Raw genomic sequence first — 115,343 nt, 5'->3', positions numbered from 1 at the left:
AATTCACGGCGAAGATAGTGGTATTCACATATTCCCTGCCACATCAGTATCAACTGCGGTTGAAATTGGACCAGTCTGGATGCCAAAAGCTGACTTACCATTACACTTATACGTTGAAAATAAGAAAAATGGCAGCTTCCAAACAACATGTACCATTGGCGAACATAGTTATGTATAAACGATTAAAACAAGCCAACCTTAATGGTGTTGGCTTGTTTTAATTATGCTATCAAGCCAATTACCAATGATACATTCAATGCAAGACTAGGATGATTGAAATTACCCTAAAATGTTACAAATTTTTCACACACACTATTGATTGCAATGGCTAGATGTAGTGAAGCCCTTGATTCAAGTTAATAATGTAATATTAGTTAGATTACCTAAAAAGAAAGACTTCTTTTGTAAAGAACATGAACTGTCCTGTTTATATAGTATCCATGGGCTTTTTAATACTTTTGTTCCCTTTGTCATGTCGGAAACAAAAGTCTCTTTATACAGTGTGATTAGACAAAATTTAATCCTTTAAACAAGAGCTATCCCCATTTGTATGTAATTTAATCTTATAATTTTTTAAGTACGAGGCTATGACAAAAGTGTATTAAGATTTAAAAATAAGTAATATATATTTATTAATGTTTTGTAAATTGAATTTTAATGGTTGCAAAAACGGTTAGTAAAACATAATATAAGTATATCGTTATATAACGATGTTTTATTTTCATAAATATATAAGTATTTACTTATGTTTGGAGGTTATTTGTTTTGAGAAGGAAAGTAGTCATTTTAGGTACAGGACCAGCTGGAGCTACAGCTGCTATTTACTTAGCTCGTGCTAATATGGGGCCATTAATAATTGAAGGTATTCAACCTGGTGGGCAATTAACTCTCACTACAGAAATTGAAAACTTCCCTGGTTTCATTGAAGGAATTGATGGTGCACAGTTAACAAATAATATGAAAAAACAAGCACAGCGATTTGGTGCAGAATTTATGAACGGATGGGTTACTTCAGTCGATTTATCAAAGAAGCCATTTGTTTTACAAGTAGAGGGCTTTGGTGAAGTTGTCACGGATAGTTTAATCCTATCAACAGGCGCATCAGCGAAATTTTTAGGTATTCCTGGAGAAAAGGACAATGTAAGTCGTGGTGTTAGTACGTGTGCAACGTGTGATGGTTTCTTCTTTAGAGGGAAACGTGTCATCATCGTTGGTGGAGGCGATTCAGCGATGGAAGAAGCGATGTTTTTAAGCAAATTTGCAAGTGAAGTCATCGTGGTTAATCGCCGTCATGAATTACGTGCGTCTAAAATTATGCAGCAACGTGCAAAAGAAAATGCAAAAATTTCATGGGCATTAAATAAAACACCTTTAGAAGTTTTGGATAATGGCATGCATGTTACGGGTTTAAAAGTACAAAATAATGAAACTGGTGAAGATGAAATAATTGAAACAGATGGTATCTTCCTGGCCATTGGTCATACACCGAATACAGGATTTTTAGAAGGTCAAATTGATACAGATGAACAAGGCTATATTCAAGTGACACCTGGTTCAATGGCAACGAATGTTGAGGGTGTTTTTGCATGTGGTGATGTGCAGGATAACAAATACCGTCAAGCTATTACAGCAGCGGGTACAGGATGTATGGCAGCCTTAGATACAGAACGTTATTTAGAAGAATTAACTTTCAAAGAAAAGGAACGAGTATAATGGAAAAAAATTATCATGCATTAGTAGATGGACGTATTTATATTGGTGGTGCAGAGGATGTATCAAGTGTATTAGAAAATGAGAAAATTGATTTGGTGATTGATTTACGTGGTGAAGAAAACGTGTTACATGAAAAGGCAATTCATTTGCCAATTGTTGAAGGAATTGAAGGTCAACATGAATCTGTTTATCGTGCAATCGATCAAGTAGTGAGTGCGTATCATGAAGGACAAAATATTTATTTCCACTGTAAGAGTGGGAGCAATCGTACAGGTGCCGTTGCAACTGCTATATTACTTGAATTAGGAAAAGCAGCAAATTTAGAAGAAGCCGTGAAGATGGCGAAAACAATTCGTGAAAAAATCAATGTACGTGATGAATTAATGAGTGTACTTGAAGAAAAGTATAAGTAGGAACTTGCATCTGTTTTTTATTCCACTATAATATAAGTATATTGTTATATAGTGATAGGGGGAATAAAATGGAGCTTGAATTAATCGAAAAACAGTTGAAAGCTGTTGCGGACGCCAATCGTTTACGCATTTTAGCTTGTCTAAAAAAAGGGGAAGTATGTGTATGTGATTTTACGGACGTCCTTAATATTTCACAACCTGCTGTAAGTCAGCATCTACGTAAACTAAAAGAAGCAGGCATTATTACAGAGCGAAAAGTGGGTACGTGGAAGCATTACCGAATTCAAGAAAATCAAACTTCGTTAATGCAGAGTGTACTTGCTTCAATTAATGAAGAGTGGACATGTGGTTGTAAAATTGACTGTGAATGTGTGGAGGGCTAAAAATTGAATATGTTTTTCATTGCGGCACTCATTTTTATCGTAACACTGATTTTTGTAATCTGGCAGCCAAAGGGACTGAATATTGGCTGGTCGGCAATGGCTGGAGCTGTCGTCGCATTACTTGTTGGTGTTGTTGATTTTAACGATGTCGGAGCAGTAATTGATATTACGTGGAACGCCACATTATCGTTTATTGCGATTATTTTAATTTCACTAGTATTAGATGAAATTGGTTTGTTCGAGTGGGCTGCACTACATATGGCACGTGCTGCAAAAGGCAACGGTGTTAAAATGTTTGTGTATGTCAGCTTACTTGGAGCTGTCGTTGCTGCATTATTTGCGAACGATGGAGCGGCACTGATTTTAACGCCGATCGTGTTAGCGATGGTGCGTAATTTACAGTTTAGCGAAAAAATGATCTTCCCGTTTATTATGGCGAGTGGTTTTATTGCTGATACGACAAGTTTACCGTTTGTTGTCAGTAACTTAGTCAACATCGTATCAGCAGATTTCTTTGACATTGGATTTGTGGAATATGCTTCGCGCATGGTTATTCCGAACTTGTTCTCACTTGTGGCAACGATTGTTGTACTACTAATTTACTTTAACAAGTCAATTCCACGTGAATACAATGAATCAATGTTAAAGGAACCACGCCTTGCGATTAAAGATATGAAAATGTTCAAGCTATCTTGGTTTGTACTAGCAATTTTAGTTGTTGGCTATTTCTCAAGTGAATTTATTGGTGTACCGGTTTCTCTTATTGCTGGTATTGTTGCGATTTTCTTTTTATTCATGGCAAGACAAAGTGCAGTCGTTGATACAAAAGCCGTTGTGAAAGGTGCACCCTGGAATATTGTGTTCTTCTCTATCGGGATGTACGTTGTTGTATATGGATTAGGGAATGCGGGTTTAACGCCTGTGTTAGCTAGTGTAATCGAATGGACAGCAGAGCAAGGGTTGTTCGCAGCAACAGTTGGAATGGGCTTTATTGCGGCATTTCTATCATCTGTCATGAACAATATGCCAACTGTCATGGTCAATGCATTGGCAATTGCTGAAACGACTACAGATGGTACGTTACGTGAAGCATTAATTTATGCAAACATCATCGGGTCAGACTTAGGACCAAAAATTACACCAATCGGATCTCTTGCAACATTGGTGTGGTTATATGTACTATCTCAAAAAGGTGTAAAGATTTCTTGGGGTACGTACTTTAAAACGGGGATCATATTAACTGTACCCATCTTAATCTTTACATTAATCGGACTTTACATTTCATTACTAATTTTCTAAATAAAGGAGTTTATTCAAATGACAAAAAAAACACTATATTTCTTATGTACAGGAAACTCTTGCCGTTCACAAATGGCAGATGGGTGGGCACAAAAGCTATTACCGGAAGATTGGGAAGTGTATTCAGCCGGTATTGAAACACACGGTGTCAATCCAAATGCAATTAAGGCAATGAATGAAGTTGGAATTGATATTTCTCATCATACCTCTGATTTAATTAACCCAGATATTTTAAACAAGGCTACATTAGTCGTAACACTTTGTGGGGATGCAGCAGATAAATGTCCAATGACCCCTCCAGGCGTACGTCGTGAGCATTGGGGATTTGAAGACCCAGCAAAAGCTACGGGTACAGAAGAAGAAAAATGGGCCGTGTTCCAACAAGTACGTGATGCAATCGGTGCACGTATCGAGCAGTTCGTAAACGAAGAGTTAAAAAAATAAGTGTTTGGAGGGATCGACTTGAAGAAAATTGAAATTTTTGAACAGGCGATGTGCTGTCCAACAGGTGTATGTGGACCAGCAATCGATCCAGAGTTACTACGCATGTCTTTTATTATGAATAACTTAAAAAATACGAACGTGTCAGCTGAACGTTTCAATTTAACGAATCATCCGGATATGTTTATCGACAATAAAGCAGTTAATGATTTATTGATGAATAACGGAATGGATAGCTTACCGGCGACATTCGTGGATGGTGAACTAGTATTAAAGGGGAATTACCCGACAACAGTTCAGTTTGCTGAGTGGTCTGGATTAAGTGAAGATGAGCTTTTGAAAAAGCCGAAAGTACGTCTATCAATCGGAGTGAATAAATAGTGGAACGTTTTACACGTGAGCATTTTCCGACAACACCGTTTCTTTTCTTTACAGGAAAAGGTGGTGTTGGGAAAACATCGACTGCTAGCAGTCTTTCCATTGCGTTAGCGAAAGAGGGACGAAGAGTGCTGTTGATTAGCACAGACCCTGCTTCGAATTTACAAGATATATTTGGTCAGGACTTAAAAAATGAACCAACAAAAATAAACGGTACAGAAAATCTCTATGCACTAAATCTTGATCCTGAGCAAGCTGCAGCAAGCTATAAGGAACAAATGGTTGGTCCTTATCGTGGGAAGTTGCCAGAAGTCGCGATTCAAAATATGGAGGAACAATTATCGGGTGCTTGCACTGTTGAAATTGCCGCTTTTAATGAATTTGCCATGCTATTAACAAACAAAGCGTATACAGAGCAGTTCGATACGATTGTGTTTGATACGGCACCAACTGGCCATACACTTCGTTTATTGCAGTTACCGTCAGCATGGTCAACATTTTTAGATGAAAATACGACAGGTACGTCTTGTCTAGGTCCATTAAAAGGGCTTGAACCACAGCGTGAAGTATATAAGCAAGCTGTTGCTCAATTAACGAATGAGGCGCAAACAACACTGATGCTCGTGACACGACCTGAAGCGAATCCATTAAAGGAAGCAGCACGTGCATCAGAGGAATTATTTGAGATCGGTTTGCGTAATCAGCAATTAATTATTAACGGCTTTCTACAATCGGTAAGTGATGACCCGATTGAAAAGGCATTTTATGAACGTCAAACGGTCGCGCTAAAAGAAATGCCAGAACCATTAAAGGCATTTGACCATTATTACTTACCGTTTGTACCATATTCTTTATCAAGCATTGATCGAATGGAAGCATGGATGATGGATACGAAGTTCGAGACAAATGCGAATGAGCCATCGTCACTAAATACTCCAGAACTTGAAGAAATGATTGCTGATTACGTGAAACGTAAGCCAAAAATTATTTTTTCAATGGGGAAAGGTGGCGTAGGGAAGACGACCGTTGCCTCGTATATTGCGCTTCGTTTAGCTGAAGAAGGTATACGTGTGCATTTGACGACGACAGACCCGGCAGCTCATTTAAACTGGACGTTTGGTCAAGATACAATTGAAGGAGTCACAGTTAGTCGGATTGACCCGAAAGTGGAAATCGCCAACTATGAGGCAGAGGTACTAGCAAAAGCGAGTGAGACAATGAATGAAGACGGACTCGCTTTCGTAAAAGAAGATTTAGCTTCTCCTTGTACGGAGGAAATTGCCGTATTTAGAGCATTTGCCAATCTGGTTGAAACGCATCAAGATGAAGTTATTATTATTGATACTGCACCAACAGGGCATACGTTACTACTGCTTGATGCAACGGAAAACTATCATAGGGAAATTTCACGTTCAGAAGGGGAAGTACCTGTATCTGTATCGAACTTATTACCACGATTACGCGATAAAGACTATACAAGTGTAGCGATTGTTACATTACCAGAAGCAACACCTGTATTTGAAGCAACGCGTTTACAAGAGGATTTAGAGCGTGCTGGATTACATGTGGATTGGTGGGTAATCAATCAATCATTTGCGAATGTACCTTTAACAAGCCCTATTCTCAAACAAAAACAGCAAGCAGAAGTGAAATGGTTAGAAGAAGTAAAAAAAGTTAGCCACAACCGTTTTGTGACGATTCCTTGGGTAAAGGAAGCGCCAGTTGGGAAAGACGGATTACATGCATTGAAAGGGGAGACAATAAAGTGAAGATAAGTCCAGAAGGTAAACAATTTGTAGAGCAAGTATTAGCACAAGCTGAAGGTGCAACATTGCGCTTTTACGGTGTAGCCGGTTGTTGTGGTATGAATTTAAGTGCGGAAATTGCACCAGCACTAGAAGCAGATACAGTAGAGACGGTTGAAGGAATTGAAATCGCCATAGATCCACAAATTGCCCAGCAGTTAACAGACGTAACGATTCACGCAGAAGAAGAAAATGGCCAGCTTGGCTTAGTATTACTAGGCTACGAACAATCAAGCTGCTAATATGGGATTACATCATTCGAGTACATTAACTGCTGAATACTTTTTAAGTTATGCACAACTTGTGATGAATAGCGTAAATTATCGGTAGAAGAAACACAACAGTTTATAGAAGATTTTTTTCTTCAAAGGAGATCCACTTGTTTACGGAGAGTCGACTCGCCAACAATTTTTACAAGCAATGGCTGAGCTCCAAAAATAGTAACAGAAGAGGCTGGGACAAAACCTACCTCAAAATCAAAAGCAATCCAAATTTTACGATAAGTAAAATTTGGACTGCTTTATTTTTTATTTCAGCTTCGCAGCCGTTGTTCTCCGTTACGGCGGACGCTTTCCTAGGGGCACGGCTCGAGCCTCTAGTCTCTCCCTCGTGCTGTTCCCCTGGGAGTCGCCGCCTTCACTCCGAACAACTATTTTTCCCTCTATATCAAGTAAATCTCTACATAATTTCACGCATAAAAAAAGGGCATTCTCTGTTAAAATTTAAGTATCCTACTACCAAATTCTAAACGAAAGAAGTGTCCCTATGTTTAAAGATTATAACATGAATCAACTTACTTTACCGCTAGATTTAGAAGTAAAGTTACATAAAAATGATATTGCCTTTTCCATCCATCATTTGGTCGAAAGCATTCCAAATGAAGCTTTCGCTCCTTTCATTCAACATACTGGTTGCCCATCATATCATCCACGTATGATGTTGAAGTTGATTCTATGCGGTTACACACAATCCACCTTTTCAGGAAGAAAAATAGAGGATCTGACAAGAGATAGTATACGTATGATGTGGCTTGCCCAAGGATATGAGCCAAGTTACCGTACAATCAATCGTTTCCGTGTACATCCAAATATGAAAGAACTCATTCGCCAATGTTTTGTACAATTCCGTTGTCAGTTAGTTGAAGAAAAACTAATCGATCAAGAAGCGATTTTTATCGATGGTACAAAAATTGAGGTAAATGCCAATAAGTTTACATTTGTTTGGAAAAAAGCAGTGGAAAAACATCATTCTAACCTCGTAGAAAAATCGAAGCAACTTTATGATGAGCTACTGGAAAACCAAATTATCCCTGAAATCCAACGTGAAAATGAGGAACAGTTATCTATAGAAGAACTGAAGCAAGTAGCCCATTACGTGGAAGAAGTAGTGGAAGATTTTACGTCCAAAATCGAACAGTCCGAAGATGTCACTGAGCGGAAAAGATTGCGCAGTGAACGAAAAACGCCAAAGCAAATTCTCAAACAAGTCCATGATTGGATTATCCGAAAGCAGAAATACGAAGAGTATTTTGACGTGTTTGGCACACGCAACAGCTATTCAAAAACAGATACCGATGCCACATTTATGCGTATGAAAGATGACTATATGCAAAATGGACAGTTGAAACCGGGCTACAATGTACAAATCGCAACAGAAAGACAATACACACTCGCTTACGATATATTTCCAAATCCGACAGACACGAAAACACTCATTCCATTTCTCGATCAAATTGAAGGAAATTATTTCGAGCTGCCAAAACATATTGTAGCGGATGCCGGGTACGGCAGTGAACAGAATTACCAGGATATTCTTAACAACCGAAACCGAACACCACTTATTACTTATAACCATTACTTAAACGAACAAAAGCGAAAATATAGACAGGATCCTGTCAAGACAAGTAATTGGACATATGATGAGGAAAATGATGCATACATATGCCCAAATGAAAAGGAACTGCGATTCCAATACAATTCCGTTCGTACAGATAAATCGGGCTTCAAAAGAGAATTCAAAGTATATGAATGTGAAGATTGTACGGGATGTCCATTGCGAACATTGTGTACAAAAGCTACGGAAGGTAAAAATCGAAAACTCATGGTCAATGAGAATTGGGAAAAACAAAAAGAAGAAGTAAGAGCGAAGCTTTCAGAAGAAAAAACGGCTGCCATCTATGGTCAACGTAAAATTGACGTGGAGCCAGTTTTTGGATTCTTGAAAGCTAATTTGGGTTTCACGCGATTTTCTGTTCGCGGAAAATCAAAGGTGCATCACGAAATCGGATTGGCATTAATGGCCACAAATTTAAGGAAATATGCGGTGAGGGGGTAACTCTTCATCGGATTTTCTCGAAACATATGACAAAAAGGGAAATTGCATGGTGCAATTTCCCTTTTTATCTGAACTTGAACTAGTTATGTCCCAGCCCCTTTTCTTTTTCTGTTTGTTATGTGGTCTTTTAATAAAGATTGATAATTAATAATTAAGTTCGAAGTTTGATTAAAAACTGTATGGAATGCAGGTTTTCTTATTTCACAAAACCAGCTAATAGTTGTCAAGATTTTTCGATAAAAATATTAAATCCTACATGATATACTAAAAAAGGGTACACCAAATAAGCCTTCCTCTTTAAAATTGGAAGGTTTTGTTTAATCCACTTAAATATACTTTTTAAACCGCATTTTGGAAGGCTTCTTTCCTTTTAAGTAGGGCATATATCCAATGTAAAAGCTTATTAGCACATGCAATGATTGCTACTCTAAATGGCTTTCCTTCTTCGCGTTTTTTATCGTAGAACTCTCGTAATTTCTTATTTCTAGGGAGTATTTCATCACTTGTTTTTTGCTTACGTGCATCTCTTATACCGCATTGTACAGCCATAAATAACGCTTGTCTTAACCTGCTGGAACCTCTTTTGGTTATACGATTGATGGAAGCAGTAAATCGACCAGAAGAGTAAACGCTAGGATCTATCCCGGCGAATGCTACTAGCTTTTTAGGATGGTTAAACCGTTCTATCTCTCCAATTTCAGAGATGATTGTTGCCGCAATCTTTTCTCCAACACCAGGGATAGACTGGATTATCTCATATTCTTCAATTTCTTTAGCGAGGGCATCTATTTCTGCTGCTAACTTTGATAGATGCTCTTGATATTGAAGAACAATGTTAATAAACATTCTTAGGTTAAAGATATGGCTTTGATACAAGTTGTTTTGAAATGGATTACGTAATGCAGCCTCTCTCAATTTAATTGCCTTTTCTTTTGCCCATCTTTCTGAACGGGTTGTACATAATTCCGCAATTTTATTAGTAAGTTCTGATTCGCTAACACTTAAAACCTCTTTGGAGGTTGGGAAGATGGATAGAATCTGTAACGAAATTTTTGAATAGAGATTTCCAAAGACACCTCTGTATTCAGGGAAAACCTGATCTAAGATGGACTGTAGCTGTAACTTTGTTTGTGCAGCTGTGCTTGATACTGTTTCTTGTTGTCTAGTGAGATTACGAAGATTTAAGAGTTGTATACCTCTCTTTTTATATGGCTCTAACTCTTCCTTGTAATACAATTCGCATAGATGATAGGCATCAATGGCATCGGTCTTTACCTTGCGTAAATTTGTACTTCTAGCTCGATGAGAGATAAGTGGATTAACAATAATATAGACGTATTGTTGCTCCTCCAAAAATTGAATAACGGGCATATGATATTGACCTGTAGATTCTAAAATAACCGAAGGTTGCTTACCATCAGCTAATTTCTCTACTTCCTTTAGAAATTCTAATAAACTATCTAAACCATCAAGAGTATGTTTAATACTAAAGCTCTTACGATATGGTTTGCCTTTATCTAAAAAGGCTTGAACCTGACTTTCTCCTTTTGAAACATCCAGACCAACGACTGGATTCATAATTACATCTCCTCCTAAAGAAAACTAAATTCGTCGGTAACCCCTATAGCTGCTTGTAATGTCATAGGTTCGCTTGTTAAACGGGATCCTTGTCCCAACCAGCTCGAAACATGTTTATACAAGTAGGGGGTGAACAGTTTTGCGGACGGGATCAAGTCCCACGGGCCAGACGTTCTACCCCGACTACCGTTATAATAAGACCTAAACAAAAAAGGTCAACCAGAAAAATCTGGCTAACCTCATATTACGATCGGGCCAGATTGTGGAACAACCCTTTTAAAGAAAATTGGATATTTAGAATAGGTGGTAAGGTTAACTAATGGGATAATTTAGTTTTAGAAGATAAAATAATAAATCATACTTGACCCTGTACTATGGTACAGGGTTTATTCTGTACTAGGAAGAAAAATTCTTGTAAACTATTGCAGATCAAATAGAGGAGGCAGCAACATGAATCAAAATCATTTGGATACTTCGTTAAAAGACAAGGTGTTACAATCACTTGGTTTGCCAAAAGAAGGATTTGAGGAAAAAATCCGTTTATTGTCTCTTTCAGAAAATAGTATCCGTTTAGACATTCTTCTTTTCATGGCTGAGGGGAAAATCGTCAACATCAATGATTTAACTGCAACAGAGGAACAAATTGATGTCCAATCTGCTCTTCAACGTTTAAGGGAATTGGATTTAATTCACTGGGACCAAAACTCTGGGGATGTGAACGTGGCGTATCCTTTTTCAGGAGTTCCGACTCCATACCGTGTTACATTGGCTGGAATGTCGCCAGCTTATTCCATGTGTGCGATTGATGCCCTTGGCATTCCATCGATGTTTACAGATGCCGTTATTGAATCGGAATGTGCATTTTGCGGTGAAAAGATTACCATCGATGTGAAAAACAACATGCCCGTTGCCAATTCTGATACCGTGGTTGTAGGCTTGGGAACAACGGATGCTGCCGATACCAACGCTCGCTGCGATTCTTCTTGCGAATCGAATGAGCCAACGTCCATTTCTACCAGCTGTTGCCCAGCCATTCAATTTTATTGTTCTGAGGAACATTGGCAAAAAGCGAATGAAAAGAATTCAACAACGGCGAAAGACAAGCTGACTCTTGCGGAAGCCTTTGAGGTTGGGGCTGCTGTTTTTGGCGGCACGTTATCTGGCTCTAAGGGTAAGTAAAATCTCATGAATGAAGTAAACTATATATTTACCCTGTACTAAGGTACGTGGTTTATGCTGTAAGTGAGGTGAGACGTATGAAATTTCGTATCGGAGAACTGGCTGACAAGTGCGGTGTTAACAAGGAAACCATTCGATATTATGAGCGTTTAGGCTTAATTCCAGAGCCTGAACGTACGGAAAAAGGATACCGAATGTATTCCCAACAAACAATCGATCGATTGCATTTCATAAAACGAATGCAGGAATTAGGATTTACCTTAAATGAAATTGATAAATTGCTAGGGGTTGTCGATCGCGATGAAGCGAAGTGTCGTGATATGTATGACTTCACTGTTTTAAAGATAGAGGACATTCAACGTAAAATTGAAGATCTTAAAAGGATTGAACGAATGCTGATGGATCTTAAAGAAAGATGTCCCGAAAACAAAGATATTTACGAATGCCCCATTATTGAAACACTGATGAAGAAATAAGAGGTGAAACAGAAATGAAAAACACAATAAAAAGTTCAGGATGGTTTCTTGTTGCACTCATCACATGCCCGTGTCATCTATTTTTACTACTTCCGTTGATTGCAGGAACAGCACTGGGATCATACTTCACGGAATTTAAAAATGTTATTTTCATCATGATGGGTCTGTTATTCGTTTTCGCTCTTTTCAAGGGATGGAGAAAACTTGATCCAGAAACAAAAGAGGAAACAAAGAAAGATACAACCACACATGGTTGTTGCAGCATGGAGAGGTTCAAGTCATGAAAGAAAAAGTTTCACAAGTAGCCACTGTATTTTCAGCTTTTGTTGTGGCGGGTTGTTGCCTGGGTCCACTAATCTTGATTCCCCTTGGACTCACTGGGTTTGCAGGCGCAATCGCATTCTATTCGTTGAAGTATCGGTTATTGTTCAGCATCGTTACCATTGTCCTTCTTGCGTACTCCTTTTATATGGTTTATGGAAGAAAGGGGAAAAGGAAAAGTTCTGTCATTGGCTTATGGATTACAACGTTCCTTGTTTTTGCCATATTTCTTTTCTTATTTTCAGTTGAAAGTTGACTATAAAAAATGGGGTGTATTATGTGAAAGTACAAATAATCAGGATTATGATGTTGCTATCCCTTATACTAGTGGTTAGTGCATGCAGTAACGAACAAGAAGGCCAAAAAACTGAAGTATCTAAGAGTGAAGTAAAAACAACTGCTATGAATTCAGAGAAAGATGTAAAAGCTATTACTGAAACTGAGAAGACGGGGGCATTCAAGGTTATAGCAGGGATGGATTGCTGCCCGCCATCAGTTGTGGAAGATGCCATTGCACAGGTTGAAGGTGCTGGCAAAACAGCCATTAAAGTTAATGGTAGCACCGCGGAAGTAACGGTTTCTTTTGATGATACGAAAACCAATTTAGATGCAATTAAGACAGAGGTTTCAGACTTGGGTCTCCCCGTCGAATAAAAGGAGGATATTTTTAACATGAAAAAATATCGAGTGAACGTGCAAGGAATGACATGTTCGGGTTGTGAACAGCATGTAGCTGTCGCTCTTGAAAACATGGGTGCAAAAGCGATTGAAGTAGATTTTCGCCGTGGAGAAGCCGTATTTGAGCTTCCTGATGACGTGAAAGTTGAAGACGCGAAAAATGCGATTGCTGACGCAAACTATCACCCGGGCGAAGCAGAAGAATTTCAATCGGAACAAAAGACGAATTTATTGAAAAAATATCGGCTAAACGTTGAAGGAATGACCTGCACTGGTTGTGAAGAACATGTTGCCGTTGCTCTTGAAAATGCAGGTGCAAAAGGGATTGAAGTAGACTTTCGTCGCGGAGAAGCACTGTTTGAACTACCGTATGATGTAGACATTGATATCGCGAAAACAGCGATTACTGACGCAAAATATCAACCGGGCGAAGCAGAAGAAATACAAGTGCAATCGGAAAAAAGGACAGATGTAAGTTTAAATGATGAAGGTAACTATGATTATGATTACATCATCATCGGTTCTGGTGGAGCTGCCTTTTCATCTGCCATTGAAGCCGTTGCTTTGAAAGCAAAAGTGGCTATGATTGAGCGTGGAACGGTGGGTGGAACTTGCGTTAATGTCGGATGCGTTCCTTCTAAGACCTTATTAAGAGCAGGGGAAATAAATCATCTAGCAAAAAATAATCCATTTGTGGGATTACACACTTCGGCCTCAAATGTTGATTTAGCGCCATTAGTAAAACAAAAGAATGATTTAGTAACCGAGATGCGAAATGAAAAATATGTGAATTTAATTGATGATTATGGTTTTGAATTAATAAAAGGTGAAGCAAAATTCGTAAATGAAAATACAGTTGAAGTAAATGGCAATCAAATCACAGCCAAAAGATTTTTAATAGCTACAGGTGCTTCTTCAACTGCACCTAATATTCCCGGATTAGATGAAGTAGATTATTTAACAAGCACTAGCTTATTGGAATTAAAGAAGGTTCCAAATCGTCTTACCGTAATTGGTTCAGGATATATCGGCATGGAATTAGGACAACTATTTCATAACCTCGGGTCAGAAGTCACTTTGATTCAAAGAAGCGAGCGTCTATTAAAAGAATACGATCCTGAAATATCAGAAGCCATTACTAAGGCCTTAACAGAACAGGGAATTAATTTAGTAACAGGTGCAACCTATGAACGAGTTGAGCAAGATGGAGACATTAAAAAACTTCATGTTGAGATAAATGGTAAAAAGCAAATTATTGAAGCAGAACAATTGCTAATTGCCACAGGAAGAAAACCAAATACAGAATCATTAAACTTACATGCAGCAGGAGTTGAATTTGGTTCCCGTGGTGAAATTGTCATTGATGATTATCTTAGCACGACCAACTCCCGAATTTATTCAGCTGGAGATGTCACTCTCGGTCCCCAATTTGTTTATGTAGCTGCTTATGAAGGTGGACTGGCTGCTCGTAATGCAATCGGAGGACTAAATCAAAAGGTCAATTTAGAAGTGGTTCCAGGCGTTACGTTTACTTCTCCATCGATTGCAACAGTTGGGTTAACGGAGCAACAGGCAAAAGAAAAAGGCTATGAAGTGAAAACGTCAGTCTTGCCGTTGGATGCTGTTCCAAGAGCACTCGTTAATCGGGAAACAACAGGCGTATTCAAATTGGTGGCGGACGCCAAAACACTGAAAGTGCTAGGGGCTCATGTGGTAGCAGAAAACGCAGGCGATGTTATTTATGCCGCAACTTTAGCTGTTAAGTTTGGTTTAACAGTAGAAAATCTTCGAGAAACCATGGCTCCATATTTAACGATGGCAGAAGGTTTAAAATTAGCAGCTCTTACGTTTGATAAAGATGTATCAAAATTATCTTGTTGTGCTGGTTAAGGTTCCTATCATAGGAGCGTCAGCTTTTTCTTATTGAACTAACAGGTGATTATCTTTAATAAGTTTAAGCAATAATCTTCAACAATCGGGCGCGATTGTGGAATATAATCTATTTTTTTCAACTAAAAAGTCTTTACTTCAAGAAAGGATCAAACATTTAAATAGCTCTTATTAATTTAAATAAATAAGAGCCCGTTACTTAATAGTAGCGGGCTTTTTTTATCAACTTGCAACTTTTTCTTATGTCCGGTGAATCATTGTTATCTTTTAGGACAAATTCAAAGTATTTTATAATTTGTGTGCATTTAAATTTATTGTTTAGGAGATTTTATTGTACTATCTTTAGATAAAAACCAACCAGATAGTGCAATTGCAATTAACACGCCATAGAAAATTAGCTTCCACTCAAGGGAATGGGCAAACTCATAAGAAATGACACCCACGTCAGGGTGACTTAAAGTTAATACGGCAAGTTTAACACCAACCCATCCAACTATTACAAATGCAGCAATTTCTAAGCCTGGTTTGGATTCAAGGAGTTTCACGAAAAAGTTTGCTGCAAACCGCATGATAATTAACCCGATTAATCCGCCTGCAAATATAACTAGGAACTTTCCTCCATCCATGCCACCAATCTGCGGTAAATTCGTATTAGGTAAAGTCATTGCGAGAGCTACAGCGGCTAGGATTGAATCGACCGCAAATGCAATGTCCGCCAATTCGACCTTTATAACCGTACCCCAAAAACCAGATTTTTTCTGTTCTTTTTCCTTTTTTGGTCCTTTATTTTTAAAGTATAGTTTCCTTACAATATGATTGATTGCAATGAACAGTAAATAGAGAGCCCCAATAGCCTGAACCTGCCAGACGTCTACTAGGAAAGTGATGATAAATAATGAAGCAAAACGGAAAATGAAAGCACCTGCGAGACCATAAAATAGTGCCCGTCGTCTTTCCTTTTCAGGTAAATGTTTAACCATGATTGCTAAAACGAGGGCATTGTCCGCTGCAAGCAATCCTTCTAAGCCGATTAACAATAATAATACCCAACCATATTCCAATAATAAAGAGATATCCAATTACATTCCTCCGAGCTGCATTTAAGATAAATATTAAATAAGAATAATATTCTCATCTACGTCTAGTATACCCTTATTTAGTATAGTCCGTAACCATGAAAGTGTAATTGTATATTTAATAAATTAAAGCTCTTTACCTGTAAAAGGTAGAGGGCATAAACACTACATTAATGTTTTTTTAAATTACATTTACATACTTACCGTAATCGGGGATTGCGATATCATCGAATTCGTGCACCAATTGTTACAAACTGCTTTCTGAAAATTCACCAGATACCGGCATACCGTGTCCTGTTACAGCCACAGTTGGCATTAGTGATGCCAATTTAATGACTGATTCCTTTTCAGCATTCCAGTCTGTAGTAAGGTAGGGCCAGTAATTTCCAGTTCTTGTGTGAGAACTTTATAAAGCGCCGCATTGACCAGCTCATATCTGAAGGAAATAAAAAAGCGATTATTGCCAAAAAGGTAACGTAGGATTTAGATTATTATTTATCAGCGTGTCAGCTAGGTATAACGGTTACGGCACTTATATTAGGTGCACTTGGTGAGCCGACAGTGAAAAAATATTAGCACCAGTATTCGATTACTTAAATTTAGGGGAAGCACTTTCAACAGCATTGTCTTTTGCAATTGCTTTATCAGTTGTCACTTTCCTACATGTGGTACTAGGTGAATTAATGCCAAAAACTTTAGCGATTCAGTATGCCGATAAAATGACATTGTTATTAGCACCTTCCCTTTATTGGTTTGGTCAAGTATCAAAGTCTTTTATTGCCCTATTAAACGGTTCAGCACAACTTTTATTAAAAGTATTTGGGGTCAAGCCATCTAAACATAATGATGTGTATTCTGAAGTAGGTGAGATTGTGAAGAAATGTACTATGTGCCAGTTTAGTACAACTAAAATCAAATTTAAGATATACAACGTTTATTATTGCTACCTATAACTCAAAAGCCAGATGCAGAGTTATCATTTATTGATGCTGTATTCCTTTCTATTAGTGCAGTAACTGTAACAGGATTATCTACAATTGATTTAAGTCAACTCCTTAGTGTTCCTGGGACGTTCATTTTTGCTGTCATCCTACAGTTTGGTGGTATTGGTATCATGACTTTCGGAGTACTCATTTGGATTTTATTGAGGAAAAAAATAGGAATGCAGAAACGAATACTCATTACGAAAGAACAAAATAGTTTCACTATATCCGGAATCGTTCGGTTTGTTCGAGTGATTTTCTTATTCTTTGTGGTGATTGAACTATTTGGGACTGTTGTATTGGGTACATATTTCTTGAAATTCTTTCCAACTTGGCAAGAGGCCTATTTACAGGGATTCTTTGCCTCTGTTAGTGCCATTACAAATGCTGGTTTTGATATTACAGGAAAGTCGCTAATCCCGTTTGCAAAAGATTATTTTGTCCTGACCTTTAATATGGTGTTCTATATTATTGGATCACTTGGATTCCCAGTTCTAATAGAAGTCCGAGAGTGGCTCAAGCATAAGAAAAAGAGGCAGTTCCGGTTTAGTTTATTTACGAAAATCACAACTGTTACTTTTTTGCTACTTATTGTAATCGGAACCATTTTCATTTTTGTTATTGAGTACAATCATTTTTACGCAAACAAGCCCTGGCACCAATCTTTCATGTATTCTTTGTTCTATTCGATTTCATCGAGAACTGGTGGGATGGCCATCACCGACATAAGCGAATTCTCGCTGCCGACCCATTTGTTTCTATGCATTCTTATGTTCATAGGAGCATCCCCTAGTAGTGCTGGCGGTGGGATCAGGACAACAACGTTAGCAATCATGCTACTCGCCATGTATTATTATGCGAAAGGAGATAAGACAGTAAAAGTATTCAAAAGGGAAATTGTTGAAGAAGATATCATCAAGTCATTCATCGTCTTTACGACAGCGATGTTGCTTTGCAGTGTAGCAGTTATCATTCTTGTATGTATTGAGCCAGCCTTTTCTTTGATTGAAATTTTATTCGAAGTTTCCTCTGCTTTTGGTACTGTGGGTCTTTCGCTTGGTATCACACCTGAATTAAGCACTGCCGGGAAGGTCGTAATTATGATGTTAATGTTTATTGGGAAAATTGGGATATTTACCTTCTTATTCTTTATGGGAGGCAAGACAATCAAACATAAGTATCACTATCCAAAAGAGCAAGTCATTATCGGATAAACAATGTATTTAACTGATAAGACAATTCTATGAACGTTTTTTGTATTAATTATACTAATATTAAATTAATGAGGTGATTGTTACTTAAAAAGAGGCTGAACAATGGTCTTTTCTGCTCCAGAACCGGGCAGTGGTTACGATAAAACTGATGAAATTCACATTTGGAGAAGTATACAAAGACTGGATTGATCTGCAGCAACAACATTTTTTTGGAGGAAGCAAACACGTTCCCGACAAGCAAATCTATGTTGAATGGATCATAAATAAAATGTTTTATAATAATACTTTCAGTTTGATTCTTATTGTACTAACTGGACAGGATAGTTGGAGAAAAATGTTTTAGTTTGTTGAATAATCGGGCCATATTGTGGAATAAAATCACTTTATGCAATGTTACCAAACGACCATTTGGGGAAGTTAAGTTTGATGGCACTGTCAATATTGGACTTATGAATGATTTATTGTGAGTTTCTTTGTGTGAAAATTGGATGAGGGGGATTTTAGTGATTAACGAACTCTAGCATTTATCTGGGGGTACATTATCCGAGCGATATTATCGGAGGATACTTTGCTAGTGCAATATGGCTAACTGTTGCCATTTGGTTCTTCCAAATGTATAAAGAGAAACAATATGAAAAAAATTCTCTATAAGAACAAGTATTTTTGTTGATTTATTTATAAAAGGATAGCAAAGGAAGTTAAAGTGCATGATTCCAAATTTGTGGTTAAATATAAACTAGACATTAAAAATTTTGAATCATTGTACCAGTAAAGTTTTCTTCCTTATTTGGTACTTTAATAGTGGCTTTTAAGATTTTGCTTTTTACTACTACAAACTTAGATCTTACCAAAGTAAAGGAGAGTTTATGGAAAATTGGATTACAGAAATAATGAATAGTTATGGCTACATGGGGATATTTCTCTTAATTATGTTAGAAAATATATTTCCACCTATCCCATCAGAGGTCATACTAACTTTTGGCGGTTTTATGACCACAACAACAAATATGAGTGTTCTAGGTGTAGTTGTTGCCTCGACTGCAGGTTCAGTGGCAGGTGCTGTTGTACTATATGCTATTGGAATGTTAATTAATGTAAATCGACTCGAAAAAATTGTGGACAAATGGGGGCACCTTTTACGCCTTACCAGAAAAGATATTTATAAGGCACAGTCATGGTTTGATCGGTATGGAGTCTGGACTGTTTTCTTTTGTAGATTTATTCCCTTAATCAGAAGTTTAATATCCATCCCAGCAGGTATGGCACGTATGAATTTTTGGTTGTTTTTCCTTCTTACTACAGTGGGAACTATGATTTGGAATGTTGTCTTGACTAAAGTTGGTGCTGCAGTTGGCGCATCATGGCATGATATTGTCAATTATATGAACATATATTCGAACATCGCCTATGCAATCTTGGCCGTGCTGTTCATTATTTTAGTGGCGATTTATGTTAAAAGGAAAACAAAAAAGAACAGCAACTGATAGGGGTGATTGTACGTGGATACAGTAAATGTAATTGAACTTCATACTGCTCTTTAGTTGCTTCCTATTTTTTGTTATAGTGGTTTATTAATATTATGCAAAGAGGGAAACTTGGTTACTTTTCAATCTACTGTTTTGTAGTTGGAATAGCAGTCATTATTTTAAGGTAAATAAATCTTCTACTCCACTTAAAGGGTGGGGTCAGATTGTCGACAAAAGGCATCGAGAGCCCGTCTCTCGATGCCTTTTGTCATTTCTTTTATCAAATTAGTTCCTGGAATTCTGTAAAAGAGTCTCCTCTTCGAGGAAATATGCCTCTATTAAGCCCCTTGCCAAGTCCATGTGGCAAGTTTCTTCAAATTCATGGCAACAAAAGTAGCATCGCCTGCATTGACAATTTTTTAAGGCCCCTTAAAGTTGTCCATCGCATACCATGCTTTTCTTTCGCATCCGCAAAGACACGCTCAACCGTTTCTTTACGTTTCGCATAGATTGATTTAATTAGGTGGAGGAAATAGTGGAGCTCAAATCGCAGTAGAATTATCAAAGGAAAAAGAAACATACTTAGCAATTAGTAAAAAATTATCCTTTACCTTTAGTGTTTTTAAATAAAAGTATGTACTGGTGGTTAGATCAATTTGGAATATTAAAAGTGAGTTCGAATTCCTTCTTAGGAAAAGTAATTCAAAAAAAGGGAGATCCAATATTTGGATTTGAATTGAGAGAAGCAATTAAGAGAAAAGAAATTTTCCTAATACCTCGGGTAATGAATGGTGTACATAACGAAATTACCTTTAAAGAGTTTATCTATTGAATTCCTATTTAATATTTGCGAGGTATTAAGAAAATATTTGTTGGTAGGCAGGGTTTCTTATTCCACAATCGGGCGCTTTCCTTGAATAAGGAAAGGCTCTTTTTGCATTTAAGGGCCCTATTGTTGAACAACACCTAAATATCTATCTAGGTTAAACTTTGAAAAGTTGTAAAAATGTTTCCTTAACGTTGCAGGTTCATATTTTGTTTACAATTATACACTTACAAAGTAGAATATGTGAGGATATAACTTATTTAGGATAAGGAGTTGAATTTTTATGAGTAGTCATAATTGTAACGAACCAGAACCGGATTCTGGTAAAAAGGAAGACATAAATGAACTATTCTGTAGAATTTTGAAAACTGTTAAAAATTCAACTTTGAATGGTATAGATTTTTGACTTCCTGAACAATGAGGAGGTTTTACCAATGTTAAAGATTTACTTATCCAATAAGCAAGGAGTTCTTCAAGAAATAACAAAAATTCAAAATGGGTGTTGGGTTAATTTAATAGCACCAAACGAGCAAGAAATTATTGATATTTCTAGTGAATTGGAAGTACCTTTAGAATTTTTAAAAGATCCGTTGGATGAAGAAGAACGTTCAAGAATTGAAAAAGACGGTGACAACATTCTAATTATTGTGAATGTTCCCTTGGTGTCAAAGGATGAAAATGAAATACCTATCTATGACACGATACCATTGGGAATGATTATAGCCAAAAATTGCTTTGTCACTGTTTGCTTAAAAGACAATCCGATTTTTCATAATTATTCAGATAATAAAGTTAAGAATTTTTTCACTTATAAAAGAACAAGATTTTCATTCCAGATCCTCTATTCAATGGCAACTTCATATCTAAAATATTTAAAACAAATCAGCAAAAAAACAGATGCAATTGAAAAAGAACTACATCAATCCATGAAAAACAAAGAGCTTTTTTCATTACTAAATTTAGAAAAAAGTCTAGTGTATTTTACAACTTCATTAAAATCAAATAATATTGTAATGCAAAAAATGTTGAAAAGCAATTACTTAAAAATGTATGAAGATGATCAGGAATTGTTAGAGGATGTCATTATAGAAAATCAGCAAGCAATTGAAATGGCTGAAACACATACTTCAATATTAAGTGGAATGATGGATGCTTTTGCATCTATTATTTCAAATAATGTAAATATCGTTATGAAGTTCTTAACATCAATTACTATTATTTTGTCTTTACCAACAATGGTTGCGAGTTTTTACGGTATGAACGTTTCAATTCCATTTCAACAATACCCATATTCCTTTTTTATCGCACTCATTATCTCTTTCATTTTATCAAGCTTGACTGCAGTGATATTTTGGAAAAAAAGGTTTTTTTAAACTAAAATCATTGATGAAAGTGTTAGTCCAAAAAGGATTAACACTTTATTTTATTGAATTTATTTTAGTAATAATACAATTGAGTTTAAAAGAAATGAATGATATTTAAATAACTATTAAGAAGGTGTTAATACAGTGATTAACTTCATTGGAATTACGGATGAGAATAATTTGAAAACGGAAATTTCTATAAGCAATATTAATTTTTCTAATTATAAATGGTTTTGGGTGGATTTTAATCAACCAACTGATGAAGAAATAAGACATTTAGCAGATACTTTTAGATTTCATCCGCTTGCTATTGAGGACTGTATACATAGACTTCAACGTCCAAAATTAGATTATTACGATGACTATACTTTTTTTGTTACACATATAGTTCGAGAAGAAGAAAAAAAAATTATAAAAGAAGAATTAAATTTTTTTGTTGGAGTAAATTTCATTGTCACATTCCATCTTAAGCCATCAAAGGAAGTTGATGAGATATGGGAAAGGGTGTTGCAAAAGAACATTGAAAAATGGGACCCCTTTTATGTATTTTATCGAACTTTGGACAAAATTGTAGATAATTACTTTCCAATAATATATAAAATTGAAGATGATTTAGACAAAATTGAAAATAACATAAATCATAAATCGATGAACTTCCTAATGACTGAACTATTCGACACAAGATACATGTTATTAAATCTAATGCATACAGTTAATCCGATGCGGGATTTACTCTACCGTATGTTAAATTCCCATCATTTAATTAAAATAAGTGAAAGAAGAGAATATTTTTCTGATATTTATGACCATCTTTTAAAACTATCAGACACAATTATGTCAGATAGAGAATTAACAGCTGATATAAGAGACAGCTATCTCTCCTTGAATTCACATCAAACAAACAGAGTAATGAAAATTCTGACAATTATAACTTCCATTTTTGCTCCTTTAACATTTATTGCAGGGATTTATGGGATGAACTATGAAAATATGCCTGAATTAACGTGGAAATATGGTTATTTTCTTACGCTTGGACTTATGGGGATAACGGGAATATCAATGTTTATCTGGTTTAAGAGAAGAGGCTGGTTTAAATAATACGCTACTAAAGATTAATTGTTTAAACATTTTTTGATATTCAACAAAACCAGCTAATAGTTGTCAATAATTTATATTAAAAATAATAAAAATATCATGTTATACTAAACTTGTGCATACCAAATAACCTTCCAAATTTGATTTGGAAAGTTCAGGTTAAATTGGTTAAACTGTTAAATCAAGCTAAGTCTTGGAAAGAAGTTTTGTTTTTTAATAGTGCATAAATCCAATGTAAGAGTTTGTTTGCACAAGCTATTACAGCTACTTTAAACGGTTTTCCTTCTTCACGTTTTTTATCATAGAACGCCCGTAATTTCTTATTCCGAGGCAGGATTTCATCCGTTGTTTTCTGTTTTCGACAGTCACGAATCGCACATTTAACAGCCATATACAAAGCTTGCCGGAGTCTGCTAGAGCCTCTTTTGGTTATTCGGTTATAAGTACCTTTGAATGTCCCAGATTCAAAGACACTTGGATCAAGACCGGCAAATGCGACTAGTTTCTTAGGATGATTATACCTTTCAATTTCCCCAATTTCAGATACAATCGTGGCAGCGATTTTTTCTCCGATACCGGGAATTGTTCTTATAATCTTCGATTCTTCAATACTTTTTGCTAAAGCATCTATCTCATTCTCAAGTAGGGATAGATGTTTTTTGTATTCAAAGAGCATCTTAATATACATATCTAAGCTTAGGGAAAGACTAGAATATAAAGCCTTCTGAAAAGGGTTTTGAGCTGCTGCATTCATTAACTTTTCAGCCTGTTGATTTGCCCATTCTAGAGAACGAGTATTACAGAATTCTTTTATTTTAATTGTTAATACTTCATTGTTGGCTTTCAATATGTCTTCTGAAGTAGGAAATGCATGTAGTATTTTTAAAGAAACATCTGAATATAAGTCTCCAAAAACTTTAGTATATTCCGGAAAAACTTGATCTAAAACTGCCTGAAATTGTAGCTTAGTTTGTACATACATACCTGTAATATTATCGTGCTGTCTCGTAAGATGACGTAAGTTCGCAATTTGGATACCACGCCTTTTATAAGGCTCTAAATCTTCCTTATAATACAGCTCGCAGAGATGATTGGCATCAATGATATCTGTTTTTACCTTTCGTAAACTAGAACTTTTCGCTTTATAAGAGATGAGTGGATTAACGATAATTATTAAATAGCCTTTTTCCTCAAAATATTGAACAACCGGTGCGTGATAATGGCCTGTTGATTCCATAACAAGAGGGGGACGTTCTCCAGTAATAACTTCTATTTCTTTAATAAAATCTAATAAAATAGCTAATCCATCAAGATCATGTTTTATTTTAAAACTTTTCTTATAGGGCTTCTTTCTTTCCAAGTATGCTTGAACCTGACTTTCACCTTTAGCTACATCCAGACCAATGACTGGATTCATTATAATTCCTCCTTCAAAATGATAATTGCCGGTAACCCCTAAATCCTCCTTGTAGTGTCATAGCTTCGCTTGTTATACGAGATCAATGTCCCAACCAGCCTCAAACATGTTTCTACAAGTAGGGGGCGAACTGTTTTGCGGACGGGGTCATAGCCCCACGGGCGCTTACGTTCTACCCCGGCTACCGCTATCATATATCGATATAAAAAATGGTCAACCAGAAATATTTTCTGGCTGACCTAATAATACGATCGGGCGCGATTCTTGAAAAAGAATTGTGCTTTTACAGTAATAGGGCCAGATTGTTGAATAACAATTTTAAAGGAAAGTTTGTATTGTGTAGGTTTGTATTTAAACTGGTTAGCAGTTTAATACAACAAAAATCAAGTTTAAGCATACAATGTTATTGTAAGGAAACTTATAAATAAATTTATTTTAACAGTTTACAAGTGTTATACACAGGAGTAAAATAAGCTCGTAATTAGGAAACATAATAAAGCCAAATCTCAACAATTGAGAACGGAGGACCCAATCTTTTGGGGTTAATTCTGCATTTGCAGAAGGGATGATATTTACTCTTTCGCCATCCTAACCCGTCAGCTAACTTCGTCGGCTAAAGCGAGGGAGGTCATAATAGAGACCGCCTTATTCAAGTATTGTTTTTGTTGCTAACAGCAAAATGAATGCTTGTTTAAATCGGTCTTTTTTGCATTGAAAAAACAAGTTCATAAGTTCATTTTAGAATAATAAGCAGAATTGAGGGGAAACATATTAAGTTTAATCTTTGGACCATGTATATAGTTAAATATAATTTTAACTTTATTTTAGGAGAGAGTTATGAAAAATTTTAAAGAGGGCCTTAATCCATCAAAAATTCTTGTGATTGGCTTTGCCATTTTAATTCTAATAGGGGCTATTTTATTGACTCTACCCATAGCTACAGAGGATGGTAAAGGACTTCCATTCCTAGATGCGTTATTTACAGCTACTTCTGCTACATGTGTTACAGGTCTAGTGGTAGTAGATACAGGGGATACATTTTCGATGTTTGGTGAATTAGTGATCTTGTCGCTCATTCAAATTGGTGGTTTAGGATTTATGACGTTTGCAACCTTTTTATTCACTCTATTAGGTAAAAAAATCTCTTTAAAAGAAAGGATTATATTAAGGGAAGCTTTTAATGCTGCTTCGACTGTTGATATCGTCAAATTAGTAAAAAGAATATTAATTTTCACTGTAATAGCGGAGGGTATTGGAGGTATTGTTTTATCGATTAGATTTTCATTTGATATGCCGATTGGTCAAGCAATTTATTTTGGTTTCTTCCATTCAATTTCAAATTTTAATAATGCAGGCTTTGATTTGATGGGGGAATTTAAAAGTCTTACTGAATACGTTGATGATCCATTTGTCGTATTAACGGTTTGCTCTCTAATCGTTTTAGGAGGCTTAGGTTTCATTGTCATACACGATATATATGAATACCGTGTAACACGTAAAATTTCACTACATTCAAAAGTTGTATTGAGTACAACTCTAATGCTTATCGTTGGAGCATCCATCTTAATTTTCCTATTTGAGTATGGTAATGATAAAACATTAGGACCGTTGTCTTCCACAGGAAAAGCTCTCGGTGCCCTGTTCCATGGTATAACGCCAAGAACGGCTGGGGCAAATACATTACCAATGGCAGATTTGACTCATGCAACATTATTCTTAACTATTTTCCTCATGTTTATTGGGGGAGGTTCAGGATCGACTGCTGGAGGTATTAAGGTATCTACTTTTGCAGTTTTAATGGCAACAGCTCTTTCCCAACTTAAAGGGAGAGAAGATGTGGTTCTATTTAAACGTCGTATTGTTATACAGAGTATTCTAAAAGCACTTACTGTTGCGATAAGTGGCATCATGATTGTTGTAATCGTCACCTTTCTGCTAAGCATCACTGAACCAGGCCACAACTTTATTCTATATTTATTTGAAGCAACTTCAGCATTTGGTACCGTAGGACTTTCTATGGGATTAACACCCGAGCTTTCTCCAACGGGAAGAATTCTTATTATATTAACAATGTTCGTAGGGAGATTGGGTCCGTTAACACTTGGATTTGCTATTTCTAAACGACGTAAAAAAGAACCATTCCACTATATAAAAGGGAACATAATGATTGGTTAATTAATAAAGGGAAGGGATATAAAATGGCAATAAAACAATATGCTGTGATAGGTTTAGGGAGATTTGGAACGAGTATTGCTAGAAAACTTCATGATGCTGGGCAAGAAGTATTAGGAATCGATTTGGATGAAGAAAATGTCGAAGCTGCTGAAGGTTACGTAACAGATGCAGTGGTTGCTGATTCTACGGAAGAAAAGGCACTTACTTCATTAGGTATTACAAACTTTGACTGTGTAATTGTAGCGATTGGAAATGATATTCAATCCAGCATTTTAACAGTAGTACTTTTAAAAAATTTAGGTATGCAAAAAATTATTGCCAAGGCACTTGGCAAAAGGCATGGACAGGTGTTAGAGGCAATTGGTGTTGATTGGATCATTTATCCAGAAAGAGATATGGGTGAACGAGTAGCCAATCAACTCCTTTCACCAAATTTGCTTAACTATATTGAACTCTCAAAAAATTACAATATTGAGGAAGTTAAGATTCCTTCAAGGATGATTGGTAAAAATCTAAAAGAACTTGATATTCGTGCTAAATTTAATGTCAGTATTATTGCGATTGTAAGAAATGATGATATCATTGTTTCCCCTTCTCCTGAAGAGTTGCTTCAACCAGAAGATTTACTAGTCACTATAGGAAGTAGAAAAGACTTAACAAAATTCTCAAGTTTAGAATGAGTGTGTAAAAGATCCAATTTACTCTTATTCAATGTAGTGTAGTGCTTTAATTAAAAAATACGGAATTGAGTACAAGGAATACCCACGTTTCAATTTAATATTTTGGGGTTATTGTCGTTTTAATAGACTTAGGGATTTGTGAAAATAGAAGGGCTTATTGAGTAAAGCCCTCTAATTAAATAATAATTAACTATAATATTCAATCGTTATTGCTAATGTTCCCCATTCTTTTTCTTGTTCTGGTGTATATATTTCATATGTTCCATCTATCATTTCTTGCATCGTCCAACCTTCACAATCAATATCTTGAAACGGAATATCCTCATACATAGCTTGAAAGGTATCGTATATTTTAAGGTCAGTTACTTTAATTATTATAGTTTCATCTTGTTCAGGGATCTTTATAAACTCAATAAAATCCCCAACTTTTATTTTCCTTCTTTTTTCATCATTTAAGCGTACTTCCACCTTTTTCTTGCCCTTTCTAATTGAATCAAAATACTCACCATATAAGCCCATTTTATGTATCACTCATTATGTCACCTCTCTTTATATGTTAATTAATCAAATTACCTTTCTCTTATTATTAACCTTCTTCGTTAGCTTAATAATAAAGGGTTTTTCTCTTCTTTAGATATATCTAAGTCAGCCAAGTTAATGCCACAAGCAGCTGCATGAACAACTGAATCGTATTTAACGTTATTTTTCAGAAGAGAATAGATTAAATTAGGCAATTTACCACACAGATGACCGATTGCTTTTTTCTTACTCATTCCTTCGTCTACCTTCCGGTCATAATAGACTTTAAATACAGTAGGATGAGATTTACCATTTGCCAATATTATTAAGGATATCTGATAAAGAACACGACGAGCATCCCGAACGCCACCGTTAGTTTGTTTAGTTCCTTTTACTGATGTACCAGATTGTGTATTTTCAGCTGAAACACCTAAGTATTTCTTGAATTCTTTATATGTATTGAATCTTTCAATATCACCAATAACGCCAATTAATGTACAAGCTATATTTTCGCTAACGAAGGGGAGTGAAAGTAGAACTTCAGTATAGGGATGGGATTGAATTCCTTTTTCAGGTAATCCCCATAGGAGTTCATGAATTTCCTGATCTATCAGTTTTAAACTTTCTTCAAGCCGTAAGGCTTCTTCAATAACCCACTTTTGGCGACCTACAAGATGCTCGACAGGCACAGCGACAGTATTAGGCATTACTTCTGCTAAAACTTTAGCTGCCTTTTTGGCAACATTTTTAGCTCCAGCTTTTGAAATCGCATTGTATAATTCTTCTTCGCTTGATTCTTTCATATGTAGTCCGGTAGGGTATTCTAGAACTAATTTCATTACTGAGATTGAACTTAACTTTTTAAAAGCTTTGTTTAAATCAGGATGTGTGACTTTTAGTAACTGTTGTACTTGATTTTTTCTTCTAGTGAGTTGAACGTTTATATACCAGCGATCTCTCATTACGGTTCTAAATAGGGATTGTAGTACTGTTTGCGGTCTTATTAAAGTTACACCTTGCATATTAGGATGTAGTTGTTTATGCCATCCCATATAGGACATTACCTTTGCATCCATGGAATCGGATTTCTCGCTAATCCCTAAATTTTTACGGAATTCCCCAACTGCCTTGTTTTCGATTTGAAACAAATCATAACTCTCATTTAATAAAACCTGTTGGACTAAATAAGAATAATGTCCACCCGTGGGTTCTAAAAGGATTAGGAAGTCATCTTTATTTAAATTGAACTGATTTTCTATTTGTTTAAGAGCGCTTAAAAATTCTGCAATCCCCACACTATCAGAGCTGAATTTTAGTGTCTTAGTGCGCTTCCAAGCTATTCCCTTAGGGTCTAAAAAAGCAACGTATCTTATACAAGAAGCAACATGAAAACTCGCTCCAATGTCAATGCCAACATAGAACTGGTAAAACTTTCGCGATTCTTGATCTTTAATATCCTCAGTTTTATTTCCATAACTAAATGGACTACTAACGTTTTTCATTAATTTTCCTCCAATAAAAAAACAGTATTAAATATCTGACTATCCAAGTTTCTGTTAGAGCTCAAGGCCCAATGTAGCATGTCAGGATTATATCGCCAGATATTAAATCTCAAAGTGAATTAAAGAGTCTTTATTCTAAGCTCCAAACATCGGTAGAGTTTCAACTGTTAAAATAATATTAGATTTAGTTTGTTTTCTATATAGTCTATTAAATATAAAAATACGCCAACTTTTTCAAATTTCCTCCTAAAATATAAAAAATCCTGTCGAAATTCACAGGATTTAGTGCTGTATATAAATTACTGTGTGCAGTGCCGTATATAGCATGGAGTGCCTCACGTCAATATAAGAGGTCTACGAATCTAGCCCCAATCCGGTAGGTCGGAAATACCTTAAAGGGTCACTGCACACTTATATCTTACATGATTTTTTCGAATAAAAAAACAATGTCCCCAAACAATCGGCAGAGTTCCTCTCAAAGAGATCTCACGTTGAATACAAGGGTACATTGATGATTTAATTATATCGTAATGAACTTATTTAAAAAAGCCCATCTCGTTTGCATGTAGTCTATTAAAATTGCCATTATAAAAGTTAAAGCATTACAGAAACAATCGGGCGCGTTTATGGAGTAATGTAGGTAGAAAATGATCAAACTTTTTTATAAAAACTAAACTTAAAAACTCAAAAGCAGAATCCATTTTGATCAATCTTTTTTTCAAAATGGATTCTCTTATTATTAATTGTGAAATAATGATTTATGAGGTGTTATGATCAAACTTTATTTCAAAGCTACATGTTAAAGTGAGATTAGTTATTTAAGAAGGAGTTTTTACAGTGCTTTCAAAAGAAAAACTAGAAAATAATCAAGTACTTATTTATATCGGCACTTTAGTTATCGCTGTGGGCTTTGGACTGTTCGAATCTGATATGTCAAATAAGCTTGATATAACAATTTCGGTTGCCATTGGATTATTAATGTACAGTATGTTTTCACAAATTCCGTTTATGTCTTTAAAAGAGTCACTATCTAACCGTCGCTTTATAGTAGCCCTCATTATCGTGAATTATGTAGCCGTACCGATCGTTGTGTGGGTATTATCATTATTTTTACCAGGCTATCCACCGCTTTTATTAGGGGTATACCTTGTGCTGTTAACACCATGTATTGATTATGTGATAGTCTTTACAGCATTAGGGAGAGGCAATGAAAAAGCAATGCTCATTGCGACACCGGTTTTATTTATTACCCAAATGTTGCTGTTGCCTGTTTACTTATGGCTATTTATTGGGGAAGAAGCCGCAAAGCTGATAGAAGTGACACCATTTGTTGAGGCATTTTTTGGGCTCATTGTGTTACCTTTAGGAATTGCGATTGGTGTGCAGTTATTCGCAAAGAAGGGGAAATTCGGGAATCAGATGCTGGAATTCTCAGCATGGCTACCTGTTCCATTTATGGCTCTTACACTTTTCGTTGTTGTGGCTTCACAAATCAATAAGCTAACTGGATCAGCCGAATGGATTTTAAAAGTCATTCCGGTTTATTTAGCCTTTATGGTTATTATGCCTTTCATCTCTAAATTAATTGGGAAGTGGATGAAACTCGATGTGAAAACAGGTCGTGCATTAATTTTTAGTGGTTCTACACGAAATTCACTTGTTGTATTGCCATTTGCGTTAGCACTACCAAGCGACGTAAGCACAATTGTTGCAGCAATTATTGTGACCCAAACGATTGTCGAGATAATAGGTGAGCTCCTCTACATACGTTTGATTCCCAATGTTGTATTACGTGACCAATAAAGAACCCCTTGAAAATGGCTTCAAGGGGATTCTTTTTTAACAGCAATTAGAAGTGCTACTACTATTTAGATCTAAACTACATACACCAGTCTCAGGAAGGTCCAGCTCTACTTTACGTGCAGCTTCGATATCACCTGTTAGATAAGCGACAACTGAACGAACTTGCTCATAGCCGGTCGCCATTAAGAAGGTTGGCGCACGTCCGTAGCTTTTCATACCGACAATATATAAGCCAGTTTCAGGTTGACGTAATTCTAGTTCACCATGTGGACGAACTGTACCACAGCTATGCTCGTTTGGATCAATGAGTGGTGCTAATGCTTCAATACTTTCAACAGCAGCATCAATGGATAGGCGAATTTCTTTTAAGAACGAGAAGTCTGGGCGGCTTCCTGTATTCGCAATGATTTCATCGACGGCAGGAAGTTGTTGCTCGCCCGTCACGCCTTCACCTTTAATGATAATACCATTGGACGTTTGTGCAATTTCTTCGATATAAAATGGGGTAAAGACTTTTACTTTTCCTTCATCAACTAATGTATGAATGCGACTCCCTAATTCACCTCGAGCAGCAAGGGCATCCTTTTCTTCACCGCCATAAGCATCTTCTACACGCTTTTTACGTAAAACCCATGTAATTTCAACAAATTCAAGCTTTTCCAATTCTAAAATCGTATTAATAGCTGAGTGTCCGCCTCCGATAACAGCGATACGTTTGCCTGTATAGCGTTCTTTTAGTGTTTCAATATTTGGAATACCGTAAAAGATCTTATCAGCAAGCTTTTGTTCAGCCGATTTCCAAACATTATCTGCATGAACAGGATTCGGTGTTGCCCACGTCCCCGTCGCATCAATAACCGCACTGGCAAAAATGCGCTTTGTTTCACCGTTTTGTTCTGTATAAAGTACAAACGGGGCAGAGTCGCGACTGGCAGACTTCATTTTATCGTGATTTTTTTTACTAATACCTACAACTGTTGTATTAAACGAAATAAATGGTTGGATTCCAGGTAAATTTGCTAAGGGTTTTAAATACACTTCACGAATTTCTTGACCTGTTGGTAGGACATCTTCCTCTGGCATAGTCCAACCAGATTTCAGCAGTAATTGTTTAGCAGCTTTATCAACGTTGTATTGCCACGGTGAAAATAGACGAACGTGCTGCCAAGTTTTAATATTTTTTGCAACCTCAGAACCCTTTTCAAGAAGAATAAACGCTTCACCGGCTAAAGATAGATGGGCAGCAGCAGCTAAACCCACTGGACCTGCTCCAAGAATAGCAACAGGGTACGCTTTATTTAATTCAAAAGGTGTTTCATTAAGGGATGATTCTTTTTGTGTAGCTTCCATAGGTCCACAGCAAGACGTAACTGACTTAGGTGTTGGTGCACAACAGCTAGAAGTCTGTGATTTAATTGTTAACGGTATGTTCATTTTTAACATCCTCCTAAAATACTTGTAATTTGCAACTATATAATAAATAAAAAAGCAAGAAGGTTCTTGCTTAGTAAATTGGGGTACAGCATACTGTCGATTTAGACATTGCTTCGTTTAGAAGTTGAATCGAACGGAGGACAGTTTCTTTTTCAAAGTCGTTCATATGAGAAAATACTTCTTCTAAATAGGCATTCATGGATTCATCTATCGTTGTTGCAACAAATTTTCCTTGTGTTGTTAATGATAAAATTGATACACGTTTATCTTGAAGAGAAGGTGTTTTTTTAACCAATTCCATTTTCACAAGTGTTTGAATTTGTCGGCTGAATGTCGTAATATCCATTGCGAGTGTTTCAGCAATTTGTTGCATAGAAGGTGTTTGCTGTTTATCTATTTCGTAAAGAATTTGACTTTGAATAGTAGATATTTCAAATGATCCAACAGAGCAACAATTTTTGTTTAATAAGCCAAATCTTCGAGTTAGTATGTGAAAAATTTCGCGTTTGTTTTCCATTCAATCACCTCTAAATAAATTAAAACATAAATACTTGTAAAATGCAACTATTTGTTTTATTATTTTATTATTCAGTTTTTATGGAGGTTGATTTATGGCGATTAAAATTCGATTTGTTACAAGTGAAGATTGGCTAGACGTAAAAAGAATTTACGAAGCAGGAATAGAGACAAAAATGGCTACATTCGAATCGAAGGCACCTGAATCCTATAATGAATGGTTTGGTGAAGCAAATCCAAATTGTTCATTTGTTGCAACTGAGGAAAATCAAATTTTAGGTTGGTGTAAATTATCTCCTGTTTCTAAACGAAATGTGTATAAAGGAGTGGGAGAAGTAAGCATTTATATAGCGTCTTATGAGAAGGGAAAGGGAATTGGGGATTTATTACTAAACCATTTGATTGTAGCTTCTGAAAAAGAGGGCTACTGGACACTGGAATCCAAAATCTTTAAAGAAAACGTAGCTAGTCTAAAACTCCATAAAAAGAATGGCTTTCGGATTGTGGGAATCCGCGAAAAGATTGCTCAACTAGATGGGGAGTGGAAAGACAATCTGTTATTGGAAAGAAGAAAAGCTTTATAAAGTATCGCTAGCTTATTTTATATTAATATAATCATTAAAAACCTCATTAGAGCATTGTTGAATATCCGACAGAGGGTTAATTTCAAGCGTTATATAAGTATCAAGGGTTTACGTATATTAAAATTTATTACAAGTTAATTTTATACCAATATTCTAATTTAGGTAGGTGAAGCATTAATGTTGGGTTATTTTCCTCAACCATATAAAAATGAAAGTATTTATAGCCTAGCCGCTAGATACGCTAGTCATATGGGGATTATATCAAAAAGAAAAGCTATAAAGGATACATTTAATATTGTGCGACCAATTATGTATGAAGATTATATTTCCCACATAAATATCCTTGTATCTAAAATCAAGCATTTTTCAAATGAATATACAGAAGATTATTTTTTGTATAACCATACTATCTTTCCACTTTACGCCCCATTTATGAGTGGAAAACCTGTTACTTTAGGTTCTTTAGATATTTATGTGAAGAGTAGAAAAAGGTTTATCTGGGACATCCCTGAAAAGGAGAATTTTTATTATTGTGGCGAGTGCGTTAAAGAAGAACTAGAAAATTACGGGGAATGTTTTTGGAATAGGATATTCCAAGTTCCTGGAGTAATGGTATGCAGTAAACACAAAAAAACTCTATTCAAATTAAATATAAATATTGAAAAGAATCCTTTAAATAAGTTTATAATGCCAGATCTTGATATGGACTTATCAGAAGAAGTTGAATTAGAAGGTAAGGCTTTTGAATTTATGTTAGAAATATCAGGGAACGTTGAATATTTCTTTAAACATAAAGTAGATGCCACCAGTTATAGGAATCTTTACGAAAAATATTATGAGTTTATCAAAATCTCCGGAATTGCAAGTCAACCTTTACATATAAAAAGTAAATTAGCCGATTTAGTTCTATCAAGATTTAATGAGGAAACTTTGGATGTACTTAATTCTAATCCGTTGAAAAATGATTGGTTATCACATTTAAGTGTTGAAAGATTAAAAAATATACACCCAATTAGACATATTTTATTAATGATGACATTAAATGAAACAGTTGAAAATTTCCTTAATACAACACCTCATTATCAACCATTTGGATTAGGACCGTGGCCATGTATGAATCCTTTATCAAAGCATTATTTAGAAGAAGTAATTTCCAACACTCATATTACTCACAAGACAAATAGTGACGTGTTTCAAGGTTTATTTACATGTAGTTGTGGTTTTGCTTATGTTTTATATGATGGAGAGAAAAGTCCGTATGAAATAAAAGCTTTTCATCATAGAGTAAAGGCAAAAGGGAAAGAGTGGGAGAGAGAATTTGACATTCTAGTTAGTAAAGGAATGTCTGTAAAAGACATAGCTGAAATAACCAATATAAGTAAAGTAACAGTTTTAAGGAGAATAAGGGAAGGTCATAATTATGTAGAAATTGGTAGAAAGAAGAAAAAACAAGAGTTTAAAGAAAAAAAAAGTATTCAAGAAAAAGCGGATAAGGAAGAGTGGTTTAAATTAATTAACAAATTTCCGAATTATTCCCGTTCAGAATTACGTGATAATTTTCAAAACCTCTATGAAAGATTAGCTCGCAATGACAAAAAGTGGCTAAATTTAAACTTACCGAATTCCAAAAGAGGTAAGGGTAAAACAAGTGAAGAAATAAACCATAAAAGAGATTTAAGTTTATTAAAAAAAGCCAAGAATATACTGAACAATTGGCCTTTATATGAGAAACAAGCTGGGAAAATAATCAAAAGAACTCAATATACGTTATATTCAAGGATAGGTATAAATAAGAAGTTTGAAGAGAAATACCCAATAACAGTAAAATATATTTCAACATTTATAGAATCAAAGGAAGATTATCAAATCCGATTGATTGACCAATGTATTGAAAATCATTTTACAGATGAAGAAATAAAAAAATATAAAATACTTATGATTAGTGGTTTAAGGAATTTAGAGCCAAAAGCAGAAAAACATTTAGAGGAAATTATGCAAGTCTCTAATAAAAAATTTTGAATAATGGTTGGGAAAGAAAAGGATAAATACAAAGCTAAAGCTTGCTGGTTATCCACTTAGATAAATTATATGGTATTGAGTCCATAACTTTATTTCATGCTAATCTAAAAGTGATATGGATTAAAATGGAATTTTGGGATTTAACATTATTACCTTAAGTATACTTAAATATAAGACTTTTCATTAATTTAAGTCCACAACTTTATTTCCATTTAACACGCTTATCTATTAAATAAGCGAACGGTTTTTTATATATTAATATAACGAACCTACTTACATAATTTTTCAAATAAAATTTTAAAAAGTTTATATAAAGTTCATATTCGGCGCCTATACTATAAAAGCAACATGGAAAAAAATTATATTTATCCATTTTTTAATAGTTATAATTTATGTTCAAATGGAGAATTTGATATTTGAATATAGTTATTAAAAGGCGGATAATTTATTTCGAGGTGATCAATTTTCTAGTAATTAGAAGAGTTGAAAAGATCGGTTGATATATATTACTAAGGAGGATTTACAATGTTTTTAGCAATCAAAGAAATGAAACACGCGAAAAAACGTTTCATGATGATTGGCGCAATTATTATGCTTATCGCATGGCTTGTTTTTATTTTATCAGGATTAGGTAATGGCTTATCGTCATTAGCTGCAGCGACGATGAAAAATATTGACGGAGATCTTTTTATTTATGAAGAAGGCTCTGCTGCAACAATGATGAAAACGAAGGTAACAGGTACGATTGCCGATGATGTTGAGGGTCAATTTGGTGTCAAAGAGGCAGCGAAGTTCGGACAATCAACTGTTATCGTGAAATCGCCTGATGCGAAAGAAAAAGTAGACGTAGCGTTTCTTGGAATCGAACCAGGTAAATTTATCGAGCCAAAAGTTGTAGCAGGTAAACAAATGGCTGCAGAAGATAAGATGGGCGTCATCATTGATGAAACATTGCAAGAAAAAGGCTACGAGATTGGCGATACAATTGAAGTAACAAGCTCTAGTATTGAATTAACAGTAGTCGGCATTACTAAAGGTGAAACGTTTAACCATTTACCAAGTGTATTTGTTAACGTAGACGTTTGGCAAAGCTATGCATTTGCAGCACCAGGATCAGATAATGGTTTAGAGAGTCCAGTAGCAATGATTGCTTTACAAGGTGCAAACATTGATGCTGATAAAATCGAAAACAACTATGATGAGATTGAAACTTTTACAAAATCAGAAGCCGTAATGGGAATGCCGGGTTATAAAGAAGAAAGCGGAACAATCTATATGATGCTTGCCTTCTTATTCATCATTTCAGCTGTTATTATTGCGGTATTCTTCTATGTATTCATTTTGCAAAAAACACAGCAATTCGGTGTCATGAAAGCAATTGGTGCATCAAATAGCTTTATTAAAAAATCGATTATTTCACAAGTATTCGTGTTATCACTAATCAGCATTATTGCCGGCATTGTATTAACGTATTTAACTGCTCTTGTTTTTCCAGAGGGAATGCCGTTTAACTTAGATTTTAAAATGGTTCTTTTATACGCGCTTGTGTTATTAATTGTATCTGTTTTAGGTTCTGTTATTTCAGCTCGCCAAGTAACAAAAATTGATCCTTTAACAGCGATTGGGAGAGTGGAATAAATGACAGGTTTAGTACTAAAAAATGTAACGAAATCATTTAAAGAAGGGGACTCTACAGTGGATGCACTTAAAAATGTATCCCTTACAGTAAACCCGGGTGAGTTCATCGCTATTATCGGTCCATCAGGTTCAGGGAAAAGTACGCTTTTATCGATTGCTGGGGCATTACTTCAGCCTTCAACAGGTGAAGTACTTGTTAATGGTACAAATATCGGCAAGATGAAGGAAAAAGATTTATCGGCTTTTCGTTTAACAGATGTTGGATTCATTTTACAAACATCAAACTTAATTCCGTATTTAACGGTGTTAGATCAGTTATTACTAGTACGTAAAATGAAAGGCAAAGTATCAGCAGAAGATACGAAATTTGCGAAAACATTACTAACGGAATTAGGATTAGGTGACAAGTTCAACAAATTCCCGAATGAGTTATCTGGTGGGGAACGTCAGCGTGTTGCGATCGCTCGTGCATTTGTGAATAATTCAAATATCATTTTAGCTGATGAACCGACAGCAAGCTTAGATTCTAAGCGTGCATTCGAAGTCGTAAAGCAAATCCGAAAAGAAGTTAAAGAACGCAACAAAGCTGCTGTCATGGTAACCCATGACGAACGTATGCTAGAGTTTTGCGATAAAGTGTATCGTATGGAAGATGGACTGTTAACTCTGGAAGGATAATCAAATTATATTTAACCGTATTTAAAGTAAACTCATACTTTAAATACGGTTTTTTTTATTTTCATAAATGCTGAAGATTAACCATACGACTAACTATACTCAGTGAAAGGTGATAACGATGTGGTTACTAGGCTTTTTATGGACTTCTTCAGGCATATTCATTGGTGGCATGATCGCATGGCTTTTTAAAGGAATCAAGCAAAGGGCAAATATTATTTATGCGCTTTGTACAGGAGTTATTCTAGGCTTGATCAGTTTTGAAATTCTTCCTGAAGCGATTGAATCAGGCGGTTGGTTAAGTACGATTATTGGATTTGTTATAGGGATGATGGTATTCACAGTACTGCATGGTAGTTCGCACTTTAAACAAGGTAAGGAAAGTTATAGTAAAGAGAAATACTATATTCGTACTGGCCTATTATTAATGCTTAGTTTCGCGGTTCACAATTTTCCGATTGGAATAACATTAGGGGCCAACCAAGAACCTGTTCTTACAAAGGCTTTACTACAAACACTTTTATTTCATAGTATTCCCGAGGGAATAATTTTGTTTATCCCTTTAATATTAGCAGGGTTAAATATATTTACAGTTTTATTAATTTCCTTTCTCGTATCGGTGCCAGTAGCTTTAGGTGTATTTATCGGTAGTTTTTTTAGTATTGTTCATCCGCTATTAAACACCGCCTTCATGAGTTTTGCTATGGGGATGATTTTTATAGTTACCGTATCGGAAATCTTATATCCGGCACTCAATAACTCATCCGTATTCAAAATTTTATGCTGCACACTTATAGGTTTTGGAGTAATCGGATATTATCTTCACTTACTTTAAAGTTTTAATATTGGAACATTGCCTTCACTTTATTTGGAAAATTATGTACAATTATATGTTAAAATACTAGAAGCAATTACTAGCAATAGGGGGGATTATCCATGTTCGATATAAAAAACTACGATACCTTCAAGAAAATTGAAGCAATCAATAAAGGCTGGTCGGATGATAAAAAGTTCTATATTGAAACAGTTACAAATGGGAAATTGCTGCTGCGCATATGTGAAATGGCGGAGTATGATAAAAAGAAAAGTGAATATGAAATCATAAAGCGTTTAGCTGATCGGGGCTTGCCCGTTTCACGACCTGTCGATTTTGGAGTTTGTGACAACGGTAAAAGTGTTTACTCAATTTTCGTATGGTGTGACGGTGAAGATGCGGAGAAAGTATTACCTAACCTGACAGAAGTGGAACAGTATTCACTAGGGGTGAAATCAGGGCAAATACTGAAAGAGATTCACAGTATTCCTGCACCAGCAGAGCAGGAAGATTGGGGATCACACTTTAACCGTAAAGCAGACAGTAAAATCAGACTTTACCAGGAATGTGATGTAAAAATAGAGGGGGACGATAAAATCATTCGATATATCGAAGAGAACAGACACCTCCTTGAAGGCAGAGAGCAAAGTTTCCATCATGGCGATTACCATGTTGGAAATATGGTTATTTCTCCTCAGAAAGAGCTGTATGTAATTGACTTTAACCGCAGTGATTTTGGAGACCCGTGGGAAGAATTTAACCGGATTGTATGGAGTGCAACTGCCAGTCCATCTTTTGCTACAGGGCAGCTTAACGGATATTTTAACGGAACACCGCCGATGGAATTTTTCTCGCTTCTTGCTTTTTATATTAGCAGTAATATGCTGTCATCCATTCCTTGGGCTGCAAATTACAGTGAACATGATTTAAATATAATGAAAAATCAGGCAAAAAACGTTTTGCAATGGTTTGATGGCATGAACAATCCTGTACCGACCTGGTATAGAAGAGAATTAAATTCGGTCGATTTACAACGTAAAAGCTAATGGACAGTAAAAAGAATAGAACGGAGATGAAAAGATGGGAAAAGAATTTTGGATTCCATTACTTGCCTCTTTTGCAACAATAGCTGTTTTATATTTTATCGGTTATGTAGCTAACTTAGATTTTCTGATTTTTAAAATTTCCCTCTCATATACGGAGATTGCTTTACTGCCAATCTTTGTAGGTGCAGCAGTAGGAATAATAACTGAACGGATGCTCAAAAGGAAAGCAGGGGAAGTTAAATGATTGCTTATTATTACGACCAGCTTCATACATGGGGAAAAGAAGATGAATACTTTATGGAGCTTCTACAATTATCAAAAGCTAAAAAAATTGCCGATCTAGGCTGCGGTACTGGGCGGGTAACGATTGAACTGGCAAAGACCGGCTATGAAGTGACTGGAATCGACCCTAATGAAGAAGCCGTTCATAGAGCTCAAAGTAAGGAAAATGCTGAATTGGTTTCATGGATCATTGGTGATAGTAAGAGCTTAACAATTAATTCCTATGATGCAGTTATCATGACAGCGAATGTGGCACAGGTTTTTATTACAGAAGAGAGCTGGAGTAATGTTTTACAGGATGTATTTACAGCTTTAAAGCCTGGCGGACAATTTATTTTTGATGCACGGAACCCCCAAGCAAGAGCATGGGAAGAGTGGCAAAAAGATGAGACAGTAGACCAGCTTCAAGATATCTATACCTTAGACCTGTTGCTGTATTGGGATGAATATGAAGGGTTAGATCGAAATGTTTTTACGTTTTATGAAAAGATTAAAAATGTTAATACAGGTATTACGCACGAAGCAAAGGTCCAGCTAATTTTTCGAAGCCTAGAGGAAATTTCATCCGCACTTAAAAAGGCAGGCTTTACAACTGTGAACGCTTATGAAGACTTTACGTTTCAAACAGCTACAAATCAGGCAAAGTCGTTTATATTTCATTGTGTAAAATGAGTTGAATGCAAAAGCTGAAGAAAGAGTAGGAGGAATTTTTTGGTTAGTATACTGGAAAATATTTTTCAAATTTCTGGAGCCATTCTCCTATTATGTGGGATATATTTTTATTGGCATTTCAGGAAAATGAAGAAAGAAAAAAAGTTAACATCAACTGAACGTGTAATCTACATGATTACGCAAATCACATTGTATATATGTGCGGGGAGCTACCTTCTATTGTTTTTAGATAAATAAATTAAAAGTGCTGGTTATTTCAAATCCTGTTACTGTACGGGATTTTTTTAAATTTATAGAATCTTTTTTTCCTGTTGTTACGTACGATTAAAGAGGAAAGGAAATGGAGGCTAAGAAAGATGGAGAAGACGAAAAAATTGATGGCCGGCGTATCAGCAACTGCGCTTACATTAAGTTTGGCTGGCTGCGGTACTTCAAGCAGTTTACCCCCAAAGCCTACAGACCAAAGCTGCCGGGATTGGGACTGGTCGGAAGAAGAAGGCGTATGGCGATGTGACGAGAGCCGTTCAGGACATTACGGCGCCTACTATTATGGGGGTAGATATTTCAATAATAGATCTGCACTAAATAGTGACAGCAGCTACATAAATTATAAAAACAGCGATAGCTTTAAGGCCGCAAAGACCAGTTCAGGTTTTGGCAGTGGCGCTAAAAGCTTCGGGGGATAGGAGAGACAAAATAGAATGAATGGGTATTTGAATTTTTTATCATATCTGGGCGTGTCATTAGGTTTATTAATTATCGGTATGGTGCTGTTTGCGCTCAGTACACCGAAAATTAAAGAGTTTCAGTTAATTGCACAAAGGAATGTCGCAGCCGCAATGTTAATGGGCGGTAAAGTAGTGGGTCTGGCAATCGTATTAGGTGCAGCGGCAGAGTATTCAATATCATTAATGGATATGGCTATTTGGGGTGTGATTGGAATTGTAGCGCAGGTAATAGTGTTTTTCCTGGCTGAAATTATAACAATCCGCTTCAGCATTCAAAAGGCGATTGAGGAAGATAACCGTGCAGTCGGAACAATGTTATTATCGTTATCAATTGCAGTCGGGTTGATAGTTGCGAAATGCATATCTTATTAATTTAAGGAGCGGAAACGATGAAGCGGTTAATTTACTATGTTGAAAAAGGAAATGGTCATTATGAGCCGTTTTATGAATATACGGAAACAAATGTAGGGATCGATGAATTTTACGCAAGGCAGCTTTGCACGTATTTTATTATGCGCGGTACACAGTATGAGCTTGTATCGAATGAGATGGAAGAAGATGTGGAAGTCCTTGTGCTAAAGGAGATGGGCCGCAATTTATCCGGTGAGGATGAGAAAAACTTTCGTGAGCGGGGTATACATATCGAGTTTAGAAGCCCAAACGAACGTGAAAATTATCGTCTGTTGTCACGTATTCCTTGTGATACGCATTTTGAAGTGATCCGCTATTTACTGAAAAACGTAGTAGATATACCATCGATTGGACAAATGCTTGTTACTTCAACAGAGATTGATGAAGATCGTGGTGTCTACGTGATTTATGTTACCGAGATGAAAGTGAGCTGAGCAATCCATGACGAACAGCGAGCGCAGGAAATTTTATGCAAGTATTGACCGGTTTTGGGCCGATTTATATAACGAGGAATATGCTCTCTATGACGTTTATGAAGTAACAGAAGAAGAAGTAGAAAAAATTCGCATAGCTACTGAATGTGCAGGGAAAATCTTTTTTAAAACAGCCCATTTATTACGCAATCTTCCGGATGAAGCACTGATTGAAATGGGCTATCCAGAAGAAACGATTCCTATTCTGCGCCTGAAAACACTGGAAGCGGAAAGTGTTATTGCGCGTTTTGATTTTATTGCTCATAATGGCGGCTATAAATGTATTGAAATGAATGCTGATACACCTACGTTCATCAAGGAGTTATTTGTTGTAAACGGCCAAATCTGCAAAGCATTCGGCATGGAAAATCCGAATAATGAAATGGAAGAGATGTTAAAAAGCATGGTGAGGAAAAGTGTTGCCCAAAGCATATTTTCCCCTGATGCACATATCGTTTTTACCGCACACGATGATAATATAGAAGATTATTATACTACGCTTTACATAATGCAATTTGTGCCCGGAGCAAAGTTTACTCCTTTACACCAATTGCAAATACAAAAGGGTGTCGGGTTGTTCGATGAGGATGGAAAGCGGATCGACTTGCTGTATCGTCCAACATTTCCGATAGAAAATTTAATTCAGGACGAAGATGATGCGCAGAATCGAATAGGATTGTGGCTAATGGAACTGGTAGAGCAGGATTTGCTGACAATCCTTAACCCACCCTCGGCATTTTTATTGCAAAACAAAGCAGTACAAGCCATCATCTGGGGCTTGCACGAAGAACGAAATGCATTTTTTACGACGGAAGAGCATGAATGGATTGCCGAATATTTTTTGCCGACCTATTTGGAAGATAGCCTGTTTATCGAAAAAGGAATCCGCTATGTAAAGAAACCCGTATTTGGCCGGGAGGGAGATACGGTAGAAATATTTGATGAAGATGGACAGCTTATAAAAGAAGATATCCAAAAATCGTATCATCACTATCCGAAAGTGTACCAGCAATTTATCGAGCAGCAGAAAACAACTTTCCGAAGCGAAAAGGGAAGACAAACAGGTGAATTGCTGGTCGGCAGTTTTTTAATAAGCGGAAAGCCGGCAGCAATAGGGTTGCGTGTTGGCGGGATGATCACAAACAATTTATCGTATTATTTACCGATTGGAATGAAAGTTAAGGGGTATCACATAACTTGAGCAATCATTCTCTTGCTAATTTATCGTTTACAATTTGCGCGGTTATTTTATTAAATAATGTAATGGTCTTTGTATTAAATACCGAAATATCCAAGGCAACATTTAATCTGTCGATACTTTTAATGGTTATTTTATTTTTGAATGGTGTAGTGCATAAGAAAAGGGCCAGTAAATAAAACTGGCTGGGACAGATGCATTTTAAGTTTGTCCCAGCCGCCACAATATTAGAAAAGTAAATCCGATATTACTTGGATAATTAACAGGAAAAATATAATAGGAAGCAAAATCTCAACCCATTTCCCTTTTAAATAAGGAATGATTTTTAGACCGATATGGGAGCCAACAATCGATCCGACAGCTACAGGAACAGCAACACCCCAATTAACGATGCCATAGAACAGGTAAAATAAAAAAGCAGTTGTGCAGCTTGAAAACATTAAAAAACGAGTCATTTCTGCAGCCATTACATAGCTGACTTGTTTCTTCAGAAAGTATGTAATGTTTAGCAATGCAGAACCTGTTCCAAGCCCACCATCATAAATACTAATAAAAAAAGGTGCAATTAAATTAGTTTTCTTTTCGATGTCGGGCTGCTCATTAATAACTTCTTTCTTTTTACTTTTAATAAGAAAAAAGAACATTACGATTAAAACAATACATGCAACGATATTCATCGTATGTTCCGCCAATCTTGTTGCTAAAAATGCCCCGCTTATACCGCCAATTGCTGCAATCAGCATAAATGGAATCATTTTTTTCAGTTGTACTCTTTTTTTCAACGTCAGAACAATAACCGTCGAAAATGAAGATATGCCTGTTGCAAATTTATTAATTGCGACAGTCGCATGAATCGGAATGCCGACTAACAATAAGGAAGGAAGCAATACAAATCCTGCAGCCCCAAACATGACCCCTACAATGGAAGCAAGTATGCCGATTGCGAATAAAATGAGCCCATCTATGGATAGCCACTCTATAAATAAGTTCTCCAAACAAATCCCCCCTACTCACAAAATACTGCTATACTACTCATAAAACAAATATATATATTTTGTATATTCATAAATTTAAGTTATAAGTGGGTGAGGAAATGAATTTACATACGCTACGAATTTTCACAAATGTTGCAAAACTGGGCAGTATTACTGAAGCAGCGAAACTCCTGCATATCAGTCAGCCGGCTGTAACTATACAAATACGCAAACTTGAACGGGAAATCGGAGTGAAACTTATAGAAGGAAAGGGAAGGGGTATTCAGCTTACTTATGAAGGTGAATTTCTTTATGAGCAGGGCTTGCGGTTATTTCATTTGGAAGAACAGATTGATGATAAATTTAAATCCTTTTTGGAAAAGAAAGAGAATGTAAAAATCGCTTCGTCTTATATTTCAACCAATTATATTTTGCCGCCAATCATTGCGGGATATAAATCAAAAAATCCAAATATCGATATGTATGTATCGCTTGGAAATGTACAGTCTGTGGAGCGTCATGTTCTTGATTATAAAGTTGATTTTGGCTTTGTTGTGCAAAGCAATATTGGCCATGAAGATTTGTCCTTTGAGAAAATACTGGATATTCCGTTTTGGTTTGTTGTCCATCCAGCACATCCATTAGCAAATAAAAAAGTATCGATTTTTGAGCTAAGTGAGCATGATTTTATTTATAGGGAGCGAGGCAGTTCAACACTGGATTTAATGGAGGCTATTTTTTATACGCATAATTGCCCGTTACCGAGATTTGGCTTACAAATAGAAGGTGTACTGGAATCGATTAAAGTTGTGGAAGCCGGTTATGGAATGGCAATCGCACCAGCATGCAGTGTTAAGGAAAAACTATTGCAAGGCAGCATTGCACGCGTCTTTGTCGATCAAGTGGAAATCAGCCAGAGCTTGTTTTGCTGTACAAGAAAAGTGGATAAGGTGAAGCATCCGTTTATTCAATATTTGAAAATGAATCTGGGAAATTTAGAAATTTAAAAGGTTCTTTTTAAGAATAAAAACAAGTAAAAAAATTTTTTGAAATAGTAATCGCTTACAAAATTGACATACCCCTAATGATGGAATAATCTGAAAATATAACGTCTGGGGGTGTGTATAAATGAAGTTTTTATCCAAACCTAAGCCATTTAAAGAAATTATTCCGAAAGTGCTTCAAGTGATCTTGAATATTGGTTTAACAGTATTGGCGTTAACTCTTTGTGTCATGCTCATCATCGAAATGGTCGAGCTTTTAAAGTTTATATTTAACGGGCAAAAGCATGAATACAAATACTTACTGGCAAAAATTCTAGTATTCTTCCTGTATTTCGAGTTTATCACGATGATTGTGAAATACTTTAAAGAAGACTATCATTTCCCGCTTCGTTATTTTATGTATATCGGAATTACGGCCATGCTTCGTCTCATTATTGTCGAACATGATTCGGCAATGGATACACTCATTTTTGCAGGGGTAATCCTGATTTTAATTATTAGTTACTATATTATTAATATTACACCAAGAGAGCGGCCTATCAGAAAAACATAAACTTCAAGTTATTAAAAAAGGCTAATCAAATAGATTAGCCGTCCAGCTGATACCGGTTATAATTAATCCCCTGTTAATTGATTTTCTCAACGTTCAACTGCCACTTTCCGTTCGCGTCTTTTGAAACAGCCATTTTCACGTTAATATCTTCGAACAAAATGACTCCTTCTTTATAGATCATTATTGCAATAGTCACAGCATTTAAATACCGTACATCTCTGTAGGAAGCCAAATATTTAACAGTGGTATTATTTGTTAGTGTTTTGATTTTTTCCATTGAAGTTTCTTTAGAAATACCTAGTTGTTCAAAGTCATTGAGCAGGTTGTTCTGGTTAAAGAAATACAGTTCGCCATTTGCAGCTTTCACAAGCATATTTGCAAACTGAGAACGTTTAATCGGTGTACTTGGTTTGAAATTTCCGTCGTCGTAACCACTTAAAATTCCGGTTGTTTGAAGTGTCGCGATTTCCTGTCCCCAAGGATACGTAAAGTTTTTTCCATCGAATATGTCAGATGGGGAAGCGCCACTTTCTTTGTAGCTTTGCAATTGAATTAATGGAATTTCAAATGCTTTTATAATTACACCGGCAAATTGTCCACGCGTTAAAGGTTGGTTAATACCGAAAGCCCTCGCAGAGGAAGAAGTATCATTCACATAATACCCGCGCATAATCCCGTTCCAGTCTAGCTTATTAATGTAAGGATAAAATTGATCTGTCTTTGGCACATCAATAAAGTTCGCACCACTATACCATTCCGTATACTCAATCTCTTTTAAGCGGTCATCCAATACTTTTGCAAGTATACTTGCCACTTGGCCACGCGTAATATTTTCATATGGTCTAAATTGAGGCAATGTCCGGCTAATTGCTTTTTGGTCTAATAAATACTGAACAGAGGGATAAAAGTTGTCCGATTCTTTGACGTCTTTGTAATGAACAGTCGCAGCATTGACGTTCGTTCCGATTGCAAACATCAAGCCTAGTGCAATACTAATGGAGGCAATCGTTTTTCTCATTTTTTCAACTCCTTTAAATAAATTTATAGTATTTCAACCTAAAAGATAACATTATAAGGAAATTATTACAACGAACTATAAAAGTAGCGGGATTTTAATAGAGGGTGGGACATAACCCAAAAATGCCTTTTTTCTCTGAGAGAAAAAGGGCATTTTTGCTGTGCGTTAAAAATTAATTTCTATTCCAGGTCGGACGCTTTCCGCGGGCGTGAGGCCAACAGGATGTTGGTCACAAAAGCGTTGCCACAGGACGTGGCGTTCTTAGCTTTTGTTCCTAGTCTCAGGCGTCAGTGCTCCTGCCGCTTCGCTTTCGTCGCAAAATAAATTTCGCTATTCCCGTTGGAAGCTTGCTTGTAGCGAAAGGCATAGCCGTCAGCTAATGTTTTCACAGTGCGAAAGGTGAAACCGTCAGCACGAACACTCGCCCTCCATTCCAATCAATTTTATAAAATATCCGTTTCTTAATAAGGTTTTTCTTCTTATCCAATGGTATTTCTATTTCTGTCCCAATCGCTTATTTGCATTAAGCCTAAAGATTATAGTTAAGAAATCCCTTCACTCCATGTAGATTGCATCGTATGATTGGCCTTTTTCTTGTCCAGCATTCTTACATATATATTATTTGATAAAAGCGCAATGATAATCAACACTGTTCCGACAATATCAAACACCGTTACCGCATTCCCCTGAATAATAGAAATGAATAGTGTTGTGACAGGAACGAAATTGATGAACAGTAATGCATTTAAAGGTGACAAGTAGTTGACGCCAATGTTCCAGCCCAATAATGCAATGACACCCGGGAAAATAATCATAAACAGTAAGTGTGGACCTACTGCAACTACATCGTTTACAGCTGGCACAGATAAAGTGCCGAACATTGTCGCACCTAAAGTAACGAATAATGCGGTTACGGTTCCAAGTAAACAGCTCAATGTAGAATAGCGCAAAGCAGACCAATGACTGAACTCATTGGCGCCCATTGTATAAATCACCCATCCGACGACAGCGATAAAGATGAAAAGGGAAGGGATAAACTGACCTGTCGTGCCTAAAAATGCCTGAAGATCGCCTTTTGTTATAACTAATACCGCACCGATAAATGATAATAATACACATAGTAATGTAAACAGCGATGGACGGTGTTTAAAAATCATCCATGAGATGACAATCGAAATCATCGGCATAAGTGATTCCATAATAGAGGCCGTCATAACACCGGATTGTCCGAGTAAATCCTCGCCCCAGAAAATAAGCAAATTATAAACTGTAAAGGCCATCGTACCGAAAAACCAAAGCTGCAGGCCTTTTCCTTCCATACGGAAAGCTCTCTTTCCTTCCTTCCATAACAGCAGTGCAATTAAAATAATCGTCACTGCGCCATATCTAAAAATGGTGAAGTAGAATGGATCTATATGTTTAAATGCACCATGGGCTACCGGAAACATTGCCCCCCATGATACTGCAGCTATAAAACATAGAATAGAACCGATTAGAACATTATTTTTCAACCTTTATTAACCTCATTTCACTAAATAGTCACGATTACTATCTTACAATTGTATAACTATCTCGTAAAATGAATAAAAGTTATCATTAATATCAGTATTTGAGATACCATGTTAAAGTAATAGGAACAGGAAAAGGAGACTGGATGCATCGTGGAATTTAAAGACTTGGAAATTTTCCAACTTGTTGCCGAGAAGGGAACAGTTACGGAAGTAGCGAAAGAATTAAATTATGTCCAATCGAATATTACATCAAGAATACAAAAACTTGAAGTAGAATTGAACACGCCATTATTTAACCGACATAGACGAGGGATGACTTTGACACCTGAAGGAAAAAATTTGTTATCTTATAGTAAGAAAATATTGCTATTAACGGAGGAAATGAAAAGAGCCGTTCTTAATAAAAATGAACCAATCGGAAAGCTTGAAATAGGTACGGTCGAAACGGTCTACCATTTACCGAATATATTAACTTCCTATATGAAAAGTTATCAAAGTGTCGATTTGTCATTAATAACAGGGGTAACAGAGAAATTGGAGCAAAAAGTACTGGATTATAAATTGGATGGAGCGTTTATAACCGCATCGAATATTCATCCGGATCTTGAGTCATATGAAGTATTTGATGAAGAGCTTGTATTAATTTCAAACTCACCTCATCTGAAGTTGGGAGAATTAGAAGGCATCCCGTTCCTATGTTTCAGAAAAGGCTGCGGATACCGGGCACGTCTGGAAACATGGTACCAGGATCAAAATATCAGTCCTCAAAAAGTGATGGAGTTTGGTACACTGGAAACGATTATACGCAGTGTTTCAATGGGACTAGGGGTTTCATTTGTCCCCAAGTCAGCTGTTGCACATCTGGAGCAGAGCGGGACTATTTATTGTCACTCATTGCCAAGTGAGTATAGTAAAGTAAAGACGGTCTTTATTAGGAGAGCGGATTCCTATTTGACGGCAACGATTGAAAAGTTTATTGAAACAATTCAACATAATAGACAAATCGTATAAAAGGAACAAAACTTCCCACATTAGGAAAACTAACTTAAAGAAAAATAGTGAGGTGAACAGATGAGTAACCAGCTATCTGAATTTCAAATTTCCTTAAAGGAGATTCATTATTTATCACCAAAAGTAAATCAGGGGCTTGAGTTAATATTTGTTGTTGAAGGGCAGATTACTGTTGAGACAGATAGCCATTTTTATGAATTAAATGAACTTGATTTATTGGTTATTAATCGGAACGAACTCTTTCAGATAAAGGGAAATCCTGATAATTATGTGCTCAGTCTAACAATTTCGGATACATTTATCGACCGATTTTATAAAAATTACCGTGATAATCGCTTTGAATGCTACTCAAAGGAAGTGCATATGGGGCGCGAAAAAATGCTTAATAATCTTCGTAAGTGGCTTATTAAGTTAATTATTTCCTATTACCGTCAAGATGAAAGCCACCAAATTGAGTTTCAAAAATATTTATGTGATATCTTGCTTACGCTCATACGCGGCTTTAAGAAAAAAGGGAGCTCCTCAGAAAAATTGGATACAAATGATCAGCGGCTTATGCAAATTATCGATTACTTGGAAAGAAATTATGATCAGCCGATTACGTTGGAGGAAATGGCCCGAAAATCCTATTTGTCGACAGCTTATTTATCCCGTTATTTTAAACAAAAGATGAATATGGGGTTCAGTCGTTATTTAATGACAATCCGTCTAAAGCATAGTGTAAAAGATTTGCTCTATACGAATGATACGGTATCACAAATCTCGATGAATAATGGATTTCCCAACACGAAATCATTTACGACCCTTTTTAAAGAAAACTATGGGATGACACCGCATGTCTATCGGGAGAAACATCCTTTAGAGAAGAAGGATTCATTTAAAGAGTACCCGCTGGAAGATGCGGAACAGCCAGTACATTCACCTGAAATTTTAGGAAAGTTAGGGGTTATTTTAAATACACTTGATCAATCGTATAAAAATACGCAATCGAAATTTGAAGAATTGTCATTGGATATAACAGCACCTGGCAATATTCCTATTTCAAGGCCCAAACATATGGTTATTGCGCATGAGTTGAAGGAATTACAAAAGGAAAATATCCGTGCACAAATTTTAATGGCGAAAAGAGAAATCGGGGTAGATTTTGTAGGAATCAGTAATTTACTAAAGGGAGAAGCGATTTCAGCTGAGATTGAAACAGATGAAATTATTCCGACAAGTTCACAATATTTTAAAACCGATATTGCCCTGGAATTTTTAAAGCAGCAAAACTTGGCACTTTTCGTAAGAATTGATTATCAGGAATTATCGATGGATGAAGAAAATTATCTCAGAAAGCTGGAGCATTTTTTGAAGCATTGTCTGCAATTATATGGTGGTTCCTATTTAAGCGCCTGGCATTTTCTCTTTTATGAACCATACAATACTATCGTGGCAGCAGATGAGCTAAAACGGGTTTATTTTAGGTTATACCATTTGATAAAAGGCATTGTACCGGATATTCATGTCGGTATGTTTTTACCTTTTTCCTTTGAAAAGGAGAAGACAAGCGAAGCGCATATATGGCTGTTAAAAGAGGCGGAATTTGTAGATTTTATAGGGTATCATTCGAATCAAAATGATGTTGTAGATTTTAAAGAGTTGAACGATGACCGCTTTTTCCTGACAAAAGATTATTTAAAAGAAAAAACAGAAAAAATAAAAGCTTATTTAAAGAAGAATGGAATTAAAAAGCCGCTTCATGTCATTTCATGGAATACTCTTTCCGGAAATACACGCCTGACAAACGGCCGCTTTTTCCGCGCAGCATTAGTATTGGAAAATATGCTGGACATATCAGATGAGGTGGAATCAGTAGGTTTTTGGATTAATACGGTTGTACATGAAAGTGAGAGTGACGGCCAACGTATCCGGATTGAAGGGCTAGAACTTTTCCATTATTTTGATGGAAAAAGACCGGCATATTTTGCGTTAATGTTTGCAAAAAGGCTAAACGGTAAGATTGTTGCCCAAGGACCTGATTACATGATGACAAAAAATGAACGTGGGTATCAGTTAGTGCTCATGAACAGTAAAACCGTGAATCCTTATTATTTAATTGAGGAAACGTTTTTGCAAATGTTCAATAAGGACCTATTTGTGAAAATTAAAGGAATGGAGCCTGGCGAATATCAAGTGCGAAAATACACGTTTGACCGTGAGCATGGCGCACTTTATACAAATTGGATTGATTTGAATAGCCGCTATGGATTGGATATGGAAGTCATTGATTATATTAACAGGTCAAGCTATCCTCAACTTGAAATTTTTGATGAAAAAATTATAAGTGATTGGTCTTTTTATTCATACTTAACGGTGAATGCCATTCATTTTTTTGATATAAGAAAAGCTGTTTTATAAAAAGATTGTTGCGAACGATACGCAGCAGTCTTTTTTTATTTAAGTAAAAAATTGACGGTATATTTTTGCTACTCCAATTGTTTCCGTAAAAAATATACAGACTCGTACACATGTTATACGCAAATAATAACTTTTTGACATATAGATTTCTGTATAAACTAAAGACATGAAGTATTGATCAGGCTTTAACGGCTAAAGAATATTCTCGAGAAAATAAATCATTATTGTTAATTGTTAAAGCGTTGTTGAAATATTTCTTTTAATACTAAGGAGTATGATTAAAAGAGATTTGAAGACATTATAATTACGCGGGAAATTTTATAGGAGGATTATTATGAACACATACAAAGGTACGAATAAAATGATCATCGGAATTGTATTCGGTGTTATTACATTCTGGTTATTTGCTCAAGCAATGGTAAACGTTGTACCAGCTGTTCAAGAGGATTTAGGCATTTCGCTTGGTACGATTAATATAGCGATTAGTTTATCGGCATTATTCTCAGGAATGTTTATCGTAGCGGCAGGTGGTCTTGCTGACAAAATAGGTCGTAAAAAAATAGCGGTCATCGGTTATTGGCTAAGTATTCTTGGTTCACTCTGTTTAGTATTGGCGCAAGGTGCTGTTTTATTAATAATCGGCCGAATTATTATCGGTCTTTCAGCTGCATTCATTATGCCATCTACAATTGCTTTAATCAAAGCTTACTTTGAAGGCGCGGACCGTCAAAGAGCATTAAGCTACTGGTCTATAGGTTCATGGGGAGGTTCCGGTGTTGCATCATTTGCAGGTGGTGCCATTGCGACTTCATTAGGATGGAGATGGATTTTCATCTTCTCGATTGTATTCGCTCTAGTTGGTCTGTTTTTATTAAAAGACACACCTGAAAGTAAACAGGAGTCTTCAGGGAAATTCCGTTTTGACTACGTCGGTCTAGGCATTTTTATTGTCACAATGGTTGCATTAAATATTTTAATTACGTATGGTGCAGACTTTGGTTGGACAAGCGGCATTTCCTTAATTTTAATGGCAGTAACAGTAATTGGATTAATTACATTCATTCGAGTAGAGATGAAAAAAGAAGTTGTACTAATCGACTTTGCGGTATTTAAAAACAAAGCCTATACAGGTGCAACGGTATCGAACTTTTTACTTAATGCAATAGCGGGTACATTAGTAGTAGCCAATACGTATGTGCAGGTAGGACGTGGATTTAATGCTTTCCAATCAGGCTTACTTTCCCTTGGCTATTTAGTGACGGTACTGGCAATGATCCGTGTAGGGGAGAAAATACTTCAACGTGTTGGTGCTAAAAAACCGATGATTTGGGGTGGAATAATTACTACGGTCGGTGTTGCATTAATGGGATTAACATTCTTGCCGGATGTAGCGTATACAATCGCGGTATTCGTAGGATTTGCTTTATTCGGTCTTGGCTTAGGTATTTATGCAACACCGTCAACAGATACATCTGTATCCAATGCACCTTCTGACAAAGTTGGGGAAGCGGCAGGTGTATATAAAATGGCAAGTTCTTTAGGTAGTGCGTTCGGTGTAGCCATTTCCATGACAGCATACGGCGCGGCATCTGCAAACGGCAATCTGGAAATGGCCGCAACAACAGGGATCATCATTAACGTCATATTCGGTGTCCTTTCCATCCTATCAGTTTTATTCCTAGTTCCAAAAAACGCGGGGAAATCAGTCGATTAATTTAAATGATGTAAACGCCTTGTCAAAGGCGTTTACATTATTTTCTTCAAAATTTAAGTTCAGGAGTGGTAACCATGAAACAAAAACTAATGGAGATGCTGGAACTTCGTAAAGATGAAATGATTCAAATCCGGAGACATTTACACCAGCATCCTGAAATATCGTTTCAAGAAGAAAAAACTGCACAGTACATTCTCGACTTTTATAAAGGAAAAGATGTAGAAGTTCATTCAAATGTCGGAAATGGCTACGGAATTATTGTAACGATTAAAGGCGGGAAGCCAGGCAAAAATATCGGGCTTCGCGCAGACTTCGATGCATTGCCGATTACCGAAGAAGCCGATGTTCCATTCAAATCTGTTAATGAAGGAGTAATGCACGCATGCGGTCATGACGGACATACCGCATATTTACTTGTATTGGCCGATTGTTTGATCGAATTGAAAGATGAGATACCAGGGACAATTAAAATTATTCACCAGCATGCAGAAGAAGTTCCGCCAGGCGGTGCGAAAAGTATCGTAGAGTCAGGGCTGCTCGATGATTTAGATAATGTTTTCGGGATTCACTTGCTGCCAATGGGCCCCGCAGGATTTGTCGGTTATAATTCAGGTTTTGCCTTCAACGGGCGTGCCTACTTAAAACTGAAAATTCAAGGACGCGGCGGACATGGCTCCTCACCACATTTGGCAAACGATGCGATTGTTGCCGGTGCACATTTTGTCACTGCTGTGCAAACAATTATTAGCCGCCGTTTAAGCCCCTTTGATATCGGTGTTATTACAATTGGTTCCTTCGACGGTAAAGGGACATTTAATGTGATTAAAGATAGTGTAGAACTTGAAGGCGATATTCGCTATATGACGATAGAAACGAAGGAAAAAATTGAAGTGGAAGTAAAAAGATTAGTAAGAGGTTTGGAAGAAGAATTCGGTGTCACTTGTGAGTTGACGTATGAAAACGACTATCCGCCATTATACAATGACCCTGAATTAACAGCGAAAGTAGCAGGATATTTAGTAGGGGCGAATGATCCGATTATTACAGAGGTGAAGGAAGTGCCGCCAATGTCTCCATCTGAAGACTTTGCCTATTATGCAGAGAAGTTCCCGTCTTGCTTCTTCTATATTGGTTGTTCACCAAAAGGAGTAGAAAAACCTTATTACAATCATCATCCAAAATTCGATATTGACGAAGATGCGCTTCTGGTCGCGGCTAAAGCGGTCGGACATGTCGTATGCGGCTATTATGAAGAAAATTAATAATAAAAAGGAGTTTCGGATTCATACCGAAGCTCTTTTTTTTGGGACAAATCCCTCTACCGAACATCTCATGTAACAAATGTATATACTAATTTGATGCATAAGAACGAGTGAGAAAAGGATGTGTTCAAATGCTTAACGAGTGGCATGCAGAAGTGGAGGAAGTGTACGATCAAATGGTTGCTTGGAGAAGGCATTTGCATGAGAACCCTGAACTGCCATTTCAAGAGGTACAAACGGCCAGAATGGTAGGGGATATTTTAGCAGGTTATGGAATTAAAGTGCAACGGAATATTGGCGGGCATGGCGTTGTCGGAATTTTAAAAGGGGGAAAAGCAGGGCCGACGATTGCATTAAGAGCTGACATGGATGCGTTACCCATTCAACAGAAAAATGACGTGCCCTATAAATCTCAGGTCCCGAATGTTATGCATGCATGCGGTCACGACGCACATACAGCAACATTGCTTGGGGTAGCAAAAATACTAAGTAAATATGAAGATCAACTCCATGGGACGGTTAAATTTATATTTCAACCAGCGGAAGAGCTATTTCCGGGGGGAGCGATTCAAATGTTAGAAGAGGGTGTGCTCGAAGGGGTAGATGCAATCTTTGGAAATCATGTCCTATCTTCCGTCCCATTAGGAAACTTTACGGTACCAAAAGGGAGTGCTACCGCTTCCAGTGACTATGTAAAAATTAGAATAATCGGTAAAGGCGGACATTCTTCCGCTCCTCACACTTCCGTCAATCCAATTGTGATTGGCGCACAAATTATAACTCAAATCCATTTGTTAATGAGTCAAAAACTTGATCCGGTACAACCGGTAGTGGCAGCAATTACTGTGTTCAACTCCGGGGGTACAATAAATGTGATTCCCGAAGAAGCTGCAATTGAGGGGACAGTTCGTACATTTAACCAGGAACAACAGGAAAATGTCCAAACACTTTTAACACATATTCTTAATAATGTCACAGTAACTTATGGTGCTACTTATGAGATGGAATATACAAGAGGATATCCGCAATTAGTCAATACCGAGAAAGAAACAAAAGTTGTAAGAGATTTGCTTGATAATATTAACCATTTAAATGTCGTTGAGATGCCCCCCATTATGGCAAGTGAAGATTTTGCGTATTATTTGCAACAAGTTCCCGGAGTATATTTTTATACTGGTTCAGCTACAGATGTCCCCACTACACAATTTCCTCATCACCATCCAAAATTTAATATCGATGAACAGGCAATGAAAAACTCGGCGAAAGGATTTTTAAGTATTGTACATTATTACTTAGTTCCAGACGATGCCTGACAAAATTCTCATTATATCGATTTATTTTGAAACCATTTCCAAAAGAATGCGGTATATAGGGAAAGGGGGAATGATATGAAATTTTTTCTAATCGGTACAGGGTTGTCTTTAATAGGAATTTTGCTTTCTATTATTATTTGGGATGTTCATATGATTTCCACTATAACGAGCGGGATTGGTTTTATCTTTTTTATTGTGGCATGCATTTTTTCCGGGGCATTCGTCAATGGTGACCGGATGCGGGCAAACACGGCAATGGAAACGAAAGAAAGCTGGATTCAAAGAAATACGATTGCATTGTGTTCTCTTAATATGGCAATTCCTAACTTCGCAGTTGCATTCATCTTTTTCTACTATTTAGGCTACTAATTTTTCTTTTAAAAATATTGCCAAAATATACTTGTATTCATATAAGTTCTGTTTAAGTAATATGTTAAGGTATTATAGAATTTGGAGAAGTGGGGTTAACTAGATTGAAGGTACTTCAATTAGCAATTTTATTAGTTTTTACAGTTTGTTTTATTACTGTAACGCCAGCATCGGCAGCAGAAAAAACGATCGATCAGTATTACATGGATGATGTAAGTTATGAACATGGCGCATACGAGCAGTTGGAACGTTTCTTATATGCAAATATTATCGACGGATATGAAGAGCCAACAGTATATGAAGAAGATGGCGAAGTATACGAATTTACGTCTATTCTTTTAAAACCGGAAAACAGTATTACACGTGCACAGTTTACAAAAATTTTAGTGAATGCAATGAATTTAACGAGTGGCGATATTAAAAAAGAATTTTCCGATGTTAAATCTTCTGCATGGTATTATGACTTTGTTCAGATTGCCAGCAGTAAAGGCATTATTACCGGTAAAGAAGACGGTACATTTAAACCGAACGATAAAATTACACGTGCTCAAATGGCAGCGATGATTTATCGTGCATTTAATGAGACAGTTGATTTTTCAAAAACAGGAAAAATATTTAACGATGTTAATCCGAATAGCTATTCTTATGAAGCAATTGTGAAAACAGCAGGTGCCGGTATTGTTAATGGCTATGGAGAAACGTTCAAACCGAATGATTTTGCAAAGCGTTCTCATGCAGTACTGATGATTGACCGTGCTTTACATTTAGAAAGTGGAGAAGCAGAAGACGAAGCTTCAATCATTGCAACAGTGAATCGTTATATTGATGAAGAGTTTGAGTTTTCATCAGATACGGAAAACGTAGAGGATATGGATGCGCTCTATCGTGAAACAACAACAGGCTACTATTTAGCTTATTCACTTGATAGCCAATTGCTATTGGAAGACGCAGATTTCTCAACCGGTTCTAGTTCATCTCAAAAAATAGGCGAGTATTCAAGTAAGTTGATTTCATTGAATAAACGTTTTGCCGCAGTAAAAATTGATGATTTGAAAGTTCATATTAAGATGAATGACCCTGAAATCAACTTCAATTTGGAAATGACATTAGATTTATCCGGAACAGCTTACTTAAAGAAAACAGAAGACGGCCTGTGGAAAATCTATAATCTAGTCTATGATGAAGAAGACTATGATAATATGCTGACTGCAGCTGCAGCAATGGAAGAACAATAGTAATTTCCCCTTCTTTTATAGAGAAGGGGATTTTTTTATGAGAACATATAGCAGAGTTTATTCATGAACATTTCGAAAGATTACGATATTAAGGTATTATTATCTATTATATAATACATTCAAAGGGGAGATGGGCATGCATACAAAATTACAAGCCGTAGTAGATACGATGGAGCTATATCAGGCAACTTTTCCGGAAGATGCTTGTATCATTGTAGCAAGCAATGAAGAGGTAGTGGGATACTTACCAGGCAAGTTTATTGATTTAAAAATTAATGTAGGGTTGAAAATGGTAGATTTCCGCGACACCGTTACAGAGCGTGCATTGACGACAAAGCGTTTTTTAAGAGAAGAAAAGGGTCCTGAAAGATTTGGGTTTGCTTATATTTCATCAGCACAGCCAATTTTTGATGGAGCAGACATAATAGGTGTAGTAAGTGCCACTATTTCAAACAAGAAGATGGATTCTATGCGTCAATTAGCGACAGAATTATCGAGTGCGGTAGAGGAAATGACTGCAACGAACGAAGAGTTAACGGCGGCGAGCATGGATGTATCAAACCGCTTGGATGGCCTTGTCACATCAACAGAAATGATGACGGCCGATATTGGGGAAATAAACCAAATGGTCGAACTTGTAAAAGGAATTGCATCAAAATCACAAATTTTAGGATTAAATGCATCGATTGAAGCTGCTCGTTCTGGCGAGCATGGAAGAGGATTTGCCGTCGTAGCGAAGGAAATTCAAAAAATGGCGCAGAATAGCAAAGATAGCGCAGAAAAAATTGCTGCGCAGCTTAATAAAATCCGTACTTCCATCGAGGAAGTTAATGGATCGACAAGTCAAATCGCAGCATTTACAGAACAGTTTGCCACAAGTATGCATGAACTGAACGATGCCTACGGAAATGTTAACAGCACCGCAGAAAAGCTATTGGATATTAGTGAAATAAAATCATAGAAATCGAACAACCACTCCGAAAGATTAACGGAGTGGTTGTTTTTAATTCACGTTCAATCGACTTTTTATAAGTACATATTTTAAAAATGCAGCACCTGTAGCAACAAGAATCGTAATTAAAATGATAACAATACCAATCACCGCCACTAACGGAGGCAGTGCATTTGTATAATCGAGCAGGAAGAAGCCCGAAATATATAAAACAAGAATGATATAGGCGCAATATTTTATATAGTTTAATCCTTGTTCAAGAAGACTTGAAAAAACTGATTCCCGCTCAATAATTGTAATCATCTTCAATGTTTCATATAGCGCATAGAAAAATGGAATTGCGGTCGCATACATACCTAATAAAATCGGATATTGCAGGTAAGCCACTTCAGGATTTAAATGCGCAGTTTCCTGGGCTACATTCGGTAAAACAAATACACATAATAACAATACAAGTACACCAGTTAATATAATCACCGTTCTTAAAAAGATTGAGTTTAATTTTTGCACGTTAATCCTCCTTTGTTCAGATATATGAAAAATAGACGTTAGAAAATTCGGAAAGTTTCATGGTACAAATAACGACTTACTACCCCTATATATTCCATTAATTGTTACAATAAGTAAAAGAGGTGAATGGAATGTTTGGTACGGAGGATTATAAAAAAATAGAAAAGTATAGAAAACATTTCTTAATTTTTAATCTCATGACGATCCTGTTTTTTACGGGAATATCTTTTACTAAGGTTATTCCAAATTTAAAGGGGTTTGATTTAGTTTCTACATTTATAGTTTTCCTTATTTATATTGTTGTTGCGAATGTCTTTGTGGGGATTTTTGTTCGCAAAACGCAAATGGTTTTTTTCATTTCGCTACTATTCAGTGCTCTTGGAATGGGCTGGCGTTTATGGCTTGAATGGGGGGAATTCAGTTTAGTCGAGCATACAAACATTGTTGTGATGATAGGTTATCCATGTATTACAGCACTTATAATTACTCTTCTTTATGCTGTTTCAGAAAAGTTCAAGACGAAAAAGATTGTCATTGTTGACAGGAAGTAGAGATATATTCTCAATAAAAATCAGGAAGGTGGATATGAATGGAATTACGATTGGCTACTACAGATGATATGGAAATTTTAATAGATTTACGTAAGCGATTATTAGTGGAGGAGGGGCAAACTGTGTCTTCCAATATCGACGAAGAATTAAGAAACTTTTTTGAGAAGCAATTGAACTCAGGTCAATTTGTTCAATGGATTATTGAGGAGGATAAAAATGTGCTCGCTACAGGAGGCATTCAGTTTATCTCCTTTCCACCTAGTTATTCCAATTCGACAGGCATTCGCGGATATATTTTAAATATGTACACAACACCGGAAAGCAGAGGTCGGGGGCTTGCTAAACAGTTGGTCGAACGTATATTTAAAGAAGCTCAAGGAAGAAATGTTCATCACATATTTTTAATTTCTTCACCGATGGGAAAACCGTTATACAAAAAGATCGGTTTTAAGGAAAATGATATTTACATGGAATATTTTATTAATTGATTTTTAGGGGATGAGGAAATGATTTTAGAAACGGAAAGACTCATATTAAAGCCGTATGAAGTTGAATTTGCAGACGCTATTTATGAAGTAGTAAAACATAGGGAGATTGCGGATACAATGGTCATGATTCCGCATCCGTATCCACGTGAAATTGTCGATCGTTGGATTTCGTATTTACAAAAAAGTTTTGAGCAAGGAACGGCCTATGAATTTGCAGTGTTTTTAAAAGAGAGCGGTCGCTATATCGGAAATTGCGGGCTCGTTGCGGTTTCAAAAAACCACCGCAATGCAGAAGTAGGCTATTTTATCGATGTGTCGGAGTGGGGCAATGGCTATGCAACAGAAGCTTGCAAAAAAATAATTGATTACGGATTTCAGGAACATCAGTTAAATAGAATTTACAGCCGCTGCATGGTTAGAAATATCGCTTCAAGAAAAGTGATGGAGAAGTCCGGAATGGTATGGGAAGGCCGCCACAGACAGGAATTTTTAAAAGAGAATGTTTATGAAGATATGGATTATTTAGCTATTTTAGCTGAAGAATATTTTAAGGGGAAACTTATTTAGTTTCATATCATGAATTGAGGTGGGAGTTACAAATGAAGGATATGAAAGTTGATATACTTGTTGCCTTTCAACTAACTTTTGCATTTATGGCAACGTTGATTTGTATTTATAGTTTGGTTACAGATCGCTTCCACCTGCAGCCGCTTATGTTTATCTTTATGAGTGCGATGTTTGGGATAATAGGATTTAGAGAATACAGACGGACTCAAAATAAACAGTCAGGAATTCTCTTTTGGGTTGTATCAGTAATTATATTTGGCGTTACGTTTGTATCGTTGTTTGTTAATTAGAAAATGCAGGATTAAAGAAAGATTCTCGTAATGGCAGGGTTTTAAATTTCCTCTATAGAACCTTTTAAAATATGCGATATAGATACTTTTAAAAGGACTGATGAGATTGGAACAAATTCAGCAAGTAATAAATACAACCCCGAAACATATTTTGTCTGCAGCAACGATTGTACTGAACAGTAAAAATGAGATTCTGCTTATTAAAGGACCAAAAAGAGGTTGGGAGATGCCGGGTGGTCAAGTAGAAGAAGGCGAGTCTTTGACGGCTGCAGCGATTAGGGAAACAAAAGAAGAATCGGGAATCGATGTGGAGATACTCAAATTCTGCGGTATTTTTCAAAATGTAGAGAAATGTATTTGCAATACGCTGTTCTTAGCGAAACCAATCGGGGGGACAACGACAACTTCTCCAGAAAGTTTGGAAGTTGGGTATTTTCCGATTGAAGAGGCCCTTGAAATGGTGACAGCCGGAAACTTTCGACAAAGAATAGAATATTGCTTGGATGCAACGAAACACCCATTTTTTATAGACTTTTAGTGTAGGAAATGACGAAACAATATGTATCGCAAAGGGAGGTTTTTCATTGAAGAAATCATTTGTTGGAGTAGGGATTACGTTGTTATGTTTAACAGGATGTTCCACAAATGAAATACAACCCTCTACCGTCGCAAATAACTCTCAAAGTATAGAACAATACAAAACAATCGCTACCAATCTTGAAGCACCATGGGCTATTAATAAACTTGGAGACACTTTTTATATAACGGAGCGAACAGGGCATATTGTAAAAGTAGAGCAAGGGGAAATGACAAGGCAGGCTGTAAAACTTGAAAAAACACTTTCCACTGCATCTGAGGCAGGGCTGCTTGGCTTTGTACTGGCGCCGGATTTTGTACAGTCAAATGAAGCCTACGCTTATTATACGTATGAAACAGCGAGTGAGCAGTATAATCGAATTGTAGTGCTTCAACAGGAGAATGATTGCTGGCGGGAGAAGCGGTTACTTCTTGATCAAATACCTAGTGGTAAATATCATCACGGCGGACGCGTAAAGATCGGCCCGGATCAAAAGCTTTATGTGACAGCAGGTGATGCATCGAATCCACAAACTGCACAGGACCTGACTACACTTAGCGGGAAAATATTGCGCATGAATTTGGACGGAAGCATTCCAGACGATAATCCTTTTCCGCATTTATACGTGTACAGCTACGGACACCGAAACCCGCAAGGCATCACCTGGTCAACTGATGGAACAATGTATGCAAGTGAGCATGGGCAAAGCGCACATGATGAAATTAATAAAATTGAAGCTGGACAAAATTACGGCTGGCCTATAATTGAAGGAGAGGAAGAGCAAGAAGGATTCATATCCCCTTTGTTCACCTCGGGGAGTGAAAGTACATGGGCCCCTTCAGGTATAGCATTCTATGACAACAAACTATATGTTGCGGCACTCCGGGGGACAGCATTGCTCGAATTCGATTTAAAGTCAAAAGAAGTAAAAGAAATCGTCAATAATGTAGGCAGAACCCGCGATGTATGGATTGAAGAGAATACATTGTACTGGATTACGAATAATACGGACGGGCGAGGTACACCAGAAGAAAAGGATGATCAATTGTATAAGCTAGAATTATAGGAAATTAAAAGGAGCGTAAAAGTGAAAAAACTTTTATGCTCCTTTTTATAATGATTGCTTTTATTCGGATTGTTCATCCCAAAATAGTTCATCCAAAGTTCTATTCAATGTTCTACATATTGCAATACATACACTTAATGTCGGATTGTATTTGCCAAGCTCAATGAGTCCGATTGTTTGGCGTGTGACCCCAACCTTTTTTGCGAGCTCATCCTGTGATAGATCATGTTCAATCCGGGCCATCTTTAAGCGGATATTTTTCATTGGTATCGCCCCACATCATCATCTTCTTCAAGCATTTTGCTGTTTACCTTTTGGCTTTTTTTCAAGGCACTTTTATAGGCAGCAAATAAAAGCAGTAAATAAAATGGAACGTAAATAATGAGTGAAACGAAAAATACTAAAAAGAAATATTCAATAGCCTGAGATGAACTGTCTGCATACTGGTACGCACTATTAATCCCCATGAAAAGTGCGATAACCAGCCCCATGCCAATACCGATGATTAGCTGTTTTGTGCTGTATGAAAATTTGCTGTTGGCATCATGAAGTTCAACTTCATCCGAAAATACTCCAAGTTGTGAGGAACGGAAGCCGTAGTATAAACTGACACCTATTAAAATGACTATCTCTGTAGTAACTGACTCCATACTTACTCCGAAGCGATAAAATTTAACCCCAATCGACACGAGAACAATCATCATCGTGAGTAAATATATTTCCCGGTAAATTTTATTTTGCATGTTGTACACGCGCTCATCGACCACTTTTTTGTTCCAAAATCCCATCATATTCCCTCCCCAAATTTATTGATAAGCTTATTATACAATATATAATTCTAAATGCAATTTATATGTGTCATTATGTAATTTATTTTATGCCTAATTAAATACAAAAAAGCCGCAATTGCTAATGAAAGCAATCACGGAAAGTCTGTTTTTCGGATTATTTCACCAAACCTAATGAGTCGAGCGGGTAAAATCGGATAGATGTAGAGCCAAGAATATGTTCCTTTGAGACAAGACCAATGCGTGGATCTCGGCTGTCACTACTTTTGCGGCGATTGTCGCCCATTACAAAATAATAGTCATTCGGAATTTCTGATACACCTGCCAGATCTTCCAGCGTGAAGTCAGGAGTCAAATCACCTGGATCGTTAAGAGAAGATTTGTATTCATCCAAATAGGGCTCATCGACTTTCTGACCATTTATATAAAGTACATCGTCTTTATATTCGATTTGATCACCTGGAAGGCCGATAATTCGTTTAATAAAATACTCACTTTCTAAACCATCGAATACAATGACATCAAATCGCTCAAAATCATGAAGCGTCTTTCCAATTTTGTTGACGATAATCCGGTCTCCGTCTTCATATGTCGGCATCATGGAAGCACCTTTCACATCGATCGGAGTGAAAATAAACGTCCGGATTGCTACAACAAACAAGGCGGTTATGGCGATAACTTTGATCCATTCTAGCAGCTCGTTTTTTTCCTTTTTCATCTCTATAACCTCCTTTTAGAACATGATAGCTCAAATTAAAATTAATTTTATTTTACAACCCCATGAAGCTTCAATGCCTCCACAAACACATCGGCAATATTCAGCATGGACTGTTCATCCACATCGAATTTTGGATGGTGATGCGGATAGACAGCTTCAATTTCCTTATTGCCGCCACCTGTGAAGAAAAATGTCCCCGGCTTTTCCTGTAAATAATAGGTGAAGTCTTCTGCACCCATGCGAGGTGGGGCATTTAGTACTTGCAAATCTGGCAGGTTGATTGAAACAGCTTCTCGAAGCATAGCTGTTTCGGCCGGGTGATTATATAAAGCGTCATAACCACGTGTATAGTTAAATTCAAGTTTGGCCCCGTACTGAATTTCAATCGCTTTGCATAAGTTGTTTAACTTTTGCTCCACCATATCGCGGATTGCTGGATTGAATGTACGAACAGTCCCCGTTAAATGGGCCTTATCGGGAATGACATTGCCGACTGTGCCACTTTCAATTTTTCCGATTGTAATAACAGCAGATTCAATTGGATCTGTATTTCGGCTGACGATCGGCTGCACTCCAAATACAAACTGTGCCGCTGCAACAATCGGGTCTATTGTTTCATGAGGTGATGCGCCATGTCCGCCTTTACCTTGAATAGTAAGCTCAAAGAAGTCCGCAGCCGCCATTGCGTAGCCTTCACAAAACAGTACAGTACCTAATTCGCTCCATGAAGATACATGTGAACCGTACACATAGTCGACGCCTTCCAGGCAACCTGCTTCTACCATAGCTTTTGCACCGCCTGGTACGACTTCTTCCGCAAATTGATGGATGAATACAATATTGCCGTGAAGCGTATCACGGTTGTCAGCAAGTGATTTTGCTAAACCGAGCAGTGCGGCTGTATGGATATCATGACCACAAGCATGGCTTACTCCATCGACTTTCGATTTGTAAGGTACTTCTTTTTCATCTTGAATCGGAAGTGCATCAAAATCGGCGCGGAACGCAATTGTCGGTCCGTCGTAAGCGCCTTCTAAGCGGCCAACGACGCCATTTCCGCCAACATTTTCTTTTACCTCAATACCAAAAGAACGAAGCTTTTCAGCAATTAGTTTTGGTGTATTAACTTCTTTGAATGAAAGCTCCGGATACATATGCAGATGTCTTCGAATTTCAACCATGTTCTCATAGTTTGCTTGCAGTTTCTCTTTTACGCTCATCTTCTCCACCCCTGAAAAATTAGTCGTTATTCAAAGCTTCCCATTCTTCTCTAAGTAACCCCATGCGAATCGAGTCATAATAATGCCCTTCGTAATAGCGGACTTTACGAATTCTTGCTTCTAGCTGCATTCCGAGCTTTTCGCCAACACGAATCATGCGTTCGTTGCCTGACCATGTCGAAAAACCAACACGCACTAATGGCATTGTATGAAATAAATGGGCAATCCATAATTTTAATGCTCGAGTTCCGATGCCTTTTCCCCATAAATGCCCTTCATGCAGGATAATGCCCATCTCCAGCCACTTTGACGGTTCGTGTTCCCAGTAGTAGGAGATAATTCCGCGAACGACTCCCGATACTTCAATGACCCAAAAGCTTTCATCCCCGATCCAATCCTGATTTGTCTGGATAAATTGTTCATAAGGAATCGCTCTATGCGGATAGTACGGCGCATCCCATTTTTTCCACTCGGGCTGTTCATCTTTATATATCAGTTCCCATAAGCGTTCCATATCTTGTTCTGATATTGGTCGGATAGTTAATTCCTGATCTGTGTACATTGTTTTCCTCTTTTCAAAATAATTTGATGTTCATCTGATTGAAAAGAGTCGAAAGATTACTTTTCAATCACCTTCATAAATATTTTCATTTTCATCAATCCTTTCACTGGAAATTACTATCATTTTATCAGAATATTCCACCGAAAGAAGAGGTTTTTGAACATTTACTAGAGAATCCCCATGAAATATTTCTAGAAATTTACAGTTAGGAAAAAGATAACTATTAGTTTTATTTACAAAATGAAAGGGAAAAAATAAAAAATTATGAAAAAAAGGCGATATAATCTAAAAGAACTACCAAAATCATTAACTAAGAACTATAATTATGAATTAAAGAATGCAAATTTTCCGAAAATGCACTAGAAAAGAATCGCTAAATAGAAGTTGGTGGGTAGATGGTAAAAATAGAAGATACAAATGTACTAGGTTCAATGCAATTGACTGTAGAAGAATTACAAAATATTAAAGTTGCATTAGACGAATCGTCCATTTTGGCAGTTACAGATCAAAAAGGCATTATCACAATTGTAAATGACCGATTTTGTAAAATTTCCAAATACGAACGTTGTGAACTCATTGGTAAAGATCACCGTCTTTTAAATTCAGGCTATCATCCCAAAACTTTTTTTAAGGAAATGTGGCGTACGATAGGTTCAGGCAAGACATGGAACGGAGAAGTGTGTAACCGCGCAAAGGATGGTTCAATCTATTGGGTACAGACGACGATTGTACCGTTTTTGAATGCGAAAGGAAAGCCCTATCAGTATATTTCGATTCGTACAGATATTACCGCACAAAAGAAGATTGGGGAAATGATACATATTGCACACCATGATGATCTGACAGGACTGCCAAATCGCCGGATGTTGCTTAATGATTTAAAAACGCTAATCGAAGTTGAACAACAGCCATTTTCACTCATGTTATTTGATGTCAATCGGTTTAAAAATATAAATGATGGTTTAGGGCACCATGTCGGGGATATGTTTTTAGCAGAAATTGCGGAGCGAACAAAAACATTGACTAGTCCGTTTATAACTTTTTATCGTTTGAGCGGAGATGAATTCATCTGTATTTTAAGAAATTCAGATCTACTGGAAAGTGCTGCAGAGGATATACAAGCACTATTTAAAAGCCAATTTAATTTAAATAACCATACTTTTTATGCTTCGATCAGTATCGGGGCGGTAAATTACCCGGAACATGGCTATTCGGCACAAGACATTTTAAAATATGCTGATATTGCGATGTATGAGGCGAAAAAAAGCAATAACAAAGGTTTTGTCATTTATAAAAAGCAACAGCGTTTTTCGTATAATCAACTACTAACATTGGAAACAAAGTTACATGATGCCATTAAAAAAGAGGCATTTGAACTGTATTATCAACCGAAAGTGAATTTGCAAACAAATAGAATTGAAGGTATGGAAGCCCTGATTCGCTGGTTTGATGATGAGCTTGGTTTCGTACCACCGGATCAGTTCATACCATTTGCGGAAGAGTTTGGTTTGATCAGTGATATTAGTGAGTGGGTTATTGCTAAAGCAGGTCGCCAAGTAACAGAATGGAATGAACGATATAATTTAAACCTCCGTGTGGCTGTTAATATTTCACCGAACCATTTAAAAGCAGAAAACTTTATTGTGCGCTTAAATCGAATTTTACAGCAGCATGAAATTTCTCCAAGCGCACTGGAAATCGAGATAACAGAGATGAGTTTCTTAGATCAAAATTCAGATTTGCTCCATACGATTAAGCAATTAAGTGAAATGGATATTACGTTAGCTATTGATGATTTTGGGACTGGCTATTCCTCATTAAGCTATTTAAAGAAATTTCCGGTAGATTTATTAAAAATCGACCGTACGTTCATTCACGAAATGTATAAGAACAACGCAGACATAGCCATGGTTTCCGCGATGATTTCTTTGGCACGGGCACTTAATTTAAAAGTAGTGGCAGAAGGTGTTGAGGAACATGCAGATTTACACCTTTTACGGGAATTTGATTGTGAATTTGTACAGGGTTACTATTATAGTCGTCCTTTAACAATTGATGATTTTTCAAAACGTTTAAGTGAAAAAGGGATACTCGTGTAAAAAATCCACGCAGATTGCTGATACAATTTGCGTGGACTTCTTACGACTTGAGTGTAATACTTGGATTGATTTCAAGAAGCTTTTTTACAAACAGCTCCTTTTCTTTTGGGGATATAAGAATGACCTGAATATGAGGATCAAATGTAATTTCAATACGGTCGATCGACATTGCCGGAGCCGATAGAGGATTTTTCGATGGACGCAAGCTTCGTATTTGCTTAATAGGAATCCGCTTCTTATAAATACCGCCGTAAACGATGAGTTCATCCGCTTCAATTACGTATTTGGTACCGAAAAACAGTATGCATAATAAAACAATAATGAATGCCGTAACAAGCAGTAAAACAGCACTTGGCTCGGTAATGACCCCGTATATCATTGAGGAGGGCACAAGAATAAATATGAACGCCATCCAAATATCCACCTTTGATTTAAAAACCACGAAAAAGTCCCCCTTTTACTTAATAGCTTATAACAAAGAAGCGGAATTAAAAATAGAATTCCAGCAATAGGGGACTTTATGGTTATTTAATTCCATATTTCCGGTCCAATGTCACAAGACGTGCATCGTCGTTCGGTCGATTCATGATTAAATCAGCAATTATTTGGGAGCCAAGCATGCTATAAACCGTGCCGTTCCCTCCAAATCCAAGCAGGTAATAGTGATTTGGCTGTTCTGGGTGCTGTCCGATGAATGGTAGATGGTCTAATGACTCACCGAAGGAAGCACAATATTTATACGGTGCATGAAAGGTTTCGCCAGGTATTAATTCATGAAGTTTATCAAGCAGCATATTTGCCATTGCTTCCACTTTTGATTCATGCTTGGCAGGATTGGCTTTTTTTTCGTCTAATCCTCCGATTATAATGCGGTGATCTACCGTTTTTCGCATATACAAATATGGGCGGGCAGTTTCCCAAATGAGTGCATTTTCATACCAGCTCTCAAAGGTTGGTTTTTGCTCTGTCACAATCGCATAGGAACGGTTAATGTCAGCCCCCTTCATTTTTCCATAAGGAAGACGATCATATCCGGTCGTGTATATAATACGGGATGTTTTAAAAATGCCGTTCATTGTGTGCAAAATAATGTCATTTCCTTCGTCCTCTATAATATTGGCGTACGTATTTTCAAATAAATCTAGTCCTTTAGTAATAAGCTGTTCAGTTAACGAAACAACGAATTTGTAAGGGTTCATTTCCGCATCATTATTTGTGTACAGAGCAGCAGGTGCTTTAAATGGTAAGCGCTTTTCTACGACAAGTTCATTCCAAAACTCAGCAGAGAATCCGTGCTTTACTAAAATCTCGCATTCCTGCTCAAGTTTTGATACATCTTTTTTTTCACTGGCAAAACAGATGCTCGGACGTCGAATGAAATCTGCCTGATCTTTTAACGGCTGGGCAGTTTTTTCAAGCTGGTCAACTGCCTCCAAGCATAGTTTATAAAAACGTACAGCATCCTCTTCTCCAATTAAATCGCAAAGTTCGTGTAATTGAATATCATTTGAATATTGAAGTAGTCCTGTATTGGCCGAAGTACTGCCTGAGCCGAGTTCATTTCGTTCTATAACGGCTACTGATAATCCTTCATCAATTAGTGCTTTCGCCGTCAATATCCCGCTCATTCCGGCACCTACGATAATCGCGTCATAATGAGGTTTAATTGGTGGGTTCGTGTGCGGTTTTTTTACAAGTGTAGTCGGCCAAAATAATAAACCATTGTGTAATTCCATAAATAGTTCCCCCTTTATTCATCTAAAGAATATTTCCCGCTCGTGCCCCTTTCTAATCTTGAAATATTTAATAACTTAATTTTGGGGTAAAGGGGAAAGAATAGTAATTAAAAGGAGGGGTATGATGGATCCTTATATATTCGGACTTTTCACGATTGCCTATATTGCCATCTTCGTCTGGGGAATGGCAAAACATAAAAAAACTGCATCCGCCATTTTATTTTTAGTTATTGCTGCCCTAATTTATGATAATGCAATATTAGCTTTAGGCCATGTTATCGGAGAGGGAGAGCTGCTTGAAAACCTAAGTTATGGAAGATTTTGGCTCCATGCAATATTCACACCTACTTTAATACTTTTTTCCCTGTTTATAATGAAAGAGGCAAACCTTCATTTTGCCTATAAGGAATGGGTTTCGTTTACATTTGGCGCTTTATGGGTTGTTGCAATGATTGTTGAATATTTTGCGGAACTGAGTGGGCTGGAACTAGCGCCGGAGGAATCGTATGGTGTAATAAGCTACAGTACAACAGAAGCAGCTTCCGGACCGCCCCCAATGATTTTGATTGTTCTTGTGGCCTTATTAATCGCTGCGATCATGCTTGCCCGGAAAAGAAAATGGTGGTGGATGCTTGTCGGTACAATTGTTATGACAATCGGTAGTGCAGTTCCGATTGATATTGGTAGTGACGCGATTACAAATGCCTTTGAGTTAGTATTAATCGCGACGTTAATGTGGACGGCAATCCATTATTCGAACGACAGATCATATAGAAGGTTTTAACGAACAAAAATTGTGCTGAGGATAAATCTTAGCACAATTATTTTTTGTACACTACCTTGCAATGAACAGTAGTGTTTGTTACACTATTATATATTAAATAGTAGTGAGGTGAAATAATGAATCCTCAATTTAAAAAAGGCGTGTTGAATTTATGTGTCCTCGCCTTATTAGAAAAGAAAGATATGTATGGATATGAGCTTGTGCAAGCAATTTCTACACAAATTGAAATATCAGAAGGAGCGGTATACCCGCTGTTACGCAGGTTAACAAAAGACGGTCTTTTTACAACATATTTAATGGAATCAACAGAAGGCCCGCCGCGTAAATATTATCAGATTACCGAACTAGGGATTGAACAACTACAGAGCTTACGTAATGAATGGGAAAGTTTTATTTCGGGTGTAAATACTTTAATTCAAGGGAGCAAATAAAAATGAATGAACAACAGTTTTTAGATTTACTTGATAACCATTTAGTAAAATTACAACAGCAAGAAAGAGACGACATACGCAGAGACTTTGAAGAATACTTCGAAAATGGCCGTGCAGAAGGAAAGACAACTGAAGAAATTATAAAATCATTCGGAAATATTGAAGAGCTGGCTGAAGAGCTCCTTGCTTCATATGATGAAGAAGACTTTATGGAAAATGTGGCGGTTATGAAAAATGATAAGCCAATTCCGTATCGAAATGTAGATATTGAGGCTAATGGTGTGAATGTTGTAATTGTTCCAACTGACGCTGACGAGGCACTTATTGAGACAAAGGATAAGGACCAGTTGACTGAAGCGTCCATGCTAATAAAAGATGACACACTTTTCATCTCTATAAAGCGTCAGGAGCAGGTCCGTCGTTTTTGGTTCATTACAATAGTAGGGACAATCAACACAATTGATACAGTCATTTATCTGCCTAAAAAACAATATGAAAAGCTCGTGATTCAAAATGACAACGGCAGAATTAAGGTGTCTGAAACAATCGCACAGCAATTTTATCTAAAATCAGATAATGGCCGTATTTTAACGGATCATATTCAAGGAAAAGTACTTGATGCTCATTCGGATAATGGCCGAGTGGTGCTTACAGAAACGAATATTGAACATGTAAAAGCTAGTTCTAATAATGGAAGGATTATTGCAGAGGATGTAATGGGTCAAGAGCTTCAGTTGGAATCTGATAACGGACGTGTTGAGATTAAAAATGTGGTAGGCAAAATTCATGCGCAGTCACGAAATGGCCGAATTGTTGCTCAGCTAAAATCTGTTCAATCACCATTAAATTTTGTATCTGATAATGGGCAAATCATATTAAGTACAGAAGGAAAACTTCAAAATATTGAAATTGATAGTTGGACAGCATGGGGATCCGTATCCATTTATAATGAAAAAACATCGCATTATTCCCATGGCACTAAAGAACACACAATTCAATTAAAAACGAGCAATGGGAAAATTACAGTGGAGGATCTTTTAGCACAGTAATCTATGTAAAAGTTAGAAATTCATCGGTACAATCCGTATAATAAAACTAATGATAGTTGAAATGGAGTCGTTAACGATGAAAATATTTAGCTTTAAATTATTTGGTGGCTATAAGGTGTCGCTTGATAAAACGGATATAACAATTGACTATGCTGGCGAAAAGTTTCTATTTATAAATAAATCAAAGCCTCGGATGAAAACAATTTCATACAATGACATATTGAGAGTCGATTACAAGGAAGCCGGTATGACATTCGGCTATGTGCGTCTCATTACAGCAGAAAATGCCCCATATGTAAGCAGTACCTATGTTGCTCAGCATGATGAAAACGCCTGGATGGTTGAAAAAGATGAAATTAGTTTTTTAAATGAAGTATTGGATATCTTGAAAAAACATTGTAAGCATATACAGTTTGCTCAATTGAAAGCTTAGAAATGAAATACAGCACGTCAAAAGTAAATTAACTTTTGGCGTGTTTTTCTATAGGGGGAAAAGTGCTGCGAAGTTTCCTTCGAGCACTTTTCATGCTAAATCACTTGCATTTTAGACCATAGCTGCTTGTAGTATGAATGTGAGTTAATAAGCTCCGCGTGTGTACCTGCGCCTGACAGCTGCCCGTCTTCAAATAGTAAAATCTGGTCGGCATTTGTAATTGTAGAAAGACGATGTGCGATAATGACAGTCGTTCGGTTTTTCATCAATGCCTGTAAAGCAAGCTGGACTTCACGTTCAGATTCATTGTCCAAATTCGATGTCGCCTCATCAAGCAATAATATTTGAGGGTCGCGTAGAATCGCACGGGCAATTGCAATCCGTTGCTTTTGGCCGCCTGATAATTTAATGCCACCTTCACCAACTTCTGTTTCGAGTCCTTGTTCAAGTGCAATTACAAAATCGTAGGCATATGCTGCCCGCAATGCTTCCACAACTTGGTCGTCTGTTGCATCGTGTTGACCATACAAAACATTTTCACGGATCGAGCCATTCATAAGGGGGGCGTCTTGCGTCACATAGCCAAACAGTTTCCGCCATTCGTATAAATCATACTGTTCAATAGTTGTCTGCCCATATAAAATTTTGCCCTCTGTTGCTTCATAAAAACGCTCGATTAATGAAAACATCGTCGTTTTCCCGCCACCACTACTGCTAACAAATGCCGTTGTTTTGCCAGAGGGAATCGTAAAGTTCATTCCTTTTAAAATGGGCTGGTCAGCATATTGAAACTTTACATTTTGAAAAATAATATTTTGTGCAGACGCAGGAATTGAAAGGCCGGATATCTTTTCGGTAGCCTGCGCAATGATTGCTTGAATACGTTCTGTTGCACCAAGTGCTTTCTGTAATGCTGTAAAAAATGTTGCCATTTGTGTAAAAGGAATGATGATTTGCACAAGGTAAATCATTATTGCAACAAGCTCCCCTGAAGAAATCGCTCCTGAAGATACTTGTGTGCCCCCATATCCGAATAAAAGTATTAGGACAATCATCATAATGAATGTCATGATCGGGGATAAAATAGCCAGGATTTTCGCTTCTTTTAAACCAAATCGGTAAAGCTGCTCAATGCGAGTTTCACCCCGTTCTTTTTCCAAAGTTTCGGTTTGCGAAGATTTTACAAGTCGGATATTAGATAACACACGTCCCAGGTGTCCACTGAATGAAGCAAGCTCATCCTGATTAGCCTTGGCAATCTTATGCATTTTTTGTCCAAGTGGCAATGTCACAAAAATTGCAAGAGGTACGGCGATTAACATAAGCAGAGTCATTTTCCAGTCAATCCACAGTAAAATGGCAATCGCGCCGATAATAGAAAAAATGCCCGATACAAAGCTTACGAGATGGTCGGTCACGAGTTCTTTTACGACACTCGTATCTTGCGTAATACGGCTCATCGTTTCACCGGATTCGTGTGCATCAAAGTAAGGTGTTTTTAAATATAAAATATGCTGCCAAAGTGTGTTTCGTAAATTCGCAACAATCCGTTCACCGAGCATACGCATTAGAAAATAGGTAAAACCACTAAGAACCGCCTGCACGACTAAAATAAGTGCAACGGCAGTGACCGCTGTCCATGCAAAACCTGTCGTCGAAAAATCGTTGATCATATTCATTGTAAATAATGGTACAGCAAGCGAAGCAAGTGTTTCGATAATACTTAATACAAAAACAATGATGACGAGTTTTTTGGGGAATTTACTTTTTTTAATGAGTTCCCATAATTGCTTTAGTTTAACGTTCATGTAATAACCTCCTCTAATATGTTCAATCTTGCGGCTTGCTCCAATAGCCAATTTTCTTCTTCACTAGTAAGCGGAATCGCAAAAAGCCAATTATCAAAATCTACGGTTGCATGCTTTTCAAATTCCTGTGCAATACTTTTGGTTAATTCTTGCGGAATAATAGAAAATAGCCGTTCGATCAGTTCTTTTAGCATCGTGTCTTCCGGTGGAGCCTGATAAGCCTGCTTAATTTCGTGGAGACTTTCAATATAACGTCGATTTATTTCGATAAAATTTATATCTAGAAAATTGTATATACGTTCAATGAGCGGCTCCGAAATATATTGCCTCAAATAATCCTTTTGCGCATCCTCTGTCAGTAAACTGTGAATAACGAGCAGTAATGTAGTAGAATCAACGGCCATATTTCCCTGATGGATATGAATAGCCGTATCAATTGTTGCAAGCATTTGTTCCAGCTGCTTTTTCTTCTTTAGTAACTGCAATTTTTGATGTTCCAAAGATTGGAGCAAAGAATCATCTTTTTTGAGCAGCTCTTTAATTTCCTCTAGAGAATAATCAAGATATTTGAAAGTCACAATCTTTTGGACAGTTATGATATTAGCGTCATTATAATAGCGCTGACCGCCTTCAGAAATACGGGCAGGTTTTAGTAAACCCTTTTCTCCGTAATAACGTAAAGTCCGAATTGTAATGCCGGTCTTTTTAGAAAATTCCCCGATTGAATACATATTCCTCACTCCTTATATGTAGTATAAAAGCTGACGTAACGTAACATGCAATAAAAACGTTTGAAAAATATTAATATAATGAATTCGCTGTTAACTAAAAGGAGCCTGTAGTACAAAAAAATAATGTGCTAACTTAGCGAAAGTTGTCACATTATGTTTCACGTGAAAAAATTCCAACTAAAAATGAACCAATTATATAAGGCTTAATAATAAAAATTTGTAAAAATCTAAAAATAGTGACGAAATAACATAGAAAAAAATTACAATAAATACTATTATATTTAGAAATAAAGGTAATATCATACAATTATAGGTAAAATTTAATACTATAGGGGGCTAAGAGGAAATGGAGCGTAGGAATATGAATATGATCAGGAAAGTTTTAATTCAAATTGGGGTAATTTGTCTGTTGGTTGCGGCTGCAGCAAATACAGGCTATGCCCAAATATTTACTGATGTGAAAAGTGACTCTAAACTTAATGAAGAGCTTACAGTGTTAAATAATTTAGGAGGAGTAATACAATCGCCAAATGGTACTTTTCGTGCCGATGATCCAATTACGCGGTATGAAGTGGCGGAGTTTATCGTACACACACTGCAAATCGATTTAGAAATGAGTGCAATTCCTACATATTTAGACATTCCGACAGAAGATCCTCGAATGCCTGTCATTGCAGCAATTACTGAGCTTGGGATAATGACAGGGTATGAAGGGAAGTTTAATCCGGATGCAAAATTAACGCGTGCACAGGCGGTGAAAATATTGGCACCTGCGTTTCAGTTATCTGGACAGACAGCCATTCCATATACGGATATTACAAAAAATCATAGTGCAGCACCTGCGATTGCAGCTTTAGTAGCAAACAAAATTGTATTCCCGGCAAAAAACGAAAAGTTCAATCCAAGTGATATGATGACGCGCGGGAATTTTATTTCGTATCTTGCAAGAATAGTTGAGCCATCACTAAGACCTACCGAACCTGAACAGCCTGTGTTCCAAAGCTGTGTAAAAGAAGAGGCGAAAAAACGTTATGTAGTCGATGTCGCAGTAACGAATTTATGGAATAAACCTAACCAGGCACGTGCTGTTGATTACCCTTCGACAAAAAATCCGGTAGAAATGCAAAAATGGATTTCATCATTAAGCCTGTCGCAAAAGAAATGGCTCGTTGGACGTACGGATACCCAGGCATTATATGGCGATGAAGTAACGTTGCTTGAAACAAAAGGAAAATGGCAACGTATTGCGGCAAAAGATCAATATGTACCGTATTTAAAAGCAGGTTATCCTGGATGGGTTCCACAGTCTCATGTTGTGGCAACGAATAAAAACTATGATGACTGCGCCATTGCGATTGTTACTGCAGATAAAACGAATCTATTAGAAAAAGATGCGAAAACAAAATATTTACAAATTAGCTATGCAACAATTTTGCCGGTCATTGATGAGACTGCGAAATATTATTATGTAGAGACACCAGGTGACGGGGTTAAACTATTAAAGAAAAGTGCAGCCAAATCGCATACATCCTATAGCGAAGTTCCAAAACCGACAGCTACTACAATTATTAATGAAGCGAAGCGTTATTTGGATTTACCGTATCTATGGGCAGGAACCTCTTCGTGGGGCTATGACTGCTCGGGTATTTTATATGCAGTATTCCGTACACACGGCATCATGATTCCGAGGGATTCATTCTATCAGGCAACTGGTGGGAAAGCCATTGCAAAGAAGAATTTAAAGGCGGGGGACCTTGTATTCTTTGCGTATAATGGCGGCAAAGGGAAAGTGTACCATGTTGGACTTTATATCGGTGACGGTAAAATGTTACATGCACCACATTACGCATCAAAAGTAAAAATCGAATCGATGAACAACGGTGTTTACAAAAAGAACTATTCAGGTGCAAGACGTTATCTATAAAAGCAGGCATATTTAAATGAAATTTTCCGTTTCTTTTTAACTTACATGAAAAAGTATTTAGTGTATTGTTAGGAGTAAGTTGGGTATAAGTAAGGAATAAAGGAATTTTAATAAGGAGGCATATTTTATGAATCCATGGTTTTTAGCAGCTCTCGTTATATTAGGAATTGCTGTAGTTCTGTTAATCGTCTGTATTGTTGCAGTAATTGGACCGATAAAAAAAGTTGTAACTCTGTTATTGGCACATGCTGAAGGAATGAAAAAACAGCTGAACCCAATTCAAACGGAAACAACAAAATTAACAACAACAGTCGATCGTATGAAAGCAGATATCGAATTTAAAAAAGAATCTGTCCAGTCTGTCATTCAATCTATCAAACATACAGGTGATGTATTAAACCAAGTGAGTGATGTCTCACACGATGCGACTGCGAAGGTTATGAAGAAAGCGAACAATGATCCAAACCGACAAGCCGAAGTAGAACGTTGGACCAATACTGCAATGGGTATTATTCAGCGGAAAGCATAATGGGAAAGGGATGTATAATTTTATACATTCCTTTTTTATTTTCATTCTGTATTGAAAATAAAAAAATGGCCAATTGAATATGAACGCAATTTTATATGTAAGCGTTATTATTCTGTACTAGAACAGAACTTGCTGGCTTACTGTTTATTCTTCTGTTTTTTGTTTAAAACCTTGAATCCAGGACCTTCACAAAGTGTTCAAAGAAATCAGATAAATTATGAATACATTGTGAAAAGAGGGATTTTAAGGTTTCATTTCAAATAAATTAGAGTAAAATAGAAAACAGAAAGAGTGTTATATAACAATTTGCAACTGTCACGGAACAATCGACTATTTATAATACAGTTTTATAAAAAAGGAGAATGAAACATGTGGGTAGTAACGGTATTTAACAATATAAACGATATCCGTATATTCGAATATACGACAAAAAATGAAGCGACGTCCAAGTTAGAAAAATATACAAATGCAATCTTATCATATACAAAATAAAGACTTTAAAAGGAGCGGAAACAATATGTGGGTAGTAACAGTGTTCAATAATCCAAATGACATTCGTATGTTCGAGTACACAACGAAAAGCGAGGCTGCTGCATTTTTAGCGAAATACAAAAATGCTGTGATGTCATTTACAAATTAATTAAAGAAAGGTCTATGCAGGAAGTGAAAGCTTTCTGCATAGGCCTTTTTATTTGTAAGGTAATATCGATAGAAGAAATGTCTATTTTTCTCGTTTATAAGAAGGATCATATGTTAATCGAGAATGGCAACTATTAGAAAGAGTACTAGCTGTCAGTTAAAGTGTGAGGGAAGAATATTAGTTATAGGATAATTATCTCCATTAAAATGAAATATACAAAAATAATGTATTATAGACAAAATTTTATTTTAAAGGACGATTTTCTTGTATTAACAATATTGATACTTTACTGTGTGACATTAATTTGTAGGTTTTAAAGAAGAATTCCATGAATTTAGGTTGCTGAAGGTTGACGAAATATTACTAATATAAGATAATTCTAGATGGTAATAATAATTATTTTATAATAATTATTTCATTGATATATGTATAGGAGGAATTTTAAAATGGCATTAATCGGTAAAGAAATCGCACCATTCGCAGCGAAAGCATTCCAAAAAGGTGAATTCATCGACGTAACTTCAGAAAACTTCAAAGGACAATGGTCAGTAGTATGCTTCTACCCAGCAGACTTCACATTCGTTTGCCCAACAGAGTTGGAAGACTTACAAAACGAATATGCTACTTTAAAATCTTTAGGAGTGGAAGTTTACTCAGTATCGACTGATACACACTTCACTCACAAAGCATGGCACGATACTTCTGAAACAATTGGCAAAATTGAGTACATCATGATTGGCGACCCATCTCATACAATTTCTAAGGCATTTGATGTATTAAACGAAGAAGATGGTTTAGCAGAGCGCGGTACATTTATCATCGATCCAGACGGTATTGTACAAGCATTAGAAATTAATGCTGGCGGCATCGGCCGTGACGCTTCGATTTTAGTGAACAAAATTAAAGCAGCTCAATATGTACGTAACAATCCAGGTGAAGTTTGCCCAGCTAAATGGGAAGAAGGCGGCGAAACTTTAACACCAAGCTTAGATTTAGTAGGTAAAATCTAAGAAATCAATTACGCCTTTGCGTAATTAAATAACAACAAGTAAGCGACAAAAAACAACCGTTACGGCTTGATTTTTGTCGCTCTGTTTTTAAATAGGGAAAAGAAAGGTAAGCTCTCTATCTTCTAATTTAATATGAAAGAGGTGAAGGGTTTGCTGTATTAGAGAGAGAATGGCCGCTTATTTTTCGGGAGAGAACGGTAAGTGGGGTTCATACAGCAGCTTGTGCAGTGTTAGATAATCAAATTAAAGCGCAATTACAACAGTATTTATCAATGCTGGAAGGTGATTTATTAATTAAAGTGAGCGTTAATGACGACAAGACATCGCAAGAAATGCTCAATTTAGTTGAAGAGTTGGAAAAGATGTCTCCTCGTATTACGGTGCAACATGCTTTATTAGAACGTACACCAAGTTTCAGTATTAATAAAGTAGGCGAAGGAGAATCTGGTATTACATTTGCCGGGTTACCACTTGGTCATGAATTTACATCATTAGTTTTAGCGCTTTTACAAGTTTCAGGACGTGCACCAAAAATTGATGCAGCAGTTGTAAAGCGTATTCAGGCGATCAAACAGCCGTTGAAGTTTGAAACGTATGTAAGTTTAACTTGTCACAACTGCCCGGATGTAGTGCAGGCTTTAAACATTATGGCGGTTTTAAATCCGAATATCTCGAACACGATGGTCGAAGGTGGAGCATTCCAATCTGAAATTAAAGAGCGAGATATTATGGCGGTGCCTACTGTATATTTAAACGGCGAAAACTTCGGTGGTGGTCGTATGGAGCTGGAAGATATTTTAACAAAGTTAGGTGAAGTATCAGACGGCTCGGAATTTGCAGATAAAGAAGCTTTTGATGTATTAGTAGTAGGTGGCGGTCCTGCCGGTTCTGCAGCCGCTATTTATTCGGCGCGTAAAGGGATTCGTACAGGTATTGTAGCCGATCGCTTCGGTGGTCAAGTTAACGATACGTTATCGATCGAAAATATTATTGGAACAAAGGCAACAGAAGGTCCGGCATTTGTATCAAGCTTAGAAGCGCATGTATTAGACTATGATATCGATGTGATGAAATCCCAACGTGCTGCAAAGATCGAGAAAAAAGATTTTATTGAAGTAACGTTAGAAAATGGCGCGGTATTAAAAGGGAAAACAGTTATCCTTTCTACGGGTGCTCGTTATCGTCAACTAGAGGTGCCTGGTGAGGAAGAATTTAAAAATAAAGGTGTTGCGTATTGTCCGCATTGTGACGGTCCGATTTTTAAAGGGAAAGATGTAGCGGTAATCGGTGGCGGTAACTCTGGTGTAGAAGCGGCTATTGACCTAGCAGGTATTGTAAATCATGTTACGCTAATACAGCGTAACAGTGAGTTGAAGGCGGATAAAGTGTTACAAGAGCGCGTTTACAGTTTAAAAAACGTTACAGTCATTACGAATGCTTTAACTACTGAAATTACAGGAACGGATAAAGTGAATGGTTTAATGTATAAAGACGTTGCTACTGGTGAAGAAAAACATATTGAATTACAAGGTGTATTCATTCAAATTGGTTTATTGCCAAATACAGAGTTCCTTAAAGGGACGGTAAACATGAATGCGCATGGTGAAATTATTGTAGATAACCACGGGGCTACAAATATTCCGGGAGTCTTTGCTGCAGGTGATTGCACGGATACGGTGTATAAACAAATTGTCATTTCAATGGGTTCTGGCGCAACAGCAGCTTTAGGGGCATTTGACTATATGATTCGAAATGTTGATTCACGTGATTTTGTAAAAGCATAAATTGAAATCCGTTGTACGTAAAATCGTGCAACGGATTTTTTTGAACGGTAGAATAATGAAGAGTAGATAAAACTGTAACTGAAAGAGGAGTTGATGGGAATGGTGAAAAGGGAAAGGACATTGCGCATTTGTCCGGTGGGTCATCGGTATTATAAAAGTACTGATTGTGGAACATGCCCTAAATGTGAGCAGGAGAATAAACCGTCAGAAGGATTTTTATCTCGCTTATCCTCACCTGCATGTAATGCGCTGATAAACGCAGGGATTACCGAGTTGGCGCAGCTTGCTGATTATACGGAAAAAGAAATTTTAAAATTGCATGGTATTGGACCTGCGACATTGCCCACATTAAAACATGCGTTGGCAGAGAAAGGCTTAGATTTTAAAAGTTAAGAAAACATGTATTTGAAAGTAAAAGTGTAACGATCTCTTTTTTCGGGTAAAGGATAGGAGACTATTCGAAAAGGAGGCTTTTATTAATGAGAGACGATAAAATAAAGCATAAAAAGCTTGATAATCCGGATTTATTAAATACCGAAAAGGAAAGCATTTTCGATATAGATGAGGAAATGAAATTTGTGGATCCAATCCCGGTGGAAGAATTAAATGATCAAGTAAAAGATGAGAAACATAATGCAAACACAAAAACGACATCAGGCAGTGAACGTAAAAACCAGCCGGATGAAACGAAAGATGCGTAAAATTAAAACTCAAAAAACAGTATAGACAGTCTAAAGATTGACCATTTTGCGAATAAGCAAAGTGGTCAATTTTTGATTCCTGGAAACAAGCAGAAAAAAGCTCGCTGTAAATGGAAAATACAGTGAGCTCAGTATACAATATTCCTAAAGGTTAGCGGGAGGAAGGATATCCTCAATTGTTCGTGCTAATTTTAATGCTTTTAATTGGAACTGTTCATAAAATTGTTCTGTACCTGCACCCCCTATAAAAAATGAAATATGTTCGTGAACTTGTGCTAATTTTTCAAGTGTGTGAACGGATTGGGCAAATTCGTTGTATGCAATCTCAGTTGATCCGGTTAGCAAAACAATAGCCGGCTTCTTCAGGGCGATGGCAGATTGTATTGCTGTTGGAGCAGGTGAAGGACCGAGCATTAATGTACGGTAACCTCGCAACATACATTGAATAAGCAAAATTTGCATTGGGATTTCATGTCTCTCTCCAGGTAGACAGCTCCCTAACGCGAGTGGCGCATCGTCCGGAACAAAAAAGTGTCGACGAATGTGGCTTAAAAAGTCACGCACTGTTTGACTGCTAATAGCTTCTTGATATTCTCCCCATGCTTTTTCACACCATAGCTGTCCGACTTCATGAAGGAAGGGAACGACAATGTCCTGAATCAGCTTCTCTACTCCGAATTTATGGTGGGCTTGTTCTAGCAAATGCAAAATTTCATGCTCATTTGCTTCTGTACCAGCCTGGATCAGTGCTTTGTGGAAGAATGATACAGGGTCTGCTTCTGGTATATCCTTATTTTTAATGTAGTGATCTACCGCCTGTTTGATTGTCATACCGCTATTTATATATTGTTTCAGCTGCATTAACGTCTGAACTTCATCTTCCGTATACACTCGATAGCCATTGTCTAATCTGTCGGGTTGAATGATTTGGTAGCGATCTTCCCATTTTCGGATCAGTTGTTTAGAAAGATTTGTTAAGCTGGATACTTGTTGTATCGAATAAGTCTTTTTAGTCATATTTTACCACCTCCTAAAGTGATCCTTTATTAAACTCTATTCAACCGAAAAAGAAAGTACTTGTCAAATGTTTTTCGTATATTGTACAATGTTTGTATAACTTGAGTTAAGGGTACCATAAAATGTCATGAGTACCTTGTAATATTTGGAGAGCTAAAAAGAAGAAGAGGGGGGCTATGTTATGGCTAAACATCCATTGGAAAAATGGGGAAGTGTAATGGGCGGTAAAAAAACACGTTGGATAGTTGTTGCATTATGGATTATGTTTGCGGTTGTGTTTGCACTTATCTTCCCGCAAGTTAATAGTGTTGAAAACTATTCGGGTGATGAAATCCCTGATACTTATACTTCGATTCAAGCAGGAAACATTATGGAAGAAGAATTCTCGTCAGATAGTGGTATACCACTATTAATTACTTGGTACAACGAATCAGGTCTTACAGAAGAAGATCTGACAAATATTCAAGGGTTATACAAACAACTGGCAGATGAGCCGTTAGATGGGCAGGAAACAATTCCGCCATTCCATGAACTTCCCGTTACAGCATTAATGGGTTCACTTTCTGAGAACGGTGCAGCACTTGTCACACCTGTTTTCTTCTCAACTGAGAAAAACTCAGATGTTTTAAAAGAAAATTTAGCGATTATTCAAGAACGTACAGAAAGCCAATTCGGAGAAAATCCGTATGATACAAACTTGGAAGATGAAGGACTTCATGCCCGATTTTCTGGACCGGTTGGTATCTCTATTGATGCGACGGATCTATTCAAAGCAGCTGACGTACAACTTATGATTGCCACTGTAATTATAATTTTAGTCATCTTATTAGTAATTTATCGTTCGCCAATTTTAGCGATTATCCCGTTAGTAGTAGTAGGGATTGCATATTTAGTTGTAAGTCCTTTACTGGGTGCTATGGCTGAAAATGGATGGATCGATAAAGATGCGCAAGCGGTAGCGATTATGATTGTTTTACTGTTTGGTGCAGGTACGGACTATTGTTTATTTTTAATTACACGTTATCGAGACATATTGTTGACTGAAGATAATAAATTTACGGCATTGGCATCGGCTGTTCGTGAATCAACAGGCGCAATTGTAATGAGTGGTTTAACAGTTGTAATCGGTTTAGCGACATTGGCATTGGCAGATTACGGCGCATTCCAGCGTTTTGCCGTTCCATTCAGCTTTGGTGTATTAATTACAGGATTTGCCGTAGTTACATTGCTCCCTGCCGTTCTTGGCATTTTAGGCCGTGCAGCATTTTGGCCGTTTGTTCCTCGTACGGAGGAAGCTGAAAAAGCGAATGCAGAAAAGAAAAACAAACCATATAAACCACGTAAACCAAATCACCGTTATATGCGTGCGATTGGTGAATTTGTTACATCAAAACCATGGCTTGTCATTATTGTAGCGGGAGCGGTTTTAATCGGTTTAGCATTCGCTTCCACAAATATTAAATACAATTACGATTTAATATCTTCATTCCCTGAAGATATGCCTTCACGTGAAGGATTTAAAATTATTGAAGAAAACTTTACACCAGGCGAATTGGCACCGGTTCAGTTATTAATAGACAGTGAAGGTACTGATCTGGACATTACAGAGCAACTGTTAAGGCTTCCATATGTCGGTGTAGTAAAAGAAATGCGTACAGGTGAGACAAATAACAATATCCAACTTTATGAAATCGATTTGGATAAAAATCCATATTCGAATGAAGCAATGGATGATGTTGAGCAAATGAAAGACGATGTTAAGGGAATTCTTGCGGATAGCAATCTGAAAGACGGCCAATTCTGGATAGGGGGCGAAACAAGCTCTCAACTAGATACAAAAGTTGTTCAGTCGGGCGATGAAAACATTATTCAGCCTGTTATGATTATTATTATTTTCATCGTATTATTAGCTTACTTACGAGCTCTAATTACATCAATTCAATTAATGGTAACAGTAGTGATATCCTTCTTCTCTGCTTTAGGTGCAGGTTGGCTGATCATCCATTACGGTTTAGGACACGAAGCAATGGCAAGTTCGATTCCGCTATATAGTTTCGTATTTATTATCGCATTAGGTAACGACTATAATATTTTCATGATTTCTGATATATGGAAAAACCGTAAACGCGGCGCTGCGCATAAGCAAGCTATTTCAAATGGTATTGCTTCAACAGGTGCAGTTATTACGTCAGCGGGTCTGATTTTAGCGGGTACATTCTTAGTATTGGCATCATTACCAATTCAGCTATTAGTACAATTCGGTATTGTTACAGCGGTTGGGGTACTGCTTGATACGTTTGTCGTACGTCCATTGCTCGTACCAGCCCTTATTACGGTATTTGGTAAGTGGTCATACTGGCCGAATAAAAAGCTTAAAGAATAGCAAAAAGCGTACAGCTCCCTAATGAAGGGGGCTGTACGCTTCTTTTTATGAAGAAGTTAATGAACCGGATTGCAGGCGATACATAAGTTCATACTTACCGCCAAGTGCGACAAGTTCATCATGGCTGCCTTGTTCAACAATTTCACCACGGTCCAATACTAAAATTTTATCTGCATTTTTAATAGTGGAAAGTCGGTGGGCGATAATAAATGTCGTACGTCCCTTTTTCAATACATCCATTGCGTGCTGAATAATTTCCTCTGTTTCTGAGTCGATATTCGATGTCGCCTCATCCAGAATAAGAATAGCCGGATCAAATGCAAGCGCACGCGCAAACGAAATTAACTGGCGCTGTCCGGAAGAAAGGGTACTTCCTTTTTCAATAACAGGCTCATCAATTCCTTTTTCGAATTTCGATAAAACACGTTCGCCACCGACTGCTTCTAGCGCTTTTTCAACAGTTTCTCTTGAAATCCGCTTATCATTTAGGCTAATGTTCGAGGCAATCGTTCCGGTGAACAAATACGGATCCTGCAACACGATTCCCATATGTTCGCGGATCGCTTGGCGAGGAAGTTTCGTAATATCTTTCCCGTCAATGATAATTCGGCCTTTTTGCGGGTCGTAGAAGCGGAACAGTAAATTCATAATTGAGCTTTTCCCTGAACCTGTATGACCGACAAGTGCGATCGTTTCGCCTTCTTTTGCTTCAAAATGAATATTTTTCAATACATATTCATCATTTTTATAGGCGAATGATACATGATCAAACACAACATTTCCTTTATAGCGTTCGATTCGTTCTGTACTTACAGCTTCCCCTTGCTGATCAAGCAGTTCAAATACCCGAGATCCTGCAACTAAAGATCGTTCCAGCTGAGAGAACTGGTTGACTAAGTTCGTAATCGGATTGAACAGGCGTGTAATATAATCAACAAACGCATATAGCGTACCGGCTGATACTGCTTCAGGCATTGTCATTGATTGGGTGCCGAAGTAATAAACGAAAACTGCAAACATTCCAAGACGTAAAATATTTACGAGGTTATGTGATGTCGCAGAGTCCAGCAATAAAAGCTTACGGTTGTATTTGTAATGTTCATCATTCATCTCGTCGAACTCTTGCTTCATCTGTTCTTCACGGCGGAATGCCTGAATAATCGTCATCCCATTAATCGATTCGTTGATCATTGCGTTAATGTCCGCAATTTTTGTTCGAATAATATGGTTGTACTGGGAAGCGAATTTCCGGTATAAAATCATCCAAATATAAACAATCGGAACAAGCAATAGAGCAAACAGTGCCATTTTCCAATTTAGTATAAATAATGCTATATATACCCCTGCAATGGTAATAAAGCTGTTCGCAAATTGCGAAAGTACAGTTACATACAGGTTGCGGATTGCCTCTGTATCATTTGTGACACGGGCTACAACTTTACCGGCCGGCAGGTTATCGAAGTATTCAATTGGTAGCTTTTGAATATGACCGAAAACATCCTTCCGTAACTGCTGAATAACGAAGTTTGCACCTCGTTGTAAAAAGATGAACATTAAATATCGGAACACTGCTGTCAGAACAGACAATAAGAAGAAAATCGATAATAAGATTGCAATCGGTTCTACTTCCAGATTACCCGGTTCCATATGATGGTCGATAATATATTTGGCAATGAACGGTCCGGCAATATCTGTTGCAACGGCAATTGTTAATAAGGCTAATCCGATTAAAATCGGTTTTTTAAATTTCAAAGCATACAGGTACAGTCGTTTTGATGTACTCATTGCTCCACCTCCTCAAGCTGCTGGCGGTCAAACTGCTCTTTGTACCAACCACCTAAGCGTAGAAGCTCTTCATGTGTACCTCGTTCAACGATATAACCACCATCCAGCACGATTATTTCATCCGCATGCTGAATACCTGACAGGCGGTGAGTTGAAATGATTGTCGTTTTTCCAGCGCGCTCTGTTTGTATATTTTCAATGATTTTTGATTCTGTTTTCGCATCGACTGCTGATAAAGAATCGTCCAAAATTAAAATTTCCGGATCTTTAATTAAGGCACGTGCGATTGATACACGTTGTTTTTGACCACCTGATAAAGATACGCCTTTTTCACCGACAAGTGTTTCAATGCCAAGCGGTAAATTTGATAAATCTTTTTCAAAGTCTGCTAAACGAATGGCTTCCTCGATTTCGCCAATCGTAGCATCCTCTTTCCCGAATAAAATGTTTTCGCGGATTGTGCGGGAAAATAGTACATGGTCCTGTGGCACATAGCCGATCCAGTCCAATATTTGTTCTTTTGTCATTTGTGCCAAGTCCGTATCATTAATGGTGATTTGCCCATTGCCTAACGGATATTCACGTAACAGTTGGCGAATAAATGTTGTTTTCCCTGCACCTGTTTTACCGACAATACCGAGTGTCTGCCCTTTTTTCAGATTCAGTGAGATTTGCTGCAAGTTTTTTACCTGAGATAGAGGATACTGGAATGTAAACTCAGAAAACCCGATAGAATTTGGTACTTGGTGCGTCATTGGTGAAGGAGGGTTTTGTACATCCGCTTCATATTCCAATGTGTCCTGTACACGGTCAAGTGAAGCACTCCCTTGCTGCATGACATTGATCAGCTCGCCAATAGCAAACATTGGCCAAATTGCCAAACCTAAATATACGTTGAATGAAACGAGCTGACCGACCGTTAGCTCAGAATTTGAGACAAGAACAGCACCATAGCCCAATGCGATTACATAACAAATGCCAGTTCCAATTTTTGTGATTGGCATAAAGAGTCCGTTAATATAAGCGACGCGCATGTTTTTGGCAAAAATGTTTTCGCTCATTTCAGCGAAGCGTTCTTCATCTTTTCCTTCTTGAACGTACGCGCGGATTACGCGAGTTCCCGCAACAGATTCCAACACATTGTCATTCATCTCTCCGAATGCATCCTGTGCTTTCATATAACGTTCATGAACAATTTTTCCTAAATATTGAATGATTAGAGCCATGACAGGAATCGGGAGCATCGCGAAAAATGTCAGCTTCCAAGAAATGAAAAAGCCCATTGCTAAAATAATCAATGCCATATAGACCGTGGAATCAATGAGTGTCATAATACCAAAGCCAGCTGTCAATGTTACGGCATTCAAGTCGTTTGTAGCTTTTGCCATTAAGTCACCGGTACGGTTTTTTTCATAAAATGTAGGAGTCATTTTTAAAAACTGGTGCATCAGTTTTTTACGTAATATACGGTCCAGTGCGATCGAACCGCCAAACAGCTGGTATTGCCAGATGAAGTTTAAAGCGTAGCTCACGATGGCAGCGCCAATAACGAAGCCTACATACTTAAGCAGCTGCATCTGATCCATATCTCCATTTGTCATGTCATCAATGGCTTCCCCTAAAATCCATGGCGGCAAGACTTCGATAAAGCTCGCCAGCATAAGGAGCACAATCGCAATTGTATATTGCTTACGGTACAGTTTTAAAAACCACTTTAATTTCACAAATACATTAAACATTACGTATACCTTCTTTCTTCATTGTTGATCGTGTTGCTACCCATCATCGTATCGATCCATTTTTAATAGTTTTCGCTGCCAAATGATAGTCATATAAAGCCCTCCTAAAATGTTGTTACACTAAAATGCATCGTACATTTTCCGCGGATATTTAAAAACACGGCCAATGCAAACAAAAAAGACACCTATTCCGATTTTTCGAAAAGGTGTCAAAACGAAAAGGGCACAGGGGGAGTCCACACCTGTGCTTTTTATTTACAAGTACGTGCGAAATTAAAACAAAAGTTCAGGTTAGGGCAATATGAAATTGTCGCTGTTGAAATTGGTAACTTTACAATTGGTGTCATCATATCCCTAAACTCCTTTCCTTGTTTTAATTTATTTAGTGTTCCTTAATAATATTGGAGGTAATTACCATTGTCAATATTTTTTGAAAACATTTTATTTTCAGTATTGAAATTTAATGGTTTACTTATATTTAGATAAACTTAGCTATGTTTTGAGCGTAACAAGTACTTAGAAAAGTCATCGGAAGTTTGAAAATTGTTTATTTATTCTGTATCTTGAAAGTAATACATCAAAAGGAGTGAGGCAATGATGAAGAAATTGTTATTGGTCATGTTATTTGCGCTCGTGCTCGCAGCGTGCGGGACAAAAGAGATGAGTGATGATGTAAATAATGTCCCGGGAAATAATACAGACAATGTGACACAAGGTAGCTCTAAAGTGAAAGAGGAAAAGATTACATTATATAAATCAGATGAGAATGCAGAGAATACCGTTCCATTTGAAGAAAATTTCAATAGCGATGACGAAGAACTGGTGCCGTTTATTTTTTCAACAGTAAATGAGCATGATGTAGTGTTGCTTGACTATACAATGGAAAATAAGGATAAGAGCTTAGTGCTTAATTTAGGTGACGATATATATACGATTCAAGGTTCTGCAGGTGCCAATATGTTTGTTGAAACGTTAGCACGCTCTTATTTTGAGAATTTACCTGAATTGCAGGATATCACGTTTATTTATAAAGGATCAGATGAACCGATTCTCGATCATATGAATATAGGTGAACCATATGCACGACAAGATTTTGATATGTAGATGGGGGATAGCGGAAGATGAGGCAGCTATGGACTAATGGCAAAATATATACGATGGAGCAAGAAGGGGCGACCGTTCAGGCAGTGCTTGTACAAGATGGTAAAATCGTGGAGACAGGGGCTTTCGACGATTTACTAGTATATGCAGATGATGTTATCGACTTGCAGGGCGCAGTTATGTACCCCGGCTTTGTAGATAGTCATCTCCATATGATAGGACACGGTGAAAAGTTGATGCGTCTTGATTTGACAGTAGCAACAAGTGGGGAAGAGCTTGTGCAACTGGTTAAAAATGCGGCAAGCCAACTACAGGATGGGCAGTGGCTCATTGGGGACGGATGGAATGAAAATCAATTTACAGATGGCCGTATTCCAACGAAAGAGGAATTGGATGCAGTAACAAAAAACCCTCTATTCCTTAATCGTGTGTGCCACCATGTTGCTTTAGTGAATTCAACCACACTTCATTTAGCGGGTATTACAATAGATACTGAAAATCCCGAAGGCGGAAAGATTGGACGCCATGAAAACGGTGAGCTGAACGGATTGTTGTATGAACAGGCAACGAACCTAGTGTCATCACTATTCAAACAAGAGGGAGAAAGCTATATTGAAAGTTTAGCGGAAGTATTGCAGCTGGCCATTGAACATATGCAATCCTATGGTTTAACTGGTGGGCATACAGAAGAGATGGGCTATTACGGCCATTATACGAATCCGCTGACTGCCTATCATAGCGTAATAGGTGAACGAAAGCATTTCCGTGTCAATTTATTGCGTCATCATACGGTATTTGAGGAAATGGTAACGGACAATGCACAATTTGATGAGCCATTTATTGAGGCGGGTGCGATGAAAATTTTTGCGGATGGTTCATTAGGTGGCTCTACGGCTGCATTATTGGCGCCATATGCAAATGATGAACATAATAAAGGGATGCTCATTCATACGGATGAACAAATGGAAGCACTCATACAATTAGCACGGAAGTATAATGAAGCCGTAGCCATTCATATAATCGGTGATGGCGCAATGGAACAGGTGCTTCAATATTTAGAGAAATATCCTGTAGCTGACGGGAAGCGCGATCGCCTGATCCATTGCTGCATCGTATCGGAAGAACATCTTACCCGAATGAAGAAGCTGTCGATTATATTGGATTTGCAGCCGGCCTTTGTTACATCGGATTATCCATGGGTAACAGAGAAGCTTGGTGAAAATCGCCCTGGTCATCATTATGCGTGGAAAACGTTTATAGAAGAAGGTTTAATATGTGCGGCAGGTACTGATGCCCCGATTGAAGCGATGAGTCCATTTGAAACAATATATGCGGCAGTGGAGCGAAAGAAACCGAAAGATACACATGAAGGCTATAATGCTGAACAAAAGCTTACCCGTTATGAGGCAGTGAAAATGTACACCGTTGGCAGTGCCGAAGCAATTTCTAAAGAAGACGAACGCGGATATATCCGACAAGGGTATGATGCCGATTTTACAATACTCGATACGGATTTAATGAACTGCAGCGCTGAAGACATTTTACAGGCGAATGCATTATTGACCGTTGTTAATGGATCAATTGTATATAAAAAAGAATAATAGAGTGAAAGAACCGCATACTTATATGTGGTTCTTTTATCATTAAAATAACAGTAAAGAATGGTGGGAGTTGTGATGGAGCTAATCCAAAATATATTACCTCCGATTGTGGATGGGAAAACAAAAGTGCTTATTCTTGGCTCAATGCCAGGAAAGCAGTCACTGGAAAAACAGCAATACTACGGCAACCAACGGAATCATTTTTGGCCAATTATAGGAAAGCTTCTAGCAATCGATATTCCGGAAGACTATAACGAAAGAATCGCACTTCTTCGTAAACATTGTATCGGGCTATGGGATTCCATCGAAAGCTGTGAACGTGAAGGAAGTCTTGATGCAACAATAAAAAATGAAATACCGAATAACTTTTCGGAGCTGTTTAAAAAATACCCGCAAATACAGCTTGTCCTATTTAATGGCGGGAAAAGCTTTGATGTTTTTAAAAGACATATTGGGCTCCAAGTATTGGATGGACGGGCATATAAAAAAATGCCATCTACAAGCCCGATTCCAGGGAAGAATATTAAAACCTTTGATGAAAAAGTTGAAATATGGAGCATCTTACTGGATTATATACCTTGATTAAAAATCTGAAATGTTGATTTATAGCGCAATCCGTTCTTATTCGGTATGATAAAAATAAATCGTAGTAAAGGGGAATTGTTAATGTATCGTGTAGCAGAAGATTTTGTAAAAGATTGGGCAATCTCATCAAAAGGAGCATTGAAAGTAATGCAAGCCATTCCAGATGACAAAATGCATATCGCCATCGTAAATGATCACAATTCATTAGGATGGTTATCATGGCATTTAGTAAGTGTAGCAGGCGCATTCGGCCATTTTGCAGGATTGCAGATTCCGGGTCCAGGCCCTGATATGCAACAGCCGGCGACAATGACGGAAATTGTGGAGAAGTATGAAATGGTGCGCGAAGCTTATAAAAAAGAAGCGGCAACATTAACAGAGGAGCAGCTTTTAGAAGAGGTACCTGCATTTGGTGGTATGATGAAGCGCGGTGAGCTACTTAGCAAAGTGATCACACACCAAACGCATCATATTGGCCAAATGACAGTATTACTACGCCAAGCAGGTTTACCGGTACCTCCAGTAATGGGACCGACAAAAGAAATGCAATAAGAACTCAGCCCCGAATATATTTCGGGGCTTTTTAAATTAAAAAAGATGCCCAATAATTGGACATCCGATACATTCTATTTCATGAAGAAATCATATCCATTTTTCGCAAGTAGCGTAATCGTAACAATAATGAAAAGGACACGCACATAGCCACTCCCGCGTTTAATCGCAAACCGTGAACCGACAATTGCTCCGACAATTTGAGCGGCCCCCATAATCAAGCCATATGTATAATTGATTTGCCCTAAATAGATAAACATTAAAAGTGCCCCGATATTACTCCCGAAATTAAGAAGTTTTGCATTACCGGCTGCCTTTAAAAAATCATAGCCGACCATGAGAAATGCAAAAATCAGGAATGACCCCGTACCAGGACCTAAAAATCCATCATAAAAACCAATTAGTGAAATCACTAGGAAAAATAAAACATACTTTGTTTTTGAAAGAGTTTTAACCGCCGAAATGCTGCCCCAATCTTTTTTGAATATTGTATAGACTGCTACAGCTGCCAGCATGATCAGCATTAATGGTTTCAATAAATTTGGATCAAGTAAATGGACAATCCAAGCCCCAATCATGGAACTAATAAAAACCCATGGGAAATACTTCATTACGGATTTAATATCAAGCTTTCCAGACCGATAAAAAGTAATAGTACTCGTTAATGATCCCATCGTCCCGGCCAGTTTGTTTGTTGCAACAGCTGCAGAGGGATTTAGCCCGGCAAACATTAATGCAGGCAGGGAAATAAGCCCACCGCCTCCCACAACAGAATCGATAAAGGCTGCTAAAAAACCAAAACAAATTAAAATAATAACTAGTTGTGGGTCTAACTCAAATCCCATAAAAGAACCCTTCTTTCTTTACATAGAGCAATACTCTCATGCTATCGAAAATTAGGAGTAGTGTAAATAGTTAAAATTGTGATTCGATTATGATAAGCTAATATATTAGTATAATGGAAACGGAGTACACATATGAAGGAATATCAATTTTTATTATTTGACTTGGATGATACATTATTGGATTTTAAAGCTGCCGAAAAGTTGGCACTGCCGAAGTTATTTGAAGCATATCAGCTTCCATTGACACCCCAGACCGAGGATGTTTACCGAAAAATTAATACGGGCTTATGGCGCTCGCTTGAAGAAGGGCTGATCACTCGTGACATTTTAATGGAAACCCGATTTGGCAAGACATTTGAGCATTTTGGCATTGAAGTGGATGGCAAGGCATTGGACGCTGAGTACCGAGGCTATTTAGCGGAAAGTAAAGTGTTTGTTGAAGGCGCATTGGAGCTGATTAATACATTGGAACCTGAGTATGAACTGTATATCACATCGAATGGGTTGGCCGAGACACAAATGAAACGCCTCCAAGTGACAGGCTTGGCACCTTATTTTAAGCAAGTTTTCGTTTCGGAAAATACAGGCTATCAAAAGCCGATGAAGCCATTTTTTGATTATGTTTTTGAACGAATTCCAAATTTCGACCCGAACAAGGCGATGATCATTGGTGATTCCTACAGTGCTGATATTATCGGTGGCGCAAATGCCGGAATCGATACATGCTGGCTTAATCCGTTTAATGCAGTACCATCAACAATTCGGCCAACTTATGAAATACAAAAGCTGGATCAGCTTTTGCCGATTATAAACAGTCATAAAGCCAACTCTCAACAGCCTATAGAAATTTAGGAATGGCATTAGTGTTATATAAAATGAACTGCGATGCCGCAGACAAGGAGTGAACGCAATGACCTTATTTTTATTGGTCGTTCTAATTGCGATTATTGGTTACATTATTTTTAAATTATATACTCATGACAATACAACATTTTATCAATTGACCGGCTATACCTATTTTGATGTGCTTATGAATAAGAGTGTCCGAATATCCGATCAGCTAGTAAAGGAATTGGAGCATGTTCAAGGTATAAAAAAAGTAATGGTGAATCTCCAACTTCCTGTTCATAATGAAGTACAAACAATTGATGCACTTTTACTTCATGAATCAGGGATCTATGTAGTAAATGTGAAAGATAAATCAGGCTGGATTAATGGACGGGAGCAGGGTATTGAATGGATTGAGCTATTACATAAAAATAAAAAACAAGTATTTAATAACCCGATCCATGAAACAAAACGTTTAACTCATGTATTAAAAGACCAGCTGCCGGAAGTAAAAGGTACAATATTTGAAACGCTCGTAGTTTTTACGAATGGTTGCTCATTTCAGCAGATTGAAGTTCAATCTTCAAATGTAGAAGTGCTAAAAATGGCGGAATTAAAAAAATGGGCAAAAACACTTGAAGGAAAACGATTATCAGAAACAGAGATTGAAAGTGTGTACACAGCATTAGAAGCCTTTATGCACGGGAAAAATACGACATTACATTCAAAAACCGCCACATCGACAAAGTAAACAGAGCGAAGTAGTTTTTTCTACTTTGCTATTTTTATGGGAAAAATTTATAAAAAAATCCAATATTTTATTAACTTTTTGCTCTCTTCATACGTCTAATAAATAGAAGAGGAAAGGAGGGTAGTAGAATGGGCAAAAAAATAACAGTGCTCAGCATATTATGTGGAATATTAATAGTTTTCGGATATCGCCTATGGATCGATACACCGTCAACTTACGCAAGTAATAAAGCGGTTTCGATGAATGCTGCTTATTATGAGCCATCCGCTTCCAGAGGTTATATAAACGAGCCAACCGACAGCTTAAATAAAATGATGCCGTTTTATATGAATGACGGAGGGGCACCGGTCAGAAATTGTACAACATACATAAAGGTTGAAAATATATTGGATAATACGAAGGCCGATGTTGTACAAGAAAATGAACAACAACAACCTCCAGAACAACAGGCCGTTCATAAAAAAATTGCACTTACGTTCGATGACGGTCCACATAAAAATGTGACCGATCAAATTTTAATGACACTGCAAAAGTATGAAGTGAAGGCAACATTCTTTGTGCTCGGTCAAAACGTTGTAAAATATCCTGATGTCGTGAAAAAAGCGGATGCTTTCGGTCATGAAATTGCCAATCATACGTGGAGCCACAAAAACTTGACGAAGCTAAACGCACAACAAATGCGAGCAGAAATCGACCGAGCAAACGAGGCAATTTGTGATGCAACAGGAAAGACGCCTACGATGTATCGACCGCCGTTTGGAGCAATAGATGAAAAAGTAAGGGAATCGATCGATGATATAAAGCCGGTTCTGTGGAATATTGATACACTTGATTGGCAGCATAAAACACCGAAAAAGACATTGGCAAATTTAAAATCACAAGCAAAGGACAATGGGATTATTTTAATGCACGATATTCATCAGCAATCAGCAGATGCTTTAGAGGAAGTTATATTGTATTTGAAAGAAGAAGGTTATGAATTTGTGACAACGAGCCAACTATTATAGATTGAAAAGTATTTGAAGGGAGTAGTGACCACTATTTCCTTTTTTTATTTGAATGAGTTTATGGTACGATACTAGCGAACACATATGAAGGAGGATCCATAATGGGTCTATTATCAAAACGAGCGTTAAGTATTCAGCAATTTCAATTCAATAGCCAACTTTTTGCTTGTCCTATATGCCAACAGGGAATAGAGATAAGCAATGAAGGAAAAATGAGCTGTCTATCGAATCATACATTTGATGTGGCAAAACAAGGCTATGTTTATATGTTAAATCGACCTATCCAATCAATGTATGGAAAAGAATTATTCGAGTCTCGCCATACTGTCATTCAAGCAGGAATCTATGATCGGTTACAAGCCGCCATTGCCCGGGAAATCACAGTAGAACAGCCGGTAATTTTAGATACAGGTTGTGGTGAAGGTTCTCATTTACATCGTATTTGCGAACAGCTTGATCGCCCTGTTGGTGTAGGAATTGATATTTCTAAAGAAGGGGTAATCGCAGCGGCAAAGTATAATCCTGAACAGCTATGGTGTGTAGGTGATTTAGCCAATAGTCCATTCAACGAGCAATCTTTTGATGCGATTTTAAATATTTTGTCACCTGCAAATTACGATGAATTTAAACGGCTATTAAAACGGGGCGGTAAAGTAATTAAAGTTGTGCCACAGGAAAATTACTTAAAAGAACTGCGTAAACAGGCGTTTGCAAATTCGGAAAAGGAAAGCTATACAAATGCCGAAACAGTTGAGCGTTTTAAAGCAAGTTTTGCAAATGCAGAAGTAAAAAGAATTACCTATACAGTACCACTTGAAGCACATTTAGTACAAAACCTGCTTGAAATGACACCGATGGGCTGGCATATTAACGATAAAGAAAGTATTCAATTACAGGAAATTACAATTGATTTAGATTTATTAATTGGAATGGAGTGATCGTATATGAAGAAAATCTTAGTATTAGGCGGGACACGATTTTTTGGCCGTAAATTAGTTGAGCTTTTATTGGAGCAAAAGCATGAAGTAACAATTGTCACACGCGGTATGTCGGAAAATCCCTTTGGCGATGCAGTGGAGCATATTAAAGTGGATCGTAAAGATACGAAGGCTTTTGGGAAGGCATTGGAAAATCGTATATTTGATATTGTATATGATAATATTTGCTATTCGCCAAATGAGGCAAAACAGCTATGCGATCTGTTCAATGGTAAAATCGGCAAGCTCGTCTTCACCTCTACATTAGCTGTATATGAGGCTGATGGAAAGCCGCATTCGGAAGAAGATTTTGATCCGACTTCATATGGCATCATCATGGGAGACACACATGAATTTACGTATGGTGAAGGCAAACGTCTGGCAGAGGCGGTATTTTATAAATATGCGGAGTTCCCTGTAGTCGCGGTCCGTTTCCCGATTGTCATGGGAGAAGATGATTATACGCGCCGTTTGCATTTCCATATTGAGCGCATTATTAATAAGGAACCGATTGGATTTTTAAACATGGATGCGGAAATGTCCTTCATTCAGGCAACAGAAGCCGCTCGATTTTTACAGTGGGCAGGTAATGAAGATGTGGAAGGTCCAATTAATGCGATAGCAAATGGGGTTATTTCGTTAAAAGACCTTATTTCTCTTATTGAAGAAAAGACAGGGGAGCGCGCTAAAATAGCATTACTTGGGACAGAGGAAATCCGTTCACCATATGCCATACCTGCAACATGGTATATGAAAAATGACAAGGCGGAGCAATTAGGATTTTCGTTTAGTCAGCTTGAGGATTGGCTGCCTCCATTAATCGAGCAAATTGCGGGAACGACGGCAAAACAGTAGTGATTGAATGATGGTATTACTTTCAATTAAAATAAAGTGAGATTAACGATAAGGTAGGAATGAAACGTGTATAAATTTATTGCAAGAGTTGTGTATGGAATTTTAGGGGTTAACGGGTCAAAGGCTAAGGTATACGGGAAAGAAAATATACCGAAAGAAGGCGGCTTTGTCGTTGCCTGTACACATAATGGCTATATCGATATTTTGAATCTAGGAATATCTATGCTGCCTAAAGAAGTACATTTTATGGCTAAGAAACAATTATTTGATGTCAAAGGATTAGGTTGGCTCATTACGAGATTGAACGCATTCCCGGTAGATCGCGATAATCCGGGACCAAGTGTTATTAAAATCCCGCGACAGCTTATTAAAGAAGGAAAAGTAGTCGGAATCTTCCCGAGTGGAACGAGAAGTTCGGAAAACTCGGAACTAAAAGCCGGCGCAGTGACAATTGCCCAGTTGGCGAAGACTGAAATCTTGCCGGCTGCATATATCGGTCCGAAAAATGCAAAAGGTGTATTCAAACGCCAAAAAGGCTATTTAATTTACGGGAAGCCATTTACAGTTGGGGCAGGAAAAGAAGGCCGTGAACAATCTGTTCAATTTTTGGAAGATGAGCTGAACCGATTGACAGCACATTTGAAGGAAATGCACCCGGAAGTAAAATAACAGGAGCTGCGCGGAATCTTTCGTGCGGCTTCTTTGATTAGGGGTGGAAAAGAGATGAAGCAAGTACTATTCGTATGTTTGGGCAATATTTGCCGTTCTCCGATGGCGGAAGCTGTTATGCGTGATTTAATCGCTAAACGTGGTTTGACGGATAAAATTACAGTCGACTCAGCCGGCACGAGCAATTACCATATTGGAGAACCGCCACATAAAGGAACGACGGCAAAATTACAGGAATACGGAATTATGACAACCGGTATGCTTGCAAGACAGTTATGCACTTCCGATTTAGACAGCTTTGACTATATTGTATGTATGGATGAAAGCAACGTGAAAAATACAATCGAAATGCTGCGTGCTGAAGCTGATGCAAAAGTGTTCCGCTTCCTTGATCTGACGACACATAAAAAAGATGTTCCGGATCCATGGTATACAGGGGATTTCCAGGAAACGTACGATCTATGTGTAGAAGGCTGCGAGGCATTGTTGAAAAAGATCGAAGCCGATTTATAAGGTAGTTATTTTTGTATTAGGCGAAGTTTAGAAAGAAATCGAAGTGGAATTGAAAACTACTTCGATTTCTTTTGTTTTACAAATTAAAATTAGAAGTTATATGAAATCGTAAATAGGGTAATTATAGGGCAAAGAATGCCTGTTTTAGGTGGAGGGGAACACTATGGATGTAAAAGGAAGACGGAAAAGCAGTAATGTGGAGGACCGCCGTGGGATGAGTGCCGGGAAAATCGGTGGAGGTCTTGGCGGCGTCGGGATAATTATTGCCATTATTTTCACATTGCTCAATGGCGGAGATGCAGGGGATGTTGTTTCGGAAGTATCAAAGAGCATTACGCAAAACGGTGCAACTTCTGAAAACTATGAACCGACCGCTGAAGAAGAGGAACTGGCGGAGTTCGTTTCGGTAGTACTTGCGGATACAGAGGATATATGGCAACAATTGTTTGCTGACAATGGATTAACTTACAAAAATCCGACGCTCGTATTGTTTACGGATAGTGTAAGCTCCGGATGCGGAATGCAAAGTGCTGCGGTCGGGCCATTTTATTGTCCCGCAGATTATAAGCTGTATATTGATTTAAGTTTTTATAAAGAATTAAAAAACCGGTTTGATGCACCGGGTGATTTTGCGATGGCTTATGTAGTCGCGCATGAAGTCGGGCACCATGTCCAAACATTATTGGGCACATCCGAACAGGTACATGCGTTAAACGGAAAAGTATCACAAGCCAAGTACAATGAAGCAGTGAAACGTTTGGAACTTCAGGCTGACTATTACTCGGGTGTATGGGCACATCATGTCCAAGACAAGGGCTATTTGGAAGAAGGCGATTTTGAGGAGGCATTAACGGCAGCAAATGCCATTGGCGATGATACACTACAGATGGAAGCGCAAGGATATGTCGTACCGGAAAGCTTTACACATGGTACAAGCGAGCAACGGATGCGCTGGTTCAAAAAAGGATATAATGCCGGGACACTTCAAGGCGGCGATACATTTAGCTTAGAGGCATCAAAATTATAAACGAAACCTATAGCATGCCAAATGGTGCTATAGGTTTTTAATTTTTTTATGCAGAGTAATTTAAAATTATTTCAAGTTTATGTATAATAAATAAGTTAAATATATTTTTTCGTTTTTAAATAACGTTACTAATAGAGTATGAAAGAGAGTGAATAAAATGGGTCGTAAATGGAATAACATTAAAGATAAAAAGGCTGGGAAAGACGCAGCAAATAGTCGTATTTATGCTAAATTCGGTCGTGAAATTTATGTAGCAGCAAAATCAGGTGAACCAAATCCGGAATCAAACCGTGCACTGAAAACGGTTTTGGAACGTGCAAAAACGTATTCTGTACCAAAACATATTATTGAAAAAGCAATCGACAAAGCAAAAGGTGGCGGAGATGAGCAATTTGATGAATTACGCTACGAAGGTTTTGGGGTAGCAGGTACAATGGTAATCGTTGATGCATTAACAAACAACGTAAACCGTACAGCTTCTGAAGTACGTGCAGCATTCGGTAAAAATGGCGGTAATATGGGCGTATCTGGTTCAGCGGCGCATATGTTCCAAAATACAGCTGTATTCGGAATTGAAGGTAAATCAGAAGATGAAATTCTTGAAATTTTAATGGAAGCTGATTTAGATATGCGTGACATTATGGATGAAGAAGGCACAATTATCGTATATGTTGAGCCGGAACAGTTCCATGCAACGCAAGAAGCATTTAAAGGAGCGGGCATCGAAGACTTTACTGTAGCAGAGTTAACGATGCTGCCAATGACGGATGTGGCTTTAACTGGTGATGATTTAGTGAAGTTTGAAAAAATGATTGATGCATTGGAAGATTTGGAAGACGTGCAACGCGTTTACCACAATGCTGATTTAGGCGAATAAAAATCTAAGTCCAAAGATGATTCTTTGGGCTTTTTTTCTGTCTTCATTTACTTTTGGAAACTAACGGGAAATGGGTAGTTCTATTTACTTATTATTCATTAATAATATAAAGGATTCACGAAAAGAAGTTGCATTTAAATAATCTTTAATTCAAAATAAATTAAACAATTAAATATTATACTAGGAGATAGAATAGGCTATGAAAAGAATGGACAAATTAGGTAGTAGAATAATACTGATGATCGGCAGTATTTTCGCCGTTATTTTGCTATTAACCGTCATTATGCTTCAATATAACTCAGCGCGTTCAGTTCAATCATCCGTAAAAGAACGTACGATTGAAGTAGCTAGCAATATCGTAAAATACATAGATGTACAAAAGTATGAGCAGCTTATTGAAAAACCAAGTGAAAATGCAACCTATTGGGAATTACGTGAACAGTTAAATGAATTACGTGAATACAATGGTGTCATGTATGCCTACACCTATTTTGTACCAGAAGAAAATGGGGAGATTTCCTTTTTAGTTGATGGCATGCCGGCAGATGATACTGAAAACGCCGGGAAACTGGGTGACCCATCAGGTTCTACAAAGTACGAGCATATTGAGCTCGTTATCGAAGACGGCCAATATGCATCAGACCTTTTAAGCAGCGATTTCGGTGAATATATTACCGGCATTGTTCCGATTAAAAATGATGCAGGAGAAACGATTGCCTATTTAGGTGTTGATATCGATGCTTCGTATATCAGTTCTTTAACAGAGAATGTAGCAAAAGAGATTGTCCCACTTATAGCGCTTATTTTCATTATTATATTTATCGTAGCTTTAATCGGGATTTATACCTATATCCGTCGGGCATTATCCCCACTACAAACATTAAATAAGGCAGCAGAAAATCTAGCTTCAGGTGATATTGTTGAATCACAGGCTACGTTGGACAAGCTGAGTTTTAAAACGAATAATGAAGTTACAGCGTTCGCTAAAAATTTCCAAAGTTCACTAGTCGAGTTATCTGCAACATTCCAAGTATTAAAGGAACGTACAGATGGGCTGGGAGAAGTAGTCGATTTAATCGAAACATCTACAGAACGTGTGAACACATCAAATGAAAAAATGGTAGAAAATATCGCCACGATTTCACACAGCGGGACATTACAGCAAGTAAGCAATAATGAAGTAAATGCTGCGATGAATGAAATGGCAATCGGCATTCAGAAACTGGCCGATACATTTAATGAGATTGCTGAAGTTTCTTCCGATATGACGAGCCTTGTTGAAGATGGCGCACAAAGTTCCGGAAAGGTAGTTGACCAGATTCAAGGGGTAGAAAAATCGGTAGAAAATACGGCTAAGCTAGTGAGGGAAATGGGGCAAAACTTCCATTCCATTAAAGAAATGGTGACCGTCATTACGAATATTTCGGATCAGACAAATTTACTTGCGCTTAATGCTGCAATTGAAGCGGCGCGTGCCGGGGAAGCCGGAAAAGGTTTTGCCGTTGTAGCAGATGAAGTAAAGAAACTGGCGGAAATGTCCAGATCATCAGCGGAGGAGATTTCAGATCATCTGCAAAACTTCTCGCATATAACGGATCGTTTACTAGTTGAGATTGATCTGACAACTACAGATGTTAAAGAAGGAACGATGGCAGTAGGTGAAATTGGTCAGCGTTTAAACCAAATTTTGAATTCCGTATTGAATGTCAACAACCGAATTCAGGATGATTCAGCAGTTGTCGAGCAAATGTCTGCTGGTGCAGAGCAAATTCTAGCTTCAACTGAGGAGATGAGTCGCTTAGTAAACGATACATCAGACTACGCCAAACATTTGGCACTTGCTTCAGATGAACAAACTCTCGTAGTCGATGATCTAACAAAAGCGGTTGAAGAATTGGATAGCCATTCACAACAAGTCGTATTGGAAATGAATAAGTTCAAGATATAAAAACCGGAATAAGCAGCAGAGACCTTTTCTCGGCTGCTTATTTTTATGTCTATTAACCTAAAATAAAGCTGGATAAATATTCTGAAAATAATTGCAATTTTTGCCATAATCATAAATAATAAAAGAGGGAATTTCGAATTCCGAATGAAGTGAACAGATGGGGTGAATGAGTTTGGTAACATTTAAAGACTTTGATTATAAACGTCCGGATCTAGAACAAATGAAAGAACAGACAGCAGCATTATTAGAAGAGTTTAAAGCTGCAACTACAGTAGATGAACAAAGCGAGGTCATCGAAAAATTAAATGCGATTCGCAACACATTTTCTACAATGGCCAATATCGTCTATGTACGTGCATCAATCGATACGAATGATGAATATTACCAAAAAGAGCGTGACTATTTTGATGAAGTAAGTCCAATGGCAGATGAGCTTGTATTTAATTACTATACGGAACTCGTGAAGTCGCCATTCCGTGCACAACTGGAAGAAAAATGGGGTACGCAACTATTTGCATTAGCTGAAAACTTATTAAAAGGTTTCTCGCCTGCAGTAATCGAGCTTATGCAAAAGGAAAACAGATTAACTTCTGAATACAGCAAGCTAGTTGCTTCTGCTCAGATTGAGTTTGACGGCAAAACATTGACGCTGGCACAGCTGGGACCATATGCAGAATCGACAGAACGTGAAGTACGTAAAGCGGCACGTGAAGCGAGTGCAGATTTCTATGCTTCAAACAAAGAAAAGTTCGATCAGATTTATGATGATTTAGTGAAGCTTCGCCATGAAATTGCGACAAAATTAGGCTTCAAAAACTATGTAGAACTTGGCTATGTCAATATGAACCGTGTTGACTACAATGCAGAGATGGTTGCCAAATTCCGCGAGCAAGTGCGTGAAAGTATCGTACCGCTTGCAACAAAACTGTATGAGCGCCAAGCAGAACGCATCGGTGTGGAAGACTTTAAATTCTATGATGAAGGCTTAACATTCTTAACAGGAAATGCCGTACCTCAAGGTGACCCGCAATGGATTATCGATAACGGTAAAAAAATGTACGAAGAACTATCTAAGGAAACAGGCGAGTTCTTCAACTATATGATCGAGCATGACCTGATGGATTTAGTTGCGAAAAAAGGTAAGGAAAGCGGCGGATACTGTACGTTTATCGAAGACTACGAATCACCGTACATCTTCTCGAACTTTAACGGCACATCCGGAGATATTGATGTACTGACACATGAGGCAGGACATGCATTCCAAGTGTATTCAAGCCGAAATATTGGAATTCCGGAATACTTATGGCCGACATATGAATCAGCAGAAATTCATTCTATGAGTATGGAATTCTTTACATGGCCTTGGATGGAGCTATTCTTCAAGCACCAAACAGATAAGTATAAATTCTCGCATTTAAGCAGCGGGTTACTATTCTTACCATACGGTGTAGCAGTAGATGAATTCCAGCATGTCGTGTATGAAAATCCACAAATGACACCAGCAGAGCGCAATGCTGCATGGAAAGAAATCGAGGCGAAATATTTACCGCATCGCGATTATGATGGACATGACTACTTGGAATCCGGAGCTTTTTGGCAACGACAAGGTCATATTTATTCAAGCCCATTCTATTATATTGACTACACGTTAGCGCAAATTTGTGCATTCCAGTTTTGGAAACGTTCACGCGAAGACTTTGATGGTGCTTGGAAAGACTATCTGCATTTATGCAGTCTAGGCGGGTCATTTGCTTTCACAAAACTTGTTGAAGAAGCGGGCTTAATCTCGCCATTTGACGAAGGCTGTGTGGAGTCGGTTGTAGGCACAATCGAAGACTATTTAAATTCAATTGACGATAAAAAGCTATAAAAGTTAAGAGGTTTGTTCCGCAAAGACTCCTTTGCGGAAGAAACCTTTTTTATTTTTTGTATTTTATGAACCTTTATGGCATGCTAAAACGTACATAGTTATAGTAAAAATATAAAGTAAAAGAAAGTTTGGGAAAGAGAGTGAGCCGATGACAAGAAAACTGTGGTTCCAAGTTGGCGTAGGTATTTTATTAACATTATTAATTATTAAATACTTTATTGAAATTCATTCGATATTTAATCCGATTATCATTATTTTTACAACAATCCTTGTACCGTTATTACTCGGAGGGGTGCTCTATTATATTTCAGAGCCATTGCAGCGTATATTGGAAAAACGGGGTATGCCGAGATGGGGTAGTTTAATAACGATTGTTCTTATAATAGCGGGTTTATTCGCAAGTTTTTTGATTTTGGTTGGCACTCCAATTGCAAACCAAGTAAACAGACTTGTTGAAAATGCACCGACGATCGCGAAGGATATTGAAGAAGCAGCTGATTTTATTTTAGATAATAAGGAAAATATTCCGATGTTACCTCCGCAAGTAGAAGAGTTTATAGCATCTGTAACCAATTCGATACAAGACATTGCTGTCACAAGTAGTAAATATCTTGTTTCTTTCTTAAGTGGGGCGGTAACCGTCACATTAACATTAGTATTAGCTCCATTTTTCTTTATTTTTATGTTGAAAGACCATGAAAAATTCGCTCCTCAAATTTATGGTATATTTTCCGGGGAACGCCGTACATGGGTGAAAAAAACATTAGAAGACATTGATAAAGTATTAAGAAGCTATGTACAAGGACAAGTATTGGTAAGCTTTTTACTCGCAATCATGATGTACATTGGTTATTTAATCATTGGTTTGGAATATTCATTATTACTTGCTTTATTTGCATTTTTCATGAATATGATTCCATTTATCGGTCCGTGGATTTCACTTGTACCGGCAGTGATTGTAGCATTGATTTATGATCCGATTTCCGTTATTTGGGTTGGTGTTATTACGCTTGTTGCACAGCAAGTAGAAAGTAACTTAATCACACCAAATGTTATGGGACGATCTTTGGATATACACCCGTTGACCGTCATTTCAATCGTATTGGCAGCAGGTAATATTGCCGGGTTTATCGGAATTCTGATTGCGATCCCTACGTACTGCGTCATTAAAGTAATCGTTCAAAATATTTATGAAGAACGCAAACAGATTAAGGAGACTGCCAATAAGACGGTATAACCTAGTTTATATGGCTAAGTTGCGGAGCATATGTGATAAGCATATGCTTCGCTTTTTAATTTTCGCCGGACACGGTATACTTAATAATTGAAAAGACATTTAAAAGGAGCAGACAATGCTAACATTTGAACAAAAACAAGAAATTATCGAATCATTTCCTCAGTTGACTAAAAAGGAAATTTCATTAAAACGTGTGAATTATCATTTTGAAGGAAGCCTTTACGAAAAATCGATTGTTGTAGAAAAGTTGCATCCAAACGGCAATGGCTTTGTTTTCGTCGGCGACTTATTGAAATATGAAAAAGAAGCGGGCGACAACGGACTAGTCAATATTCGTGACTACAGCGAGGAAGCGTTACGTGAAATAGTGCGCGACTCAATCAACTATTTATCTGAGGAAGAAGAAGAGATTTTACCGATTGTCGAGACGTGGACATCGCGTGAAGGAACGAAACTAGAGCTGGAGTTTAATGATCGTTCTTGGAATATTTATCATCAAGGAAATTTAGAGGAATCTTTCGGTACGCGTGAAGATGCTATCGCTTATTTACGTGAGGAAGGTTTCCGACTTTCAAAATAGATAAGTGAGGGAATTGAAGAATGGCACAACAGAATTCATCGAAAGAAATGTCCGGAAATAAAATGGTCAAGATTATCGTCGGTACAATTTTAGTAGCATCCGTTGTTATTGTCATTGTAATTCAAGCATTTTATATGTTGTGGGAACCTAAAGACCCGAAACAGATCGAGTTAAACAAAAGCGAAGAGTCGAGCGAAGCATATGCAGTTGTGCTGCCGTTTGAGGAACAACTGTATATAGGCTAGGTTGGTCGCTTTGATTTCTAAAATCCCCTTCATCGTTATAGTGATGAAGGGGATTTTTTTATTTTGGGGAGTGTGGGGTGGATGATTTTCTAATAAACAGGTGGAATTGTCTAATATATTTTAAAAAGTTCTAATAAAAGTCTCATTTTCTAATATACAAGCTCAATGTGCTAATAAGTGTTCGAGATTTTCTAATATAGGGGATGGTAGTGCTAATATCCCGTCAAGTTGTTCCAATATCGGCACGAGAAGTTCTAATAAACGCAAGATTGGTCACCCGGCACCCCCTCTAATTGAAAGGAGAGTCACCCGTTTCACCCGGTTTTCAAATAAAAACTACAGATGTTCTAATAACCTCACTGCGTCTTCTAATATCCCCGACAATTGTTCTAATAAAATCCTGACCGAAATAAAACAGCCGCCCGATCCCTTTACAAAAGGCCGGACGACTATTTATTCAACGTTATCTAGTATTCTTTCTAAACGGCAGCCACCAGTTCCAGTCACCAAACAACTTCATGAAACTTGGGACGAGCATCAGGCGGATGATTGTTGCATCAATGGCAATCGCGATCGCAATACCGACACCGATTTGCTTCACGGGCATGACATCCGTAAATGCGAATGCACCGGTAATAACAATCATAATGAGCGCTGCTGATGTAATAATTTTACTCGTCGAGACAAGTCCATCGACCGTTGCCTTCGTATTTGTTGCCCCTTTTAAATATTCCTCCTGAATACGGGAAATTAAAAATACTTCATAGTCCATACTTAAGCCGAACACTAAGCAGAAGGTCAACACCGGAATAATCAGTACAATCGTCGTCGCTTCCAAACCGAAATGGCCATACTGGAAAATGTAGACGAGAATTCCGAATGTCGCTCCTAAGCCAAGGATGTTCATTAAGATCGCCTTCAACGGAATTAAAATCGAACGGAACGCAATCATTAAAATAAAGAAGGTTGATACAATGATGATCGCAATGGCAATGAGTACCTTGCTCGAAATCTCATCAAAGATTTCCTGATTGAACTTTGCTTGACCGGATAAGGCGAAATCGACACCTAAGTCCTTTTCACTCCAGTCGCGTACAAAATCCTGTGCTTCGAATGAAGAACCTTCTGTATTTAAATAAGCGACCATATACATTTTATCTTCCTGAATAAAGTTTTTCGCCACTTCATCCAGTGCACCTGGTGCTTGCGGGTTGCTGTTCGCCATTTCCCACATTTCAACAGAATCGATATTGGCCACAGTAAACATTGACGTTATACGATCAACAAGCGGATCATCCAACAACTGCTGCTGGATATCGAGTATTTTCTCGCGGCCTTCTGTCGTATCCCAAGCACCGGCTTCATCATTTTCTGCCAGAAGGAATACTGGTGTATTATCACCGAGACCGAATTGTTCATCGAGTGTATCGAACGTTTGGCGTGACTCATAGGATTCCGGCAGTGATTCCGTAGAAGGAATAGTTAACTCGATATCCTTAATCGGCACCATTGCAACACATAGCAAGATGATAGCCACAACGATAATTGTGACAGGACGTTTCATGACAAAGGCGGCGAACTTCTGCCAACGAGAGGCAGTTGGTTTTATACGGAAAACACGGCCTTTATTTAAACGGTCGCCTAAAATCGTCAATGCTGCCGGTAAAAGTGTAATACCTGTTAATACAGCGAGCAACACAACAATTGACCCGCCAAGCGCGATGTTCATGAATATTTCAACATCTATGACAATCATTGCGCCAAGACCGATCATGACACAAAGCGCTGAAAAGATAATTGAGCGTCCGGCTGTTTGGATAGCAATTTGAACAGACTGCTCAACCGATTGTGTATTGCGTTCTTCACGGTATCGGTTAATAAGCAGCAATGCAAAATCAATACTTAAGGCTAACCCGAGCATTGGGACAATATTTAACACGAAAATCGATAAGTTCACACTATCTCCTAATAGAGTCAATAGACCAAGTGTGATGACAACCGTAGCACCGCCGACTAATATCGGCAGTAAAGAAGCTACGATCGTACCGAATGCTAACAATAAAACGATTAAGGCGATTGGAAGGCCAATCGTTTCAGCTTTAATTAAATCATTTTGACTCGCAACATTAATATCCTTTGAAATAACCGGTTCTCCTGTAATGGAGATACCGTTAATATCGCCAAGCTTTTCACGCAGCTCATCAATAATAGGGAAGTAATCATCCACCGTATTATCGAACTCCAGCATTCCATAGGCATATCCTTCTTTGTTTAATTCTTCAACACCTACAGGAGATGTAATGGATTGAATTTCTTCGATTGTTTCTAAACTTTCAAGTGCTGATGAAATTTCCTCATCCGATTTATTTTCAAAAAGTACAAAAATCGTTTTTGCAGGTAAGTTGAATGTATCCGATAGCTCGTTCGTTACATACGAGTGGTCGCCGTCGTAGAAAAAACCATCCCCTTGCAGTTTAGAAGGGAGTTGAAGCGCAAAAATTGCAAGAACAATTAAAAGTGCAGACCATAGTAGAACAATCGGTTTTGCGAATTTTGTAATGAATGCTGCAAACTGTTTCATAAATTACCGCCTTTCTTTTTCCATAAATACAGTGTAATGGATTGATAGAAAAAAAGAAAAGAGGGAGGTTTGTCCGAAAAAAATTTCGAAACATACCTGCCCTCTTTTTTAAAAGAATAGATTTAATACTGTATAGATAATTGCTGCCATCACAGCAGAAATAGGCATTGTAATAATCCAAGTTGTGACAATTTTACGAGCCATACCCCAGTTTACGCCTTTTACATTTTGTGCTGAACCAACACCCATAATTGCAGATGAAATAACATGTGTTGTTGATACAGGCAAGTGAATTAATGTCGCACCGAAAATGATGGATGCAGAAGCAATGTCCGCAGCGGCACCGTTTACAGGACGGATTTTCATGATTTTACCGCCAACTGTTTTAATGATTTTATAGCCACCGATCGATGTACCAAGACCCATTGCTAAAGCACAGGCAAAACGTACCCAGCCTTGTACATCATCCGTTGTTTGCCAATTCGCTGCAATCAGTGCCATCGTAATAATACCCATTGCCTTTTGAGCATCGTTTGTCCCGTGGGTAAATGATTGAATGGCTGCAGTGAAAATTTGCATAATACGGAAGCCTTTATTTGTTTTATAAAGATTCATATTCTTAAAAATAAATTTCATTATTGTCATCATTAAATAACCGGCACAAATCGCAATGATTGGTGATGCTAATAAAGCAATAATAATTTTTGTGAATCCGCTATAGTTTAAAACCCCGACTCCAGATGCTGCAATGGCAGCACCTGCAATCGAACCAATCAATGTATGAGAAGAACTTGATGGAATTCCAAAATACCAAGTGACTAAGTTCCAGGTAATCGCCGATAATAGAGCGGCCAAAATAACAACAGAACCGATTAATGGTGCATCAGGTGTAGATAATGCAAACGGGTCAACAATATCTGACGCAATCGCCTTTGCAACACCTACGAATGTAATGGCACCCAAGAAATTCATAAATGCTGCCATGATTACCGCTACTCGAGGAGGTAGCGCACGTGTTGAAACGGATGTTGCAATCGCATTTGCAGTATCATGAAAACCATTAATGAAGTCAAATGCAAGTGCAAAAAAGACTACTAGGACGGTAATGATAAGTAGTGTATTCATTAAAAGGACTCCTCATTTATTACGCATTACGCATAATGATTGTTTCGATTGTATTAGCAACTGTTTGACAGTAGTCGGCAATTTCTTCTAGCTGCTCATAAATATCTTTGAATTTAATTAGACGAATAGGATCTTTTTCGTTTAAAAATAGTTTTTTAATAGAAGAACGTAATACTTCATCACATTCACGCTCATAATCTTTAATTAAAATGGCGTGCTGGCGCATTCCAACAAGATCTTTTTTGTTTAAAAGTTCCATCGCTTTAACGATTTCATCAGTAGATTTGGCGATATATGCTAGGAAATCACGCATTGATTCATCGATTTCTGTTAATGAAAACATTTCGAAATGTGCAATCGTACCTTCTGCGCCATCCAACACATCATCCATACGAATCGCTAATGATAAAATATCTTCACGCTCAATTGGTGTCATAAATGATTTATTAAGCATGACGATTAATTCATGAATTAATTTATCACCCGCTGTTTCGTATTGTTTCATACGAATGCTGATTTCCTTTAAGTCTGCAACCGTTTCAATGCGGAAATCATTTGCATAATGGATACCTTCACGCATATTTTCAGCAATTTTCAATAAGGCTGAGAAAAACGGATCTTGCTTCTTTGAACTAAACATGGAATTGCCTCCTGAATATATATAATTAAAATAATTTTAAAAATTAACCTCAATTATCATAACAAAAACTTAAAAAAATCTATACAAATTTTACTCTAACCTTATCAATCTTTACAATTCTGTAACAAAAGGAAAAGTTGAATAAGTAATCAATTTTAGTCACAAAATAGAAAAAATAAAACAAAGTGAGAAAACTATTTTGCTATAGAAGTAAATCTTGCAGCTCATTTTCTAGAAATGGCTTGGCATTTAAAAAGCGCACAAATTCGTCGTACTTTAACCGCTGCTCACTCGTTGGCTTCTTTCCGGTATGGTAAGCACGTATTAAAATATTCTTTGGTGTATTTTCCATATCGATAAATTCCAGTAATTGAGTATCATAGCCGACAAGTGATAAAAGTTCAGCGCGAATTGAATCGGTAGCTAATGCTGCAAAGCGCTCCTTCACTAAACCATGCTGTGTCATAATTGATAGTGCTGGTACCTGCAGCTGACGGTTCAGCTCATGCTGACAACAAGGAACACTTAAAATAACTTTTGCGCCCCACCTTACTGCACGGGCTAATGCCATATCTGTCGCAACATCACAAGCATGAAGCGTTACGACCATATCTACAGCAGTTTCTTCATTGAAGTCATTAATATCCCCGACTAAAAACTGTAAATCTTCATATTGTAAATCAGCAGCAATCCGATTACATTCTTCGATTACTTCTTTTTTGAGGTCCAGGCCTGTGACATGAATATCAAGACCCTTTTCAATTTTTAAGTAATGATACAAAGCGAATGTTAAATAAGATTTACCTGAACCGAAATCTAAGATGCGAATCGTTCTGTCTTTCGGCAAATGGGCTAATGAATCATCGATAAACTCAACAAAGCGATTGATTTGTTTAAACTTATCGTATTTCTGTTTCTTTATTTTTCCGTCCTCTGTCTGCACCCCTAAGCGGACTAAAAACGGGTGAACACGGGAATCATCCAATAAATACTGTTTTTTTCGATTATGGGATAAGTTCACCTGTTTAACTGTTGTATTTTGATCGGATTTCCAAAGTACCTTATTTTTCTTAGAGAGTTGCACTTGCACTGTCTGCTCCTGAAACTCTGCATGTACTTGACGAAACTGTTCAAAGAGAGCATCAAGCTTTACAGATAAATCTTCAATTGTAATATTTTCATGTTTTAAAATGCGCTCATATTGAAATTCCAGCTGGATCATATAGTCTCCGCGAATCTCTACCGGCTTGAGTTTGACCCGTTTTAGGTCATTAGACTTCTGACGTGGTTGGCTAATTGTTGCCTGAAGTAGTGTTTTATTAGAAATGAGTGCATGAAGCTGCACTTTCATTTGTTCAAATTCCATAAAAACCGCCTTTTCTTTTTCATCAATTACGCCTCGGCGTATTTGCGTCCAGATTTTTTGAGGCCCACAGGATGTGGGTCAGTCAGCCGTTGTCACATGATGTGACGTATTTAGGCTGACTTCATTTTCCTTAAAAAAATCTGTGACATCTGCCGGGGCTTTTCTTCATTCATCACTCACCAGCGAAAGGTGAGTGATGAATGAAGAAAAATAATTGTTCTTATAGTATCATAATGCGCTTATATGCTGTCATTGTACAGGCTTTTGAATTGTATGTTACGATGGGAAAAAACTATAGATGGTAGCAAGGAGGCAAAAATTTGAAAGATGTTGAAGTATTGATTGAACGCGGTGTATTAGTTGGCGTCAATTTACAAAAGGATGAGCATTTCGATTATTCAATGGAAGAATTGGCGAATTTAGCACAAGCCTTAGATGTAGAAGTTGTCGGTATGGTGACGCAAAATCTGGAACGGGTCACACCTTCACATTATGTAGGCACAGGGAAGATTGAAGAAATTAAGGCGTTCTTTGATGAAACAGATGCCAACATTGTTATTTTTAATGATGAGCTCTCACCATCGCAAATCCGTAATTTAGAACGTGATTTACAATGTAAAGTAATTGATCGTACAATGCTGATTTTAGATATTTTCAGTCGCCGTGCAAAAACGCGTGAAGCGCAATTACAAGTAGAGCTCGCTCAATTACAGTATATGCTCCCGCGCCTAGTTGGGCTCCATGCATCATTATCCCGTCAAGGGGGAGGAACAGGCGGCGGCTTTAAAAACCGTGGTGCAGGGGAAACGAAACTTGAACTTGACCGCCGTAAAATTGAAGATCAGATTTCGAAAATCAAGAAAGAGTTAGAAGTAGTTAAAGAGCAGCGTGAAACACAGCGTAAACAACGCCGTAAAAATGCAGTGCCTGTCGTATCAATTGTAGGTTATACAAATGCAGGGAAGTCCACGATTATGAACCAATTACTTGCAAAGGCAGGGCAAGATGATACAAAGCAAGTGTTTGAAAAAGATATGTTGTTCGCAACACTTGAAACTTCGGTCCGCAATATTGACCTGGAAGATAACAAATCCTTTTTACTGACTGATACGGTTGGTTTTGTTAGTAAATTGCCACATCATTTAGTAAAAGCCTTCCGATCAACATTGGAAGAAGCACGAGAATCCGACCTGTTGCTGCATGTTGTCGATGTTTCTAATGAGGAATACCGATTTATGATGGATGTAACGAATGAGACATTAAAAGCAATTGATGTTGAAAATATTCCTACTGTATATGTATACAATAAATCCGATTTGGCTGATGTAGAATATCCGTTAGTTAGCGGAGATAATATTTGGCTTTCTGCGAAGGAAGATGTAGGACTTGAGGAGTTACTTCAGTTAATTCGTCAGCAAATTTTTGCTAATTATATAACGTGTCAAATGCTTATTCCATATAATCAGGGCGGAATTGTTTCCTATTTAAATGAGCAGGCAACCGTTCTGGAAACGGAGTATGAAGAAGAGGGTACATTATTGACGCTTGAACTTAAAGAAGCGGATTATCAAAAGTATGAAATTTATGTTGTTAAGCAATAATATAAACAAAAGACTAAAGTACATTGCAGTCACATTGTACTTTAGTCTTTTTCTATATTAATGAAAATTTATTTTTCTAAGGAAAAGTCAAAATAATTTCATTACTGAATTAATTGATTTATAATACAAAAATCTTGATGTGAAGATCCGTTTTATTTATCTGAAAATATAGAAAAAACATAAAATTATAACATTTTGATTATTTGTTGATTTTAATCAACTATTAGGCTAAAGTGTTCAAGTATATTATTTCAAATGTCAGACAACAGACGACAGAGTTTATTGTCAGAATATTTATTAATCGGGAGGATTTCAAATGTATTCAAAAGAAGAAATCGTGAAGTCCGTTCCTCAAACTGGTTTTGTCGGTCAACCTAAAGGGTTGTTTACACTATTCTTTACAGAGTTTTGGGAACGTTTTTCATATTATGGTATGCGTGCCATTCTACTATTCTACATGTATTACGCAGTTAAAGATGGTGGATTAGGATTAGATCGTACGCAAGCAAACATCATCATGTCGATTTACGGTTCATTAATCTACATGTCAGGTATTATTGGCGGGTGGATCGCTGACCGAATTACTGGTATGCGTAAAGCGATATTCTACGGCGGAATATTAATTATGATTGGTCATATATTATTGGCCTTGCCGCTTGGTGTAACAGCCTTATACTTATCAATGTTCTTTATTATTATTGGTACTGGTTTATTAAAACCAAACGTTTCATCGGTAGTTGGTGACTTGTATGCGGAAAATGATGCACGTCGTGATTCAGGATTCTCTATTTTCTATATGGGTATCAACATGGGTGGCTTCCTGGCACCGTTATTAGTTGGGTTATTCCAAAAGAACTGGGGCTTCCACGCAGGATTCAGTGTTGCTGCGGTAGGTATGTTCATCGGTTTAGTTGTTTACTTAATGTCACAAAAGAGCCTTGGTTTAGCAGGTTCTGTAGCACCAAACCCACTTTCTGATAAAGAGAAGAAAACGACGACTCGTAACTTCACAATCGGTGGTTTAATTATTGTGATTTTAGGTTTCGTAGCTTACCAAACAGGTAACGCAAGCATTGAAAACTTCTCATTGTTAATTACATTCTTAGGTGTAATGATTCCTACGCTATTTATTATTTATATGTATCGTAGTCCAAAAACAAATGCAGACGAAAAATCTCGTCTATTAGCTTATATCCCACTATTTATCTGTGCGGTAATGTTCTGGGCA

113 protein-coding genes, 6 pseudogenes and 1 riboswitch (2 of these 120 only partly in view) are annotated in these 115,343 nt (G+C 37.3%); of the genes and pseudogenes, 89 read left to right on the top strand and 30 right to left on the bottom strand.

All coding sequences use genetic code 11. From position 1 onward, the window contains the following. From MHH44_RS21235 to MHH44_RS20315, 10 genes are all read left to right on the top strand, one after another. Positions 1–178 carry the 3' portion of a hypothetical protein gene (locus MHH44_RS21235; RefSeq protein ID WP_445683059.1) on the top strand. 8 nt of this gene lie to the left of the window's left edge, so 178 of the gene's 186 nt are visible here — the last part of the coding sequence; its start codon lies off the left edge, out of view; the stop codon is at positions 176–178. A gap of 587 nt (positions 179–765) precedes the next feature. Beyond that, positions 766–1,713 (top strand): thioredoxin-disulfide reductase, encoded by a 948-nt coding sequence (gene trxB, locus MHH44_RS20355; RefSeq protein ID WP_340799453.1) that lies wholly within the window; start codon positions 766–768, stop codon positions 1,711–1,713. Beyond that, positions 1,713–2,126, top strand: coding sequence for a protein-tyrosine phosphatase family protein (locus MHH44_RS20350; protein ID WP_340799452.1), 414 nt, complete (start codon positions 1,713–1,715; stop codon positions 2,124–2,126). Before trxB ends, MHH44_RS20350 begins: the two co-directional genes overlap by 1 nt. 68 nt (positions 2,127–2,194) lie before the next feature. Then, a complete protein-coding gene (locus tag MHH44_RS20345; RefSeq protein ID WP_340799451.1) occupies positions 2,195–2,509 on the top strand; it encodes an ArsR/SmtB family transcription factor in 315 nt (104 codons plus the stop codon). A 9-nt stretch (positions 2,510–2,518) separates the two neighbouring features. Beyond that, positions 2,519–3,808 (top strand): arsenic transporter, encoded by a 1,290-nt coding sequence (locus MHH44_RS20340; RefSeq protein ID WP_340799535.1) that lies wholly within the window; start codon positions 2,519–2,521, stop codon positions 3,806–3,808. Positions 3,809–3,826: 18 nt separating this feature from the next. Beyond that, on the top strand, positions 3,827–4,252 hold the full coding sequence (arsC, locus tag MHH44_RS20335) for an arsenate reductase (thioredoxin) (protein ID WP_079524113.1): 426 nt from the start codon (positions 3,827–3,829) through the stop codon (positions 4,250–4,252). A gap of 18 nt (positions 4,253–4,270) precedes the next feature. Further along, the gene (arsD, locus tag MHH44_RS20330) at positions 4,271–4,630 is read left to right on the top strand and encodes an arsenite efflux transporter metallochaperone ArsD (RefSeq protein ID WP_079524112.1); all 360 of its coding nucleotides are present in this window, start codon (positions 4,271–4,273) and stop codon (positions 4,628–4,630) included. Continuing rightward, positions 4,630–6,396, top strand: coding sequence for an arsenical pump-driving ATPase (arsA, locus tag MHH44_RS20325; protein ID WP_340799450.1), 1,767 nt, complete (start codon positions 4,630–4,632; stop codon positions 6,394–6,396). The genes arsD and arsA overlap by 1 nt, the downstream gene beginning before the upstream one ends. After that, the gene (locus MHH44_RS20320) at positions 6,393–6,674 is read left to right on the top strand and encodes a Fe-S cluster assembly protein HesB (protein WP_340799449.1); all 282 of its coding nucleotides are present in this window, start codon (positions 6,393–6,395) and stop codon (positions 6,672–6,674) included. Before arsA ends, MHH44_RS20320 begins: the two co-directional genes overlap by 4 nt. Positions 6,675–7,197: 523 nt before the next feature. Continuing rightward, positions 7,198–8,766 (top strand): IS1182 family transposase, encoded by a 1,569-nt coding sequence (locus tag MHH44_RS20315; protein ID WP_340799448.1) that lies wholly within the window; start codon positions 7,198–7,200, stop codon positions 8,764–8,766. A gap of 339 nt (positions 8,767–9,105) precedes the next feature. On the opposite strand, the gene MHH44_RS20310 is transcribed toward MHH44_RS20315, so the two are convergent. Next, the gene (locus tag MHH44_RS20310; RefSeq protein WP_340716285.1) at positions 9,106–10,344 is read right to left on the bottom strand and encodes an IS110 family transposase; all 1,239 of its coding nucleotides are present in this window, start codon (positions 10,342–10,344) and stop codon (positions 9,106–9,108) included. Positions 10,345–10,794: 450 nt separating this feature from the next. Here MHH44_RS20310 and MHH44_RS20305 point away from each other — a divergent pair, with 450 nt between their 5' ends. The 7 genes and pseudogenes from MHH44_RS20305 to merA all read left to right on the top strand — a co-directional run bounded on the left by MHH44_RS20305 (position 10,795) and on the right by merA (position 14,888). After that, a complete protein-coding gene (locus tag MHH44_RS20305; protein ID WP_340799447.1) occupies positions 10,795–11,523 on the top strand; it encodes an alkylmercury lyase family protein in 729 nt (242 codons plus the stop codon). 77 nt (positions 11,524–11,600) lie between these two features. Continuing rightward, positions 11,601–11,999 (top strand): mercury resistance transcriptional regulator MerR1, encoded by a 399-nt coding sequence (gene merR1 / locus MHH44_RS20300; protein ID WP_340799446.1) that lies wholly within the window; start codon positions 11,601–11,603, stop codon positions 11,997–11,999. Continuing rightward, positions 11,996–12,283, top strand: coding sequence for a mercury resistance MerE (gene merE / locus MHH44_RS20295; protein WP_340799534.1), 288 nt, complete (start codon positions 11,996–11,998; stop codon positions 12,281–12,283). The genes merR1 and merE overlap by 4 nt, the downstream gene beginning before the upstream one ends. Continuing rightward, positions 12,280–12,576 carry a mercuric transport protein MerT gene (gene merT / locus MHH44_RS20290; protein ID WP_340799445.1) on the top strand — a complete coding sequence of 99 codons (297 nt, stop codon included), beginning with the start codon at positions 12,280–12,282 and terminating at the stop codon, positions 12,574–12,576. The genes merE and merT overlap by 4 nt, the downstream gene beginning before the upstream one ends. A gap of 23 nt (positions 12,577–12,599) precedes the next feature. Further along, complete coding sequence (merP, locus tag MHH44_RS20285; protein ID WP_340799444.1) at positions 12,600–12,974, top strand: mercury resistance system substrate-binding protein MerP; 375 nt, start codon at positions 12,600–12,602, stop codon at positions 12,972–12,974. Between the two features lie 18 nt (positions 12,975–12,992). Then, positions 12,993–13,172: pseudogene (locus tag MHH44_RS20280) on the top strand (heavy-metal-associated domain-containing protein); the annotation flags it as partial. A 57-nt stretch (positions 13,173–13,229) separates the two neighbouring features. Then, entirely contained in the window at positions 13,230–14,888 is a 1,659-nt protein-coding gene (merA, locus tag MHH44_RS20275) for a mercury(II) reductase (protein ID WP_340799533.1), read from the top strand. Between the two features lie 311 nt (positions 14,889–15,199). On the opposite strand, the gene MHH44_RS20270 is transcribed toward merA, so the two are convergent. Together MHH44_RS20270 and MHH44_RS20265 are read right to left on the bottom strand one after the other, a co-directional pair. Then, on the bottom strand, positions 15,200–15,967 hold the full coding sequence (locus MHH44_RS20270) for a TerC family protein (RefSeq protein WP_340799443.1): 768 nt from the start codon (positions 15,965–15,967) through the stop codon (positions 15,200–15,202). Positions 15,968–16,211: 244 nt separating this feature from the next. Next, positions 16,212–16,378: pseudogene (locus tag MHH44_RS20265) on the bottom strand (MBL fold metallo-hydrolase); the annotation flags it as partial. Between the two features lie 3 nt (positions 16,379–16,381). Between MHH44_RS20265 and MHH44_RS20260 the strand changes: the two are divergent. From MHH44_RS20260 to MHH44_RS20240, 5 genes and pseudogenes are all read left to right on the top strand, one after another. Beyond that, a pseudogene (locus MHH44_RS20260) lies at positions 16,382–16,824 on the top strand (CNNM domain-containing protein); the annotation flags it as partial. Between the two features lie 80 nt (positions 16,825–16,904). Then, the gene (locus MHH44_RS20255; RefSeq protein ID WP_340799442.1) at positions 16,905–18,161 is read left to right on the top strand and encodes a TrkH family potassium uptake protein; all 1,257 of its coding nucleotides are present in this window, start codon (positions 16,905–16,907) and stop codon (positions 18,159–18,161) included. A 516-nt stretch (positions 18,162–18,677) separates the two neighbouring features. Next, positions 18,678–18,812, top strand: a pseudogene (locus MHH44_RS20250) (phosphatase PAP2 family protein); the annotation flags it as partial. Positions 18,813–19,027: 215 nt separating this feature from the next. Beyond that, the gene (locus MHH44_RS20245; RefSeq protein ID WP_340798686.1) at positions 19,028–19,645 is read left to right on the top strand and encodes a DedA family protein; all 618 of its coding nucleotides are present in this window, start codon (positions 19,028–19,030) and stop codon (positions 19,643–19,645) included. A gap of 50 nt (positions 19,646–19,695) precedes the next feature. After that, positions 19,696–19,815, top strand: a pseudogene (locus MHH44_RS20240) (undecaprenyl-diphosphate phosphatase); the annotation flags it as partial. 150 nt (positions 19,816–19,965) lie between these two features. On the opposite strand, the pseudogene MHH44_RS20235 reads toward MHH44_RS20240, so the two are convergent. Further along, positions 19,966–20,144: pseudogene (locus MHH44_RS20235) on the bottom strand (transposase); the annotation flags it as partial. Between the two features lie 743 nt (positions 20,145–20,887). On the opposite strand from MHH44_RS20235, the gene MHH44_RS20230 reads away from it, so the two are divergent. Continuing rightward, complete coding sequence (locus tag MHH44_RS20230) at positions 20,888–21,826, top strand: magnesium transporter CorA family protein (protein WP_340798684.1); 939 nt, start codon at positions 20,888–20,890, stop codon at positions 21,824–21,826. A 135-nt stretch (positions 21,827–21,961) separates the two neighbouring features. Then, positions 21,962–22,915, top strand: coding sequence for a magnesium/cobalt transporter CorA (gene corA / locus MHH44_RS20225; RefSeq protein WP_340798683.1), 954 nt, complete (start codon positions 21,962–21,964; stop codon positions 22,913–22,915). Positions 22,916–23,093: 178 nt separating this feature from the next. Here corA and MHH44_RS20220 read toward each other — a convergent pair whose 3' ends face one another. Then, positions 23,094–24,329, bottom strand: coding sequence for an IS110 family transposase (locus tag MHH44_RS20220; RefSeq protein WP_340799441.1), 1,236 nt, complete (start codon positions 24,327–24,329; stop codon positions 23,094–23,096). A 487-nt stretch (positions 24,330–24,816) separates the two neighbouring features. Then, positions 24,817–24,959, top strand: a riboswitch (cyclic di-AMP (ydaO/yuaA leader). A gap of 207 nt (positions 24,960–25,166) precedes the next feature. Here MHH44_RS20220 and MHH44_RS20215 point away from each other — a divergent pair. Next, complete coding sequence (locus MHH44_RS20215) at positions 25,167–26,504, top strand: TrkH family potassium uptake protein (protein ID WP_340799440.1); 1,338 nt, start codon at positions 25,167–25,169, stop codon at positions 26,502–26,504. A gap of 23 nt (positions 26,505–26,527) precedes the next feature. Then, complete coding sequence (locus MHH44_RS20210) at positions 26,528–27,184, top strand: potassium channel family protein (protein ID WP_340799439.1); 657 nt, start codon at positions 26,528–26,530, stop codon at positions 27,182–27,184. Positions 27,185–27,370: 186 nt separating this feature from the next. Here the strand turns inward: MHH44_RS20210 and MHH44_RS20205 are convergent, their stop codons facing one another. Further along, positions 27,371–27,715: an ASCH domain-containing protein gene (locus MHH44_RS20205; RefSeq protein ID WP_340799438.1), complete on the bottom strand. Its 345-nt coding sequence runs from the start codon at positions 27,713–27,715 to the stop codon at positions 27,371–27,373. 68 nt (positions 27,716–27,783) lie between these two features. After that, positions 27,784–29,205, bottom strand: coding sequence for an IS110 family transposase (locus tag MHH44_RS20200; RefSeq protein WP_340799437.1), 1,422 nt, complete (start codon positions 29,203–29,205; stop codon positions 27,784–27,786). 837 nt (positions 29,206–30,042) lie between these two features. Here MHH44_RS20200 and MHH44_RS20195 point away from each other — a divergent pair. Continuing rightward, positions 30,043–31,008 carry an arsenic resistance protein gene (locus MHH44_RS20195; protein WP_340799436.1) on the top strand — a complete coding sequence of 322 codons (966 nt, stop codon included), beginning with the start codon at positions 30,043–30,045 and terminating at the stop codon, positions 31,006–31,008. 36 nt (positions 31,009–31,044) lie between these two features. On the opposite strand, the gene MHH44_RS20190 is transcribed toward MHH44_RS20195, so the two are convergent. Together MHH44_RS20190 and MHH44_RS20185 are read right to left on the bottom strand one after the other, a co-directional pair. Then, on the bottom strand, positions 31,045–32,442 hold the full coding sequence (locus MHH44_RS20190; protein WP_340799435.1) for an NAD(P)-binding domain-containing protein: 1,398 nt from the start codon (positions 32,440–32,442) through the stop codon (positions 31,045–31,047). 70 nt (positions 32,443–32,512) lie between these two features. Continuing rightward, the gene (locus MHH44_RS20185; protein ID WP_087617237.1) at positions 32,513–32,959 is read right to left on the bottom strand and encodes a MarR family winged helix-turn-helix transcriptional regulator; all 447 of its coding nucleotides are present in this window, start codon (positions 32,957–32,959) and stop codon (positions 32,513–32,515) included. Between the two features lie 94 nt (positions 32,960–33,053). On the opposite strand from MHH44_RS20185, the gene MHH44_RS20180 reads away from it, so the two are divergent. From MHH44_RS20180 to MHH44_RS20125, 12 genes are all read left to right on the top strand, one after another. After that, positions 33,054–33,542: a GNAT family N-acetyltransferase gene (locus MHH44_RS20180; protein ID WP_340799434.1), complete on the top strand. Its 489-nt coding sequence runs from the start codon at positions 33,054–33,056 to the stop codon at positions 33,540–33,542. Positions 33,543–33,719: 177 nt separating this feature from the next. Further along, positions 33,720–35,561 (top strand): TnsD family Tn7-like transposition protein, encoded by a 1,842-nt coding sequence (locus tag MHH44_RS20175; RefSeq protein WP_340799433.1) that lies wholly within the window; start codon positions 33,720–33,722, stop codon positions 35,559–35,561. A 525-nt stretch (positions 35,562–36,086) separates the two neighbouring features. Further along, positions 36,087–37,199 (top strand): ABC transporter permease, encoded by a 1,113-nt coding sequence (locus MHH44_RS20170; RefSeq protein ID WP_065216085.1) that lies wholly within the window; start codon positions 36,087–36,089, stop codon positions 37,197–37,199. Continuing rightward, a complete protein-coding gene (locus MHH44_RS20165; RefSeq protein ID WP_008405954.1) occupies positions 37,200–37,877 on the top strand; it encodes an ABC transporter ATP-binding protein in 678 nt (225 codons plus the stop codon). A 118-nt stretch (positions 37,878–37,995) separates the two neighbouring features. After that, positions 37,996–38,709 carry a ZIP family metal transporter gene (locus MHH44_RS20160; RefSeq protein WP_008405952.1) on the top strand — a complete coding sequence of 238 codons (714 nt, stop codon included), beginning with the start codon at positions 37,996–37,998 and terminating at the stop codon, positions 38,707–38,709. Between the two features lie 101 nt (positions 38,710–38,810). Then, a complete protein-coding gene (locus MHH44_RS20155; protein ID WP_340735854.1) occupies positions 38,811–39,734 on the top strand; it encodes an aminoglycoside phosphotransferase family protein in 924 nt (307 codons plus the stop codon). A gap of 34 nt (positions 39,735–39,768) precedes the next feature. Continuing rightward, positions 39,769–39,978 carry a hypothetical protein gene (locus tag MHH44_RS20150; RefSeq protein WP_008405950.1) on the top strand — a complete coding sequence of 70 codons (210 nt, stop codon included), beginning with the start codon at positions 39,769–39,771 and terminating at the stop codon, positions 39,976–39,978. After that, positions 39,975–40,688, top strand: a complete 714-nt coding sequence (locus MHH44_RS20145) for a class I SAM-dependent methyltransferase (protein WP_340735853.1) — start codon at positions 39,975–39,977, stop codon at positions 40,686–40,688. Before MHH44_RS20150 ends, MHH44_RS20145 begins: the two co-directional genes overlap by 4 nt. A 356-nt stretch (positions 40,689–41,044) precedes the next feature. Then, the gene (locus MHH44_RS20140) at positions 41,045–41,374 is read left to right on the top strand and encodes a hypothetical protein (protein WP_041865679.1); all 330 of its coding nucleotides are present in this window, start codon (positions 41,045–41,047) and stop codon (positions 41,372–41,374) included. 15 nt (positions 41,375–41,389) lie between these two features. Next, positions 41,390–41,788: a DUF350 domain-containing protein gene (locus tag MHH44_RS20135; RefSeq protein WP_008405945.1), complete on the top strand. Its 399-nt coding sequence runs from the start codon at positions 41,390–41,392 to the stop codon at positions 41,786–41,788. A gap of 17 nt (positions 41,789–41,805) precedes the next feature. Then, positions 41,806–42,261, top strand: coding sequence for a hypothetical protein (locus MHH44_RS20130; RefSeq protein ID WP_008405943.1), 456 nt, complete (start codon positions 41,806–41,808; stop codon positions 42,259–42,261). Positions 42,262–42,268: 7 nt separating this feature from the next. Continuing rightward, the gene (locus MHH44_RS20125; RefSeq protein ID WP_340735852.1) at positions 42,269–43,501 is read left to right on the top strand and encodes a glutathionylspermidine synthase family protein; all 1,233 of its coding nucleotides are present in this window, start codon (positions 42,269–42,271) and stop codon (positions 43,499–43,501) included. Positions 43,502–43,725: 224 nt separating this feature from the next. Here the strand turns inward: MHH44_RS20125 and MHH44_RS20120 are convergent, their stop codons facing one another. Continuing rightward, the gene (locus MHH44_RS20120) at positions 43,726–44,493 is read right to left on the bottom strand and encodes a sulfite exporter TauE/SafE family protein (protein ID WP_340735851.1); all 768 of its coding nucleotides are present in this window, start codon (positions 44,491–44,493) and stop codon (positions 43,726–43,728) included. Positions 44,494–44,591: 98 nt separating this feature from the next. Here MHH44_RS20120 and MHH44_RS20115 point away from each other — a divergent pair, with 98 nt between their 5' ends. Then, entirely contained in the window at positions 44,592–45,479 is an 888-nt protein-coding gene (locus MHH44_RS20115) for a LysR family transcriptional regulator (protein ID WP_340799432.1), read from the top strand. A gap of 121 nt (positions 45,480–45,600) precedes the next feature. Further along, the gene (gene psiE / locus MHH44_RS20110) at positions 45,601–46,029 is read left to right on the top strand and encodes a phosphate-starvation-inducible protein PsiE (RefSeq protein WP_008405939.1); all 429 of its coding nucleotides are present in this window, start codon (positions 45,601–45,603) and stop codon (positions 46,027–46,029) included. A 73-nt stretch (positions 46,030–46,102) separates the two neighbouring features. On the opposite strand, the gene MHH44_RS20105 is transcribed toward psiE, so the two are convergent. Further along, on the bottom strand, positions 46,103–47,047 hold the full coding sequence (locus MHH44_RS20105; RefSeq protein ID WP_340799431.1) for an S-layer homology domain-containing protein: 945 nt from the start codon (positions 47,045–47,047) through the stop codon (positions 46,103–46,105). A 542-nt stretch (positions 47,048–47,589) separates the two neighbouring features. Continuing rightward, positions 47,590–48,558, bottom strand: a complete 969-nt coding sequence (locus tag MHH44_RS20100) for a DMT family transporter (protein WP_008405937.1) — start codon at positions 48,556–48,558, stop codon at positions 47,590–47,592. Between the two features lie 150 nt (positions 48,559–48,708). On the opposite strand from MHH44_RS20100, the gene MHH44_RS20095 reads away from it, so the two are divergent. The 8 genes from MHH44_RS20095 (at position 48,709) to MHH44_RS20060 (ending at position 58,823) form a co-directional block, all read left to right on the top strand. Next, positions 48,709–49,569 carry a LysR family transcriptional regulator gene (locus MHH44_RS20095; RefSeq protein ID WP_008405936.1) on the top strand — a complete coding sequence of 287 codons (861 nt, stop codon included), beginning with the start codon at positions 48,709–48,711 and terminating at the stop codon, positions 49,567–49,569. A 60-nt stretch (positions 49,570–49,629) separates the two neighbouring features. Beyond that, entirely contained in the window at positions 49,630–51,969 is a 2,340-nt protein-coding gene (locus MHH44_RS20090) for a helix-turn-helix domain-containing protein (RefSeq protein ID WP_340799430.1), read from the top strand. Positions 51,970–52,297: 328 nt separating this feature from the next. Continuing rightward, entirely contained in the window at positions 52,298–53,683 is a 1,386-nt protein-coding gene (locus tag MHH44_RS20085; RefSeq protein ID WP_445683058.1) for an MFS transporter, read from the top strand. 74 nt (positions 53,684–53,757) lie between these two features. Then, complete coding sequence (locus MHH44_RS20080; RefSeq protein ID WP_008405933.1) at positions 53,758–54,945, top strand: amidohydrolase; 1,188 nt, start codon at positions 53,758–53,760, stop codon at positions 54,943–54,945. Positions 54,946–55,076: 131 nt separating this feature from the next. Next, on the top strand, positions 55,077–56,258 hold the full coding sequence (locus MHH44_RS20075; protein WP_340799428.1) for a M20 metallopeptidase family protein: 1,182 nt from the start codon (positions 55,077–55,079) through the stop codon (positions 56,256–56,258). A gap of 75 nt (positions 56,259–56,333) precedes the next feature. Next, positions 56,334–56,627 (top strand): DUF5316 domain-containing protein, encoded by a 294-nt coding sequence (locus tag MHH44_RS20070; protein WP_340799427.1) that lies wholly within the window; start codon positions 56,334–56,336, stop codon positions 56,625–56,627. Between the two features lie 104 nt (positions 56,628–56,731). Beyond that, positions 56,732–57,862, top strand: coding sequence for an S-layer homology domain-containing protein (locus tag MHH44_RS20065; RefSeq protein ID WP_340799426.1), 1,131 nt, complete (start codon positions 56,732–56,734; stop codon positions 57,860–57,862). 136 nt (positions 57,863–57,998) lie between these two features. Next, positions 57,999–58,823 (top strand): methyl-accepting chemotaxis protein, encoded by an 825-nt coding sequence (locus tag MHH44_RS20060; RefSeq protein ID WP_340799425.1) that lies wholly within the window; start codon positions 57,999–58,001, stop codon positions 58,821–58,823. 42 nt (positions 58,824–58,865) lie between these two features. On the opposite strand, the gene MHH44_RS20055 is transcribed toward MHH44_RS20060, so the two are convergent. Next, on the bottom strand, positions 58,866–59,324 hold the full coding sequence (locus tag MHH44_RS20055; RefSeq protein ID WP_340799424.1) for a DUF2975 domain-containing protein: 459 nt from the start codon (positions 59,322–59,324) through the stop codon (positions 58,866–58,868). A gap of 131 nt (positions 59,325–59,455) precedes the next feature. Between MHH44_RS20055 and MHH44_RS20050 the strand changes: the two genes are divergently transcribed. The 6 genes from MHH44_RS20050 to MHH44_RS20025 all read left to right on the top strand — a co-directional run bounded on the left by MHH44_RS20050 (position 59,456) and on the right by MHH44_RS20025 (position 62,863). Then, positions 59,456–59,875 carry an ABC transporter permease gene (locus tag MHH44_RS20050; RefSeq protein WP_340799423.1) on the top strand — a complete coding sequence of 140 codons (420 nt, stop codon included), beginning with the start codon at positions 59,456–59,458 and terminating at the stop codon, positions 59,873–59,875. A 38-nt stretch (positions 59,876–59,913) separates the two neighbouring features. Beyond that, positions 59,914–60,363: a GNAT family N-acetyltransferase gene (locus MHH44_RS20045; RefSeq protein WP_340799422.1), complete on the top strand. Its 450-nt coding sequence runs from the start codon at positions 59,914–59,916 to the stop codon at positions 60,361–60,363. A gap of 18 nt (positions 60,364–60,381) precedes the next feature. Further along, positions 60,382–60,930, top strand: coding sequence for a GNAT family N-acetyltransferase (locus tag MHH44_RS20040; protein ID WP_340799421.1), 549 nt, complete (start codon positions 60,382–60,384; stop codon positions 60,928–60,930). Between the two features lie 32 nt (positions 60,931–60,962). Further along, positions 60,963–61,220 (top strand): YczI family protein, encoded by a 258-nt coding sequence (locus tag MHH44_RS20035; RefSeq protein WP_340799420.1) that lies wholly within the window; start codon positions 60,963–60,965, stop codon positions 61,218–61,220. A 106-nt stretch (positions 61,221–61,326) separates the two neighbouring features. After that, positions 61,327–61,758 (top strand): NUDIX hydrolase, encoded by a 432-nt coding sequence (locus tag MHH44_RS20030; RefSeq protein WP_014822470.1) that lies wholly within the window; start codon positions 61,327–61,329, stop codon positions 61,756–61,758. Positions 61,759–61,804: 46 nt separating this feature from the next. Beyond that, on the top strand, positions 61,805–62,863 hold the full coding sequence (locus MHH44_RS20025) for a PQQ-dependent sugar dehydrogenase (protein ID WP_340799419.1): 1,059 nt from the start codon (positions 61,805–61,807) through the stop codon (positions 62,861–62,863). A gap of 60 nt (positions 62,864–62,923) precedes the next feature. On the opposite strand, the gene MHH44_RS20020 is transcribed toward MHH44_RS20025, so the two are convergent. The 5 genes from MHH44_RS20020 to MHH44_RS20000 all read right to left on the bottom strand — a co-directional run bounded on the left by MHH44_RS20020 (position 62,924) and on the right by MHH44_RS20000 (position 66,151). Beyond that, on the bottom strand, positions 62,924–63,127 hold the full coding sequence (locus MHH44_RS20020; RefSeq protein ID WP_008405912.1) for a helix-turn-helix transcriptional regulator: 204 nt from the start codon (positions 63,125–63,127) through the stop codon (positions 62,924–62,926). Next, positions 63,124–63,651 (bottom strand): DUF6773 family protein, encoded by a 528-nt coding sequence (locus MHH44_RS20015; RefSeq protein ID WP_014822472.1) that lies wholly within the window; start codon positions 63,649–63,651, stop codon positions 63,124–63,126. Before MHH44_RS20015 ends, MHH44_RS20020 begins: the two co-directional genes overlap by 4 nt. Before the next feature lie 157 nt (positions 63,652–63,808). Beyond that, positions 63,809–64,369: a signal peptidase I gene (lepB, locus tag MHH44_RS20010; protein ID WP_065216105.1), complete on the bottom strand. Its 561-nt coding sequence runs from the start codon at positions 64,367–64,369 to the stop codon at positions 63,809–63,811. 47 nt (positions 64,370–64,416) lie between these two features. Next, positions 64,417–65,589 carry a M20 metallopeptidase family protein gene (locus MHH44_RS20005; RefSeq protein ID WP_340799418.1) on the bottom strand — a complete coding sequence of 391 codons (1,173 nt, stop codon included), beginning with the start codon at positions 65,587–65,589 and terminating at the stop codon, positions 64,417–64,419. A 19-nt stretch (positions 65,590–65,608) separates the two neighbouring features. Next, a complete protein-coding gene (locus MHH44_RS20000; RefSeq protein WP_340799417.1) occupies positions 65,609–66,151 on the bottom strand; it encodes a GNAT family N-acetyltransferase in 543 nt (180 codons plus the stop codon). 395 nt (positions 66,152–66,546) lie between these two features. On the opposite strand from MHH44_RS20000, the gene MHH44_RS19995 reads away from it, so the two are divergent. Continuing rightward, positions 66,547–68,250, top strand: coding sequence for a bifunctional diguanylate cyclase/phosphodiesterase (locus tag MHH44_RS19995; RefSeq protein ID WP_340799416.1), 1,704 nt, complete (start codon positions 66,547–66,549; stop codon positions 68,248–68,250). A 40-nt stretch (positions 68,251–68,290) separates the two neighbouring features. Here the strand turns inward: MHH44_RS19995 and MHH44_RS19990 are convergent, their stop codons facing one another. After that, on the bottom strand, positions 68,291–68,692 hold the full coding sequence (locus MHH44_RS19990) for a PH domain-containing protein (RefSeq protein ID WP_065216107.1): 402 nt from the start codon (positions 68,690–68,692) through the stop codon (positions 68,291–68,293). Between the two features lie 82 nt (positions 68,693–68,774). Then, positions 68,775–69,986 (bottom strand): NAD(P)/FAD-dependent oxidoreductase, encoded by a 1,212-nt coding sequence (locus tag MHH44_RS19985; RefSeq protein WP_340799415.1) that lies wholly within the window; start codon positions 69,984–69,986, stop codon positions 68,775–68,777. 124 nt (positions 69,987–70,110) lie between these two features. Here MHH44_RS19985 and MHH44_RS19980 point away from each other — a divergent pair, with 124 nt between their 5' ends. The 4 genes from MHH44_RS19980 to MHH44_RS19965 all read left to right on the top strand — a co-directional run bounded on the left by MHH44_RS19980 (position 70,111) and on the right by MHH44_RS19965 (position 72,683). After that, positions 70,111–70,770 (top strand): phospholipid phosphatase, encoded by a 660-nt coding sequence (locus MHH44_RS19980; RefSeq protein WP_340799414.1) that lies wholly within the window; start codon positions 70,111–70,113, stop codon positions 70,768–70,770. A gap of 116 nt (positions 70,771–70,886) precedes the next feature. After that, positions 70,887–71,201, top strand: coding sequence for a PadR family transcriptional regulator (locus tag MHH44_RS19975; protein WP_008405902.1), 315 nt, complete (start codon positions 70,887–70,889; stop codon positions 71,199–71,201). Between the two features lie 2 nt (positions 71,202–71,203). Continuing rightward, complete coding sequence (locus tag MHH44_RS19970) at positions 71,204–72,250, top strand: DUF4097 family beta strand repeat-containing protein (protein WP_340799413.1); 1,047 nt, start codon at positions 71,204–71,206, stop codon at positions 72,248–72,250. Between the two features lie 76 nt (positions 72,251–72,326). Continuing rightward, positions 72,327–72,683, top strand: coding sequence for a hypothetical protein (locus MHH44_RS19965; RefSeq protein WP_065216111.1), 357 nt, complete (start codon positions 72,327–72,329; stop codon positions 72,681–72,683). A gap of 95 nt (positions 72,684–72,778) precedes the next feature. Here MHH44_RS19965 and MHH44_RS19960 read toward each other — a convergent pair whose 3' ends face one another. Both MHH44_RS19960 and MHH44_RS19955 read right to left on the bottom strand, forming a co-directional pair. Beyond that, positions 72,779–74,491 (bottom strand): ABC transporter ATP-binding protein, encoded by a 1,713-nt coding sequence (locus MHH44_RS19960; RefSeq protein ID WP_340799412.1) that lies wholly within the window; start codon positions 74,489–74,491, stop codon positions 72,779–72,781. Further along, positions 74,488–75,222, bottom strand: a complete 735-nt coding sequence (locus MHH44_RS19955) for a MerR family transcriptional regulator (RefSeq protein ID WP_014822481.1) — start codon at positions 75,220–75,222, stop codon at positions 74,488–74,490. Before MHH44_RS19955 ends, MHH44_RS19960 begins: the two co-directional genes overlap by 4 nt. A gap of 346 nt (positions 75,223–75,568) precedes the next feature. On the opposite strand from MHH44_RS19955, the gene MHH44_RS19950 reads away from it, so the two are divergent. The 8 genes from MHH44_RS19950 to MHH44_RS19915 all read left to right on the top strand — a co-directional run bounded on the left by MHH44_RS19950 (position 75,569) and on the right by MHH44_RS19915 (position 81,810). Then, a complete protein-coding gene (locus MHH44_RS19950; protein WP_340799411.1) occupies positions 75,569–77,146 on the top strand; it encodes an NlpC/P60 family protein in 1,578 nt (525 codons plus the stop codon). A gap of 127 nt (positions 77,147–77,273) precedes the next feature. Beyond that, entirely contained in the window at positions 77,274–77,675 is a 402-nt protein-coding gene (locus tag MHH44_RS19945) for a DUF948 domain-containing protein (protein WP_014822483.1), read from the top strand. A gap of 369 nt (positions 77,676–78,044) precedes the next feature. Continuing rightward, entirely contained in the window at positions 78,045–78,167 is a 123-nt protein-coding gene (locus tag MHH44_RS19940) for a hypothetical protein (RefSeq protein WP_008405893.1), read from the top strand. Positions 78,168–78,192: 25 nt separating this feature from the next. Then, positions 78,193–78,315: a hypothetical protein gene (locus tag MHH44_RS19935; protein ID WP_340799410.1), complete on the top strand. Its 123-nt coding sequence runs from the start codon at positions 78,193–78,195 to the stop codon at positions 78,313–78,315. 446 nt (positions 78,316–78,761) lie between these two features. Continuing rightward, the gene (gene ahpC / locus MHH44_RS19930) at positions 78,762–79,325 is read left to right on the top strand and encodes an alkyl hydroperoxide reductase subunit C (RefSeq protein WP_008405891.1); all 564 of its coding nucleotides are present in this window, start codon (positions 78,762–78,764) and stop codon (positions 79,323–79,325) included. Positions 79,326–79,552: 227 nt separating this feature from the next. After that, positions 79,553–81,109, top strand: a complete 1,557-nt coding sequence (ahpF, locus tag MHH44_RS19925; RefSeq protein ID WP_008405890.1) for an alkyl hydroperoxide reductase subunit F — start codon at positions 79,553–79,555, stop codon at positions 81,107–81,109. Positions 81,110–81,208: 99 nt separating this feature from the next. Continuing rightward, entirely contained in the window at positions 81,209–81,502 is a 294-nt protein-coding gene (locus MHH44_RS19920) for an RNA polymerase alpha subunit C-terminal domain-containing protein (protein WP_008405889.1), read from the top strand. Between the two features lie 86 nt (positions 81,503–81,588). After that, entirely contained in the window at positions 81,589–81,810 is a 222-nt protein-coding gene (locus MHH44_RS19915) for a hypothetical protein (protein ID WP_014822485.1), read from the top strand. A 144-nt stretch (positions 81,811–81,954) separates the two neighbouring features. Here MHH44_RS19915 and MHH44_RS19910 read toward each other — a convergent pair whose 3' ends face one another. Continuing rightward, entirely contained in the window at positions 81,955–82,827 is an 873-nt protein-coding gene (locus MHH44_RS19910; protein ID WP_014822486.1) for a MerR family transcriptional regulator, read from the bottom strand. Positions 82,828–83,008: 181 nt separating this feature from the next. Here MHH44_RS19910 and MHH44_RS19905 point away from each other — a divergent pair, with 181 nt between their 5' ends. Then, the gene (locus MHH44_RS19905) at positions 83,009–85,210 is read left to right on the top strand and encodes an MMPL family transporter (RefSeq protein ID WP_065216116.1); all 2,202 of its coding nucleotides are present in this window, start codon (positions 83,009–83,011) and stop codon (positions 85,208–85,210) included. A gap of 45 nt (positions 85,211–85,255) precedes the next feature. Here the strand turns inward: MHH44_RS19905 and MHH44_RS19900 are convergent, their stop codons facing one another. Continuing rightward, on the bottom strand, positions 85,256–86,995 hold the full coding sequence (locus MHH44_RS19900) for an ABC transporter ATP-binding protein (RefSeq protein ID WP_008405883.1): 1,740 nt from the start codon (positions 86,993–86,995) through the stop codon (positions 85,256–85,258). Beyond that, positions 86,992–88,734 (bottom strand): ABC transporter ATP-binding protein, encoded by a 1,743-nt coding sequence (locus MHH44_RS19895; protein ID WP_340799409.1) that lies wholly within the window; start codon positions 88,732–88,734, stop codon positions 86,992–86,994. Before MHH44_RS19895 ends, MHH44_RS19900 begins: the two co-directional genes overlap by 4 nt. A 594-nt stretch (positions 88,735–89,328) precedes the next feature. Between MHH44_RS19895 and MHH44_RS19890 the strand changes: the two genes are divergently transcribed. The 4 genes from MHH44_RS19890 (at position 89,329) to MHH44_RS19875 (ending at position 92,573) form a co-directional block, all read left to right on the top strand. Continuing rightward, positions 89,329–89,838 carry a fructose 2,6-bisphosphatase gene (locus MHH44_RS19890; RefSeq protein ID WP_014822488.1) on the top strand — a complete coding sequence of 170 codons (510 nt, stop codon included), beginning with the start codon at positions 89,329–89,331 and terminating at the stop codon, positions 89,836–89,838. A gap of 17 nt (positions 89,839–89,855) precedes the next feature. Continuing rightward, positions 89,856–91,436, top strand: a complete 1,581-nt coding sequence (locus MHH44_RS19885) for an amidohydrolase (RefSeq protein ID WP_340799408.1) — start codon at positions 89,856–89,858, stop codon at positions 91,434–91,436. A 75-nt stretch (positions 91,437–91,511) separates the two neighbouring features. Beyond that, positions 91,512–92,018: a DNA-deoxyinosine glycosylase gene (locus MHH44_RS19880; protein WP_008405879.1), complete on the top strand. Its 507-nt coding sequence runs from the start codon at positions 91,512–91,514 to the stop codon at positions 92,016–92,018. A gap of 84 nt (positions 92,019–92,102) precedes the next feature. Next, positions 92,103–92,573 (top strand): DinB family protein, encoded by a 471-nt coding sequence (locus tag MHH44_RS19875; protein WP_065216118.1) that lies wholly within the window; start codon positions 92,103–92,105, stop codon positions 92,571–92,573. A 74-nt stretch (positions 92,574–92,647) separates the two neighbouring features. Here MHH44_RS19875 and MHH44_RS19870 read toward each other — a convergent pair whose 3' ends face one another. Further along, entirely contained in the window at positions 92,648–93,418 is a 771-nt protein-coding gene (locus tag MHH44_RS19870; RefSeq protein WP_065216119.1) for a TSUP family transporter, read from the bottom strand. Positions 93,419–93,550: 132 nt separating this feature from the next. Between MHH44_RS19870 and MHH44_RS19865 the strand changes: the two genes are divergently transcribed. The 14 genes from MHH44_RS19865 (at position 93,551) to MHH44_RS19800 (ending at position 106,802) form a co-directional block, all read left to right on the top strand. Then, complete coding sequence (locus MHH44_RS19865; protein WP_065216120.1) at positions 93,551–94,270, top strand: YjjG family noncanonical pyrimidine nucleotidase; 720 nt, start codon at positions 93,551–93,553, stop codon at positions 94,268–94,270. A gap of 58 nt (positions 94,271–94,328) precedes the next feature. Further along, entirely contained in the window at positions 94,329–94,997 is a 669-nt protein-coding gene (locus MHH44_RS19860) for a nuclease-related domain-containing protein (protein WP_065216121.1), read from the top strand. Between the two features lie 128 nt (positions 94,998–95,125). Beyond that, entirely contained in the window at positions 95,126–96,004 is an 879-nt protein-coding gene (locus MHH44_RS19855; RefSeq protein WP_340799407.1) for a polysaccharide deacetylase family protein, read from the top strand. A 101-nt stretch (positions 96,005–96,105) separates the two neighbouring features. Further along, a complete protein-coding gene (locus MHH44_RS19850; protein ID WP_339263331.1) occupies positions 96,106–96,942 on the top strand; it encodes a putative RNA methyltransferase in 837 nt (278 codons plus the stop codon). 6 nt (positions 96,943–96,948) lie between these two features. Then, a complete protein-coding gene (locus tag MHH44_RS19845; protein ID WP_340799406.1) occupies positions 96,949–97,836 on the top strand; it encodes an NAD-dependent epimerase/dehydratase family protein in 888 nt (295 codons plus the stop codon). Positions 97,837–97,902: 66 nt separating this feature from the next. Continuing rightward, positions 97,903–98,505: a lysophospholipid acyltransferase family protein gene (locus MHH44_RS19840; RefSeq protein WP_008405867.1), complete on the top strand. Its 603-nt coding sequence runs from the start codon at positions 97,903–97,905 to the stop codon at positions 98,503–98,505. 54 nt (positions 98,506–98,559) lie between these two features. Further along, positions 98,560–99,018 (top strand): low molecular weight protein-tyrosine-phosphatase, encoded by a 459-nt coding sequence (locus MHH44_RS19835; protein WP_008405865.1) that lies wholly within the window; start codon positions 98,560–98,562, stop codon positions 99,016–99,018. Positions 99,019–99,181: 163 nt separating this feature from the next. Next, positions 99,182–100,045, top strand: coding sequence for a KPN_02809 family neutral zinc metallopeptidase (gene ypfJ / locus MHH44_RS19830; protein ID WP_008405863.1), 864 nt, complete (start codon positions 99,182–99,184; stop codon positions 100,043–100,045). Positions 100,046–100,202: 157 nt separating this feature from the next. Further along, entirely contained in the window at positions 100,203–100,922 is a 720-nt protein-coding gene (locus tag MHH44_RS19825) for a YebC/PmpR family DNA-binding transcriptional regulator (RefSeq protein ID WP_008405861.1), read from the top strand. Between the two features lie 199 nt (positions 100,923–101,121). Continuing rightward, complete coding sequence (locus MHH44_RS19820; RefSeq protein ID WP_340799405.1) at positions 101,122–102,870, top strand: methyl-accepting chemotaxis protein; 1,749 nt, start codon at positions 101,122–101,124, stop codon at positions 102,868–102,870. Positions 102,871–103,036: 166 nt separating this feature from the next. Further along, the gene (locus MHH44_RS19815; protein ID WP_008405859.1) at positions 103,037–104,740 is read left to right on the top strand and encodes a M3 family oligoendopeptidase; all 1,704 of its coding nucleotides are present in this window, start codon (positions 103,037–103,039) and stop codon (positions 104,738–104,740) included. Positions 104,741–104,888: 148 nt separating this feature from the next. Further along, positions 104,889–105,977 carry an AI-2E family transporter gene (locus MHH44_RS19810; protein WP_008405857.1) on the top strand — a complete coding sequence of 363 codons (1,089 nt, stop codon included), beginning with the start codon at positions 104,889–104,891 and terminating at the stop codon, positions 105,975–105,977. Positions 105,978–106,092: 115 nt separating this feature from the next. Beyond that, a complete protein-coding gene (locus MHH44_RS19805) occupies positions 106,093–106,557 on the top strand; it encodes a hypothetical protein (protein WP_008405855.1) in 465 nt (154 codons plus the stop codon). Positions 106,558–106,577: 20 nt separating this feature from the next. Continuing rightward, a complete protein-coding gene (locus MHH44_RS19800; protein ID WP_008405853.1) occupies positions 106,578–106,802 on the top strand; it encodes a hypothetical protein in 225 nt (74 codons plus the stop codon). Positions 106,803–107,265: 463 nt separating this feature from the next. Here the strand turns inward: MHH44_RS19800 and MHH44_RS19795 are convergent, their stop codons facing one another. The 4 genes from MHH44_RS19795 to MHH44_RS19780 all read right to left on the bottom strand — a co-directional run bounded on the left by MHH44_RS19795 (position 107,266) and on the right by MHH44_RS19780 (position 112,514). Then, the gene (locus MHH44_RS19795; RefSeq protein ID WP_340799404.1) at positions 107,266–109,383 is read right to left on the bottom strand and encodes an MMPL family transporter; all 2,118 of its coding nucleotides are present in this window, start codon (positions 109,381–109,383) and stop codon (positions 107,266–107,268) included. Between the two features lie 108 nt (positions 109,384–109,491). Further along, complete coding sequence (locus MHH44_RS19790) at positions 109,492–110,508, bottom strand: inorganic phosphate transporter (protein ID WP_008405850.1); 1,017 nt, start codon at positions 110,506–110,508, stop codon at positions 109,492–109,494. A gap of 19 nt (positions 110,509–110,527) precedes the next feature. Next, entirely contained in the window at positions 110,528–111,148 is a 621-nt protein-coding gene (locus MHH44_RS19785) for a DUF47 domain-containing protein (RefSeq protein ID WP_008405849.1), read from the bottom strand. Positions 111,149–111,350: 202 nt separating this feature from the next. Next, positions 111,351–112,514, bottom strand: a complete 1,164-nt coding sequence (locus tag MHH44_RS19780; RefSeq protein WP_065216128.1) for a class I SAM-dependent methyltransferase — start codon at positions 112,512–112,514, stop codon at positions 111,351–111,353. A 320-nt stretch (positions 112,515–112,834) separates the two neighbouring features. On the opposite strand from MHH44_RS19780, the gene hflX reads away from it, so the two are divergent. Together hflX and MHH44_RS19770 are read left to right on the top strand one after the other, a co-directional pair. After that, positions 112,835–114,115 (top strand): GTPase HflX, encoded by a 1,281-nt coding sequence (hflX, locus tag MHH44_RS19775; protein WP_008405847.1) that lies wholly within the window; start codon positions 112,835–112,837, stop codon positions 114,113–114,115. Between the two features lie 316 nt (positions 114,116–114,431). Continuing rightward, positions 114,432–115,343, top strand: the 5' portion of a protein-coding gene (locus MHH44_RS19770) for a peptide MFS transporter (protein ID WP_008405846.1). It continues 573 nt past the right edge of the window; only the first 912 of its 1,485 coding nucleotides appear in the window; it begins with the start codon at positions 114,432–114,434; the stop codon falls past the right edge of the window.

This window comes from Solibacillus sp. FSL K6-1126, assembly GCF_038003445.1.
Lineage (GTDB): Bacteria > Bacillota > Bacilli > Bacillales_A > Planococcaceae > Solibacillus > Solibacillus silvestris.
Note: the sequence above shows the minus strand (reverse complement) of the source record. Positions and strands in the feature narration are given on the sequence as shown.

Coding starts and splice junctions, on each gene's coding strand:
- MHH44_RS20350 (WP_340799452.1), top strand. CDS start 1,713: ATGGAAAAAAATTATCATGCATTAGTAGATGGACGTATTTATATTGGT.
- MHH44_RS20345 (WP_340799451.1), top strand. CDS start 2,195: ATGGAGCTTGAATTAATCGAAAAACAGTTGAAAGCTGTTGCGGACGCC.
- MHH44_RS20340 (WP_340799535.1), top strand. CDS start 2,519: ATGTTTTTCATTGCGGCACTCATTTTTATCGTAACACTGATTTTTGTA.
- arsC (WP_079524113.1), top strand. CDS start 3,827: ATGACAAAAAAAACACTATATTTCTTATGTACAGGAAACTCTTGCCGT.
- MHH44_RS20315 (WP_340799448.1), top strand. CDS start 7,198: ATGTTTAAAGATTATAACATGAATCAACTTACTTTACCGCTAGATTTA.
- MHH44_RS20310 (WP_340716285.1), bottom strand. CDS start 10,344: ATGAATCCAGTCGTTGGTCTGGATGTTTCAAAAGGAGAAAGTCAGGTT.
- MHH44_RS20305 (WP_340799447.1), top strand. CDS start 10,795: ATGAATCAAAATCATTTGGATACTTCGTTAAAAGACAAGGTGTTACAA.
- merR1 (WP_340799446.1), top strand. CDS start 11,601: ATGAAATTTCGTATCGGAGAACTGGCTGACAAGTGCGGTGTTAACAAG.
- merT (WP_340799445.1), top strand. CDS start 12,280: ATGAAAGAAAAAGTTTCACAAGTAGCCACTGTATTTTCAGCTTTTGTT.
- MHH44_RS20245 (WP_340798686.1), top strand. CDS start 19,028: ATGGAAAATTGGATTACAGAAATAATGAATAGTTATGGCTACATGGGG.
- MHH44_RS20230 (WP_340798684.1), top strand. CDS start 20,888: ATGTTAAAGATTTACTTATCCAATAAGCAAGGAGTTCTTCAAGAAATA.
- MHH44_RS20220 (WP_340799441.1), bottom strand. CDS start 24,329: ATGAATCCAGTCATTGGTCTGGATGTAGCTAAAGGTGAAAGTCAGGTT.
- MHH44_RS20215 (WP_340799440.1), top strand. CDS start 25,167: ATGAAAAATTTTAAAGAGGGCCTTAATCCATCAAAAATTCTTGTGATT.
- MHH44_RS20210 (WP_340799439.1), top strand. CDS start 26,528: ATGGCAATAAAACAATATGCTGTGATAGGTTTAGGGAGATTTGGAACG.
- MHH44_RS20200 (WP_340799437.1), bottom strand. CDS start 29,205: ATGAAAAACGTTAGTAGTCCATTTAGTTATGGAAATAAAACTGAGGAT.
- MHH44_RS20190 (WP_340799435.1), bottom strand. CDS start 32,442: ATGAACATACCGTTAACAATTAAATCACAGACTTCTAGCTGTTGTGCA.
- MHH44_RS20185 (WP_087617237.1), bottom strand. CDS start 32,959: ATGGAAAACAAACGCGAAATTTTTCACATACTAACTCGAAGATTTGGC.
- MHH44_RS20180 (WP_340799434.1), top strand. CDS start 33,054: ATGGCGATTAAAATTCGATTTGTTACAAGTGAAGATTGGCTAGACGTA.
- MHH44_RS20175 (WP_340799433.1), top strand. CDS start 33,720: ATGTTGGGTTATTTTCCTCAACCATATAAAAATGAAAGTATTTATAGC.
- MHH44_RS20170 (WP_065216085.1), top strand. CDS start 36,087: ATGTTTTTAGCAATCAAAGAAATGAAACACGCGAAAAAACGTTTCATG.
- MHH44_RS20165 (WP_008405954.1), top strand. CDS start 37,200: ATGACAGGTTTAGTACTAAAAAATGTAACGAAATCATTTAAAGAAGGG.
- MHH44_RS20160 (WP_008405952.1), top strand. CDS start 37,996: ATGTGGTTACTAGGCTTTTTATGGACTTCTTCAGGCATATTCATTGGT.
- MHH44_RS20155 (WP_340735854.1), top strand. CDS start 38,811: ATGTTCGATATAAAAAACTACGATACCTTCAAGAAAATTGAAGCAATC.
- MHH44_RS20150 (WP_008405950.1), top strand. CDS start 39,769: ATGGGAAAAGAATTTTGGATTCCATTACTTGCCTCTTTTGCAACAATA.
- MHH44_RS20145 (WP_340735853.1), top strand. CDS start 39,975: ATGATTGCTTATTATTACGACCAGCTTCATACATGGGGAAAAGAAGAT.
- MHH44_RS20140 (WP_041865679.1), top strand. CDS start 41,045: ATGGAGAAGACGAAAAAATTGATGGCCGGCGTATCAGCAACTGCGCTT.
- MHH44_RS20135 (WP_008405945.1), top strand. CDS start 41,390: ATGAATGGGTATTTGAATTTTTTATCATATCTGGGCGTGTCATTAGGT.
- MHH44_RS20130 (WP_008405943.1), top strand. CDS start 41,806: ATGAAGCGGTTAATTTACTATGTTGAAAAAGGAAATGGTCATTATGAG.
- MHH44_RS20125 (WP_340735852.1), top strand. CDS start 42,269: ATGACGAACAGCGAGCGCAGGAAATTTTATGCAAGTATTGACCGGTTT.
- MHH44_RS20115 (WP_340799432.1), top strand. CDS start 44,592: ATGAATTTACATACGCTACGAATTTTCACAAATGTTGCAAAACTGGGC.
- psiE (WP_008405939.1), top strand. CDS start 45,601: ATGAAGTTTTTATCCAAACCTAAGCCATTTAAAGAAATTATTCCGAAA.
- MHH44_RS20105 (WP_340799431.1), bottom strand. CDS start 47,047: ATGAGAAAAACGATTGCCTCCATTAGTATTGCACTAGGCTTGATGTTT.
- MHH44_RS20090 (WP_340799430.1), top strand. CDS start 49,630: ATGAGTAACCAGCTATCTGAATTTCAAATTTCCTTAAAGGAGATTCAT.
- MHH44_RS20080 (WP_008405933.1), top strand. CDS start 53,758: ATGAAACAAAAACTAATGGAGATGCTGGAACTTCGTAAAGATGAAATG.
- MHH44_RS20075 (WP_340799428.1), top strand. CDS start 55,077: ATGCTTAACGAGTGGCATGCAGAAGTGGAGGAAGTGTACGATCAAATG.
- MHH44_RS20070 (WP_340799427.1), top strand. CDS start 56,334: ATGAAATTTTTTCTAATCGGTACAGGGTTGTCTTTAATAGGAATTTTG.
- MHH44_RS20060 (WP_340799425.1), top strand. CDS start 57,999: ATGCATACAAAATTACAAGCCGTAGTAGATACGATGGAGCTATATCAG.
- MHH44_RS20050 (WP_340799423.1), top strand. CDS start 59,456: ATGTTTGGTACGGAGGATTATAAAAAAATAGAAAAGTATAGAAAACAT.
- MHH44_RS20045 (WP_340799422.1), top strand. CDS start 59,914: ATGGAATTACGATTGGCTACTACAGATGATATGGAAATTTTAATAGAT.
- MHH44_RS20040 (WP_340799421.1), top strand. CDS start 60,382: ATGATTTTAGAAACGGAAAGACTCATATTAAAGCCGTATGAAGTTGAA.
- MHH44_RS20035 (WP_340799420.1), top strand. CDS start 60,963: ATGAAGGATATGAAAGTTGATATACTTGTTGCCTTTCAACTAACTTTT.
- MHH44_RS20020 (WP_008405912.1), bottom strand. CDS start 63,127: ATGAAAAATATCCGCTTAAAGATGGCCCGGATTGAACATGATCTATCA.
- MHH44_RS20015 (WP_014822472.1), bottom strand. CDS start 63,651: ATGGGATTTTGGAACAAAAAAGTGGTCGATGAGCGCGTGTACAACATG.
- lepB (WP_065216105.1), bottom strand. CDS start 64,369: ATGAAAAAGGAAAAAAACGAGCTGCTAGAATGGATCAAAGTTATCGCC.
- MHH44_RS20005 (WP_340799418.1), bottom strand. CDS start 65,589: ATGAGCGTAAAAGAGAAACTGCAAGCAAACTATGAGAACATGGTTGAA.
- MHH44_RS20000 (WP_340799417.1), bottom strand. CDS start 66,151: ATGTACACAGATCAGGAATTAACTATCCGACCAATATCAGAACAAGAT.
- MHH44_RS19995 (WP_340799416.1), top strand. CDS start 66,547: ATGGTAAAAATAGAAGATACAAATGTACTAGGTTCAATGCAATTGACT.
- MHH44_RS19985 (WP_340799415.1), bottom strand. CDS start 69,986: ATGGAATTACACAATGGTTTATTATTTTGGCCGACTACACTTGTAAAA.
- MHH44_RS19980 (WP_340799414.1), top strand. CDS start 70,111: ATGGATCCTTATATATTCGGACTTTTCACGATTGCCTATATTGCCATC.
- MHH44_RS19975 (WP_008405902.1), top strand. CDS start 70,887: ATGAATCCTCAATTTAAAAAAGGCGTGTTGAATTTATGTGTCCTCGCC.
- MHH44_RS19970 (WP_340799413.1), top strand. CDS start 71,204: ATGAATGAACAACAGTTTTTAGATTTACTTGATAACCATTTAGTAAAA.
- MHH44_RS19965 (WP_065216111.1), top strand. CDS start 72,327: ATGAAAATATTTAGCTTTAAATTATTTGGTGGCTATAAGGTGTCGCTT.
- MHH44_RS19960 (WP_340799412.1), bottom strand. CDS start 74,491: ATGAACGTTAAACTAAAGCAATTATGGGAACTCATTAAAAAAAGTAAA.
- MHH44_RS19955 (WP_014822481.1), bottom strand. CDS start 75,222: ATGTATTCAATCGGGGAATTTTCTAAAAAGACCGGCATTACAATTCGG.
- MHH44_RS19950 (WP_340799411.1), top strand. CDS start 75,569: ATGGAGCGTAGGAATATGAATATGATCAGGAAAGTTTTAATTCAAATT.
- MHH44_RS19945 (WP_014822483.1), top strand. CDS start 77,274: ATGAATCCATGGTTTTTAGCAGCTCTCGTTATATTAGGAATTGCTGTA.
- MHH44_RS19940 (WP_008405893.1), top strand. CDS start 78,045: ATGTGGGTAGTAACGGTATTTAACAATATAAACGATATCCGTATATTC.
- MHH44_RS19935 (WP_340799410.1), top strand. CDS start 78,193: ATGTGGGTAGTAACAGTGTTCAATAATCCAAATGACATTCGTATGTTC.
- ahpC (WP_008405891.1), top strand. CDS start 78,762: ATGGCATTAATCGGTAAAGAAATCGCACCATTCGCAGCGAAAGCATTC.
- MHH44_RS19920 (WP_008405889.1), top strand. CDS start 81,209: ATGGTGAAAAGGGAAAGGACATTGCGCATTTGTCCGGTGGGTCATCGG.
- MHH44_RS19915 (WP_014822485.1), top strand. CDS start 81,589: ATGAGAGACGATAAAATAAAGCATAAAAAGCTTGATAATCCGGATTTA.
- MHH44_RS19910 (WP_014822486.1), bottom strand. CDS start 82,827: ATGACTAAAAAGACTTATTCGATACAACAAGTATCCAGCTTAACAAAT.
- MHH44_RS19905 (WP_065216116.1), top strand. CDS start 83,009: ATGGCTAAACATCCATTGGAAAAATGGGGAAGTGTAATGGGCGGTAAA.
- MHH44_RS19900 (WP_008405883.1), bottom strand. CDS start 86,995: ATGAGTACATCAAAACGACTGTACCTGTATGCTTTGAAATTTAAAAAA.
- MHH44_RS19895 (WP_340799409.1), bottom strand. CDS start 88,734: ATGTTTAATGTATTTGTGAAATTAAAGTGGTTTTTAAAACTGTACCGT.
- MHH44_RS19890 (WP_014822488.1), top strand. CDS start 89,329: ATGATGAAGAAATTGTTATTGGTCATGTTATTTGCGCTCGTGCTCGCA.
- MHH44_RS19885 (WP_340799408.1), top strand. CDS start 89,856: ATGAGGCAGCTATGGACTAATGGCAAAATATATACGATGGAGCAAGAA.
- MHH44_RS19880 (WP_008405879.1), top strand. CDS start 91,512: ATGGAGCTAATCCAAAATATATTACCTCCGATTGTGGATGGGAAAACA.
- MHH44_RS19875 (WP_065216118.1), top strand. CDS start 92,103: ATGTATCGTGTAGCAGAAGATTTTGTAAAAGATTGGGCAATCTCATCA.
- MHH44_RS19870 (WP_065216119.1), bottom strand. CDS start 93,418: ATGGGATTTGAGTTAGACCCACAACTAGTTATTATTTTAATTTGTTTT.
- MHH44_RS19865 (WP_065216120.1), top strand. CDS start 93,551: ATGAAGGAATATCAATTTTTATTATTTGACTTGGATGATACATTATTG.
- MHH44_RS19860 (WP_065216121.1), top strand. CDS start 94,329: ATGACCTTATTTTTATTGGTCGTTCTAATTGCGATTATTGGTTACATT.
- MHH44_RS19855 (WP_340799407.1), top strand. CDS start 95,126: ATGGGCAAAAAAATAACAGTGCTCAGCATATTATGTGGAATATTAATA.
- MHH44_RS19850 (WP_339263331.1), top strand. CDS start 96,106: ATGGGTCTATTATCAAAACGAGCGTTAAGTATTCAGCAATTTCAATTC.
- MHH44_RS19845 (WP_340799406.1), top strand. CDS start 96,949: ATGAAGAAAATCTTAGTATTAGGCGGGACACGATTTTTTGGCCGTAAA.
- MHH44_RS19835 (WP_008405865.1), top strand. CDS start 98,560: ATGAAGCAAGTACTATTCGTATGTTTGGGCAATATTTGCCGTTCTCCG.
- ypfJ (WP_008405863.1), top strand. CDS start 99,182: ATGGATGTAAAAGGAAGACGGAAAAGCAGTAATGTGGAGGACCGCCGT.
- MHH44_RS19825 (WP_008405861.1), top strand. CDS start 100,203: ATGGGTCGTAAATGGAATAACATTAAAGATAAAAAGGCTGGGAAAGAC.
- MHH44_RS19820 (WP_340799405.1), top strand. CDS start 101,122: ATGAAAAGAATGGACAAATTAGGTAGTAGAATAATACTGATGATCGGC.
- MHH44_RS19815 (WP_008405859.1), top strand. CDS start 103,037: ATGAGTTTGGTAACATTTAAAGACTTTGATTATAAACGTCCGGATCTA.
- MHH44_RS19810 (WP_008405857.1), top strand. CDS start 104,889: ATGACAAGAAAACTGTGGTTCCAAGTTGGCGTAGGTATTTTATTAACA.
- MHH44_RS19805 (WP_008405855.1), top strand. CDS start 106,093: ATGCTAACATTTGAACAAAAACAAGAAATTATCGAATCATTTCCTCAG.
- MHH44_RS19800 (WP_008405853.1), top strand. CDS start 106,578: ATGGCACAACAGAATTCATCGAAAGAAATGTCCGGAAATAAAATGGTC.
- MHH44_RS19795 (WP_340799404.1), bottom strand. CDS start 109,383: ATGAAACAGTTTGCAGCATTCATTACAAAATTCGCAAAACCGATTGTT.
- MHH44_RS19790 (WP_008405850.1), bottom strand. CDS start 110,508: ATGAATACACTACTTATCATTACCGTCCTAGTAGTCTTTTTTGCACTT.
- MHH44_RS19785 (WP_008405849.1), bottom strand. CDS start 111,148: ATGTTTAGTTCAAAGAAGCAAGATCCGTTTTTCTCAGCCTTATTGAAA.
- MHH44_RS19780 (WP_065216128.1), bottom strand. CDS start 112,514: ATGGAATTTGAACAAATGAAAGTGCAGCTTCATGCACTCATTTCTAAT.